General features: G+C 66.4%; 100 protein-coding genes (1 of these 100 only partly in view). 37 read left to right on the forward strand and 63 right to left on the reverse strand.

What is annotated here, in order from left to right; all coding sequences use genetic code 11:
- Positions 1-191 (reverse strand): hypothetical protein (locus AB4Y92_RS10295; RefSeq protein ID WP_441819548.1); only part of this gene is annotated, 191 nt, incomplete at its 3' end.
- Positions 192-527: 336 nt separating this feature from the next.
- On the opposite strand from AB4Y92_RS10295, the gene AB4Y92_RS10300 reads away from it, so the two are divergent.
- Positions 528-746: a hypothetical protein gene (locus AB4Y92_RS10300; protein ID WP_441819549.1), complete on the forward strand. Its 219-nt coding sequence runs from the start codon at positions 528-530 to the stop codon at positions 744-746.
- A 77-nt stretch (positions 747-823) separates the two neighbouring features.
- On the opposite strand, the gene AB4Y92_RS10305 is transcribed toward AB4Y92_RS10300, so the two are convergent.
- Positions 824-1,195, reverse strand: coding sequence for a hypothetical protein (locus tag AB4Y92_RS10305; RefSeq protein ID WP_441819550.1), 372 nt, complete (start codon positions 1,193-1,195; stop codon positions 824-826).
- Between the two features lie 585 nt (positions 1,196-1,780).
- On the opposite strand from AB4Y92_RS10305, the gene AB4Y92_RS10310 reads away from it, so the two are divergent.
- Positions 1,781-2,128 (forward strand): hypothetical protein, encoded by a 348-nt coding sequence (locus AB4Y92_RS10310; protein ID WP_441819551.1) that lies wholly within the window; start codon positions 1,781-1,783, stop codon positions 2,126-2,128.
- A gap of 65 nt (positions 2,129-2,193) precedes the next feature.
- On the opposite strand, the gene AB4Y92_RS10315 is transcribed toward AB4Y92_RS10310, so the two are convergent.
- Together AB4Y92_RS10315 and AB4Y92_RS10320 are read right to left on the reverse strand one after the other, a co-directional pair.
- Positions 2,194-3,516, reverse strand: coding sequence for a lipase family protein (locus tag AB4Y92_RS10315; protein WP_441819552.1), 1,323 nt, complete (start codon positions 3,514-3,516; stop codon positions 2,194-2,196).
- A 317-nt stretch (positions 3,517-3,833) separates the two neighbouring features.
- Positions 3,834-4,769 carry an NAD-dependent epimerase/dehydratase family protein gene (locus tag AB4Y92_RS10320; protein WP_441819553.1) on the reverse strand — a complete coding sequence of 312 codons (936 nt, stop codon included), beginning with the start codon at positions 4,767-4,769 and terminating at the stop codon, positions 3,834-3,836.
- Positions 4,770-4,930: 161 nt separating this feature from the next.
- On the opposite strand from AB4Y92_RS10320, the gene AB4Y92_RS10325 reads away from it, so the two are divergent.
- Entirely contained in the window at positions 4,931-5,542 is a 612-nt protein-coding gene (locus AB4Y92_RS10325; protein WP_441819554.1) for a hypothetical protein, read from the forward strand.
- Between the two features lie 37 nt (positions 5,543-5,579).
- On the opposite strand, the gene AB4Y92_RS10330 is transcribed toward AB4Y92_RS10325, so the two are convergent.
- On the reverse strand, positions 5,580-6,290 hold the full coding sequence (locus AB4Y92_RS10330; RefSeq protein WP_441819555.1) for an rRNA pseudouridine synthase: 711 nt from the start codon (positions 6,288-6,290) through the stop codon (positions 5,580-5,582).
- A gap of 96 nt (positions 6,291-6,386) precedes the next feature.
- Between AB4Y92_RS10330 and AB4Y92_RS10335 the strand changes: the two genes are divergently transcribed.
- Positions 6,387-7,244 carry a PA4780 family RIO1-like protein kinase gene (locus AB4Y92_RS10335; protein ID WP_441819556.1) on the forward strand — a complete coding sequence of 286 codons (858 nt, stop codon included), beginning with the start codon at positions 6,387-6,389 and terminating at the stop codon, positions 7,242-7,244.
- A 79-nt stretch (positions 7,245-7,323) separates the two neighbouring features.
- Here the strand turns inward: AB4Y92_RS10335 and AB4Y92_RS10340 are convergent, their stop codons facing one another.
- Positions 7,324-8,334, reverse strand: coding sequence for an alpha/beta fold hydrolase (locus tag AB4Y92_RS10340; RefSeq protein ID WP_441819557.1), 1,011 nt, complete (start codon positions 8,332-8,334; stop codon positions 7,324-7,326).
- Between the two features lie 163 nt (positions 8,335-8,497).
- Here AB4Y92_RS10340 and AB4Y92_RS10345 point away from each other — a divergent pair, with 163 nt between their 5' ends.
- On the forward strand, positions 8,498-9,055 hold the full coding sequence (locus AB4Y92_RS10345; RefSeq protein WP_441819558.1) for a TetR/AcrR family transcriptional regulator: 558 nt from the start codon (positions 8,498-8,500) through the stop codon (positions 9,053-9,055).
- 15 nt (positions 9,056-9,070) lie between these two features.
- Here the strand turns inward: AB4Y92_RS10345 and AB4Y92_RS10350 are convergent, their stop codons facing one another.
- Positions 9,071-9,967, reverse strand: coding sequence for a LysR substrate-binding domain-containing protein (locus tag AB4Y92_RS10350; protein ID WP_441819559.1), 897 nt, complete (start codon positions 9,965-9,967; stop codon positions 9,071-9,073).
- A gap of 88 nt (positions 9,968-10,055) precedes the next feature.
- Here AB4Y92_RS10350 and AB4Y92_RS10355 point away from each other — a divergent pair, with 88 nt between their 5' ends.
- From AB4Y92_RS10355 to AB4Y92_RS10370, 4 genes are all read left to right on the forward strand, one after another.
- Positions 10,056-12,014, forward strand: a complete 1,959-nt coding sequence (locus AB4Y92_RS10355; protein ID WP_441819560.1) for a TonB-dependent siderophore receptor — start codon at positions 10,056-10,058, stop codon at positions 12,012-12,014.
- Positions 12,015-12,161: 147 nt separating this feature from the next.
- Positions 12,162-12,392: a hypothetical protein gene (locus AB4Y92_RS10360; protein WP_441819561.1), complete on the forward strand. Its 231-nt coding sequence runs from the start codon at positions 12,162-12,164 to the stop codon at positions 12,390-12,392.
- Between the two features lie 47 nt (positions 12,393-12,439).
- Positions 12,440-12,637 (forward strand): hypothetical protein, encoded by a 198-nt coding sequence (locus AB4Y92_RS10365; protein ID WP_441819562.1) that lies wholly within the window; start codon positions 12,440-12,442, stop codon positions 12,635-12,637.
- A 366-nt stretch (positions 12,638-13,003) separates the two neighbouring features.
- Entirely contained in the window at positions 13,004-15,430 is a 2,427-nt protein-coding gene (locus AB4Y92_RS10370) for a membrane-bound PQQ-dependent dehydrogenase, glucose/quinate/shikimate family (RefSeq protein ID WP_441819734.1), read from the forward strand.
- An 81-nt stretch (positions 15,431-15,511) separates the two neighbouring features.
- On the opposite strand, the gene AB4Y92_RS10375 is transcribed toward AB4Y92_RS10370, so the two are convergent.
- The 6 genes from AB4Y92_RS10375 to AB4Y92_RS10400 all read right to left on the reverse strand — a co-directional run bounded on the left by AB4Y92_RS10375 (position 15,512) and on the right by AB4Y92_RS10400 (position 20,864).
- The gene (locus tag AB4Y92_RS10375; protein WP_441819563.1) at positions 15,512-16,267 is read right to left on the reverse strand and encodes a tRNA(His) guanylyltransferase Thg1 family protein; all 756 of its coding nucleotides are present in this window, start codon (positions 16,265-16,267) and stop codon (positions 15,512-15,514) included.
- Positions 16,257-16,703, reverse strand: a complete 447-nt coding sequence (locus AB4Y92_RS10380; protein ID WP_441819564.1) for an AAA family ATPase — start codon at positions 16,701-16,703, stop codon at positions 16,257-16,259. The genes AB4Y92_RS10375 and AB4Y92_RS10380 overlap by 11 nt, the downstream gene beginning before the upstream one ends.
- Positions 16,704-16,817: 114 nt before the next feature.
- Positions 16,818-18,074 (reverse strand): MFS transporter, encoded by a 1,257-nt coding sequence (locus AB4Y92_RS10385; protein WP_441819565.1) that lies wholly within the window; start codon positions 18,072-18,074, stop codon positions 16,818-16,820.
- A gap of 40 nt (positions 18,075-18,114) precedes the next feature.
- Entirely contained in the window at positions 18,115-18,930 is an 816-nt protein-coding gene (locus tag AB4Y92_RS10390; RefSeq protein ID WP_441819566.1) for a siderophore-interacting protein, read from the reverse strand.
- A 69-nt stretch (positions 18,931-18,999) separates the two neighbouring features.
- On the reverse strand, positions 19,000-19,707 hold the full coding sequence (locus tag AB4Y92_RS10395) for a PadR family transcriptional regulator (protein ID WP_441819567.1): 708 nt from the start codon (positions 19,705-19,707) through the stop codon (positions 19,000-19,002).
- Between the two features lie 236 nt (positions 19,708-19,943).
- Entirely contained in the window at positions 19,944-20,864 is a 921-nt protein-coding gene (locus AB4Y92_RS10400; RefSeq protein WP_441819568.1) for a LysR substrate-binding domain-containing protein, read from the reverse strand.
- A 96-nt stretch (positions 20,865-20,960) separates the two neighbouring features.
- Between AB4Y92_RS10400 and AB4Y92_RS10405 the strand changes: the two genes are divergently transcribed.
- Both AB4Y92_RS10405 and AB4Y92_RS10410 read left to right on the forward strand, forming a co-directional pair.
- Complete coding sequence (locus AB4Y92_RS10405; RefSeq protein WP_441819569.1) at positions 20,961-21,662, forward strand: pirin family protein; 702 nt, start codon at positions 20,961-20,963, stop codon at positions 21,660-21,662.
- Between the two features lie 93 nt (positions 21,663-21,755).
- Entirely contained in the window at positions 21,756-22,697 is a 942-nt protein-coding gene (locus tag AB4Y92_RS10410) for a DUF6929 family protein (protein ID WP_441819570.1), read from the forward strand.
- A gap of 31 nt (positions 22,698-22,728) precedes the next feature.
- Here the strand turns inward: AB4Y92_RS10410 and AB4Y92_RS10415 are convergent, their stop codons facing one another.
- From AB4Y92_RS10415 to AB4Y92_RS10425, 3 genes are all read right to left on the reverse strand, one after another.
- Positions 22,729-23,631: a LysR family transcriptional regulator gene (locus tag AB4Y92_RS10415; protein WP_441819571.1), complete on the reverse strand. Its 903-nt coding sequence runs from the start codon at positions 23,629-23,631 to the stop codon at positions 22,729-22,731.
- A 61-nt stretch (positions 23,632-23,692) separates the two neighbouring features.
- Positions 23,693-24,358 carry a cysteine hydrolase family protein gene (locus tag AB4Y92_RS10420; RefSeq protein ID WP_441819572.1) on the reverse strand — a complete coding sequence of 222 codons (666 nt, stop codon included), beginning with the start codon at positions 24,356-24,358 and terminating at the stop codon, positions 23,693-23,695.
- A gap of 267 nt (positions 24,359-24,625) precedes the next feature.
- Positions 24,626-25,465 carry a cupin domain-containing protein gene (locus AB4Y92_RS10425; protein WP_441819573.1) on the reverse strand — a complete coding sequence of 280 codons (840 nt, stop codon included), beginning with the start codon at positions 25,463-25,465 and terminating at the stop codon, positions 24,626-24,628.
- 112 nt (positions 25,466-25,577) lie between these two features.
- On the opposite strand from AB4Y92_RS10425, the gene AB4Y92_RS10430 reads away from it, so the two are divergent.
- The 5 genes from AB4Y92_RS10430 to AB4Y92_RS10450 all read left to right on the forward strand — a co-directional run bounded on the left by AB4Y92_RS10430 (position 25,578) and on the right by AB4Y92_RS10450 (position 29,214).
- Positions 25,578-26,531: an alpha/beta fold hydrolase gene (locus tag AB4Y92_RS10430; RefSeq protein ID WP_441819574.1), complete on the forward strand. Its 954-nt coding sequence runs from the start codon at positions 25,578-25,580 to the stop codon at positions 26,529-26,531.
- 165 nt (positions 26,532-26,696) lie between these two features.
- Complete coding sequence (locus AB4Y92_RS10435; protein WP_441819575.1) at positions 26,697-27,608, forward strand: LysR family transcriptional regulator; 912 nt, start codon at positions 26,697-26,699, stop codon at positions 27,606-27,608.
- Between the two features lie 137 nt (positions 27,609-27,745).
- Entirely contained in the window at positions 27,746-28,456 is a 711-nt protein-coding gene (locus tag AB4Y92_RS10440) for an SDR family NAD(P)-dependent oxidoreductase (protein ID WP_441819576.1), read from the forward strand.
- Positions 28,457-28,487: 31 nt separating this feature from the next.
- Positions 28,488-28,853 carry a nuclear transport factor 2 family protein gene (locus AB4Y92_RS10445; RefSeq protein ID WP_441819577.1) on the forward strand — a complete coding sequence of 122 codons (366 nt, stop codon included), beginning with the start codon at positions 28,488-28,490 and terminating at the stop codon, positions 28,851-28,853.
- Positions 28,854-28,920: 67 nt separating this feature from the next.
- On the forward strand, positions 28,921-29,214 hold the full coding sequence (locus tag AB4Y92_RS10450; protein ID WP_441819578.1) for a DUF1330 domain-containing protein: 294 nt from the start codon (positions 28,921-28,923) through the stop codon (positions 29,212-29,214).
- Positions 29,215-29,242: 28 nt separating this feature from the next.
- Here the strand turns inward: AB4Y92_RS10450 and AB4Y92_RS10455 are convergent, their stop codons facing one another.
- The 4 genes from AB4Y92_RS10455 to AB4Y92_RS10470 all read right to left on the reverse strand — a co-directional run bounded on the left by AB4Y92_RS10455 (position 29,243) and on the right by AB4Y92_RS10470 (position 32,896).
- Complete coding sequence (locus AB4Y92_RS10455; RefSeq protein ID WP_441819579.1) at positions 29,243-29,896, reverse strand: hypothetical protein; 654 nt, start codon at positions 29,894-29,896, stop codon at positions 29,243-29,245.
- A 43-nt stretch (positions 29,897-29,939) separates the two neighbouring features.
- Positions 29,940-30,728 (reverse strand): DUF899 domain-containing protein, encoded by a 789-nt coding sequence (locus AB4Y92_RS10460; RefSeq protein ID WP_441819580.1) that lies wholly within the window; start codon positions 30,726-30,728, stop codon positions 29,940-29,942.
- A gap of 224 nt (positions 30,729-30,952) precedes the next feature.
- Positions 30,953-31,627: a Vgb family protein gene (locus AB4Y92_RS10465; protein ID WP_441819581.1), complete on the reverse strand. Its 675-nt coding sequence runs from the start codon at positions 31,625-31,627 to the stop codon at positions 30,953-30,955.
- 48 nt (positions 31,628-31,675) lie between these two features.
- Entirely contained in the window at positions 31,676-32,896 is a 1,221-nt protein-coding gene (locus AB4Y92_RS10470; protein WP_441819582.1) for a helix-turn-helix domain-containing protein, read from the reverse strand.
- A gap of 433 nt (positions 32,897-33,329) precedes the next feature.
- On the opposite strand from AB4Y92_RS10470, the gene AB4Y92_RS10475 reads away from it, so the two are divergent.
- From AB4Y92_RS10475 to AB4Y92_RS10485, 3 genes are read left to right on the forward strand one after another with little or no spacing between them, the layout of a single operon-like run.
- Positions 33,330-34,337 (forward strand): methionine ABC transporter ATP-binding protein, encoded by a 1,008-nt coding sequence (locus tag AB4Y92_RS10475; protein WP_441819583.1) that lies wholly within the window; start codon positions 33,330-33,332, stop codon positions 34,335-34,337.
- Positions 34,334-35,017 (forward strand): methionine ABC transporter permease, encoded by a 684-nt coding sequence (locus AB4Y92_RS10480; RefSeq protein WP_441819584.1) that lies wholly within the window; start codon positions 34,334-34,336, stop codon positions 35,015-35,017. The genes AB4Y92_RS10475 and AB4Y92_RS10480 overlap by 4 nt, the downstream gene beginning before the upstream one ends.
- Positions 35,018-35,053: 36 nt before the next feature.
- The gene (locus AB4Y92_RS10485; RefSeq protein ID WP_441819585.1) at positions 35,054-35,845 is read left to right on the forward strand and encodes a MetQ/NlpA family ABC transporter substrate-binding protein; all 792 of its coding nucleotides are present in this window, start codon (positions 35,054-35,056) and stop codon (positions 35,843-35,845) included.
- Between the two features lie 118 nt (positions 35,846-35,963).
- Here AB4Y92_RS10485 and AB4Y92_RS10490 read toward each other — a convergent pair whose 3' ends face one another.
- From AB4Y92_RS10490 to AB4Y92_RS10505, 4 genes are all read right to left on the reverse strand, one after another.
- A complete protein-coding gene (locus AB4Y92_RS10490; RefSeq protein ID WP_441819586.1) occupies positions 35,964-36,374 on the reverse strand; it encodes a bleomycin resistance family protein in 411 nt (136 codons plus the stop codon).
- An 82-nt stretch (positions 36,375-36,456) separates the two neighbouring features.
- Positions 36,457-36,837, reverse strand: coding sequence for a VOC family protein (locus tag AB4Y92_RS10495; RefSeq protein ID WP_441819587.1), 381 nt, complete (start codon positions 36,835-36,837; stop codon positions 36,457-36,459).
- Between the two features lie 134 nt (positions 36,838-36,971).
- A complete protein-coding gene (locus AB4Y92_RS10500) occupies positions 36,972-38,249 on the reverse strand; it encodes an alpha/beta hydrolase family protein (RefSeq protein ID WP_441819588.1) in 1,278 nt (425 codons plus the stop codon).
- A 138-nt stretch (positions 38,250-38,387) separates the two neighbouring features.
- Positions 38,388-38,885 (reverse strand): lipocalin-like domain-containing protein, encoded by a 498-nt coding sequence (locus tag AB4Y92_RS10505; protein ID WP_441819589.1) that lies wholly within the window; start codon positions 38,883-38,885, stop codon positions 38,388-38,390.
- A gap of 129 nt (positions 38,886-39,014) precedes the next feature.
- Here AB4Y92_RS10505 and AB4Y92_RS10510 point away from each other — a divergent pair, with 129 nt between their 5' ends.
- The gene (locus AB4Y92_RS10510) at positions 39,015-39,374 is read left to right on the forward strand and encodes a hypothetical protein (RefSeq protein ID WP_441819590.1); all 360 of its coding nucleotides are present in this window, start codon (positions 39,015-39,017) and stop codon (positions 39,372-39,374) included.
- 3 nt (positions 39,375-39,377) lie between these two features.
- Here AB4Y92_RS10510 and AB4Y92_RS10515 read toward each other — a convergent pair whose 3' ends face one another.
- The 14 genes from AB4Y92_RS10515 to AB4Y92_RS10580 form a co-directional block, all read right to left on the reverse strand.
- Positions 39,378-40,040, reverse strand: a complete 663-nt coding sequence (locus tag AB4Y92_RS10515; protein WP_441819591.1) for a DUF2894 domain-containing protein — start codon at positions 40,038-40,040, stop codon at positions 39,378-39,380.
- A 6-nt stretch (positions 40,041-40,046) separates the two neighbouring features.
- Positions 40,047-40,679, reverse strand: a complete 633-nt coding sequence (locus AB4Y92_RS10520) for an OmpA family protein (RefSeq protein WP_441819592.1) — start codon at positions 40,677-40,679, stop codon at positions 40,047-40,049.
- The gene (locus AB4Y92_RS10525) at positions 40,676-42,859 is read right to left on the reverse strand and encodes a DUF802 domain-containing protein (RefSeq protein ID WP_441819593.1); all 2,184 of its coding nucleotides are present in this window, start codon (positions 42,857-42,859) and stop codon (positions 40,676-40,678) included. Before AB4Y92_RS10525 ends, AB4Y92_RS10520 begins: the two co-directional genes overlap by 4 nt.
- A gap of 1 nt (position 42,860) precedes the next feature.
- Positions 42,861-43,592, reverse strand: coding sequence for a DUF3348 domain-containing protein (locus tag AB4Y92_RS10530; RefSeq protein WP_441819594.1), 732 nt, complete (start codon positions 43,590-43,592; stop codon positions 42,861-42,863).
- Positions 43,593-43,958: 366 nt separating this feature from the next.
- The gene (locus AB4Y92_RS10535; protein WP_441819595.1) at positions 43,959-45,257 is read right to left on the reverse strand and encodes an FG-GAP repeat domain-containing protein; all 1,299 of its coding nucleotides are present in this window, start codon (positions 45,255-45,257) and stop codon (positions 43,959-43,961) included.
- A gap of 52 nt (positions 45,258-45,309) precedes the next feature.
- Positions 45,310-47,004 carry a hypothetical protein gene (locus AB4Y92_RS10540; RefSeq protein ID WP_441819596.1) on the reverse strand — a complete coding sequence of 565 codons (1,695 nt, stop codon included), beginning with the start codon at positions 47,002-47,004 and terminating at the stop codon, positions 45,310-45,312.
- Between the two features lie 215 nt (positions 47,005-47,219).
- Positions 47,220-49,991 (reverse strand): type 2 lanthipeptide synthetase LanM, encoded by a 2,772-nt coding sequence (gene lanM, locus AB4Y92_RS10545; RefSeq protein ID WP_441819597.1) that lies wholly within the window; start codon positions 49,989-49,991, stop codon positions 47,220-47,222.
- A gap of 1 nt (position 49,992) precedes the next feature.
- The gene (locus AB4Y92_RS10550) at positions 49,993-50,640 is read right to left on the reverse strand and encodes a DsbA family protein (protein WP_441819598.1); all 648 of its coding nucleotides are present in this window, start codon (positions 50,638-50,640) and stop codon (positions 49,993-49,995) included.
- 9 nt (positions 50,641-50,649) lie between these two features.
- Positions 50,650-51,981 (reverse strand): ABC transporter permease, encoded by a 1,332-nt coding sequence (locus AB4Y92_RS10555; protein ID WP_441819599.1) that lies wholly within the window; start codon positions 51,979-51,981, stop codon positions 50,650-50,652.
- Positions 51,978-53,189, reverse strand: a complete 1,212-nt coding sequence (locus AB4Y92_RS10560; RefSeq protein WP_441819600.1) for an ABC transporter permease — start codon at positions 53,187-53,189, stop codon at positions 51,978-51,980. Before AB4Y92_RS10560 ends, AB4Y92_RS10555 begins: the two co-directional genes overlap by 4 nt.
- A 4-nt stretch (positions 53,190-53,193) precedes the next feature.
- Positions 53,194-53,877 carry an ABC transporter ATP-binding protein gene (locus AB4Y92_RS10565; protein WP_441819601.1) on the reverse strand — a complete coding sequence of 228 codons (684 nt, stop codon included), beginning with the start codon at positions 53,875-53,877 and terminating at the stop codon, positions 53,194-53,196.
- Positions 53,864-55,102 (reverse strand): efflux RND transporter periplasmic adaptor subunit, encoded by a 1,239-nt coding sequence (locus AB4Y92_RS10570; protein WP_441819602.1) that lies wholly within the window; start codon positions 55,100-55,102, stop codon positions 53,864-53,866. Before AB4Y92_RS10570 ends, AB4Y92_RS10565 begins: the two co-directional genes overlap by 14 nt.
- Entirely contained in the window at positions 55,080-57,203 is a 2,124-nt protein-coding gene (locus AB4Y92_RS10575) for a peptidase domain-containing ABC transporter (RefSeq protein ID WP_441819603.1), read from the reverse strand. The genes AB4Y92_RS10570 and AB4Y92_RS10575 overlap by 23 nt, the downstream gene beginning before the upstream one ends.
- A 240-nt stretch (positions 57,204-57,443) precedes the next feature.
- Positions 57,444-57,635: a hypothetical protein gene (locus tag AB4Y92_RS10580; RefSeq protein WP_148649061.1), complete on the reverse strand. Its 192-nt coding sequence runs from the start codon at positions 57,633-57,635 to the stop codon at positions 57,444-57,446.
- Positions 57,636-58,123: 488 nt separating this feature from the next.
- Between AB4Y92_RS10580 and AB4Y92_RS10585 the strand changes: the two genes are divergently transcribed.
- Positions 58,124-58,540: a nuclear transport factor 2 family protein gene (locus AB4Y92_RS10585; protein WP_441819604.1), complete on the forward strand. Its 417-nt coding sequence runs from the start codon at positions 58,124-58,126 to the stop codon at positions 58,538-58,540.
- A 1-nt stretch (position 58,541) separates the two neighbouring features.
- On the opposite strand, the gene AB4Y92_RS10590 is transcribed toward AB4Y92_RS10585, so the two are convergent.
- Positions 58,542-59,414 carry an MBL fold metallo-hydrolase gene (locus AB4Y92_RS10590; protein WP_441819605.1) on the reverse strand — a complete coding sequence of 291 codons (873 nt, stop codon included), beginning with the start codon at positions 59,412-59,414 and terminating at the stop codon, positions 58,542-58,544.
- Between the two features lie 201 nt (positions 59,415-59,615).
- On the opposite strand from AB4Y92_RS10590, the gene AB4Y92_RS10595 reads away from it, so the two are divergent.
- Together AB4Y92_RS10595 and AB4Y92_RS10600 are read left to right on the forward strand one after the other, a co-directional pair.
- Positions 59,616-60,008 carry a nuclear transport factor 2 family protein gene (locus AB4Y92_RS10595; RefSeq protein ID WP_441819606.1) on the forward strand — a complete coding sequence of 131 codons (393 nt, stop codon included), beginning with the start codon at positions 59,616-59,618 and terminating at the stop codon, positions 60,006-60,008.
- A 194-nt stretch (positions 60,009-60,202) separates the two neighbouring features.
- Entirely contained in the window at positions 60,203-61,006 is an 804-nt protein-coding gene (locus AB4Y92_RS10600; RefSeq protein WP_441819607.1) for a thioesterase family protein, read from the forward strand.
- 46 nt (positions 61,007-61,052) lie between these two features.
- Here AB4Y92_RS10600 and AB4Y92_RS10605 read toward each other — a convergent pair whose 3' ends face one another.
- Positions 61,053-61,502 (reverse strand): cupin domain-containing protein, encoded by a 450-nt coding sequence (locus tag AB4Y92_RS10605; RefSeq protein WP_441819608.1) that lies wholly within the window; start codon positions 61,500-61,502, stop codon positions 61,053-61,055.
- Between the two features lie 402 nt (positions 61,503-61,904).
- On the opposite strand from AB4Y92_RS10605, the gene AB4Y92_RS10610 reads away from it, so the two are divergent.
- Positions 61,905-64,031, forward strand: a complete 2,127-nt coding sequence (locus AB4Y92_RS10610; RefSeq protein ID WP_441819609.1) for a M13 family metallopeptidase — start codon at positions 61,905-61,907, stop codon at positions 64,029-64,031.
- Between the two features lie 106 nt (positions 64,032-64,137).
- The gene (locus AB4Y92_RS10615; RefSeq protein ID WP_441819610.1) at positions 64,138-64,527 is read left to right on the forward strand and encodes a nuclear transport factor 2 family protein; all 390 of its coding nucleotides are present in this window, start codon (positions 64,138-64,140) and stop codon (positions 64,525-64,527) included.
- 46 nt (positions 64,528-64,573) lie between these two features.
- Here AB4Y92_RS10615 and AB4Y92_RS10620 read toward each other — a convergent pair whose 3' ends face one another.
- Positions 64,574-65,254, reverse strand: coding sequence for an SDR family oxidoreductase (locus AB4Y92_RS10620; RefSeq protein WP_441819611.1), 681 nt, complete (start codon positions 65,252-65,254; stop codon positions 64,574-64,576).
- A gap of 231 nt (positions 65,255-65,485) precedes the next feature.
- On the opposite strand from AB4Y92_RS10620, the gene AB4Y92_RS10625 reads away from it, so the two are divergent.
- Positions 65,486-67,069 (forward strand): Na+/H+ antiporter, encoded by a 1,584-nt coding sequence (locus AB4Y92_RS10625; protein WP_441819612.1) that lies wholly within the window; start codon positions 65,486-65,488, stop codon positions 67,067-67,069.
- A 54-nt stretch (positions 67,070-67,123) separates the two neighbouring features.
- Here AB4Y92_RS10625 and AB4Y92_RS10630 read toward each other — a convergent pair whose 3' ends face one another.
- A complete protein-coding gene (locus tag AB4Y92_RS10630) occupies positions 67,124-68,398 on the reverse strand; it encodes a DUF3472 domain-containing protein (RefSeq protein WP_441819613.1) in 1,275 nt (424 codons plus the stop codon).
- 856 nt (positions 68,399-69,254) lie between these two features.
- Between AB4Y92_RS10630 and AB4Y92_RS10635 the strand changes: the two genes are divergently transcribed.
- Entirely contained in the window at positions 69,255-71,372 is a 2,118-nt protein-coding gene (locus AB4Y92_RS10635) for a phosphocholine-specific phospholipase C (protein WP_441819614.1), read from the forward strand.
- Positions 71,373-71,441: 69 nt separating this feature from the next.
- Here AB4Y92_RS10635 and AB4Y92_RS10640 read toward each other — a convergent pair whose 3' ends face one another.
- Positions 71,442-71,852, reverse strand: a complete 411-nt coding sequence (locus AB4Y92_RS10640; protein WP_441819615.1) for a hypothetical protein — start codon at positions 71,850-71,852, stop codon at positions 71,442-71,444.
- A 105-nt stretch (positions 71,853-71,957) separates the two neighbouring features.
- Here AB4Y92_RS10640 and AB4Y92_RS10645 point away from each other — a divergent pair, with 105 nt between their 5' ends.
- Positions 71,958-72,239: a hypothetical protein gene (locus AB4Y92_RS10645; protein ID WP_441819616.1), complete on the forward strand. Its 282-nt coding sequence runs from the start codon at positions 71,958-71,960 to the stop codon at positions 72,237-72,239.
- A 125-nt stretch (positions 72,240-72,364) separates the two neighbouring features.
- On the opposite strand, the gene AB4Y92_RS10650 is transcribed toward AB4Y92_RS10645, so the two are convergent.
- Complete coding sequence (locus AB4Y92_RS10650; protein ID WP_441819617.1) at positions 72,365-73,378, reverse strand: hypothetical protein; 1,014 nt, start codon at positions 73,376-73,378, stop codon at positions 72,365-72,367.
- Positions 73,375-74,346 (reverse strand): hypothetical protein, encoded by a 972-nt coding sequence (locus AB4Y92_RS10655; protein WP_441819618.1) that lies wholly within the window; start codon positions 74,344-74,346, stop codon positions 73,375-73,377. Before AB4Y92_RS10655 ends, AB4Y92_RS10650 begins: the two co-directional genes overlap by 4 nt.
- A gap of 216 nt (positions 74,347-74,562) precedes the next feature.
- On the opposite strand from AB4Y92_RS10655, the gene AB4Y92_RS10660 reads away from it, so the two are divergent.
- Positions 74,563-75,162 (forward strand): hypothetical protein, encoded by a 600-nt coding sequence (locus AB4Y92_RS10660; protein WP_441819619.1) that lies wholly within the window; start codon positions 74,563-74,565, stop codon positions 75,160-75,162.
- Positions 75,163-75,270: 108 nt separating this feature from the next.
- A complete protein-coding gene (locus AB4Y92_RS10665; RefSeq protein WP_441819620.1) occupies positions 75,271-75,747 on the forward strand; it encodes a YybH family protein in 477 nt (158 codons plus the stop codon).
- 122 nt (positions 75,748-75,869) lie between these two features.
- On the opposite strand, the gene AB4Y92_RS10670 is transcribed toward AB4Y92_RS10665, so the two are convergent.
- Both AB4Y92_RS10670 and AB4Y92_RS10675 read right to left on the reverse strand, forming a co-directional pair.
- A complete protein-coding gene (locus tag AB4Y92_RS10670) occupies positions 75,870-76,736 on the reverse strand; it encodes an SDR family oxidoreductase (protein WP_441819621.1) in 867 nt (288 codons plus the stop codon).
- 36 nt (positions 76,737-76,772) lie between these two features.
- On the reverse strand, positions 76,773-77,648 hold the full coding sequence (locus AB4Y92_RS10675; RefSeq protein WP_441819622.1) for an O-methyltransferase: 876 nt from the start codon (positions 77,646-77,648) through the stop codon (positions 76,773-76,775).
- A gap of 180 nt (positions 77,649-77,828) precedes the next feature.
- Between AB4Y92_RS10675 and AB4Y92_RS10680 the strand changes: the two genes are divergently transcribed.
- On the forward strand, positions 77,829-78,461 hold the full coding sequence (locus AB4Y92_RS10680) for a TetR family transcriptional regulator (protein ID WP_441819623.1): 633 nt from the start codon (positions 77,829-77,831) through the stop codon (positions 78,459-78,461).
- A 56-nt stretch (positions 78,462-78,517) separates the two neighbouring features.
- On the opposite strand, the gene AB4Y92_RS10685 is transcribed toward AB4Y92_RS10680, so the two are convergent.
- The 4 genes from AB4Y92_RS10685 to AB4Y92_RS10700 all read right to left on the reverse strand — a co-directional run bounded on the left by AB4Y92_RS10685 (position 78,518) and on the right by AB4Y92_RS10700 (position 86,708).
- Positions 78,518-78,988 (reverse strand): DUF4019 domain-containing protein, encoded by a 471-nt coding sequence (locus AB4Y92_RS10685; RefSeq protein ID WP_441819624.1) that lies wholly within the window; start codon positions 78,986-78,988, stop codon positions 78,518-78,520.
- Between the two features lie 46 nt (positions 78,989-79,034).
- Positions 79,035-79,817 carry an OmpA family protein gene (locus AB4Y92_RS10690; RefSeq protein ID WP_441819625.1) on the reverse strand — a complete coding sequence of 261 codons (783 nt, stop codon included), beginning with the start codon at positions 79,815-79,817 and terminating at the stop codon, positions 79,035-79,037.
- Between the two features lie 189 nt (positions 79,818-80,006).
- Positions 80,007-86,162 carry a YadA-like family protein gene (locus AB4Y92_RS10695; protein WP_441819626.1) on the reverse strand — a complete coding sequence of 2,052 codons (6,156 nt, stop codon included), beginning with the start codon at positions 86,160-86,162 and terminating at the stop codon, positions 80,007-80,009.
- Between the two features lie 18 nt (positions 86,163-86,180).
- Positions 86,181-86,708 carry a hypothetical protein gene (locus AB4Y92_RS10700; protein ID WP_441819627.1) on the reverse strand — a complete coding sequence of 176 codons (528 nt, stop codon included), beginning with the start codon at positions 86,706-86,708 and terminating at the stop codon, positions 86,181-86,183.
- Positions 86,709-87,347: 639 nt separating this feature from the next.
- On the opposite strand from AB4Y92_RS10700, the gene AB4Y92_RS10705 reads away from it, so the two are divergent.
- Positions 87,348-88,823 (forward strand): sensor histidine kinase, encoded by a 1,476-nt coding sequence (locus AB4Y92_RS10705; RefSeq protein ID WP_441819628.1) that lies wholly within the window; start codon positions 87,348-87,350, stop codon positions 88,821-88,823.
- On the opposite strand, the gene AB4Y92_RS10710 is transcribed toward AB4Y92_RS10705, so the two are convergent.
- The 4 genes from AB4Y92_RS10710 to AB4Y92_RS10725 all read right to left on the reverse strand — a co-directional run bounded on the left by AB4Y92_RS10710 (position 88,793) and on the right by AB4Y92_RS10725 (position 94,383).
- Positions 88,793-91,162: a two-component regulator propeller domain-containing protein gene (locus AB4Y92_RS10710; protein WP_441819629.1), complete on the reverse strand. Its 2,370-nt coding sequence runs from the start codon at positions 91,160-91,162 to the stop codon at positions 88,793-88,795. The two genes, AB4Y92_RS10705 and AB4Y92_RS10710, sit on opposite strands and share 31 nt — an antisense overlap.
- Positions 91,163-91,235: 73 nt before the next feature.
- Entirely contained in the window at positions 91,236-91,949 is a 714-nt protein-coding gene (locus AB4Y92_RS10715; protein WP_441819630.1) for a response regulator transcription factor, read from the reverse strand.
- 588 nt (positions 91,950-92,537) lie between these two features.
- Complete coding sequence (locus tag AB4Y92_RS10720) at positions 92,538-93,389, reverse strand: hypothetical protein (RefSeq protein ID WP_441819631.1); 852 nt, start codon at positions 93,387-93,389, stop codon at positions 92,538-92,540.
- 220 nt (positions 93,390-93,609) lie between these two features.
- Positions 93,610-94,383: an SDR family oxidoreductase gene (locus tag AB4Y92_RS10725; RefSeq protein WP_441819735.1), complete on the reverse strand. Its 774-nt coding sequence runs from the start codon at positions 94,381-94,383 to the stop codon at positions 93,610-93,612.
- A gap of 137 nt (positions 94,384-94,520) precedes the next feature.
- Between AB4Y92_RS10725 and AB4Y92_RS10730 the strand changes: the two genes are divergently transcribed.
- Positions 94,521-95,420 (forward strand): LysR family transcriptional regulator, encoded by a 900-nt coding sequence (locus AB4Y92_RS10730; protein ID WP_441819632.1) that lies wholly within the window; start codon positions 94,521-94,523, stop codon positions 95,418-95,420.
- Between the two features lie 63 nt (positions 95,421-95,483).
- On the opposite strand, the gene AB4Y92_RS10735 is transcribed toward AB4Y92_RS10730, so the two are convergent.
- Together AB4Y92_RS10735 and AB4Y92_RS10740 are read right to left on the reverse strand one after the other, a co-directional pair.
- On the reverse strand, positions 95,484-97,403 hold the full coding sequence (locus AB4Y92_RS10735; protein ID WP_441819633.1) for a M4 family metallopeptidase: 1,920 nt from the start codon (positions 97,401-97,403) through the stop codon (positions 95,484-95,486).
- A gap of 188 nt (positions 97,404-97,591) precedes the next feature.
- Entirely contained in the window at positions 97,592-99,343 is a 1,752-nt protein-coding gene (locus AB4Y92_RS10740; RefSeq protein WP_441819736.1) for a M4 family metallopeptidase, read from the reverse strand.
- On the opposite strand from AB4Y92_RS10740, the gene AB4Y92_RS10745 reads away from it, so the two are divergent.
- Positions 99,300-99,602, forward strand: a complete 303-nt coding sequence (locus tag AB4Y92_RS10745; RefSeq protein ID WP_441819740.1) for a hypothetical protein — start codon at positions 99,300-99,302, stop codon at positions 99,600-99,602. The genes AB4Y92_RS10740 and AB4Y92_RS10745 overlap by 44 nt on opposite strands.
- Positions 99,603-100,480: 878 nt before the next feature.
- Here AB4Y92_RS10745 and AB4Y92_RS10750 read toward each other — a convergent pair.
- Together AB4Y92_RS10750 and AB4Y92_RS10755 are read right to left on the reverse strand one after the other, a co-directional pair.
- Positions 100,481-101,479 carry a helix-turn-helix domain-containing protein gene (locus AB4Y92_RS10750; RefSeq protein ID WP_441819634.1) on the reverse strand — a complete coding sequence of 333 codons (999 nt, stop codon included), beginning with the start codon at positions 101,477-101,479 and terminating at the stop codon, positions 100,481-100,483.
- Between the two features lie 506 nt (positions 101,480-101,985).
- Entirely contained in the window at positions 101,986-102,975 is a 990-nt protein-coding gene (locus AB4Y92_RS10755; protein WP_441819635.1) for a GlxA family transcriptional regulator, read from the reverse strand.
- A gap of 122 nt (positions 102,976-103,097) precedes the next feature.
- On the opposite strand from AB4Y92_RS10755, the gene AB4Y92_RS10760 reads away from it, so the two are divergent.
- Positions 103,098-105,008 (forward strand): hypothetical protein, encoded by a 1,911-nt coding sequence (locus AB4Y92_RS10760; RefSeq protein ID WP_441819636.1) that lies wholly within the window; start codon positions 103,098-103,100, stop codon positions 105,006-105,008.
- 297 nt (positions 105,009-105,305) lie between these two features.
- Here the strand turns inward: AB4Y92_RS10760 and AB4Y92_RS10765 are convergent, their stop codons facing one another.
- Both AB4Y92_RS10765 and AB4Y92_RS10770 read right to left on the reverse strand, forming a co-directional pair.
- Positions 105,306-106,844: a hypothetical protein gene (locus AB4Y92_RS10765; protein WP_441819637.1), complete on the reverse strand. Its 1,539-nt coding sequence runs from the start codon at positions 106,842-106,844 to the stop codon at positions 105,306-105,308.
- Positions 106,845-107,517: 673 nt separating this feature from the next.
- Entirely contained in the window at positions 107,518-108,516 is a 999-nt protein-coding gene (locus AB4Y92_RS10770) for an MBL fold metallo-hydrolase (protein ID WP_441819638.1), read from the reverse strand.
- A 386-nt stretch (positions 108,517-108,902) separates the two neighbouring features.
- On the opposite strand from AB4Y92_RS10770, the gene AB4Y92_RS10775 reads away from it, so the two are divergent.
- Positions 108,903-110,216 (forward strand): epoxide hydrolase family protein, encoded by a 1,314-nt coding sequence (locus AB4Y92_RS10775; RefSeq protein ID WP_441819639.1) that lies wholly within the window; start codon positions 108,903-108,905, stop codon positions 110,214-110,216.
- Positions 110,217-110,308: 92 nt separating this feature from the next.
- Here AB4Y92_RS10775 and AB4Y92_RS10780 read toward each other — a convergent pair whose 3' ends face one another.
- Both AB4Y92_RS10780 and AB4Y92_RS10785 read right to left on the reverse strand, forming a co-directional pair.
- Positions 110,309-111,805 carry an MFS transporter gene (locus tag AB4Y92_RS10780; protein WP_441819640.1) on the reverse strand — a complete coding sequence of 499 codons (1,497 nt, stop codon included), beginning with the start codon at positions 111,803-111,805 and terminating at the stop codon, positions 110,309-110,311.
- A 34-nt stretch (positions 111,806-111,839) separates the two neighbouring features.
- Positions 111,840-112,874: a LacI family DNA-binding transcriptional regulator gene (locus tag AB4Y92_RS10785; RefSeq protein ID WP_441819641.1), complete on the reverse strand. Its 1,035-nt coding sequence runs from the start codon at positions 112,872-112,874 to the stop codon at positions 111,840-111,842.
- Between the two features lie 321 nt (positions 112,875-113,195).
- Between AB4Y92_RS10785 and AB4Y92_RS10790 the strand changes: the two genes are divergently transcribed.
- Positions 113,196-114,003: the 5' end (the start) of a TonB-dependent receptor gene (locus tag AB4Y92_RS10790; RefSeq protein ID WP_441819642.1), read on the forward strand. The gene runs 1,643 nt beyond the window's last position; only the first 808 of its 2,451 coding nucleotides appear in the window; it begins with the start codon at positions 113,196-113,198; its stop codon lies beyond the right edge, outside the window.

The raw sequence follows: 114,003 nt of genomic DNA on the forward strand, positions 1-114,003 counted from the left end.
GCCTGGACCGGCGCGGCGCCGACGGCGGCCGCCGATGCGGCCGCGGGCGTGGCGACGGCGGTCTGCGCCGAGGCGGGCGCGGCCCGCTCGGACGAAGACGAAACCGCCGCGGAATCCAGCTCCCACTTCGGGCACCCGGCCAGCGCCAGCACGCCCATCAACAAGGCCGCGCGCGTCAGCAGCGGGCGCATGCCCGGTCCTCGCTCGCGCAGTGATACATCGATGATTCTTCTCACAGCGGTTCTCCCATCGCGACAATCGCGGCGGCCATGGTGCACGCGCACTGCGGCGCAAGTTGCAAGCAACTTTCGGAACCGCGGCCGCTCATGCAGTTTCGATAAATTTCGCTGAGCGAGTGTGTTCCTTGGCGATTTTGGTCACGGTTCCAGGCCGGTTTCTTCCTCCGCGCGCTCGCCGCCCGGTCAGCCGGCGCGGACGTGGAAGCGCCCTGGGCGCGCCTGTCAACGTACTTACCGGCGACATCGGCCTGCTCTATGCTTCCGCCCCACCCCAAAGGAGCGAGCATCGTGGATCTGGAAACGATTGGAGCGGTTTTTCAAACCGACGACGTGCAGGAAGTCAACAAGCGCCTGGAAGACAGCTGGGTGATCATCGCGATCGCCACCGGCACCCGCGCCGACGGCCAACCGTGGATCCTGTACTCGCTGGGCGAGCAGTACGAGGACGAAGAAGACGAAGAGGATGAAGAAGAGGGCGACGAGGAAGAGGAAGAAGATTCCGAGTAAGCCCGGCGCAGATCGCGCTTCGAACTTCGTTTGAGCGCCGTGGAGGGGCCGAATGCCCTCCGCGGTCGCGCGCATCCTCAGGCGCCGGTCCGCCCCAGGCCCCAGCGTAAGCCGAGCCAGCCTTGCAGCGGCAGGCTCAGCACCAGGCCGGCATTGAACCAGCGCGGGAAGTCGCCGCCCAGTTGCACCACCGCGTAGACGGTGGCGAGCCCTATCAAGCCCAGGCACGCCAACGCATGCCCGCGCGCGGCCGCCGAGGCGCAGCGCGCCGCCGTCGTAATCGCGGCGATGCCGCCGGCGATCGTCCAGGCCAGATCCCAGCCCAGGCGCGCATTGCCGCCCGGCGCGAGTCCCAGCCAACGCGCGACCTCGCCGCCGGCCAGATTGACCAGCACCAGTGCGGCGGCCGCCGCGGCCATCGCCAGCAGCGTGCGCAGGATCAGGCGCATGGGGGTTCGCGGGACACAGTCGGTTTCATAAGAGCTTGTTCGAAGTCTGTGCTGCGGGTGTGGGGTGTCTGCGCTTTTGATCGTGATTCCCGCGAACGCGGGCTCTGCTTTGCTTCGGCGTAGCCGAATATCCAGCGGCTTCAAACGTTCTCGCACGAAAGACACTGGATGTTCGGCTACGCCGAAGTAAAGCAGAGCCCGCGTCCGCGGGAATGACGGGCCTTTGAAAGTCTCGCGGCCGCTCGTTCGTGTTTTCCATCGCAGCCGTCGCGGCAAGGCCGACAAGCGCCGTGGCTTGCGATGTCCTGCCGGGCCACGACGCCGATAGTATCGTCCCAGGCTCGACACAGCCGCCTGCGTTCGCACCTGCGAACCCCGCTTTCGTCGCCCGCACGCCGGCTTCGTCGCGCGCGCATTGCGGCCGCACACGGCTCAGCGGTATCCGTTGTGTACGCAGTTCTTCAAGCGCGACCTCCATGGGCGCTGCGCCACCTGCATCGTCGCCGGCTGTCGCCGCCGGCATGCGGGGCGGATGCGCTCGCCTCGAATTCGCGGCCGACTCGCTACGCCTACCGGGACAGTCCAATGCACAGAAGATTCGTACTCGCGCTCGCCGCGACGCTGTTGGGGATGCAGGCGCAGGCCGCGCCGTCGTCGATGTCCGATCGGCGCATCGTGGAAGATATCGCCAGCGATGCTGGCATTACGCCATGTCAGGTACGGCAAGCGCTGGCCGAGCAGTTCCCCATCGCCGCGGAGCAATACGTCATGCATCCGTCCACGCGCGGACGCATCGCCCGCTTGGTCCGGGAACACCACGACGCGCAGCACGCCGAGGCAGCCGCCGGTTCGCCGCGGCCGGACAGTTGCGCCGGGCACGATGCAGCGCCGGATACGATCGATCGCAGCCGCGGCGATTCCCGCAGCCACTAGCAGCGCGGCGATACAGGACGATCACGCTGGATTCGGCGAACCCAGCGTGATCACAACCTGCCGCCTCAGGGCGCGGGAATCGGATCCAGCGGATTGCCCGGCGCGATGTTCGCGCAGTTCTGCGGCGCCGTGCGACCGGCGAAGCGATCGTTGACCCATACCAGCGTCTCGGGAATCCACACCGCGGCGGCGCCGACATGGCTGAGCAGTTCGCTCTGGCCGTACTGCACCTTGACGCCGCGCGAACAGTAGTCGCGAGCCAGCGTGCGCACGTCGCCGGCGATCATGACGCCGTCGCCGCGGCCGATGCCCGGCTTGTTGCCGAGGGTTCCCTCGAGTTCGCCGCCGGCGCCCTGGCGGATCAGCAACGGCGCCGACGGCGTGCCGCCCGTGCCCATGATCAAGTCGTTCGCCAACTCCACGAACACCGGAATGCGCTCGGGCGTGGCGTATTCGGGCTTGGCGATCGAGGCCCAGGTCAGTCCCGGGTATTGCGCCAGCACGTTGATGATCGACGCCTTCTTCAAGCGCTCGCTGAGCTGTTTGCCGTAGTCGTTGAGGTAGGGCGTCAGATCGACCTGGAACGAACGCGACACGCCGACGATGGCCATCGGCATGATCCCCGCCCACACCGCGCTGCCATCGACGTAATGCAGGTTGTGCGCCGGATGCACCAGTACCCCGCCCATCGACGAGCCGACGATGCGCCGGTCGATGTCGGGCGCGTAGGACGGCGCCAGTTCGGCCGCCCACTCGGTGGCGATCGCACCGCCCGAGTAACCGACCAGCGCGACCTTGGTGTCGCCGGCCAGGCCGACCGCGGGCGAATTGAAGGTGGCGCGCACCGAGTCCAGCGTGTTCATGCCGTACTCGCGCCCGGCGGCGAAATTCGCGCGCTGGCCCTGAGTGTCGGAGATCACGATGCTGTAGCCCTGCGACAGGAACGGCGCGATCAGCGCCGTCTCGACATTCGGAATCAACCCGCCCAGGGTCAGCCCGCCGGAGATCGCATACGACGGCTCATCGTCGGGATTAAGCGAGTCGTAGAAGGACTGGTACGAGATCAGTTTCTGCCGGCCGAGCGCGAACACCGGCTGGATCACCGAGGTGACGTTGACGGTCGGCTGGCCGAGTTGTCCGGTCGAGCGATACAACAGCTGCGTGGTCTTGATCGGCAGCGCGAAGCCGACCACGTGATACGGAACGGTGCGCGTCTTCAGCACCGTGCCGGGGGCGATGTTTTCCAGCGGCGTGTCGCCGGTGTACTGATAGAACGGATCGTCGCCCGGCGCTAGCCTGGCTTGCGCCGAACCGGCCGCGCCCGCGATCGCCAGCGATGCAGCCATCAGCGCGGCGCGGCGGCGGCTGGTGTGTTTCGTCTCGGACATTTCGTGCTCCCGGATTGGGGGTATCGACAGGACGCCGCACCGGCATCGGCGCGGACGGTAACAAGGCGACGGTCGCCAGCGCGCGCCGTTCGATCAAGCCGCGATGCACCATGCAGATGAACATGTCTTCGAACGTTCAGCTGCGCGGCAGCGCGATTGCGGCGTCGGCGATCGCGGTGATTGCGATGGCTCTTAAGTACAGACGCGGCCGATCGTAAAACCCGAACGCGCGAGGCTGCCGCGGACGCGGAAAGAACCGAATTTCGATTCAGGCAATTCAGCGCGCTCGAACGAAGCGCATTGCCATCGCCGCCTCGCTACGGCGATGCGGACGAATACAGCGCTTTGAACCCCTCGCGCCACGAACGGATCTCGGGTTCCCAACCCAACTCGCGCCTGGCCTTCGCGTTGGACGCGCCGCGCTGCTCGTTCATGATGTAGACCAGCATGTCGCCGAGCGCGCGCCGCGCATCGCTTACCGGCAGATGCGCCGGCGGCGGCGCTTGCAGAAGCTCGGCGACGACCGGCAGCCATTCGCTCAGGCGCGCGGGCTCATCGTCCACGATGTTGTAGATGCCGGGCGCAGCGCCGGTCAGCGCTTGCATCGTCGCTCGCGCGGCGTCGCGCAAGTGAATGAAGGAGTAGGTTCCTGCGCCCTCGCCGACGATGGGCGCGCGGCCTTTGCGCACCGAACGCGGGATCGAGTTGGCGGGGTCGTAATTGGTGCCGGGCCCATAGAACCAGCCGTAACGCAGCACCACGCCCTCGATGCCGTCGGTGTTCAGCGTCATCCGTTCCATTTTTTCGACAGCCTGCACCAGCGGCCGGACGGCCTCGGGTGCGTCGAGGTACAAGGGCGTACTTTCGTCGCTGAGGCCTTCTCCGTGCGGCGAGCAGACAAAAGAGATGCTTTGCGTGATCAAGCGCGCCGCCCCGGCCGCGCGCGCGGCTTCGACAAGATTGCGCGTGCCTTCGCTGCGAACGCGGTTAGTCTGCACGAGCGGATCGGCCTGGGTTTCGCCGAAGGCCGTCAACTGGTGGATCACGATCCGCGGCTTGACCTGTGTCACCACGTCGATGAGTTTCGCCGCATCGAACACGTCCGCGATCACCGCCTCGGCGCCCATCGCCCGCAACGCCGACGCGTTGTCCGGCGAACGCGTCATAGCGGTGACGCGATGCCCTTGCGCCACCAGCATCGGCACCAGGCAACGTCCGATCGCGCCCGAACCGCCGGCGATAAATACCTCCATCGAAGCCATCTCCCGTTTGATCGCGCAAAGCGAAGCCGGCACCGGCGCATGTTCGGCCTGTGCGCAATCGGCCGTCAACCGGCGCGGGCCACGGATCGCGCCGCGCGGCTGCGTAGAATGACGGCCCCGCGGCGCTCGCCCGCGTCGCCGAGTCGGTACGCATGCTTTCCATCGCGCTTACACGCCGCAGGTTGTGGCTGCTGTTGTTTGTCTCCGCCAATGCGCTCGCGTCCGACGCGGCGCCGGACACCGAGCAGGCGAATGCGGCTTACCGCCGCGCCCTGGATGCGCAAAGGCGCGAGCAGGCCGGCACGACCTCGCCGCTGATGCGCAGCATGCTCGATTCGATGAAGATCGCCGCCGTGCAGGGCTGCCAGCGGGTCGATGCGGAGCAGACCGCCTGCATCGTCAAACTCGACGCGCCGATGCGCGACGGCTATCAGGCCTATCGCTTCCGCGCCGACGGCAAGGACTGGCGGATCGTGCAGGACGCCGACACCCCGGCGCCGCAGCCGACATTGGCGCGGGCACAGGAACTGGTACGCGGGCATTTGAACGGACTGGCCGCGCGCAACCCCGACCGCAAAAAGGCCGAGGAATTTCGCCGCTTCGCCGCCGGCCTGAGCATGACCGCGCTGAATTCGTGTCAGCTCGACCGCGACAGCGGCGCGGTGGAATGCGATGGGCAGTGGGACAGCGCCAGCGAGGGCAAGGGCGGAAAGCCCTTACGCTTCGGCCTGAACGCCGCGGACTGGTCGCTGCTGGCGGATTGACGGCGCCGGCCCCGCAAAGCCGCGATGCCGGCGCGAATCAGAACCGCTCGCCGACCGGCAGGTAGCGCCACTGTCCGACCGGCATCTTGCTCAGCGAGATCCGGCCGATGCGCAGACGCTTGCTCGACACCACCTGCAGGCCGACCTGGGCGCACATATGCCGCAATTGCCCGCCCTGCGGGTTCTTGATCGCGAAACGCAGGCGGGTTTCGTTCTGCCAGCTGACCTTGCACGGCGCCAGCGGGCGGCCGCGGTATTCCAGGCCGTGGGCGAGGCGCTTGAGGCCGTAAGGCCCCAGCTCGCCACTGACCTCGACCACGAATTCCTGCTCGATCTGCGCGTAATCCTCGGTCAGGCGGCGCCAGATGCGGCCGTCCTGGCTCAGCACGACCAGGCCGGAGGCCTCCGCGTCGATCGGCATCAGCGGGGTCAGGCGGTGGAAATGGCGCTTGAGCAGGCGCACTCCGGAGACATCGCCCTCGGCACGGGCGGCCGGCACGACCAGGCCGGGAATGTCCATGAAATCCACGCCGGCCGGCTTGTGCAGCAGCACGGTGGCCGGTTCCGCCGGCTCCAGCCGCGCCTGCGGGTCCAGTTCGACCTGCTCGGTGGAGACCGGCGCCTGCGGCTCTTCCACCACCTCGCCGTCCACCCGGACCCAGCCGCCCTCGATGTACTGCTGGGCTTGCGCGCGCGAACAGCCCGCCAGTTCTGCGACGCGTTTATCTAGACGGAGAGGCTCGGACATGGAAAAAGTCGGCGGGAAAGGCGCTAAGTGTAAAGATATGCGGGTGCCCGGCGGTAAATCCCCCGCCGCTGGACCGATTTCATTCATTAGGACTAGATGAAGACTCCCACAGGCTTGCAGGCGCTGATCGACGACGGCGTCATCGATGAAGTGATGCGCCCGCTCAAAAGCGGCAAAGAGGCGGCGGTGTACGTGGTGCGCTGCGGCGAAGAGGTGCGCTGCGCCAAGGTCTACAAGGACATGGCCCAGCGCAGCTTCCAGCAGCGCGTGCAGTACCAGGAAGGGCGCAAGGTGCGCGGCAGCCGCGAGGCGCGCGCGATCGGCAAGGCCACCAAGTACGGACGCAAGCAGCAGGAAACCGCCTGGAAGAACACCGAGGTGGACGCGCTGTACCAGTTGCGCGAGGCCGGCGTGCGCGTGCCCGAGCCCTTCGGCTATTTCCACGGCGTGCTGGTGATGGAACTGGTGACCGACGCCGACGGCCATTCCGCGCCGCGCCTGGGCGAGGTCGAACTGGCGCCGGATCAGGCGCGCGGCTTCCACCGCTTCCTGGTGAGGCAGGTGGTGAAGATGCTGTGCGTCGGGCTGATCCACGGCGATCTGTCCGAATACAACGTGCTGGTCGCGCCCGACGGCCCGGTCATCATCGACTTCCCGCAAGTCGTCAGCGCCGCCGGCAACAACGCCGCGCGCACGATGCTGTTGCGCGACGTCAACAACCTAACCGCCAGCCTGGGCGCCTGGGCGCCGGAGCTGCTCGACACCTGGTACGCGGAGGAGATGTGGGCCTTGTTCGAGGCCGGCGATCTGCATCCGGACAGCGAACTCACCGGGACCTTCGTCCACGATGAGTCGGTGGTCGATCTCGACAGCGTGCGCCATGCGATCAACGACGCGCGCGAAGAAGCTTTGATCCGCCAGCAGGGGCGCGAAGCCGCGGCGGCCGAGGACTGACGCGAGCCCGCATGGCGACGGCCATGCGGGCTCGTTCCGCGGCGGCGCGACCGGCTTGCGCGCCGCCGCTTTCAACGCATCAGCGGTCCTTGAGGAAATCGCGGATCAACCCGGCGATCTGCGGCCCGTGGGTTTCCAGCGCGAAATGGCCGGTGTCGAGCAGATGCACCTGCGCATCGGGATTGTCGCGACGGTAGGGCTCCGCGCCGGCGGCCAGGAAGATCTGATCGTTCTTGCCCCAGATCACCAGGGTCGGCGGGCGATGCTTGCGAAAGTAGGCATGCCACTGCGGATACTTGCTCAGGTTGTGCTGGTAATCGAAGAACAGCGCCAGCTGGATGTCCTTGTTGCCGGGGCGCTCCAGATAGGCCTGATCCAGCGCATACGCATCCGGGCTGACCAGACTCGGGTCGCGCACGCCGTCCAGGTACTGCCAGCGCGTGGCCTCCGCCGACAAGCCGGCCTTCAACAGCAGTTCGCGATTGGCGGCGCTGTTGTCCTTCCAATAGGCCTTGATCGGGTCCCAGAACTTGCCGATGCCTTCCTCGTAGGCGTTGCCGTTCTGCACGACCAGCGCGCTCACGCGTTCGGGATGCGCGCTGGCCAGACGGAAGCCCACCGGCGCGCCGTAGTCCATCAGGTACAGCGCATAGCGCTTGAGCCCCAGTTGCCGGGTGAAGCCGTCCATCAACGCGGCGTAGTGGTCGAAGCTGTATTCGAATTTATCCAGTGGCGGCGCCGCGCTCTGGCCGAAGCCGGGATAGTCCGGGGCGATGACGCGATAGCGGTCGGCCAAGCGCGGCATCAGGTCGCGATACATGTGGCTCGAACTCGGGAATCCGTGCAGCAGCAACAACACCGGCGCATCGCTCGGGCCGGCTTCGCGATAGGCGATCTCCACGCCATCGACGACGGCTTTCCGATAGTGGACGACGCTGGCCTGATCCAGCTGCGCGGCGAGAGCGGGGGTTTCGGCTTGCTGCGCCGAGGCGAGGCCGGGCAGCGCCAGGGCGATAGCGATCACGAGTACGGACGCGGCGGCACGGCGCAGGCGCGAGGCGGGACGCAGCACAGGGGACGGGGCGGACATGGCAGGATTCCTTGAGTGAATTATGAACCGAACGATCGGTACAATAGGCTCGGGTATGATTCCCGTCAACTACGGCATCGCAGCCAATTTCGACACTTCATTGTTCCGCCGGCGGCCCCGCCGGCCGCCACCACTAAACCGAACGGTACAGACAGGTCCGCCTATGCCCGCCCCTCAATTCACGCGCGAAACCGTGGTCGACCGCCTGCTCGGCGCCTTCCGCCGATACGGCTACGACGCCGCCTCGCTGGGCCAGTTGTCCGGCGCCACCGGCCTGGGCCGCTCCAGCCTCTACCACTACTTTCCCGGCGGGAAGGAAGACATGGCGCGCGCCGTCTTCGATCACGTCGATGATTGGGCGCGCGATGCGATCTTCGCGCCGATCCACGCCTCCGGCCCGCCCGAGCAGCGGCTGCGGCAAGTGATCGGCGTGCTCGACGAGTTCTACGACGGCGGCGCGAAAGCCTGCTTCTTCGGCAATCTGGTCGTAGGCGACGCCGGCGTGGTGTTCAAGGACCGGCTGGGCGCATCGCTGCGCAAACTGATCGAAGGGTTCGCGCGGCTGGCGAAGGAAAAAGGCGTGTCCGAGCGCGAAGCGCAGCAGCGCGGCGAAGACGCGGTGGTGCGCATCCAGGGCGCGCTGATCGTCTCCCGCGGTCTGGGCGATCCGGCGCCGTTCCGGCGTGTGCTCAAGCGGCTGCCGAACGATCTGCTGGGCTGAGGTTTGCCGCGGCGGTCAACGCCGCATCGGCGCCGACAACGCCAGCAAGCGACCGGCGGCCTCCAGCACCATGCCGCGCGCTTCGCCGGCGCGCATGACCAGGTAATGCGAGAACGGATTGGCGATGGCCGTCTTCGATACGCGCACCAACGCTGCGGATTCCATCGCCTCCTGCGCCAGCGGCGTGCGCAGCAGCGCGATTCCGAGTCCCGCCTTCGCCGCCGCGAGCACCAGGTCGTAATCCTCGAAGCGCCGATCCGCGGCCTTGCTGCGAAAAGCGGCGCCCTGGCTTTTCAGCCACGCCTTCCACTGGCTGGTATCGGAGTCGTGCAACAGCGGCGCCTCGGCCAGACGGCTCGCCGGCGCGTGACCTCCCCACTCGCCGGCCAGTTCCGGCGAGGCCACCGGAATCAGTTGCTCCTTGAACAGCAGCTGTGAGGAAACATCACGCCACTGGCCTTTGCCGTAGCGCACCGCCAGATCCACTTCGCCGCCGGCCAGATCGGCCAGGCGGTGTTCGATGATCAATTCGACCCGGCGCTGCGCGGGGAAATCCTGCAGCGCGCGCATCCTCGGCAACAGCCACAGGCGCGCGAACGAGGGCACCAGGCTGAGCCGGATCACCGGCAATTCGCGGCGCGGACGCCAGCGGTCGGCGGACTCGCTGATCGAGCTCAACGCCTGCTCCACCTGGGCGATGAAGCGCTGCCCGGCCGGAGTCACTCGCACGCCGCGGCCGTGACGCTCGAACACCGCCGTGCCCAGCCAGTGCTCGACCGCGTGCACGCGCCGGCTCACCGCACCGTGGGTCAACCCGAGGCGCTCGGCAGCCGCGGTGAACGAGCCGGTGGCGGCCGCGGCGATGACGGCGTTGAGGCCTTCCAGCGGCGGCAGCGGCTTCGAGCTGTGCATGTGCCGCACAGCTCATCACCGATCGTCGCGCTATGTCAACCGCGGCGGCGTCGCTTCAATAGGCTCCTGCCCACTGAAGCCGCAGGCCATGCGCTCAACACCGCCGCTGCATCGAAGCACACCCACGCGAGTCGGTTCGACCTTGCTGACTTCGCTGGGCCTGGCCTGCGGCGCGCATGCGCAGGAAGGCCCCACGCACAAGGCCGGCGACGCGTTCGGCCATCGCATCGGCCAGGAAAGCATCGGCCTGTATTCCGAATCGTTGGTGCGCGGATTCAATCTGCAGGAGTCGGGCAACTACCGGCTTGAGGACGCCTACTTCGTGCGCGCCGCCAATCCTTCCGACGCGGTGGTCGAAGCCGTGCGCGTGCGCGTCGGCTCGCAGGCCCTGGACCTGGATTTCCCGGCGCCGTCCGGGCTGGTCGATTACCGCTTGATCGCCGGCGACCGGGAACGCAGCAAGCTCGAACTCGGCTTCCAGCACCTGAGCGACAACAACCCGCGGCCGTATCTGCGCGCACACGTCGCGCGCCGATCGAACGATGGAAACCTGTCGTTGGCCGCGGGCTTCATCGGTTCGCACAGCGCGCGCTACATCTTCGGCAACGAGGCCGAGTACTACGGCATCGGCCTGGTGCCGCGCGCGCGCCTGGGCGAGCGCTGGCAAATCACCGGCGTGCTGACCCGTTACCAACACCAGTACCAGGCCGATGTGGGATTCACCCCCGCCGGCACGCAGGCGCTGCCCAGGCCCGAGCGGCTACGTTACCTGGGCCAGCCGTGGTCGCGTTACGACACGCGCAACAGCACCTACGGTTTGATCGCCGCCACGATCGCGCGCGACAACGCCTGGGACTACCGCTGGTCGAGCTTGTACTCCGGAGTCAATCGCCCGCGTTCGGACTTCAACCTGTTCGACGCCGTGCAACCCGACGGCCGCGCCGAAGCGGCGACCGTGGTCGCGCGCGGTCGCAGGATCGAAGCCTGGGGCCACGAAGCCGTCGCCAGTTACGACTGGACCGGCGCGCGTCAGCGTCACGAACTCACCGGGCTGGCGCGGCTGCGCCGCTCCGACTACCGCAATCCGCACGTGGATTATGTGCGGATCGGGCCGGTGTCGATCCTGGAAGGCACCACGCGTATCGACGGCCCCGGCGCGGTGAGGGGCGCGCCCTACTCCACCGCCGCGATCGATCAGTACGAATTCGGCCTGGGATGGCAGTACCAGCATCAGGACGGCTTCGCCCTCAACCTCGGCGCGCGCCGCGCCCACATCGAACAACGCTCGCATCCGCTGACGAGCCCGAAGCATTCGCGCGCCTCGGCCGCGTGGCTGCACAACGCCGCGCTGGTGGTTCCCTTCGGCCGGCGCACGACGATGTTCGCCGCGACCGCGCGCGGCATCGAAGAAGGCGTGAGCGCGCCGGAAAACGCGGCCAATGCCTATGAAGTGCTGCGGCCGATCCTCGCCCGCCAGCACGAACTGGGCGTCAAATGGCAGGCGCGGCCGGATCTGGCGCTGCTGGCGACGGCGTTCGAAATCGAAAAGCCCTCGCCCGGGTTCGACAACAACGCCGTCTATCGCTACCTCACCGAGGTTTCGCATCGCGGCATCGAACTGTCGCTGGCCGGCGACCTCGGCGAACGCTTGAGCGTCGTCGCCGGCATCACCCAGATGCAACTGCGTCTGCGCGGCGAACCGGTCGCGGACGGGTCGATGGGCAAGCGTCCGCTCGGGCGCTCGGCGCGGCAGGCGCTGCTCAACCTCAACTACCGTCTCGCCAGCGTGCCGGGGCTGTCGATCGACGCCGACGCCAACTACTACGGCCCGCGTCCGGCCGATGCGCTCAATCGCTTCGACACGCCGGGCTATGCCGTGCTCAACCTGGGCGCGCGCTACCGCTTCGATTGGGCCGGCACGCCCGCGGCCGTGCGGCTGCGCATCAACAACGCGACCGACCGCTACGCCTGGATCGCCGGCACCAGCGGCATCCAGACCTACGAGCCCGAGCGCAGGATCATGCTGAGCCTGACCCTGGGCGATTAGTCGAAGCGCGGATCGTGACGCGCCGCCGCCGCGCTCTCGGCACGCGGTCGCAGAATCGGTTCAGCGCCGTTCGCCGGTCCGCGCTCATCACACCGAAATCGCAAACGCGGGTCCACGCTGGCCGCTGGTCCTGCCGGCAGACGCGCGATGCAACGCCAGACCCTCAGACTGAAACGCAACAACGGCACGCACGCCAATGCGGCGGCGCTGGCCGAACTGGCCGTGGTGGCGATGAACGGCGTGCCGGGCATTACCTCGGCGCGGGTCGATCGCCGCGAGTCGGATGATCTGGTGATGTCGTTCCTGTACGCCGGCCGCGGCGACGCCAGCGTGCCGAAGGAATACTTCGAACGCTACGGGCTGGTGCAATCGCTTTGACGCCGTGCTGATTAAAGCCGCGCCGTTCGCCTCCGGGAAACCCGCACATGGCCACCTATCTGGGGCTGCTCACGATCATGGCCGGCGTGTATCTGCTGCTGCACGGCCTGTATTCCCACGCCCATCGACGCGCCATCGGCGCGACGGCATCGCCACTGCGCCGCGCGCGACTATCCAATCGGATGTCGAGCAGCCTGATGTTCGGCGCCGCATGCGTGATCGGCGGCGTCTATCTGACGCTTTGACGTGCCATCGGACAGGCCTCGCCGCCACGATCGCAATCACCCGATCTTCACCTGATCCGAAGCGTCGCACGCCCGCGACCGCCTCGACGCGGCCGCGATGGAAAAAGGTGACGTGCGATGCGTTGGCGCCGGTTTCGGGCCGATATCCTGCACTCGCCACGTCCGCGTGATCTCGCTAGTCTGCGTCCATGCACACCGTGGCCCTGCTCGTTTCCGAGGCGGCTTGCGCATGCCGGGGCGATCCCCGGCACCGTGTACGGCCGTCACGCCGCCCGATCGCGTGACCTGTAGTCCGCACGTCTCCCTCGCCCCTGCGCAGGTGCCGCCATGACTCGTAAAAGTTCCGAACGTGGGCTTCGCTTCTGGCTGTTGTCGGCCTACGCCTGGGTGATCGCCCTGGTCGGCGCCGCGCTGGCTTATGAAGGCGCGCAACTGGTCGCCGCGGGCGGCTCTTGGTACTACGTGCTCGCCGGTGTGGCGGTATTGGCGTCCGGCGTGCTGATCGCGCTGCGCCGGCGCGCCGGATTTTGGCTGTTCGGCGCGACCTCGGCCGCCACCATCGCCTGGGCCTTGTGGGAAGTCGGCCTGGACGGCTGGGCGCTGATTCCGCGCCTGGCCTGGATTTCGGTGCTGGGCCTGGTGTTGCTGCCGCTGTGGGTGGCGGCGAAACGCTGGAAGCTGCCGCCGTCGGGCTTCGGCTACGCCCTGGTCAGCGCGGTGCTGCCGCTGGCGGGCGCGGCGCTGGTCTTCGGGCCGCTGCTGTATCCGTCCACGATCGAGCTGGCCGCGCCGTCCGCGCAGGCCAACCCCGCGCCTTTCAGCCGCGCCGTGGTCAACAGCCCGGACGGCAACGTCGCCGCCAATCACGACGCCGGCAACTGGACCGCCTATGCCGGCTCCAACTTGTCCAATCACTACACGCCCGGCGATCAGATCACTCCGGACAACGCGAAAAACCTGAAGCTGGCCTGGGAGTTCCACACCGGCGACTTGAAACCGGCCGGCTCCAACCTGGGCTATGCCTTCCAGAACACGCCGCTCAAGGTCGGCGACTTGCTTTACATCTGCACGCCGACGCAGAAAGTCATCGCGGTGGACGCCGCTACCGGTCAGGAGCGTTGGCGCTTCGATCCCAAGACCAACCCGAAGGCGATGGCCGGCGTCGCCGCCACCACCTGCCGTGGCGTGTCGTACTACCAGGCCCCGCCGGGCACCGCCGAATGCCCCACGCGCATCTTCTGGCCGATGGTCGATGGCCGCCTCGGCGCGCTCGACGCGCAGACCGGCAAGCTGTGCACCGGCTTCGGCCAGCAGGGCTTCGTCGATCTCAACGCCGGCACCGGCAACACCAAGCCCGGCTTCGTCGGCCCGACCTCGCCGCCGGTGGTGATGCGCGGTGTGGTCATCCAACCCACCGGGCAAGTGCGCGACGGCCAGGAACGCGACGCGCCCTCGGGCGTGGTGCGCGCCTTCGATGCGATCAGCGGACAACTGCGCTGGGCCTGGGACCTGGGCAATCCGGCGATCACCGCCGAACCGCCGCCGGGCCGGACCTATACGCGCTCCACGCCGAACGTGTGGACGCTGATGGCGGCCGACGACGAACTGGGTCTGGTCTATCTGCCGACCGGCAACGCCTCGGGCGATTTCTTCGGCAAGCAGCGCACCCCGCAGGAAGAGGAATACACCGCGACCCTGGTCGCCGTGGACGCGCTCAGCGGCAAGGAGCGCTGGCACTTTCGCACCATCAATCACGATCTGTGGGATTACGACCTGGGCCCGCAACCGAATCTGGTCGATTGGCCGATGGCCGACGGCTCGGTGCGGCCGGCGGTGATCCAGGCGACCAAGTCCGGGCAGGTGTTCGTGCTCGATCGCGCCACCGGCGCGCCGATCATGCCGGTCCAGCAGATCCCGGTTCCGCAGGGCACCGATCACGGCGACTGGACCGCCAAGACCCAGCCGGTGTCGCCGGGCATGCCCAACACCGTCGGCGCGCCCAGCAAGACCTATGAAACGCTGAAGGAATCCGACGCCTGGGGCATCACCCCGTTCGACCAACTGGCCTGCCGCATCCAGTTCAAGAAGCTGCGCTACGAAGGCATGTTTACCCCGCCGAGCCTGCAGGGTTCGCTGTCGTACACCGGCAATCACGGCGGCATCAACTGGGGCGGCGTCGCGGTCGATCTGCGCCGCGGCATCATGGTGATGAACAGCAATCGCCTGCCCTACACCGAGAACGTCTACCCGCGTGAGGAAATGAACAAACTCGGCGTGGTGTCGGTGTTCAACGGCAAGAGCAAGACGCCCGGCTACATGGCGCAGGAAGGCCTGGCCTACGGCGCGCGCAAGGAACCGTGGATGTCGCCGCTCAACACCCCGTGCGTGGCGCCGCCGTGGGGCTACATCTCCGGCGTCGATCTGCGGACGCAGGAAGTGATCTGGCGCCGGCCGCTCGGCACCGGTTACGACCAGGGGCCGATGGGGATTCCCTCGTACATGAAGTTCGAACTCGGCACGCCGAACAACAGCGGCTCGCTGGCCACCGCGGGCGGCGTGACCTTCGTCGGCGCCTCGCTGGACAACTTCATGCGCGGCTTCGACACCCGCACCGGCGCGCTGCTATGGGAAACCCGCGTGCCCGCCGGACCACAGGCCGCGCCGATGAGCTACACCATCGACGGCAAGCAATACATCGTCGCCGCGGTCGGCGGCCACGACCGCATGGAAACCAAGCCGGGCGACAGCGTGATTGCGTGGACGTTGCCGGATGAGGCGGGCAAGGCGAAATAAAAAGGCGCGGCCGAAATCGTTCGGCCGCGCCGGTCTTGTTTCAGCGGCATGCTTGGGCACCGCAGCGATGGTCTCGGCGCCTCAGCTTATGAACGCACGCACATACTCGTTGTAAGCATCGCCCAGCGGCAGATCGAGGTCGCGCGTCAGGCGCCGCCGCTGCGCGGTTACGTCTTCGCCGGTCTTCGGGTTGACGGCGGGTATCTGGTAATCCTCCCAGAACACCGCCACACCGCGCTTTTGCCACGACGGCAGATCGTTGAAGTTGATTCCGTGCTGGAACAGCAGCTCGTTCTTGCCGGCGGTGGACAGGCCGAGCAAGGCCGCGCTGGCGGTTTGCGCCGATTCCCCGCGCTTGCGCAGCAGCCAATAGCAGTGCGCGCTGAGGGCGTTGCGATGCGCGTCTTCATGGCGCCAGCGGAAGTAATCCATCACGCTGGCCTGCGACGGCAACTGGCACACGCGCGCATCGAAACTGGCCAGCCCGCCCAATCCCAGCGAAAACTTGGCGCTGGCCTCACCGGCCAGCACCGAGATCAACTTGCGGGTCTTGCGGCCGAAGGTGGTATCGTCCTGACGCAGCAACAATGAGATCTCATCGCTTTGCGCGTAGCCGTACACAGCGCCGATCCCGCATTCCATCAGGTGGGTGACGGTGTCCAGCATGAGATCGCGGAAACGCGGATCGAACGGCGCCTCGAACGGCCAGGTCTGCTTGGTCAGCCGGGTGAAGTTCTTTCCGTCCAGGCGCACCACGATGTGCAGGCCCGGAAGCACGCAGTGATCGTGCGCGGTTTCGTAGACGCGCATGCGCGCATCCAGGTCTTCAAACTTCATGCAGATACTCCGTTACCGTGCACGTGCTGCCGTGGGTGTCCACACGGTAGAGATGGTCGAAACCTTCCTCGGGCGAAGGGCGTTCGAACTTCTTCAATGTAGACAGGATCGCCACGTCCGGCACCCGCGCCTTGCCGCTGCGCTGCTCGTTACGCGAGCGCAAATCCTCCAACGGCAGTTCGAAACAGTAACCGACCACCGCGAAACCGTGAGCCCGGGCCAGAGAGATGTAGCCCGCGCGCTGCTCGCGGGTGGGATTGGTGTTGTCCACCACGAACCGCTGCTTCATCTGGAAGCAGGCATGCAGCAGCAGTTTCTCGCGATGCCGGGTCGCCAGCATGTCCAGATTGACCCGGACATGCGTGTCGAAAAATCGCTCCCGGTAGAACGTGGACTTCCCCGCGCCCTGTGCCCCCATGAACAACAGCATTTCCATGACTCGTACCGCGTATCCCTGTCGCCGGCCACCGAGGATACGAATCGCGTCGGCGCTGTACCAGCCCCGACGCGATCGAATCAACCGGCTATGCGTGTCATCGGCGCAAGCCAATCACACCGCGCCGCTGCGCTCTTCCGCCACCGGCAACGGCGCCAGCGGCGGTTCGTCGGCCGAAGTCACCCGCCCGACCCACCACGCCGAGCACAGTGCCAGCGCGGCGGCGATCCAGCCCACCGTGCCGTAGCCCACGATGTGGCCGCCGGCGTCGGTGCTGAGCATCAGGCCGCCCAGCCACGCGCCCAGGCCGGTGCCCAGCGACATCATCGCGCTGTTGGCGCTGAGGTAGGCGCCGCGCTGCGCGGCTTGCGGGACCGTGGTCTGCAGCGCCTGCAACGGCACCATGCGGCCGTTCATCGACACCATGAAGAACGGGAAGAACATCAGCATCGCGACGAAGCCGACCGCGGGCAGATGGGTGATCAACAACACCGGCAGCAACGACACCACCACCGCGATCCGGTACACCAGCTGCTTGCCGTAACGGTCGGCCAGGCGCCCGATCAGGCGCGAGGTGAAGAACGCCGCCACGCCGCCGGCCATGTACATCCACGACAGCTGCGCCGGGTCGATGCCGTGGTTGGCGACCAGCATCGGCGAGATGAAGGGGATCACCAGCATTTGCGAGGTGGTCAACATCAAGGTCAAAGCGAAGGCGTTGAGATGGCGCGAGCTTGAGAACAGCTTGAACAGATTCGGCAGCGCCTGGCTCAACGGCACCGGCAACCGCGACAGATGCTGATTGAGCGGCGGAACCAGACGCGAACCGCCGATCCACACCAGCACCGACAAGGCCACAAGCAGCCAGAACGGCGCCGACCAGTGGAAGTGCGCGCCCAGCAGCACGCCGGCCGGAACGCCGAGCACCGAGGCGATGGCGAAGGACGTCATCACCGTGCCGGTGGCGACGCCGCGTCGCTGCGCGGGCACCACGTCGGCGATGATCGCCATGATGATCGAACTGAGCACGCCGCCGCTGATGCCGGCGAACGCGCGCGAGGCCAGCAACAAGGCATAACTGTCGGCCAGCGCGCAGGCCAGGTTGGAGACCGCGAACAGCGCGTACATGGCCAGCAGCAGTTTGCGCCGGTCGAAGCGGTCGATGTAGGTGGCGGCGAGCAGGCCGGACAGGCCGGCGCAGATCGAATAGGCCGACACCGCGGCGGCGAACTGCGCCGGCGATACATGCAGCGCATGCATGATCTGCGGGCCCAGCGGCATCATCACCATGAAATCCATGATGAGGGTGAACTGGGTCAGCATGAGCAGCCACAACAGGCGCCGCTCTTGGGGAAGGGGTAACGAGTACATGGGGGTCCTTGCGGTCGGGGCGGCCGCGATCGTGGAGATTTCAGTCTTCGAAATGGTCGTGCACATCCTGCGCGCCGCGCTTCCAGTAACCCGAGGCGTGCAGGCGCGATTTGTCGATGCCGCGTTGGCTCAGCAGATGCTGGCGCACGGCGCGGATCGCGTTGGATTCGCCGGCGGCCCAGACATAGCCTTCGCCGCTGGGCAGCGGCAGTTCGCTCACCACGCGCAGCAATTCGTCGCCGTTCGCGGATGACGTGTTGCGATAGCACCACAGGATTTGCAAGGTCGCGGCGGTGGCGAAATCGATGCACGCGCTCGCATCGGCGACTTCCACCACCGCGATGGCGAGCGTCGTCGCCGGCAGCTCCTGCACTCGCCGCGCGATCGCCGGCAAGGCGGTGTCGTCGCCGATCAGCAGATGCCAGTCGAACCCGGGCGGAATCACGCGAGAGCCGCGCGGGCCGCCGATGCCGAGGTACTGCCCGACCTGCGCCTGCATCGCCCACGCCGTGGCCGGGCCGGCATCGTGCAGGGCGAACTCGATATCGAGTTCAAGCGCAGCCGGGTCGAAACGCCGCGGGGTGAAATCGCGCACCACCGGACGCGGCGCATCGGCGGCGTAGCTCAGGCCGTTGGCGCCCAGTTCCGGCAGCACCGGGCGATCCTGCCCGGGCGCGGGGAAAAATACTTTGACGTGATCGTCGAACGAAGCGGAGGCGAAGTCGCGCAGGTCCTCGCCGCTCAGAGTGACGCGGCGCAGATGCGGCGTCACCGCCGCCACCCGAGCCACGCGCAACAGGCGCAGTTTCAGCGGATGGCGGACGCGCACGACCGCCAGGTCGTCGGGTTGTTGCATGCAAAGGCCTTGTGTCGGCGTATGCCGGCTGGAGTGGGGAACCACGGGAGCGCGCGGACGCGGCGAAGGTCAGTCGTTGTCGCCTTCGATTTCGCGCGTCGCCCGCCGCAGGATTTCGGCGATCCGGCGCTGCTCGGCGGCGGGCACGTTTTCGTGGCGGAACAACGCGGTTTTCAAAGCGCGCCGGGCGTTGATCAACTCCGGCAGCCAGCCGTCTTCGCCGGGATCGTTCGGGTCTTCGCCGGCCAGCGCGCGCCGCACCGAATCCATCTTGCGGGCGATATGCGTCAACTTGGCGAACATCATATCGACGCGTTCGCGGTTGGCGGCCAGATGCGCGCGGCCCGGTTCGGCCAGCGCGTAACGCTTGCGGTTGCCTTCGACTTCGACGGTGACGTAACCCAGTTCTTCCAGGTAAGTCAGCGCCGGATACACCATGCCGGGGCTGGGGCTGTAGAAACCGTTCGAACGCGTTTCCAGCGCCTTGATCAATTCATAGCCGTGGCTGGGCTGGTCTTCCAGCAGGGCCAGCAGCAGCGATTGCAGATCGTCTGAGGTGAACTTGCGGCCGCGCGGGAAACCGTCGCCGCCGTCGAAGCCACCGGGGAAACCGCCGCCGCCCGGGCCCGGGCCGAAACCGCCCCGGCCACCGCGGCCACCGCCGCGGTGATGGCGGCCCGCGGCCTCCGAGAAGGCTTGGCAGGACGATCGGTCGAAGCGGGAAAATCCTTCAAAATCAAAGGGCCAACGTTGGCCATGGAGGAAATGACGAAACATGAGAGGAGTACCTTAACTATCAGAAGATAGGTCTTAAGATATATATCGTAAGATACGTCGTCAAGCGCCGGAACCGGTCGCGGGCGACCGTTCGTCGGCAGGTTCGGGCCCGGATCTTCGGACGGATCGCAGGCAGCAAAGGACGCCCTCGCGGACGATGGCGCACGCGCCGCCCGCCCACAGCCGCGAGCCACCGTTGCATTCGTTCAAAGCGCCGCGCGCGACGCCGCCGCGACTCAACCGGCCGGATCGGCCCACGGCGCTTTTTCGAACTTGCGCGCCAGATAGTCGATCAAGGCCTGCACCCGCTGCGGCCGCATGCGTCCGGGCGGGGTGACGATGTGCAGCGCGATCGGCGGCGGCGACCACTCCGGCATCGCCGCTTCCAGCTTGCCGCTGCGCAGTTCGCGCCAGACCAGGAATTCCGGCTGCAATGCCACGCCCAGCCCCGCCAACAGCGCCGGATTCAAGGCTTCGGCGTTGTTGACGCGCAGCGGCGCCGGCAGGCTGATCGAGAAATCGCCGTGACGCTTGTGAGTGAAACGCCAGGCATTGCCGAACCGCGAGTAGGTGTACAACAAGGCGCGATGCTCGGTGAGTTGGCGCGGATGCGTCGGCCGGCCATGGGTTTCGAAATACCCCGGCGAGCCCACCAGCACGATGCGCACGCCGCACAGGCGCCGCGCCAGCAGGCTCGAATCGGCCAGCGCCGAGATCCGCAGCGCCAGATCGTAGCCGCCGCCGACCAGATCGGTGACGCCGTCGTCGAACACGATTTCCAGGGCGATGTCCGGATAGCGGCGCATGAACTCGGGCAGCAGCGGCGACAGATGGGCGATGCCGAACGACATCGGCACGGCGATGCGCACCTGCCCGCTCGGGCTCTTGGCCTGCGCGGTGATTTCCGCTTCCACCGCCTCGCCCTCGGCGAGGATGCGGCTGGCGCGTTCGAGCGCGCCGCGGCCGCTTTCGGTCAGCGACATGCGCCGCGAGGTGCGATGGAACAGCACGGTCTTCAGGCGCGTTTCCAGCCGCGTCACCGCCTTGGACACGGTCGCCTGCGACAGCCCGAACTCGGCCGCGGTGCGGGCGAAGGAACCGGTCTCGGCGACTTTGGCGAAGATCGCCCAGGCTTCCAGGTCGGGCAGCTTGTTCATGTCTGTTTTGGAAACGATCGTTTTCGATTGGTTCGATTCTAAAGCCAGTCGCATCGGCCTATCGTGACCGCCAAGCGCAAACACAGGAGCACGGACATGATCGAACATCGCCCTTACCAAAGCCTCGGCGGCGCCAACCACGGCTGGCTCGACGCCAAGCACCACTTCTCGTTCTCCGGCTACCGCGACGATGCGCGCATGGGCTGGGGCGCGCTGCGGGTCTGGAACGACGACACCATCCAGGCCAACAGCGGCTTTCCGCCGCATTCGCACGCCGACATGGAAATCATCACCTACGTCCGCGAAGGCGCGATCACTCACCAGGACAACCTCGGCAACCGCGGCCGCACCGTGGCCGGCGACGTGCAGGTGATGAGCGCGGGCACCGGCATCCAGCACGCCGAATACAACCTGGAGCCCGAGACCACGCGCATCTTCCAGATCTGGATCATTCCCGATCAGCGCGGCGGCGCGCCGACCTGGGGCAGCAAGCCGTTCCCCAAGAGCGATCGCTCCGGCCGTTTCGTCGTGTTGGCCAGCGGCATCGAAGGCGATCACGACACGCTGCCCATCCGCGCCGATGCGCGTGTGCTTGGTCTGACTTTGGCCGCCGGCGAATCGGCCGAGTACGCCTTCGGCGAAGGGCGTTACGGCTATCTGGTGCCGTCCACGGGCACGGTCGAAGTCGATGGCCTGCGCTTGCAGGCGCGCGATGGCGCGGCGATCCGCGATCAGGCCTCGATCCGGGTCACCGCGATCGAAGATGCCGAACTGGTGTTGGTCGATACCGCAGGCTGATTGCCGCCCGCGCGGCCCACGAGGCGCCGCAGTGTCGCGCGGCGCCGCGATGGCGCACGATGGGCGGGAAACTTCCCGCGGAGACCCCATCGCATGATCGACCTGCAACCGCTGCGCGAGTTGAGGTTCGCGGCCGCGCGCGCCCTGCCCGATCGCCTCAGCGCGGCCAGCGGCATCGTCGCCGCGGGCGAGTTTCTGTACGTGGTCGCCGACGATGAGCTGCATCTGGGCGTGTTCGACCTGGCCGGACAACGCGACGGCGAATGGCTGCGCATCTTCGACGGCGAACTGCCCGACGAAGCGGCCGCGCGCAAGGCGAGCAAGCCCGATCTGGAAGCGCTGGTGCGGTTGCCGCCGTTCGCCGGTTATCCGCACGGCGCCTTGCTGGCGCTGCCCTCCGGCTCCAAGCCCAACCGCCAGATCGGTGTAGTGCTGGGCCTGGACGATGCCGGCGCCTTGCGCGGCGAACCGCGGCGCGTGGATCTGTCCGCGTTGTACGCGCCGCTGCAACGCGGCTTGCCCGCATTGAATCTCGAAGGCGCGGTGGTGTGCGCGCAGGAACTGGTGCTGTTGCAACGCGCCAGCGGCGACCATCCGCACAATGCGCTGATCCGCTTTCCGCTGGCCCCGCTGCTGCATGCGCTGGGCGCCGACGGCGAGCCGCGCCTGCCCGAATTGCCGGCGAACATACAGATGGTGGAACTGCCGCGAATCGAAGGCGTCGCGCTGGGCTTCACCGACGCGGCGGCCCTGGCCGACGGCCGGCTGGTCTTCAGCGCGGTCGCGGAAAACGTCCACGACACCTATAACGACGGCCCTTGCGTCGGCGCGGCGATCGGCATCGTCGCGCTCGACGGGCAACTGCAGCATCTGGATTTCGTGCGGCCGGTGCGCAAGATCGAAGGCATCGCCGCGCAACACGACGGCACCTTCATCGACCTGCTGCTGGTCACCGATGCCGACGATCGCGGCGCGGCGGGCGTCCTGTACAGCGCGCGGCTTGCGCTCGCGGAACCGGCCGGGCTGGCGCGCTGAATTCCGGCGACCTGTCGCCCGCGCGCGATCGTCAGCCCGCGCCCTGCCGCACCGCCGCGTAATGCGCGCGCATGAACTCGGTGAAGGCGCGCACCTTGGCCGGCAGCGCGCGCGCGTGCGGATACAAGGCGAAATAGTAACGGCGGCCGGCATGGTGCTGCGGCAATACGCGAAGCAGACGCCCGGCGGCGAGGTCGCCGTGCACGGTCAGATAGGTCAGCGCGGCGATGCCCTGCCCGGCCATCACCGCCGCATGCAGGGCGACGATCGAATCCAGCCGCAGCCGCTCGCCCGTGCTGACGCTGCCGTCGTCGCCGTCCGGCGAACTCAACTGCAGCGCCGCGCCGTCGCCGGCATACGTCAGCAACTGATGTTCGCGCAGATCGGCGACCGCGCGCGGCAGGCCGTGTTGGGCGATGTACTGCGGCGCGGCGACCAGCACGCGCTCGGACACCGCCAGCTCGCGCGCGACCAGGCCGCTGTCGGCCAGCGGCCCGCTGATGCGGATCGCCATGTCGAAGCCGCCCTTGATCAGATCGACCATGCGATCGTCGCAGGACAGGTCCAGATCGATGCGCGGATGGCGCTGCATGAAACCGGGCAGCCACTGCGCCAGCTCCAGCGCGCCGATCGCGTGCGGCAGGCTCAGGCGCAGCACGCCCGACGGTTGCGCGGCATCGCCGCTCAATCGCTGTTGCGCCGCGTCCAGCCGTTCGAGGATGTCGATGCAGTCGCGGTAGTAATGCGCGCCGGCCTCGGTGGTGGTGAGGCCGCGGCTGTTGCGGTTCAGCAGACGCACGCCCAGATGCGCTTCCAACTGCGCTAGCTGGCGCGACAGCGAGGTGTGGCTGGTATCCAGGCGTTCGGCGGCCTTCGTGAAGCTTCCGGATTCGACGATGCTCCGGTAAGCGCGCATGGCTGACAATTGATCCATCGCTGCACTCCAGTGAACGACATCGGCGCGGCGCCGATGCCGTGTTCTGGCGCGAAGGGTATCAGCGCACCGGCAAGGCGAGGATCTGCCCGGTGGTCATGACGTCGCCGAAGGTGTCCTCGATCGAGGCCAGCGCCGATGCGTGCAGTTGCTTATGGCCCACCTTCGACCCGTCGCGCAGGGCCAGATCGCGGGTGGCGCTGGCATCGGAAGACACGATCACCCGATAGCCCTTGGCCGCGGCGTCGCGCGCGGCGCCGGCGATACAGGCGTGGGTCTGCAGGCCGGCGATGATCAGGGTATCGGCGCCGGCCTCGCGCAAGGCTGTCTCGATCGCGGCGGCGGAAGCGCCGGCGAATACGCTGACCGCGTCCTTCTTCACCACCGTCTCGCCGCTGCGTGGCTGCATGTCGGGGTGAAACGCCACCGTTTTGCCGCCGTCGGCGAACACCGGCGCGCCGGCCGGCAACACGTGTTGGACGTGGATCACGCGGATGTGGTGGCGGTCGGCGAAATCCAGCAGGCGCCGGGTTTGCCGCAACGCCGCTTCGCCGTCGGCGATGGGCATGCGCCCGCCAGGGAAGTATTCGTTCTGGAAGTCGATGACCAAAAGCGCGGTCTTATCCGCATGCAACTGCGCGACAGGCTCAACGCCGGCCATGTCGCGAATAGTCGGATGCGGCGCGGGCGTCGCCGCCTGGGCATCGATGTTGCCGAGTGTGGCCATTCCAAGCGCGGCCATTCCGAGAAGAGCAGAGATTCGCATGCGGGCAGCCCATTCGTTGTCGAGGGCGCCATGATGCCGGCGGTTAATCGAATGCCTTAGAGGCCTGCGCGAACAGCTCCTGTGCGGTTTGCGCACAGATCGAAGGACGCAACGAGCCGGCAGGCGCTGGCGGGTTTCAGCAAAGAGGTAGAGAGCAGCTGGCGGCGCTGCTGGCGCGGGTCAACGCCAATCTGGATCGGATGCCGTAACGCGATCGCACCGCGCTAGCTACGCGCTATTGTTGCCCAGCGCCTCGTTCTTCCACAGCCGCGGCGACACGCCGGTCGAAGCCTTGAACGCGCGCGACAACGCCGCTTCGCTGCCGTAGCCGACCTCCATCGCGATCAACTTCAGCGGCCGCCCGCTCAGCAGCGCTTGCTGGGCCAGACCCACGCGCCATTGCTGCAGGTAGGTGCCCGGCGTGCAGCCGACCGCATCGCGGAACGCGTTGGCGAAGACGCTGCGCGACATGCCGGCGCGCGCGGCCAGCGAATCCAAGGTCCAGTCGCGATCGGGCGTTTCGTGGATCGCCACCAGCGCATGCCGCAACTGCGGATGCGACAGACCGGCGAGCATGCCGACGCGGGTGCGGCCGTTTTCCATCAGATGGCGCAGCACCTGGATCAGCACGACTTCAAACAAACGGTTGACCAACGCCTGACGGCCGCAGCGGTGGTCGAAGGCTTCTTCGAACAACAAGGCGAGCACGTGCGCGGCGCCGTCGATTTCGTCCAGGGCGATGCAGACGAACCCGGGCAGCGCGCTGGCGATCGGATTGGCCGCGCCGCCTTCGAAATGCAGGTTGGCGCAGGCCAGATCGGCGCCGCGCTCGCTATCGGTGATGAAGCGGTGCGCCATCGGCCGCGGATACAGCAGCAGGCTCGGCGCGTCGATGCGCAAGCCGGGCTCGCCGTCGTGGACGATCTCGACCGCGCCGCCGCGCACCAGATGCAGTTGGCCGGCGCCGTGCTCCGGGGCCAGATCGTTGATGCCGCACAGGGCGCCGGCGTGGAACAGCCGGGCGCTGGCGGAAAAGCGTTCGAGCAAGGCTTGGAGGCGGTCGGTCATGAAAATACGATCGGTCAAGTTTTACAGACTATACGTTACGTACCGTCCCGGACGCTCACGCAAAGTACGTCTCACGGGCCAGCCGCCCGCCACCTACCCCGGAGAGACCGCCATGACCGCTCTGCAACGCTCGCTCGCCCTGTCCCTGCTGACCGTCGGCATCGCCACCGCCGCCCAGGCCGCCCCCGCCGCTGCCGCCGCGCCGACCCAGCAGGCCGCCGCGCAGCGCCAGTCTTCCAGCTACATCACCACCGCCGACGGCGTGCAGCTGTACTACAAGGACTGGGGCCCGAAGAACGGCCCGGTCGTCGCCTTCAGCCACGGCTGGCCGCTGAATTCGGACAGCTGGGAATCGCAGATGCTGTTCCTGGCCGACCACGGCTACCGCGTGATCGCTCACGACCGCCGCGGCCACGGCCGCTCCAGCCAGCCCTGGGACGGCAACGACATGGATCACTACGCCGCCGATCTGAAGACGGTGCTCGACACTCTGGACGTGCACGACGCGGTGCTGGTCGGTTTCTCCACCGGCGGCGGCGAAGTCGCGCGCTATCTGGGCCGTTACGGCAGCGCGCGGGTCAAGAAGGCGGTGCTGGTCAGCTCGGTGCCGCCGCTCATGCTCAAGACCGCGGCCAATCCCGGCGGCCTGCCGATCGAAGTCTTCGACGGCTTGCGCAAGGCTTCGCTGGAGAATCGCTCGCAGTTGTATCTCGACATCGCCTCGGGCCCGTTCTACGGCTACAACCGTCCGGGCGCCAAGCCCTCGCAAGGTTTGATCGAATCGTTCCGCTCGCAGGGCATGCAGGCCGGGCACAAGAACACCTACGACTCCATCGCCGCGTTCTCGGCCACCGATTTCACCGAGGACCTCAAGCGCATCGACGTGCCGGTGCTGGTGATCCACGGCGACGCCGACCAGATCGTGCCCATCGACGCCTCGGCGCGCGCGGCGGCGAAGCTGATCAAGAACGCCAGGCTGATCGTGTATCCGGGCGCGCCGCACGGTTTGCCCGATACGCACAAGGATCGTCTGGATCAGGATCTGCTCGACTTCGTCAGCAAGTAAGCGGCGGCGGTCGGATCGATCGCCGGGTATCGCGCCGGGCCGGGCCGCACAGCGGTTCCGGCCCGTGCGCATGTCCGCCATGCGCCGGCGCTCGACCCGCAGCCGCGCGAGTGTTGAAATCGCCCGGACTCGGCGGCACCGGCCGCCAGCACACACGGTGAAGCTATGGATCGTATCGACGCCATGAAGGTCTTCATCGCCGCACTCGATGAAGGCAGCCTCGCCGGCGCCAGCCGCAAGACCGGCCGCTCGCCGGCGGCGGTAAGCCGCGCGGTCGCGTTCCTGGAAGCGCACGTGGGCGTGCCGCTGCTGCACCGGACCACGCGCTCGATCAAATTGAGCGAAGCCGGCGAGCGTTACGCCGCCGCCTGCCGGCGCGTGCTGGCGGAACTGGAAGAGGCCGACCGGCAAGCCGCCGGCGAGCGCTCGGTGCCGCGCGGAACCCTGACCATCACCGCCACCGTGTTCGCCGGCGTGGAACTGCTGCGGCCGATCGTGGATGCCTTCATCGACGAACACCCGACGGTGAACGTGCGCATGCATCTGCTGGAACGCGCGGTCAACCTGATCGACGAAGGCATGGATCTGGCGCTGCGCATCACCCATCTGGCCGATTCCAACCTGATCGCGCATCGCATCGGCGAGGTGCGGCGGGTGATGGTGGCCTCGCCGCGCTATCTGGCCACGCATCCGCGCATCGACGAACCGCAGGATCTGGCCAAGCACAAGATCGTCACCACCGCGCACATGGGCATCGACTCGTGGAGCTTTCCGCCGCCGCCGGGCTCAACCATCGCCCGCGCCATCGCTTTCACTCCGCGTCTGGTGGTCAACAACGTGCGTGCGGCGGTCGCTTCCGCGGTGGATGGCTACGGCCTCACCCGCGTGTTGTCGTACCACGTCGCGCAGCAGGTGCAGAGCGATGAACTGCGCATCGTCCTGGCCGATTTCGAACCCGATCCCATCCCGGTCAGTCTGGTCTCGCCGCAGGGCCGGCTGGCGGTGCCGAAGGTCCGCGCCTTCGTCGATTTCGCCGTGCCGCGCCTGCGCGCGGCGTTCGCGCGGCTGACGCCGTAGCAGGCGATTGCACCGCGCGGCGGAAGAATGTCTGCCGGACCACGGGGATTCGCTAATCCCAGCCGCGCTCCTAGATTGGACACACCGGCGCTGCAGCTGAACGCAGCCGCCGATTCCCCTTCTACCGAGCGAATCTCATGAGCACTCAAAACAAAGTCGCCATCGTCACCGGCGCCTCGCAAGGCATCGGCGCCGGCGTCGTCCAGGCGCTGCGCGATCGCGGCTACCGCATCGTCGCCAACTCGCGTTCGATCAAGCCGTCCAACGATCCGGACATCCTCGCGGTGGCCGGCGACATCGCCGACCGCTCCGTCGCCGAGCGCGTGATCGGCGAAGGCCTGGCGAAATTCGGCCGCATCGACAGCCTGATCAACAACGCCGGCGTCTTCATCGCCAAACCGTTCACGCAATACACCGCGGACGACTACGCCAACGTGCTGGCGGTCAATGTCGCCGGCTTCTTCCACATCACCCAGCTGGCCGTGGCGGAAATGGAGAAGCAGGGCAGCGGCCATGTGGTCAGCGTCACCACCACCCTGGCCGAGCACGCCATCGATGGCGTTCCGTCGGTGCTCGCCTCGCTCAGCAAGGGCGGGCTCAATGCGGCGACCAAGTCGCTGGCCATCGAATACGCCAAGCGCGGCATCCGCGTGAACGCGGTCGCGCCCGGCGTCATCAAGACGCCGATGCATGCGCCGCAGACCCACGAATGGCTGGCGGCGCTGCATCCGGTGGGACGCATGGGCGAGATCGGCGATATCGTCCAGGCCATCGTCTACCTGGAATCGGCCGGCTTCGTGACCGGCGAGATCCTGCACGTGGACGGCGGCCAGAGCGCCGGGCACTGAGGCCGATCATCTGATTTTCAGGAGCACGGCGATGAGCGACCATCAAGCGCTGCTGGAACTAACGAACACCTACCTGCGCGGCATCTATGAAGGAGACACGCGGAGTCTGCGTACCGTCTTCCATCCACGCGCACGAATAGAGGATGTCACCACCGGCAGCTTCCGTTCGCGCGATGTCGATCAATACCTGCAAGCCGTCGCCTCGCGTGTAAGTCCGCGCGAGGCCGGCGAACCGTTGCGAATGGCGCCCCGGTCGATCGAAGTGGTGGGCGAGATGGCCATGGTCACGGCGGAACTCCGCTTTCTCGGCAACCACTTCATCAACCTGCTGTCGCTGCTGCGCTGCGACGGGCAATGGCTCATCACCCACAAACAGTTCGGGCCGGCGGACGAATAAGCGCGCCGGATCGGCCGAATCACGACACCTGACCTATCGCGGCCGCCACGGCCGCGCGGAGATCGCAATGAACAAGGCTTACTGGGTCATCGCCTGGAATTCCATCACCGACCCGGCCGCGGTGGAGCGTTACATCGCGCCGGCGACCGCGGCCATCCTCGGCCACGGCGGCCGCGTCCTGGCCGGCGGCGCGCCGGACAAGACTTACGAATCGGGCCGGCCGACGCGCATCGTCGTGGTCGAGTTCGATACGCTGGCCGCGGCCGTCGCCGCTTACGACAGCCCCGACTATCAGGCGACCCTGGTGCATCTGCGCGGCGCGGCTGAACGCGATGTGCGCATCATCGAGGGGGCTGGATAAGAGCCGCACGCGGATCAGATTACGACTGCTAACGAAACGCGATCAGCGCCACGCCGGTCACGACCTGCGCCGCCGTCCACAGATGACGCGGCACGGCGCCGCTGCGCAAACGCGGATGCAAACTCAGACCGCGACACACACCGATGGCGATGGTGCCAGTCGTCAGCAACATCGTCGCCAGATGCACAGCGACGGCCGCCAGCGCCAGCATCACCGAACCCGAGGCGGTGATCTCGCGTGCCGGCGTGTCGCTCATGCAGATCGGCACCAGCGCCGGCACCAGCATCAGGCCGGCACCGTGCGCGGTGGCCATCAGGCACGACCACGCCGCGATGCCGGCGTCGCCGGCATGTGCGCCGATGCGAGCGGCGAATGCGCCGTGTGCCGGCGCGCGCGATCCGCCGCCGCGCAGCGCGCGATACAAGGCCACGCCGATCAGCAGCGCGCCGGCGGCGCCTTGCACCCAGGCGCGATTCATCAACAAGCCCTGCGCGACCGCGGCCACCACGACCGCCACCGATACCGCGTGGCCGATCGCGATGGGCAGCAGCGCGCGCCGCGCCTGCGCGCCGCCGCCCGCGTGCATGCCGCGGGCGGCGGCGAACATCCAGCCGTTCGCCGGGCTCAGTCCGTGCATGGCGCCGAGTGCGGCGATCGTCAACCATGGCCACAGCGTTTCCATGACGTCTCCCGGATCGTGCGAAGTCGGAGTGGATGAAGCCGGCTCAGTCCCGCGGCGCGCAGCACGCCGCCGCCGTCGCCGCCGGTTTCACCGGATCGGTGGGCTCGTAGCGATCGTGGTGGCGCACCCATGCCATCGGATAATCCAGGCCGTCTTCGTCGCGGCCCTTGGGCGTGAGTTCCAGCAGGTTGTAGGTGTGCATCATCACTTCCACGCCGCGGCCGTAGCGCGAGTAGGTGTGGAAGATCTGTCCGACCTCATCGCGGCAGAACACGCTCAGGCCCGGCGCTTCTTCGTGCGGGAAGGACTGGCGCACGTAGTTGTAATCGACCTTGCCGCTGGACAATTCGTCCTGGCTGAAGCTCACGGCGAAGTCGCGGTTGAAATCGCTGCCGAGCGAGGACACCCAGTTGAAGCGCCAGCCCATGCGTTGGCGGAAGCGCTCGATGTCGGCCAGCGGCGCGCGCGATACCGCGAGCAGGGTGACGTCGCGATGGGCCAGGTGGATGTTGGCGCCGTCGTTGTGATCGGCCATGTACGAGCAGCTCTTGCAGCCCTGCTCCCAACCCGGCGCGAACATGAAGTGCTGCACCAGCAGCTGGCCGCGGCCGTCGAACAGGTCGGCGAGGCGGCGCGGGCCTTGCAAGGTGTCGAAGACATAGTCCTTCTCGACCCGCACCCACGGCAGCGTGCGGCGTTCGCGCGCGATTTCGTCCTGCAGGCGGGTGAGTTCCTTCTCGCGCGCCAGCAAGGTCTTGCGCGCGGCGAGCCATTGCTCCTTGGATACGATGGGATGATCGGCGGGGTTGATGGCGGTAATCGCGGTATTCATGCTGCGCTCCTGGCCCGGATGGGCCGCGTGGAAAGAGGGATGAACGCGCGACTCCGGCGTCGCGCGGGCAAGACCTGCCCGCCTCCGGGCATCGGGCCGGATGGAGGTTCGATAGGCAGTGGGCCGCTTCGCGCAGGGGTTGCGCAGGGGCTCGCGCGTCGGCGCGGGCGAAGCGGTGGGCGGACGCCGCCGTGCTCAGGACGGCGTGCGTCGGACGGCGCGGCTTACTTCGAGCGACTCACCGCGCGGATCTTTCCGCTGGAACCGCCGCCGCAATAGAACAGGTCCTTGCCGTCGTATTCCAGACCGCTGACGCCGATGCCGTGCGGCAGTTCCAGCCGTTCGATCACTTCGCCGCTGACCGAGTCGATATGGCGCAGTTCGTTGTCGTCGCCGTCCCAGGTGGCGTGCCACAGCTCGCCGTCGGCCCAGGTCACGCCGGTGACGAAGCGGTTGGATTCGATCGCGCGCAAGACCGCGCCGGTGTCGGGATCGATCTGCAGGATCTTGCGGTCGCGGTACTGCCCGACCCACAGGCTGCCCTCGGCCCAGGTCAGGCCCGAATCGCCGCCGTTGCCCGGCGACGGGATCGACGCCACCACCGCGCCGGTGGCCGGGTCGATCTTGTCGATGCGCGCTTCGGCGATCTGATAGATGTGGGTGCCGTCGAAAGCGCAGCCGGCGTGCGAGGCGCAGTCGAGCATGCGTTCGACCTGTCCGCTGGCCGGATCGACCGCGATCAGTTTCGCACCGGTGGCGGCCCACACGCGCTGGCCGTCGAAGGTGATGCCGTGGGTCTGTTCGATGCCGTCGAAGGGGCCGTATTCGCGCACGATCTGCGCCGGGCGGCCGGGGGAGGTTTCTTTCGTTCGGGGGGTGGTGTTCGAGGTGATGGGCATGGCCTTGGCTCCTGATGGGGGCGCTCGGTTTGGCGCCGCAAAAACAATCTACCCAGGCGGCAGCGCAGCGGGGAGTAACAAGATCGTCGTGAATCCGACCAGCGACGGCGCCAGCCAGCGCTGGGCGCGGGCGCGGCCGATGGAACGCACCTGGGCGGCGGCTTCCAGCTCCACCAGCGCGCGCTGGACCGTGCGCTGGCTGTCGCCCAGCGCCAGCGCCAGGGCCGAGGTGGACCAGGCCGCGCCGTCGCCCAGCAGCGCCAGCAGCGAGGCCTGATCGCCGTCGATGGGCGGCATCAGCACCACCACCGCGCGCTCCTCGTGCGGCGCGAGCCGGAAACCGCGCGCGGTGGCCTCGATATCGGCCAGCGGCGCGATCAGGGCGCGCAGGCGGCCGAGTTCCACGCGCAGGCGCGCGCGGTGGGTTTCGTCCGGATGGCGAGTGCGGAATACGTTCGCGATCAACGCGCCGCGATCGACATCGCCCGGCCAGCCTTCGGCCAGCGCACGCAGCAAGGCGAACAACACCGGCCTGCGCGCCAGCGCCTGCCAGCGGCCGCCGGCGCGCAGGCCGCGGCGACAGGCATCGACCACCAGCGCGCCGGAGGCCAGCAAGGCTTCGACCTGTTCCAGTCGCAAGGGTTGTTCATGCCCGGCATGGACGATGCGCGCGGCGGCGCGATCCAGCGCGGCGCGCGCATCGCCGACCTCGGCGACCAGCGCCGGCACGCGCGCGCGCTCGGCCGCGGCCAAGGCGCGATCCAGCGCCGCCCGCGCCGCCGCCGTATGCAGCGAGCGCAAGGCCACTTCGGCGGCGGCCAACTCGGCCACCGCCACCAGCGACGGCGGTTGGGCGGACAGGTCGAGTTGGGCCAGCGCCGACGCGGCTTCGTCGAGGCGCCCGAGCAGCAATAGCCGGCGCAGCGCGATCAGGCGCGCCTGCAAGGCATTGGCGTGATCGGCGCGCGCCTGCAGCGCCATGGCGGCATCGGCGAGCGGGCGCGGCGAGCCGCCCAGGTCGCGCATGGCCAGCGCCACCTCGGCCTCGGCGACCAGGCAGCGCGCGCGCGCCAGTTCCTCGCGCGCGCCGAAACCGCGCGCGGCGCGGCGCAGCAGTTCGCGCGCGCGCGGGTAGTCGCCGAGCTGCGCCATGGCGATACCGCGCAGGGCCAATGCCGGCGGGTCCTCGCGCAGCGCCACGCGCTTGAGCGCGCCGAGCGCATCGCCGACGGCCAGCGCGCGCCCGGCGGCGGCGATCAGAGAGTCCATCGCGACAGGCTACTGCGTGAGAGCCGATTGCGCACAGTGACGGGGCTCATGCGGCCGCCGGGCGGCGCTGACAAAACCGCTGCTCTCCCTCTCCCGCTTGCGGGAGAGGGCCGGGGTGAGGGGATGAGCGCCATAGGCGCGAATGCTCTTGTTCGAAGCCTCACCGCTACCTGCACACCCTCACCCCAACCCCTCTCCCGCAAGCGGGAGAGGGGCTAACCCAGCGCTTCCGTCACTTAGACGGCATTGCCAGCGGTTCTAAGCAAATAACCCGGGCGCCGCCACCCGCCCCGGCCCCCGCCCTACAATGCCGTCCGCCCCCGATTGCGCCGAATGCTAGGCTGGCGGCACAACACTCCGCCCCGGACCGACGTCGCGCCACCGCCTGCACGGCGCTGTCCTTCCACGCACCGCACTGCCTTCGCGACGGTCCATGATCGAATTCCAGCAGGTCCACAAATCGTTCCGCGTCGGCGGCCGCGAGGTCGCGGCCTTGCAACCGCTCGACCTGCAGATCGTCGAAGGCGAAGTGTTCGGCATCATCGGCCACTCCGGCGCCGGCAAATCCACCCTGATCCGCCTGATCAACGGCCTGGAGCGGCCCAGCGGCGGGCGCGTGCTGGTCGATGGCGAAGATCCTGGCGCGCTCGACGCCGCCGGACTGCGCGCGCTGCGCCGGCGCATCGGCATGATCTTCCAGCATTTCAATCTGCTGTCCTCGCGCACGGTCGCGGCCAACGTGGCGTTTCCGCTCGAACTGGCCGGCACGCCGCAAGCCGAAATCGCCAGCCGCGTCGCCGAACTGCTGGCGCGCGTGGGCCTGAACGAACACGCGAACAAATACCCGGCGCAGCTGTCCGGCGGCCAGAAGCAGAGAGTCGGCATCGCCCGCGCCTTGGCCTGCCGGCCGCGCATCCTGCTGTGCGACGAAGCCACCAGCGCGCTCGATCCGCAGACCACCGCCTCGGTGCTGGCGCTGCTGGCGCAGATCAACCGCGAGCTGGGCCTGACCGTGGTGCTGATCACTCACGAGATGGAAGTCATCCGCCGCGTCTGCGATCGCGTGGCCGTGCTCGACGCCGGCCATCTGGTCGAAAGCGGCCAGGTCGCGGACGTGTTCCTGCATCCGCGCCATCCAACCACGCGCCGCTTCGTCTCCGAAGCCGAGCACGTCAACGAAGGCGCGCTGCACAGCGATTTCGCCGCGGTCTCCGGGCGCCTGCTGCGGCTGACCTTCCTCGGCCAGCACACTTACGAGCCGCTGCTCGGGCGCATCGCGCGCGAGACCGGCGTTGACTACAACATCCTCGCCGGCCGCATCGACCGGATCAAAGACCTGCCGTACGGCCAGCTCACCATCGCCCTCGTCGGAGGCGACAGCGATGCCGCCATCGCCGCCCTGGGCGCGGCCGGCGTGCATGTCGAGGAGATCGCGCGATGACCGCCAACGCAGGCTGGTTCGCCCATCTGGACGCGGGCAAATGGACCGAGATCGGCCAGGCCACGCTCGACACCCTGCTGATGCTGGCCGGCGCGCTGCCGCTGACCTTGCTGATCGGCCTGCCGCTGGGCATCGCGCTGTTCCTGACCGCGCCGCGGCAACTGCGCGCGCAGCCGCGCCTGTACGCCGCGCTGTCGCTGGTGATCAACATCCTGCGCTCGGTGCCCTTCATTATCCTGATGATCGTGATGATTCCGCTGACGCTGTCGGTCATGGGCACCTCGCTCGGCGTGCGCGGCGCGATCCTGCCACTGGTCATCGGCGCGGCGCCGTTCTACGCGCGTCTGGTGGAAACCGCGCTGCGCGAAGTCGACCGCGGCATCATCGAAGCCTGCCAGGCGATGGGCGCGACCACGCGCCAGATCGTGCTGCGCGCGCTGCTGCCCGAGGCGCTGCCGGGCCTGATCGCCGGCGCCACCGTCACCACCGTGGCCTTGATCGGCTACACCGCCATGGGCGGCGCGATCGGCTCGGGCGGGCTCGGCGATCTGGCCTACCGCGACGGCTATCTGCGCTCGCATACCGATGTGGCGTTCGTGACCGTGTTGCTTTTGCTGCTGCTGGTGCAGGCATTGCAGACTCTGGGCGACCGTTTGGTCGCGCGCTTCAGCCGTCGCTGAGCCGGCGCCTTCACTATTCGAAATGAGGATCACCCGATGAAAAACATCCTTCTGCCGTTGCTGCTGGCCGTCGCCGCACTGAGCGGCTGCGGCGCGTCCGACACCGCATCGAAGAAGCTCACCGTCGCCGCCACCGCGGTGCCGCACGCGGAGATTCTCGAAGTGGTCAAGCCGCTGCTGGCCAAGGAAGGGGTGGAGCTGGACGTGCGCGTGTTCAACGACTACGTGCAGCCCAACGATCAGGTCGCGCAGAAGCTCATCGACGTGAGCTACTTCGAGACCGAGCCCTACCTCAACGCCTACAACAAAAGCCGCGGCACCCAGCTGACCACTATCGTCGGCGTGCACATCGAGCCGTTCGGCGCGTACTCGCGCAAGTTCAAGTCGCTCAATGACCTCCCGTCGGGCGCCGACGTCGCCATTCCCAACGACCCCAGCAACAACAGCCGCGCGCTGATCCTGCTGCACAAGGCCGGGGTGATCCAGTTGCGCGACCCGACCGATTCGCTGGCGACGCTGCGCGACATCACCTCGAACCCGAAGCAGCTCAAGTTCCGCGAACTCGATTCGGCGATGCTGCCGCGCGTGCTCGATCAGGTCGATCTGGCCCTGATCAACACCAACTACGCGCTCGACGCCGGCCTGGACCCGACCAAGGACGCGCTGGCGATCGAAGGCAGCGATTCGCCGTATGTGAATTTCCTGGTCGGCCGTCCGGACAACCTCAAGGACCCGCGCGTGCTGAAGCTGGCGGCGGCGTTGACCAGCCCGCAGGTCAAGGAATTCATCACCAAGAAGTATCGCGGCGCGGTGCTTCCTGCGTTCTGATGGCGACCGCCGCGCTCGCGGCGGGCAAGACGATCGGCGCCTCTCGCGGCGCCGATCGATACGCGTGATCGGCGCAGTGTGATCGGCGGCACGGGCGCGCGCCGGGCGCGAGGCCGGCCTAGGAGTGGTCGATGCCGCGACTGATGCGGAACACATGTCCGTCGGGATGACGGACATGCATCTCGCGCACGTCCCAGGGCATGTTCTCCGGTCCCCAGCTGATTTCGATGCCCTGCTCGACGCAGCGCTGATGGACCGCATCGACATCGTCCACCCAGATCGACATCCACACGCCCGTCTCCGCGGCCCCGTCCGAATCCGGGCCGAAGCTCGGCCGATTCTCGCCGCCGCCGCGACCGCCCTGCGCGTTCACGCACAAAAATATTTCGCACTCGCCCGAGCCGACGCTGCCGAACGTCGGCGGAGTGCCCCAGTCCCAGCATTTCTTCCAGCCCAGTTTCTCGAACCAGTCGAAACTGCGCTGGATGTCGGAGACGTTCAGGATGGGGGTGATGGCTTTGGCGTACATCTGCGGCCTCTCTTCGTAGTCTGACGTCGGCTCAACCGAGGAGGGAATCCTCGCGCGGCGTAACCGCTGCCGCAAGTTCCGTTCAATCCCAACAGGTGGCGTTCTTGGGAAAACCGGGTCGCTGCACCCGCACCACGCAGAACCGCTGGCCGGTCGGCGCCTGCATCACCACCCATCGCTCCAGGCGATCGACCACTTGCGCGCCCAGCGCTTCCAGGCGCGCGACTTCGGCGGGGATATCGTCGGTTTCGATATCGATATGGACCCGGCTTTCGTGCTCGACGCGCTGGATCTGCACGATCGGCTCATCGGCCTGCGTTTCCAGCATCCGGTAGTTGCCGCGCGTGCCGGGATGGTCGAAATCCATCGGGCGGCCGAGCGCGTCGGCCCAGAACTTGGCGGCCTGGTCGATGTCGGAAGTCTGGCAGTCGATCAACAGCGCGCAAAGACGGGAATGGTGCATGGCGGTCTCCTCAATCGGTCAAGTCGCAGCGGCGAGCTTAAACCCATGGGAGCATCGATGCGGTGTCGGCGCAGGCGGGACGCGCAGGTCGTCGATGCGCGGCGTGTGTCGAAGTAACGCGCGCCATGCCGGGCTCACTTCGCCGCGGGCTTGCCCAGGATGAAGTCGCGCATTCGCGGGAAGTAATCCTGCGGTTGCCGGGTCGAGATGCGCTCGCCGTCCTTGCCCGTCTCGAATTCGTACAGGCCGTGGTCGGCATCGGGGAAAACGACGTAGTCGATGGGCCGGCCGGATTGCTTCAGCGCATCCAGGCGGCGCACGGTTTCGCCCGGCGGCGCGTCGCGGTCCTGGCCGCCCAGCAGCCACAGCTGCGGCACCGCCAGATTGTTCAACACCGGCATCGGGTCGTACCGCACCTCGATGCCCGCCACCAGCGCCGGTGCCTGCGTGCGCAGGTCCTGCGCCGAGGCGCTCAGCATGAAACCGCTGTAATTGCCGCGGATGGCGGAGAACCACGGCTGCCCGGCGTACTTGCGTTTGACCTCGTCGAGCCGTTCGAAGCCTTCGCGAAAATCGCTTTCGACGATCGCCGCGGTCGCATCGGCGACTTCCAGCGCTTTCGCCGTCTGCGCGCTGCCGAAACCGGCGCGCGCCAGATCCGCGGCGATGGCCTCGCGGTCTTCCTCGCGCGGCGACACCGCCAGGCCGAAGCTGACGATGACGAAATCCACCGGCTCGATGCGCGCGGCCAGCGGCGCGACCCATCCGCCCTGACTGCCGCCCTGATAGCCCACACGCCCGGCCCGCGTGCCGGCGAGGCGGCGGGCCTCGCGCGCGGCCTGGACCGCGTCGGTCGCCAGCAGCAGATAGTTCTGGGTATAGCGGCCGCCCGATACGCCGGTGCCGCGCTTGTCGTAGGCGAACACGCCGATGCCGGCGCTGGCGAACTGGCGTTGCAGCGAATAGTCCTCCAGCGCCGAGGAATGCTCGGCGCCGTGGATCAACACCACGATCGGCACCCGCGCGCGGCCCGGCGGCAAGGTCAAGCGCCCGGCCAGTTCGACGCCGTTGCTTTCGAAGCGCGTGTCGCGCTGGATCAAGGCTTCGCGTTGGCCCGCCATATCGTCGAAGCGGATGCCGCCGCGGCCGCAGTCGTCGATCGTCAGCGCGTGTCCGTCGGGGCGCTCGGTCCAGCCGTAGGTGCTGGTCCAGCGATCCTTGCCCGCGCGAATCAAAGCGCCGGTGAGCCCGTCGGTACGCCGCCAGCGCAGCTGCCCCGCCGCGCCCGGACCGATGTCGAGCGCACTGCCGTTGGCCATGCGGTAGCTGCCGATTTCGCAGGCCGGCGCGGCGGCGGCTTCGGCCGCGAACGCCAGGAGCAATGCCGTCGCGGCCAGTGTTATACGCGTCATAACGATCATCCCGAGCTCGCAGGTTTCGATTCGCGCCAAACTGCTCCGTCCGCCGAGGCCGGTCAATGCGGATGCGACGAAACGGCGGAATCGGGGACTGAAGCCGGGCCTGAGGGCGCGAGCGGCCTCGGCAATCGCTTACTTCACCCGCCGCAGCCGCCGGTAGAAATGGCCGTCGGCGGTATCGCCTTCGATGATCAGCTCATCGCCGACCAGCTTGATCGGCCGCGGCTGGTCGGTGCCGGTGTAGCTCGGCATCAGACTGCCCTGCACCTGATGGATCACCTGCCCTTTCGCCTCATCGACGCGATAGGTGCCGAAGTAGGCGATGTAGCCGTCGTAGGCGCCGCGCACTTCGCGATCGCTGCCCTTCTGATCGCCGTCGGCGAACGGCGGCGTCGCCGGCGTGCGCATGACTTGCACGTGCAGATGCCCGGTCGCGTCGTAGACGATGTAGCCGAGCGGATGTTCGCCATAAGGACGCACGGCCTTGCCGGCGCTGTCGGTGTCCACCAGCTCCATGACTTGCCAGGTGCCCACCAGACGCGATCCGAGCGAACCGCTCTTCGCCCCCGGCGCGGTCGCGCAGCCGATCAACAGGCTCGCGATGACTGAAACGACGATACCGGCTTTCACATAGTCCTCCATCCGATCGAAATGAAGCGCCCACGCAGCTTACGCGCGCGGCTGGCCGTCGGTGAAGACCACGGTCGCGCCGGTTCGCTAAGATGGCCGCGCACGCACACTTTCGATCAAGGAACGGACATGGCGCACAAATGGATTGCGGCGGTAGCGGCGGTGGCGATGGCCGCGATCGTGTGTTGGCTCGCCGGCGCGACCGGCCTGGGGCCGAGCGTCGTGTCGATCGTGCCGGCGCTGGTGGTGGGCGCGGCGTTCGCGGGCCTGATCTGGAAAAGCGGGGCGAAGGCGCTGCTGATTCCGGCGGCCGGATTCGCGCTGGGGCTCGCCGGTACGTTCGCGCTGCAGTTGCTGGCCGGCGGCGGAACCTTCGAAGGCATCTACTACCTGTTCGCCGCGGTCATGACGATGTGCGTGCTGACCTTCTTCGTGTCGCTGGTGCTGCTGGCGGCGCCGAAACTCCGGCGGCGCTTGCTCGGCGCCTGAGGCCTACTCGCCGCGGCGTTTGCGCGGCTTGTCCCGGCCGCGCTTGGCGACGCTGCCGGTGCGCAGCGCATCGCCGAGTTCCATGACGCCGTCGCCGCTCATTTGTTCGATCCAGGTCAAGGCATCGACGTAGGCCAGGAACTGCTGCAGATACCCGGGCGACAGCTCGCGCATCAGGGTGAGCGAGCGATGCACGAGCCGGCCGGAGTTGAGCGGGCCGGCATCGCCGGGCGCCTGCCGCAGGGATTGCCGCAACTGACTTTCAGAACGGATCTGCGACCAAACGGCGCGAAAGTCTTCAAGCGCGGCAAGCTGCGGAAACGCCGCGGCCTCGCCCACGGCGACGGCGCTGTCGCGCGCCGCCGTCTGCTGCGCGAGGTAATCGATCAGACCTCTCATCGCGCTGCCGGAGGAATCGTCCGCCGCCGTGCTTTTCCGCGCCGCGCGCTTGAGATCGCCCGCATACGCCCGGATCAGCTCGGCCAACCGCGCATCCAGAAGCCGCCGCGCTTCGCCGTCATGGCCGGCGGCGCGGCGTTCCAGCGCGTCGATGCGGTGAAAACGCACGCGGTCCATGCGATCGGCGCCCTGCTCGCGCCAGGCATCGATCTGCGCCCGCGCATCGGGCTGGACGCGTTTGCGCGCCGGGGGCGGATTACGGCTCACGACGCATCACCCGGACTTGGACGGCTTCGGGACCGGCGCGATTTCCACGCGCCGGTTGCGCGCGCGGCCTTCTTCGTCGGCGTTGGAACTCACCGGCTGCTCGGAGCCGAATGCGGCCGCGAACACCGACGAAGAATGCACGCCCGCCGCGACCAGGGCGCGGGTCACGGTCAACGCGCGCCGCGCCGACAGTTCCCAGTTATCGGCGAATTGCGAATTGCCGTCGCGCACCTGGCGATCGTCGGTGAAGCCGCTGACCATCAGGATTTCATCGCGCGCCTGCAGATAATCCGACAGCGGCCCGGCCAGGCTCTTGAGCAGCTCGCGGCCCTCGGGCTGCAGTTGATCGGAGTTCAACGCGAACAACACGCTGCCGCGAATGCCGATGCGGCCATCGACCAGGGTCACCCGTCCGCTCGCCAGCGGCACCGCCAGCGCCTGCTCCAGCGACTTGCGCCGCTGCGCTTCGAGCCGGCGCTGCTTGACCTCCTGGTCCAGCCGGTTCGACAACTGCATCTGCACGCCGAGCACGCCGACCAGGATCAGCACGAACACGCCCAGCAGCACCGACATCAGGTCGCCGAAGGCGGCCCACACCGGTGTCGCCGACTCGGCGTCGCCGTCGATGTCCATGCTCATGCCGCCTGCGCTCCGGCCGCGGCCGGCTGCTGCGCCAACTGCTGGATGTCCTGAATGATCTGCTTCTGCGAGAGCATGCTCAGGTCGATGACTTCCTTCGCCTGCGCCACGTAGTACGCCAGTTGCTCGTCGCTGCGCGCCAGCGACTTGTCCAGCGCGGTCTCGACGCCTTGCAGGCGCGCGGTCAGCAATTCGTTCGACTCGCCGAACTGCCGCAAGGCCGCGACGAAGGCATCGCTGAGGCTCGCCACTTCGACCGCGCCGACGCTGATCTGCGCCGCGGCCGTGCCGAGCTTGCCGGTCTCGGCCTCGATGTGATCGGTGAAGCGGGTGCCGACGCGATCGAGCAGATCGGCCGAGGTGACGACCAGCGCATCGACCGCGACGCGCTGTTCGGTGGAGGCGTGATCGACCGCGTCGAGCAGGGTTTCCAGCGTCGCCAGCAGACGGTTGCGCTCATCCAGCATGGCGGTGTCGCGGACCATGCTGTCGGACAGCTTCTGGCGCAGCTCGGCGACGACTTCGGCCGCGGCCTTGGGCGCTTGCGACGCCGCGTCCACCAGACGCGAAATCTCCGCGATCGTGTCCTGGGCCTGCGCCTGCGATTGCGCGGTGATCTCCTGCGCGGTGCGCGCGAGCGTGTCGCAGATCTCGCGTTGGCGTTGCGCGGCCTGTTCGCCGCTGTGCTCCCAGCGCTCGCCCAGGCTCGCCGCCATCGAATCGAACGCGCCGGTCCACGCGGCCAGCCGCTGTTCGTCGCGCGATTCCAGCGTCGTCTGCAATTGCGCATGCGATTGCTCCGACGCGCGCACCAGCGATGCGGCGTGGGATTCGAACGTCGCCGCCGCCGCGGCCAGCGCCTGCTGGTTGCGCGCCGCCATGGCTTCGTTGGCGCCGAGCTGCTGCGACAGCGCGTCGTTCCACGCCTTCGCCGCCTCCAGCTGCGCCTGCTGATTCTGCGCCGCCATGTCCTGGTGCGCGCTCAACTGCCGCGACAGCGCGCCGTTCCACGCTTCCACCGCATTGTCCGCGGTGGCGTCGAAACGCGCCGACACCGTGTCAAGCAAGCCGGCGACGCCCTGATCGAAGCGCGCGGTGAATCCGTCCAGGGTCTGGCCCAGGTCCAGCGCCAGCGCTTCGTTGCAGCGGCGCTGATCGACCAGCGCTTCGCTCCATATCTCGGTGACACGCGTTGTGGTGGTGGCGAATCCCGCCGACAGGCCGTCCATCTGCTGCTGCACCGCGTCGCTGACGGTGGCCTGCAGCGAACGGGTTTCGTCCGCGATCGCCGCCATCGTGGTCTGCATGATCGGTTGCAGCGCCGCGCCGGCCACGCGCGCGCTTTCGCCGATGCTGTCCTGCAAGGATCGCTCCACCGATGCGGCCAACTGGGCGAAGACCGCTTCGGTCTTGTCGTGGAACGCATCCTGGCGCGCCATCTGCCGCTCGTGCGCGAGCAGGTTCTGGCGCTCGATCGCCGCGGTCATTTCCTGCAGGCGATCGACCAGCGTCGGCATCATCTCGGCCTGTCGCTGCAGCAGCTTGAAGGCTTCCTCGCGCCGATGCGTCTGCGAGTGCGCGCGCAGCGTGGTGGCGATGGCGACATCCAGCCGCTGCGCCGCCTGCCCGCGTTCGCGGCGGCTCAGCGCCGACAGCAGGCCGAGCATCGCCGAGGCGGCGACGCCGGCGATCGAGGTGCCGAAGGCGAAGCCGAGCCCGGCCACCGGCGCGGCGATGGATTCGCGGATCGCTTGCAGGTCGGCGGCGCTTTCCAGCGCCAGCCCGGTGCCGCGCAGCGTGGTCATCATGCCCAGCAGGGTGCCCAGCATGCCCAGCAACACCAGCAGGCCAACCAGATACGGCGTCAGCGCCGGCGCCGGCAGCGCCACGCGCTCGCCTTCGATGCGCAGGCGCGCGGCGTTGCGCAGCGAAGGATGCAGGCGGCCGAGCCATTCGCTCAGATCCGCCGGCGGCGCCGACAACTCGGCGAGCGCGCGGTCCAGCGTGGCGGTGGCCTGCCGATAGCGATGCAGTTCGAGCCCGCCCGCGCAATAGCAGGCGCCGATCAACAGCGCGACCGACAACGCCAGCGTGTTGGTGCCGACATAACCCGCGCCGACCCAGCACACGGCGATCAAACCTACGACGAAGACCGCGGGATAAAGCAGATTTCTGAACATGTTATCCATGTGGATTGGTGGCGAGGGCGGCAAGCAGGCCCTCGGCCGGTTGAAGGCGAACATCCAGTTCGGCGAGCAATACGTCTTGCATGTCCTTGCGAAACACGTCCGGCCAGGCTTCGCCGGCCGTTGCCGGCGCCTCGCCCGGCGCGCGCGCGTCGTCGCTGCCGGCACGCGCGTTCTGGCGCAAGCGTTCGAAGTGTTCCGCGAGCAGCACCGGCGCCACCGACAGCAGGCTGCGCTCGCGCCGGCTCAGCGCCCGCTCCATCACCGCGTCCACGTCGGCGAGGCGGGCCAGATCGGCCGACTGCGCGCTCAGCTTTTGCCGCAGGCGATCGCGCAGGCGGCCGACGCCGGCTTCCATCGTCTGCTGCAGGAACAGGTAGCGCTGACGGAAGAACGCGTAGTCCGGACCTTCATCGGCGTCGGCTTGCCCGGATGTGGGCGGCGGCGCGGCGAACGCCGCATCGCCGACGATCGCGCCGGTCAGCGATGCGCGCACGCGCGCGCATTCGTCCGCTTCCGCGGCGCTGTTGATGCGTTCGTCGTCGAGTGCCGCCGCCGGCCTGTCCAGCACGGTGGACAGCGCAACGGCATGAGTCCAATCGATCCAGTGACTCAGCTGATCCGACAACGATCGCGTGGGCTGGGGCAGGTCTGCGACCGTCAGGCGAGCGAGCGTGCGGATGAACGTCGGGCCGCGAACCGTGGCCCGTCGAGGTGCTTGCATCATTACTACTGGCTAAAAGATCGCCATTTTACACGTGCGGCCGCCACCTGCCGCTTGCCGGGCATCTCGGCGGGCACGATGGAGCCCGAACATTCACGAATCGCGGCTGATTCAGCTGCTTCACAGTCGCGCAAACCCTTGCGGGCGCGGGTTATCACGCCTGTGGCGACTGCTAAGTTGCGACCGGCCCGATGGGCGAAACGGGGCTCAAAGGCGTCCGCGGACGGCGGCTCTCGCAGGCCTTGCCAAACGCCATGGATTTGTGCGGGCTCCCGCCCATGACGACCCGGTCGCCGCGATCGCACCGATCGCGGCGGCCGGACCTTCCCCTTCGGTCGCGACAGTCTTCCGCGCCGCGGCGCGCGCCCATCAAGGACTGTTGTTGATCAACACCGCCAGCTCGCCCGCGCCGGCGACGGCGATGTCGATCTTGCCGTCCTTGTTGAAGTCGGCCAGCACCGGCGTCTGCGGCAACAGCGCCGACGGCAGGTCCTGGCGATGGATCAGCCGGCCGCTGCCGTCGTTCTCGAACACGGTCTGCCAGATGCCGACGACCGAAGACACCACCACGTCCTTGTCGCCGTCGTTGTCCAGATCCGCGGCGCGAACCGCGACCGGGCCGGGCACGAAGGTCGAATTGCGCAGCAGGTCGGCCAGCCCGGCCGGCGTCTGATCGTCGAGGCTCTGGCCGATGCGTTCGCGCGCCTGCGCCACGCGCTGGCGCACGGTTTCGTCCTGCGCGCCGTCGCGGCCGATATCGGAATAATCCGAGCGCGCGAACGCGCCGCGACCCGAGCCGGACAGGAACACGGAGATATTGAAGCTGAAGGAATTCGCGGTGACGTAGTCGTCGATGCCGTCGCCGTCGAGATCGGCCGCGACCACATCTTCCGGAATCAGGCCGGCGCTCAGATTGCGGACCTTGCTGAAGGTGCCGTTGCCGTTGCCCTTCATCAGCACCACGCCTTGCAGCGCGCCGTCGAGCACGGCGATGTCCGGATAGCGGTCGTCGTTCAACTTCGTCGTCCTCAGCGCGGCGCTGACGCCGAGCAGCGGACTGTTGAGCGTGAACGGATAACTGCCGATCAACCGCCCGCGGCCGTCGCCGGGAAAGGTGGTGATGCCCAGCACGGTGCCGGTGATCAGGTCCAGCTTGCCGTCGCTGTTGGCGTCGAGCAGAGAACTGAACAACTGCCCGCCCAGCGCGACGAACTTGGTGCTGGCGGTGTGGAACGTGCCGTCGCCGCGCCCCAGCAACACCGCCACGAACGGGCCGGTCTGCACGGAAATATCCGCATTGCCGTCGCGATCGACATCGCCCACGCCGACCGCCTGGGTGGCGTAGAGGTAAGGCACGTCGAACAAGCCGGTGGCCACGTCCTTGAGCTTCACGTCCAGCCGGATCGGCGCGCCGAAACTGCCGTCGCCTTTGCCGAGCATCACGATCGGCGTGCTGAGCGGAAGGTACGGCGAAGCGATCACCAGATCGGCGTTGCCGTCGTTGTTGAAGTCGGCGCTGTCCATCGAATCGGCGGACGGGCCCGGGCCGATGGGATCGCCGGTCGCATAGCTCCTCGCCGGCTCGAAGCTGATGGCGGCCTGCGCCGTCGCGCCGATCGTGAGGCCGCTGGCGGCGGCCATGGCCAGGACCAAGAGTCTTGCTTTCATCGCGTGTTCTCCCGCTGGTTTGTCGAAGGCAATGGATCGATGAGGCGCGGCGTCAACGCAGGCAGTGAGCGGGCGCGGACAAGGCCACCGGCGCGTAGCGGGCGCTGCCCATCAACACCGGCGCTTCCCAGGGGTACGGCGCGCGCGGCCGGCCCCACCAGTTTTGCTGCAAGGACACGTTCAGGCCCTTGATTTCCAGGTCGCGCTCGCCGCCGCCGTCGAAGCAATTGCCGCCGGCGCTGGCCAGCGCACCGCCGCCGAAATCCAGCACGGCGTCGGCCGGCGCGGGGATCAGCAGGCTGCGTTCCAGACTGAGATTGACGCCGCGGCCGCGGCCGATATCGCTGTTGCGCACGCGCCCGCTCAACCGCGTGACCGGCGCGAGAATCGCCAGCTTCAGGTTATGGAAGCGATTGCCGACGATGCGGCTGTTGTCGATATCGAACTCGATGCGATCCACCGCGCCCGCGCCGGTCAGGCCGACCGGCGCGTTGGAGCTGATCGTCACTCCGTTGTTGACGCAGTTCTCCAGCTGGCTGTCGCGCACTTGCAGGCGCAGGGTATTGCCGGCGCCGGCGCTGGTCATCACCAAACAGTCGCCCAAATTTCCGGCATAAGTGAAAGAACGCGCCAGATTCTGGAACGGCGCCCCGGTCGAATCCTTGGCGATCACGTGATCGAGCTTCAATTCCATGTACGAGCCCACGCCGAGGTTCAACCCCTCGATCACATCGCCCGGGACCCCGACGAACGAACTGTTGCGCACCTGCATCGTCGCCCGGGCGCGGCCGCTGTTGATGACCAGTTCCAGGCCGTTGGCCGACCAACCGCCCAGCCCGCGATAGAACGTGTTGCGATTGACGTCGGCGATCAGCTGCGAATCGCCGGCCAGGGTCGCGAACACGCCTTCGGAATCCGAACTGGGGCTGGCGGCGTCGCCGATGTCGTGCTGGGTGTTGCGGTCGAGGGCGATATCGAGGCGGGCGCGATCGAGCGTCTGCATGCCGATGCCTAGCACCGACAGAATTCCGCGCAGCAACGGCCCTTGCCGCAGATCGTGGACGGTGTTGGCATCGACCTTGGCGGTGTAGTCGGCGTCGCCGGACAGGCGCAGGTCGATGCCGTCGCCGCATTGCGAATGGCGGACGATGTTGTCGTGAATGGCGATATGCCCTGCGCCATGATCGGCATCGACCATGATCCCGGCCCAGCCGTTGGGCAGCGGCAGCGGTTGCGGAATCACGATGCCGGGGACGGAACTGGGGATGCTGACCGGCGGAATGATCAGCCCCAGCGCGCAATCGCGGTTATGGCCGACGATCTCGTTGTCGTGGATGCGCACGCCGGGCGTGTTGCGGCCGTAGATGCCGCCGCGGCGCGGATGCTCGATGAGCAGGCCGGCGACTTCGGTATCCGGCGCCAGCACCACCGCGTCGCCGTCGAGCCGCGCGCTGCCGTTGCTCACACGTGCGGCGCGATCGGCCGTCGCCGCTTCGCCGAGCAGTATCTGTCCCGGCTTGAGCGCGATGCCGCCGTCCAGCGGCGCCTGCGTCAGCGGCGACGCCAACACCACGATGGTCTCGCCGGGCGCCGAGGCCTGCTCGACCGCCTGCAACGATGCATAGGGCCGGGCGCGGCTGCCATCGGCGCTGTCGGTTGCGGTGGCGCTGACGTAGAGCACGCGGCCCGATGCCTGCGCGGCGATGCTGCCGCCGGCGAACAACACGATCGCAACAGCGGCGGACACCGCCGCCGACCCCATCCGGATTCGCAATGCAGTTTGCATTTTTGTCCCTTCAGCGCCAGGGCAGCGACTCGACTGCGGCTGAAGGATCGCCGGGGTTTGCGCATCGCCGTCAGAGTGAAGAAGGACGAACCGATTAGCGGATGAGGCCAAACCTGTCGGCCTTCTACGGCCGACACAGTACGAAACGCCCACTGCCGCACGCGCTATCGCCGACGCTAACTCAGCGTCAGCGGACAGAACCCACGCGTTGCGCCGCCGGCGGTCGGCTGCGCCGGCAAATGCGCCAGGCCCGCGCCGGCAAGGCCGACCATCAAGCCCAGATTGCCGCGGTCGTGCGTCCAGCCCGCGCGATATTCATCGACGGCGAACGCGGGCGCATCCATGTCGAAATCGAAGCCCAGCGCGGCGGCGACCTTGGCCAGCGCCAGATGCACGCCGGCGCTGCCGTGACACAGCGAATCGTCCTTCAGCCGTCCGAACCATTCCACGCTGCGCGCGAACGCGGCGCGCACGCAGTCGCGTTGCCACGGCTCCAGCCCGTCCCAGGCCTGCGCGCGTGCGAGCAGGAAACCGGCGGCGCCGTTGCACCAGCCCAGCGAATACTGCGGCTGCGCTTCGCGCGTGTCCGGCCACAAGCCGATGTCGGCGTCGAACAATCGGTCTTCGCGGCGCAACGCGTGCAAGGCCAGTTCGTTCATGGCGGTATCGTCGAGCGCTTGCGCCAGCTGCATCAACGCGAAGGCGATGCCGCTGCCGCCGTGGGCGAAGCCGGTCACGCAGCGATCGACGCCGTGCAGCCACCACTCCGGACCGTCGTCGCTAGGTCGCGCCGCGGCGATCAAGCCTTCGCCGAGACGGCGCGCGACGGCGAGCAAGCGCGTGTCGCCGTCGAGACGATGCAGGGCCAGCGCGACCAGGGCGATGCCGGCGGCGCCGTCGATGATGTCGAAGCGGTCCGCGCTCCACTGCGGCTCGCGCGCAAGGAAGGCTTCGACAGACAACTTCCGCAATTCCTCGTCGCCGCGTTCGACCGCGGCTTCGGCCAAGACCAGGATCAATCCTTCCATGCCCGAATATGCGCCGCTGCCGAGCATCGCGCTGCGCTCGACCAGGATACGCCGGCCGGTCGCGATCAGGCGTTCGGTCAATGCATCCGTGCCGGCATCGGTGCCCGGCGCATGGCGGCGCGACAGGAAGGCGAGGATGCCGCCGAGCCCGGTGTAGAGGTCCGGTCCCATCGGCATGATCGCGAAATCGCCGCCGGGCGTGCCAGCCGGCGGGCTGTACGTCCACAGCACGCTGCCGTCGCCCTCGCCGCTCACCGAGCCGTCGTCCAGCGCCACGGCCACCGATGCGGCGAGATCGCCGTGCGCATGTCCGGCGCAACCGGCGCCGCCGTGGCAACCCAGCGCGACCGCAACAAAGCTCAGCTGGCGCGCGATCCACGAAGCATCGGCGAAACGATCCAGGCGCTCGCGCACCAGTTGCAAGGCCGAGCGCTGGAAGAAACCGGTGATCGTGCTGAACGGGCTGTGCAGATCGCAGCCGTCCAGCCGCGCTTCGAAATAGGGAATATCGAACTGCAGCAGCTGCTGGCGCTCGCTGTCGTAGAGATGGCGCAGGAACGGCTTGCCGGCTTCCTCGCGCCGCAGCTTGAGCAGAAGCGCATCGGCCGCGGCCGGTTCGGCCAGAGCCGGATGCGTGGTCTCGGCCAGGAACAGCCCGTACAGATAGGTGTGGCGCATGATCTGCCGCGAGCGCAACGACGCGGCATCGTCCAGCAGCGCGGCGACCTCCCGCGTTTGCGCCGTCAACGCCGTCGCCGCGCCGCGGTAACCGTCTGCGAAGGCCTCGAAGTACGCCGCGAACGCCGCAGGTTCGCCGTCCACGCGCGGCACCGGGCTGTCGATGCGGATCGCATCGTGCACCCGCGACAAGCGCATGCTCGCGGTCTTGGCGTCCACCGCGACCTCGCGCGACACCGGCGCGGCCACGCGGTCGCCCTGCGCCGCGCCGGAGAACACGCCCTCGCGCGTGCGCCGCAGCGACACCACGCCGACGCCGAGCACCGATTCGCCCAGGCGCCGGTCCAGTTCGTGCTCGGCGTCCATGATCGTCACCGCCGACGCCGCCTGCCGATCGATGCGCGCGGTGTTGGTGAACAAGGCCTCGACATCGACGAAGAACGGCCGGCCCTGCGCGTCGGTGACGATGTTCTCGAAATGGATGTCGGTGCCGCACAGCAGGTGCGCCACCGCGGTGCAGGTGCCGAGCGAGCGATAGAAACGCGTGGCCGCCTCTTCTCCCTGCGCTCCGCCGCCGCGCACGCCGAGTTGCCAGCCGTAGTGTTCGCGATCGATCGACTGCAACACGGCGATATCGGCGTCGGCCATGCGCTGCAGGCGCGCGTACAGCAAGTCCAAGCCCAATCCGCGCGGCTTGTAGTACAGGTCGAACGCGTCGAAGCGGTAACGGATCGTCGCCCGCGCGCCGCGATGCGGGTCGCCCTGGCCGAACTCGATACGCAGCGGCGCCAGATCGGGCTTCAGGCCGAAGCCTTGCAACGCCTGCCCATCGGCTGCCAGATGCTCAAGGTGATCCCCAAGGAATTCGACGAAGCCATCGCAGAAGCGCTGCGCGCGCCGATAAAGGAAGGCGTAGCGCTGGCGCAGATCGCGCGCGCGTTCGCCCTCGCCGATGGCCTGCACGAAGGCGACGAACACCGTATCGCCGACCGCGGTGGCGGGCCTGGCCTGCGGCCCGGGCGCGGTGCCGGCATAGCGATTGAGTTCGAACACGAACACTTTCTGGAACATCCAGCACAGCCGCTGCAACAGGTATTCGCCGGCGCCGTCGATCAACGCCGGATGCAGGCACGCCGGCACCGCGCTGGCGGCGACGCGCTCGACGATCCGCCCGCGCAGGGCCTCGGCTTCCTCGCGACAGATCGCGGCGATGTAGTAACGATCGAAATCCAGGCTGCTCATGTCATCGCGCTTCCGTCTTGGGTGCGTTCAAGGCCGCCTCGTAGCGGCCGAAGGTCCACGGCTCGGGCATCAGCACGCGATCGACGACCACGGTCGGGACCGAGGAAATGCCGTGCACGATCGCGCGATAACGCTGGCGTTCCACCTTTTGCGCGATGTCGGGCCGTTGCATGCAGGCGCTCAGTTGCGCCGCGCCGAAACCGTCCGCGGGCGCCGCTTCGGGAATCAATCGCCGCGCCAGCTCCGGAGCGGTGAGGCCGACCAGATCCTGGCCGTAGACGCGGTCGTACAAGGCCTTGGTATCGACGCCGGGACGTTCCTGCAGACAGGTCACCGCATGCGCCAGTTCGGTCGAACCGTCGCGGATCGGAAACGCCAGCACGCGGATCTTCGCCTGGCCGCCATCGACGAAACGCGCCATCAGCTTGGGCAGCATCTCGGCGTGAAAACGCTTGCAGGCCGGGCAGCCGTAGTCGGTGACCAAAACGATTTCGTGCGCCGCATCCGCCCGGCCCAGCACCGGCAAATCGTCGATCTGCATCGTCTGCAAGGGCTCCGAGCGCCCGGCCGCCATCAATACGAAACCCAGCGACACCGCCAGCAATACCACCAACGCCGACGCTCCGATCCAGATCCACGGTCCTTTCATGTCTTGCCCTCAGTGATGATGCAAACCGGCCACGGGGTCCAACCGCGCCGCGCGCGCCGCCGGCCACACGCCGGTCAGCAGGCCGACCAGCAGCGCGGTGACGATCCCGATCAGGCAACCCGAGCCGGACACAGTCGGTTCGCCGAAGTAACTCGACGTGGCGGTGATCGCCCACGCCGCCGCCGCGCCCAGCACCACGCCGAGCACGCCGCCGAAGCCGGTGAGGATCACCGCCTCGGCCAGGAATTCGAGGAAGATGCCGCCGCGCGAGGCGCCGATGGCGCGCTTGATGGCGATCTCGCGGCGGCGCGCATTGACGCCGGACAGCATCACGTTGCCGATGCCCAGCGCTGCCACCGCGAACACCACCGCCATCAGCAGGAACAACCCGGCGCGCACGCTGGCCAAAGTGGTGTCGAGGTAACTGCGCAGGCGTTGCGCGGTGACCACGATGAAGTCGTCCTCGCCGCGAGCGCTATGGCGGTGCTTGCGCAACTCGGCGGTGAGGCGACGGCCGATCGCGTCGATGTCGTCCTGTCCGGCGAAGCCTGCGTGCAGTTCCAGATCGCTGCGGCTGCCGTCGCTGTCCATCGCCCGCACCAGGCCGATCGGCGCGATCACTAACCGTTCGAAGTCGAATCCCAACGCGCTGCCGGCGCCCTTGACCACGCCGCTGACGCGACAGCTGCGCCCGGGCAGAACCAGATCGCGGCCGATCACTGCCGCCGCGCCGCCGAGCTCCGCCGCCAGACTGCGTCCGGCCAGGCATTGCCGGCCGCCTCCGCCGCGCCAGTCCTCGCGCGAGGGCCAGGCGCCGGCGACCAGTTCGATTTCGCCCAGCGCGAAATAGTCCAGGGTGGTGCCGTACACCGCCGCGGCGCTTTTGCGCGAGCCCAACGCGATCGCGTTGTTGAACGCGCCGTAGCGCAGCAGCGGCGCCACCGGCCGCTGCGGAAAGGCGCGCGAAACCGTGCGCAGGTCTTGCTCGGACAAGCGGTTGGCGGTGCCCAGCAGCAAGGATTCGTAGGAAGGATCGGCGCGCACGATCACCACTTGCCGGCCCATCGATTCGAACGAGCGCACCAGGGTGCGCGACAAGCCTTCCGACAGCGACGCCACCGACACGATGCCGGCCACGCCCAGGGCCACGCTCAGCATCGCCACCGCCGTGCGCACCGGGAAACTGCGCAACTGCCGCAGCGCGGCGTGAAAGGCTTCGCCGAGCACGAACCCGGCGCCCGGCGCGGCCGCGGGCAGGGCCGATGCGGCATCGGCGCGCGCGCGCGTCTGCGCGGCGGCGATCGCGGTGTCGTCCTGGCCGGGGCGCGCGCCTGCGGTCATTGGCTGCGCAACACGTTTTTCGGATCCTTGCGCGCGGCCTGCCAGGCCGGCGCCAGCGAGAACGCCAGCACCAGCGCGGTGGTCGCCATCGCCACCAGCGCGCAGGCCTGCCAGCCCAGCACCGGCGCCGAGTCCAGGCGCAATACGTTCTTGAGCGCGCCGGCGGCGATGCGGCCGAGCAACAGGCCCAAGGGAATCGAGATCAGACACAGCAGCAGCGCTTCGCACACGAACATCCACGCGATGTCGGCGCGGGTCGCGCCGATCGCTCGGCGCAGGCCGATTTCGCCCGAACGCTCGTCGGCGCTGAGGAACATCATGTTCATCACGCCCAGCGCAGCAACCAGCGAGGCCAGCAGCGAGATCCACGCCACCGTGCGGCCCTGGCTCTGGGTCGCGCCGCGCGCGCTGTCCAGCAGCGCCTGCTTGGCTTCGATGCGCAAATCGTCCGCATCAAAGCGGCCGCCGTACTTGCGCAGCAACAGCGCGGACAACTTCGCGCGCAGGCGCTCCATGTCGGCGCCGGCGGCAGCCTTCACCACCAGCCGGCCGCCGTCGTCGCCGGGCTTGACCAGCGCGCCGGCGCCGGCCAGCGGCAGGAACACCGCGTCGTCGTTGGACACGAACTTGCCCGGCTCGTCGGTCGCCGCCAGCACGCCGCCGACCACGTACCACTGCCCGCCCACGCGCAGGAATTTTCCGACCGGCGAGCGCCCGGGAAACAGCGCTGCGGCGATGCGCGCGCCGAGCAGGCATCGCTTGCCCGATCCGGCGCCGCGGCCGAGCCCGCGGCCCTGTCCGACTTGGATGCGATCGATATCGAAATAATCCTCGCTCACCGCCAGCACCTGCGCCACCTGCCGCGTGCCCGCTCCTTCCAGCAAGGTCGCCGCTCCGGACAGCTCCTGCACCAGCGCCGCGCGCGCGACCCATTGCGGCATCCGCTGCAGGTCGGACAGATCGCCGGACGACGGCACGAAGCCGCCGCTGGCGGTGGACTGGCCGCGGATCACCAGGGTGTCGTTGCCCAAAGTCTCGAAGCGGCGGCCTAGCACCTGCGCCATGCCCTCGGCGATGCTGGCCACGGTGGAATACGCCATCACCGCCAGCACGATCGCGCTGGCGCACAGCACGGTCGGGCGCGGACTGCGCGCCAGCGAGCGCGCGGCGTCGGTCACACCCGCCAGCCAGCGGCGCAAGCCGTCCATGCGCTCAGGCAAGCGCGGCGGCGTCGAGCACGCGGCCGTCGGACACCCGGATCGTGCGCTGGCAGCGCTCGGCCACGTGCGGCGCATGGGTCACCACGATCAAGGTGCGGCCGTTGGCGTGGATGCGCGCGAATACGTCCAGGACTTCGTCGGAGGTCTTCGAATCCAGATTGCCGGTGGGTTCGTCGGCCAGGATGATGTCCGGCTCGCCGACGATGGCGCGGGCGATCGCCACGCGCTGGCGCTCGCCGCCGGACAATTCGTCGGGCCGGTGCGCGGCGCGGCGCTCCATGCCCACCTCGGCCAGCGCGGCCGATGCGCGCGTGCGCGCCGCCGCGCGCGCCAGCCCGCGATAGCGCAAGGGCAGCATCACGTTCTCCAGCGCCGAGCAATTGCCCAGCAGATGGAAACTCTGGAACACGAAACCGATCGTGCGATTGCGAAAGCCCGACAGCGCCGCGTCGTCCTGGCGCTGCACCGGCCGGCCGTGAATGCGGATTTCGCCGGCATCGGGCGTGTCGAGAAAACCGATGATGTTGAGCAGGGTCGATTTGCCCGAACCCGAGGCGCCCATCACCGCGACGTATTCGTGCTGCGCCACCTGCAGATCGACACCGCGCAACACCGTCACTTCGGTCGCGCCGAGGCGGTAACTCTTGCGGATGCCGCTGAGCTCAACCGCGTTCATACGAGATCACGCGCACACGGGTGCCCGGCTGCAATGAGGGTTGGCCCGATGCCGGCACCACGATCAAGTCCTCGGCGCTGAGGCCGCGGCGGATTTCCTGGCGGCTGTCGTTGGCGTCGCCCAATTGCACTTCGCGCAGACTGGCGATGCCGTCGCGCACGACCAGCACGGTGCCGGTGTTGCCCTTGCCCGCCGCCGGCACCGCCTCGCCTTCCTCGCGCAACGCCGCGATCGGCACGGTCAACACCGGCGCGGCCTTGCGGCTGGGAAACTCGACCCGGCAGGTCATGCCGGTGCGCAGGCTGGCGCGGCGGGTATTGCGGATGTCGATCAATACCTCGTAGCTGGCCGCGCCGGTCGCGGCGGCGCCGTTGCCGCTGCCGGCGGCCGCGCGCGTGGGCGCCATCGACACCGAGCGCACCGTGCCCTGCAACGGCGTTTCGTCGAAGGCCGGCACCACCACGTTGGCGATCGCGCCGGGGCGGATCTTCCACACGTCGTATTCGCCGAGCTTGGCGGTGGCCACCAGCACGCTGGTGTCGGCGATGCGGGCCACGATCGAGCCGCTGAAGCTCAGCGCGCTGGGCACCGCGGTTTCGCCCGCCGACACGTCGATCGACAACACCGTGCCGTCGATCGGCGAACGCAGCAGCGACTTGTGCAGGCTGTCCTGCACTTCATCCACCAACGCGCGCTGGTTCTGGATGCGGGTGCCGCCCTGGCGGTATTCGGCGTCGGCCTGACGATAGGCCGCGCGCGCTTCGTCCAGGTCGGCCTCGCTGACCAACTGTTGCTTGCGCAGCTCGGTGAACCTGCGCAGCTTGGCCGCGGCCAGCTCGCGCGACGCGCGATTGACTTCGAGCGAGGCGACCTCGCCGTCGCGCCCGGCTTCGCGCTGGGCCAACTGCGCCTCGTACTGCTGCGAGCGCAGCTTCATCAGCGGCTGGCCGCGCTTGACCTCGTCGCCCTGGCGCACGTAGATCTCTTCCACCGCGCCCAGCACCTCGGCGGTCATCGCCAGTTCGTTGCGGTACGACAGCGTGCCGTCGGCGAAGATCACCGTCGGCAGCGCGTCGAGTTTCGGATTGACCACCGCCACCGGCGCGACCGAGGCGACCGTGTTGCGCGTCGCCAGCAAGCCCAGCGCCAACACGCACAGCGCCAGCGCGCCGGCGGCGATCGCCAGACGCCGCGGGCGGCGCTCAGGCGTAGACGGGGAGTTCATGGCGGGGTTCTCCTTGCGCGATCCGGCCCAGTTCGTGCACGTGATCGCCCGATTGGATCCATTGGGTGCGGTGGGTCACGATGATCTTCATCCCCGGCCACTGGCGCAGATGGCGCAGGATCGCGCCCTCGGTGGCGGCGTCGATGTCGCTGGTGAATTCGTCCAGCAGCATGATCGGCGCATGGCTGTACAGCAGGCGCGCCAGAGCGATGCGCTGGCATTGCCCGGCCGACAGACTCTGGCCGACCGCGACCACCTGGGTCTGATAGCCCAGCGGCCAGGCCACGACTTCATCGTGAATGCAGGCCGCGCGCGCGCAGCGCTCGATGCGCTCGACATCGGCCTGCGGGTCGAACATGGCGATGTTCTGCGCGACGCTGCCGGCGAACAATGCCGGATGCTGATTGAGGTAAGCCACCGCCGCCGCGCCGGCGGCGCCTTCGCGCTCGCCCTTGATGCGGATCTGCACGCTGCCGGCGTCGGGCAGCAACAGGCCGCCGATCAGTTTCAGCAAGGTGCTCTTGCCGCAACCCGAGGGCCCGACGATCACGTTCAGGCCGCGGTCGTCGAAACGCGCATTCAAATGCTCCAGCACCGGCGTGCCGGTGCCCAGGTAGGAGAAACCCAGATCGCGCACCGTCACCTGGCTGGGCTCATCCCACACCGGTGCCTGGGTGTCGGCCGGCGGCGCCGCGTCGTCCAGGCTCATCAGGCCCTGGATCGACTCGATGCGGTCGGCGTTGATCCGCACCACCACCAGCTGCATGAAGAACATCTGGATCGCGCGCACCGACGGGCCGGTCCAGCCGAGCAGGAAGTAGCAATAGAACGCGGTCTGGTCCGACAGGTCGATCGACGGGAACGCGACGAACAACAGCAACAGCGCCGCGATCGGCACCACCTTGTCCTGATAGGCGTACAAGGCCTCGAAGATCGCATTGAGCTTGCCGCGCGCCTCCAGCCACTTCTGATGCTCGCCGAAGCGCTCCATCAGGCGGTCGGCGAAGACCTGCTCTTTTCGGTTGACCTTGACGTCCACCGCCATGGTCAGGGTTTCGGCCAGAGTGCTGTAGTAACCCGAATAGGCCAGCACTTCGCCGCCGGTCAGGCGCAGCAAGCGTTTCCAGCACAGCACCAAGACCACGGTCGACAGCAAGGTCAGCGCAAGAAACAGCAACGCGACCTGCGCGCTCTGGAACGCCAGCACCGCCAAGGTCGCCACCAGCACGCCCGAATCCAGGATCAGGCCGGTGATGCGCGCGGACAGGAAGTCGCGCACGCCGGAGACCGAATTGACGCGCGCGATCAGATCGCCGGCGGGCAGCAGCGAAAAGATCCGCAGCGGCAGCCGCAGCAGGCGATCGACGAAGCGGGTAATCAAGGATCGATCCAGGCGCAGCTGGATCAGCAGCGATACCCGCGCGCGCATCCAGTGCGCGGCGACGAACGCCAACGACAGCACCAGCAATCCCACGCCCAGCCCGGTCGCGCTGCCCTGACCGCCGTAGGCCAGGAACGTCACCGCGCGGCTGAGCAGCCACGGGAAGGAAATCGTGGTGGCCACGGTCAGCGCGATCACGCTGAGCAGGAACAGCCACAGCGACCAGTTCTCGCCGAGAAATTCTTTGAACAGCTGGCCCAGCGGCGAGGTCTTCGCGCCCGCGGGCGTGGACGGATCGCGCTCGGCGCCGATGAACACGCCGCTCCACTGCGACTGGAACTCGGCATGGGCGAGGCGGCTTTCGCCGCTGGCCGGGTCCAGCACCGTGACCTCGCGCTCGTCGATGCCGCTGACCACGACGAAGTGCTCGCGGCGCAGATGCACGATGACCGGCAACGCCACGTGCTTCAGCGCTTCCACGCCGCCGTCGCTGGCCCGCAACGCGCGCGGACGCACGCCGCACATGCGCAGGACGTCGAGCATTTCCTTGGCCGACATGCCGCGCTGGCTGACCGGGTAGCGCGCCGCCAGCGCGAGCATGGGCATGCGCAGCCCGAGCCCGGACAACAGCATCGAGATACAGGCGTGGCCGCAGTCGGCGGCCGAGGTCTGACTGACGAACTTGGTCCGGGCCGCGCCGCGCCGCGTTGAAGGATTCACGTGCTATTCGTCCAGGCAGGAGCCCGCGAGGGGCGCGCAAGCGACCCCGTCCGATCCGCGCCGCGGTGGCCGGAGGAACCGGCACGACGACCGCCGCGCGGGCCGCGCGAACACGCGTCGCGTTTTCGCGACGGGCATCCGGCGCCGCGCGAGGCATCTGGCATCGCGGCGTGGATCAGGGCTGGGGTCGCGGTCTTGAAGGAGCCGCCCGCTTGCGGCCAGGCGGCTCCGGGAAGCCGATCAGCAGTGACCGACACACACCGAGTGGCCGTTGGAACAGCCGCACTCGCCGGTGAAGGAACAAAGCCAACCGCAACCGCAGACCACCGGCTTACCGCCGAACAACGCTTCGAGATTTTCGTCCGAGAGTTCCTCGGCGAACGGGACCGCTGTCGTGCTTGGATCCTGGACGAGATCGTGTTGCTGCAACATGGGGAAGTCCTCAGTTTTGACCACGAGCCGATGCGCTGCGTGGGTCGATGCCCCCCTGACTTTCGACGTTGCACTTGTTATCACGATGCCGTGCGCCGTTCCGAGGCCGTCGTCAAAGATCGTTTCGCTATGAGCTTATGACGTTTTTTCGACAGCGCTACGTCGCAGAAAAAATCTGCGAAATTTTTACATGAGGGCATCATCGTCTCACTTGCGAGCGCATGCGGCGGACATCGCTGTCGTTGTCTTGCATGCGGATCACTGCGAGCGACACGCGGCCGTTGATACGCGGATCGCGGCGCTGTCATGGCGTTGCCGGCGAGATCGCGGCGGCGATGCGGCCATCCAAGTGGCATCGTGCCGATCCGTTAAATGGCCGTTGTCTCATCCAGGCGCGGCCGGCATCGTGGCCGCAGGTCGAAGCCCGCATTCAGCGATTCGACTCGCGCCGCCGGCGTATTCAACTTCCACTCTCCGCGGAGCCCGCCGTGAAACTCGCCGTTATTCTCGCCCTGATTACCGCGCCGGCCTTCGCCACTGAATTGCCGCCGGACCTCGCCAAAGCGATTAACGACTACGACCGGGCGCAGGTCAGCAACGACACCGAGACGCTCGCGCGGCTGGTCGATGACGAATACATATTGGTGAATTCCGACGCGTCGGTGGAAAACAAGCAACAGTTTCTGGCCGATTTCCACTTGCCGGGATTCAAGATCGATCCGTATGCGCTGCAGGAGCGGATACAGAAGGTATGGGGCGACGGCGCGGTGATCGGCGGCCTGCTCCATCTGGGCTGGACGCAGGACGGCCGCCACCAGACGCGCACCTTGCGGGTGTCTTACGTCTGGGCCAAGCGCGACGGCCGCTGGCGCGCCACCTACGGCCAGGTGACGCGCGTGCCTTGAGTTACACGCCCATCGCGATTTCCAGCAGCACCCGCCAGGCGTTCATGGGCAACCATTCCTCATAGCCGTCCCACTTTTCGTACTTCGGAAGTTTCACGGTGTCCGGAACCTTCATGAAGGGCGTGCCCTTCTTGAGTTCGGCAAGAATCGCCGCGCGCAGGTCGCGTAGATAATCGAGTTGCTCCGCGACGCTCGCCCGGGGCCCGACCGCCGCGTTGTGCGCATACATCACCCGGTCGAAATCCAGCTTGTCCATCTCGGCGAGGGTTCGCTCCCACTCGCGCGGCGAGAAATCGGGCATGTAGGTGAAGCCCACGCGCTTGGGCACGACCAGATCGACGGTGTAGATCGCACGCTCCTTCGGAAACTGGAATACGGTCATGCCTTCGCCGTGATTCGGGCCGAAATACAGCAGATTGATCGCGGCGTGCCCCAGCTTGAGTTCGTATTTTGTCCCGGACCAGGTTTTGTCCGGCATAACGACATCGGGGCTGGGATGGCTTTTCAGCCAGTTCGCGGCCGCCTCGTGGCTCAGCACCGTCGCCCCTTGCGCCTTGAATACTTCGCCGCCGCTGATGTGATCGTAATGATTGTGCGAATACACCAGATAGCGGATCGGTTTATCGGTCAATTTTCGTATGGCCTGCAACGAGGCCTCGGCGAATTCCTTGTCGAAGCTGTCCATGACGATCACGCCGTCGTCGGTGACCATGAAGGCGTTGAAGGCCATTCCGGCACCGAAGCTGTAGAGCCCCGGAGCGATCTGGGTGGTCTGGTAGGCCGGATGCGCCTGCGCGGCGGGGCTGATCGCGCCCAACCCTAAGACCATCGCGGCGAGCGTCAGCAGCCGGACCCACGGATTATTGCAGCGCATCGTTCGCAGCCTCGGATCACCAGGACCCAGTATGGCCAGGCGCTGTATTCGGACCAGAGCCATTCACGCGATAAATCGAATGCCACTGCGTTATTTTGCGTATGAGACGCGAATTGTTACGCGACGTCCGCGCCTCTCTCACCGGGAGATAACGCCGCAGCGCTTATCCATGGGCGCTCCCATCCTGAAAGGCGCGATGCCATGAACAGGTCGAAGCAGAAAGGCGAAATCGAGCGGCTGGAGAAATCGTTTTGGCAGTCGATGCTGGACGGCGCACCCGAAGTGGCCACTAGAATGCTGACCGAGCCCGCGGTGATGGTCAGCGCGCACGGCACGAACAAGTTCGACCATGCCGCTTACCTGAAAATGGCGAACGACGACAAATTCAAGTTGACCGACTACGAAATATCCGGGATGGACGTTGTTTTCCCGACCGACGATGTCGCCGTCGCCAGCTACCACGTAAACCAGAAGATGCAGATGAACGGCAAACCCATGGAGATGGAGGTGTACGACACCTCCACCTGGGTCAAGGTGGACGATCGCTGGCTGTGCGTGATGCACACCGAGAGCCCTGTCGCCTCTAAACATTGACCGCGCCGCCGCGCTCTTGATCAAAGCCGGGGCGCGGCGTTCGGGCCAACGAGTATTTTCGGTTGGCGCGCCCGACCGGCGCGCCGACCGTTGCCAACAATCGATCCGATGAGCGAGCATCCCCTCATGTCCGGGACGCCTCGCGCAATACTTGTCGAGCTTCGCCGGGCGAAGCCGACAGGAGAGGATCGAAAATGCAGCAACCTTCAGGGCTCCGGTCGCCGGCCGCGTATTTCGAGCGGGTCGATACGAAGCGCTTTCGCGCCACCGAGCATGTCGGCGGCGGCTGGAATCCCGCCGAACAGCACGTCGCTCCCGCCTTCGGCCTGCTCGCGCACGCGGTAGAAGCCGATCGCGATGCGCGCCGCAGCGACGGCTTGCGCCTCGCGCGCCTGTCCTACGACATTCTCGGCATCATTCCGATCGACGTCGTCGACATCGAGGTCGCCGTGCTCAGGCCCGGCCGCACCATCGAACTGGTCGAAGCGCGCCTGAGCCACGCCGGCCGCGTCGCCCTGATCCTGCGCGCCTGGCTCATGCAGGAATACGACACCGCCGCCTTCGCCGGCACCTCGCTGCCGCGCATCGCCCCGCCCGACCAGATGGAGCCGTGGGAACCGGGCTCGTTATGGCCGGGCGGATTCGTCCGCAGCGTAGACGTGCGCCGTGCGCAGATCGAACCCGGACGGGCGTCGTATTGGCTGCGCACCGCCGTGGCCTTGATCGGCGGCGAGCAGGTCAGCGCGACCGCGCGGGCCCTGGGCATGCTCGACATCTCCAACGGCATCACGCCGCGGGCGACGCCGGAAGCTGTCGCGTTTCCGAATCTCGACCTCACCGCGCATCTGTTCGCGCCGCCCAGCGGCGAATGGCTGGGGCTCGACACCACGGTCAGCTTCGGCGCGGGCGGTTTCGGCCTCACCCACAGCATCATTCACGACAGCGGCGGCCCTATCGGCGCGGTGTCGCAGTGCCTTACCGTCAGGCCGCGCGTGTGATCGATGGGCCTGCCCTGCGGCGGGCCCATCGCAAAAACCAGGCGACTTACTTCGGCGCGCCTTCCGGCGCCGTCGTCAGAATATCGTCGTCCTTCGTCCACGCAGGCGTGGTGATGGCGTAGTACTCCAGCGCTTCGCCCTTGCTCGCGCGAATGGAACGCACGACGCTCGGCGGAATCAGGACGAACGAGCCCGGACGCACCGCGTGCGCCTTGTTGCCCAGCCACACCTCGCCGCGCCCCTTGAGCACGAAGAACGACTCTTCGCCGACCTTGTTATGGCTCCACGCGCTGGCGCGGCCCGGCTCCAGCCGGAACAACGCGACGCTGCCCTGATCGGTTTTGGCGCCCAGCGCCGCGCTGCGACCGGTGAGTTCCTGCAAGAAAACACCCGGCGACACGGTGACGACAGGAAGATCGTCCGGATGCAGAGCGGTCTGGGAATAAGCGCTGGTCGCGAAAGCAAGCAGGGCCAGGAGCGAGTACGAAAGTTTCATGCGAGCGCACGGCATTGGGGAAGAATCCAGCATACACGGCGCGGTTTTTTCCGTGGCATCGCCATGGATGGCACGCGGAGGATTGCGCACCTCGATTTTTCTCGCGCCGCTTGCTTGATCCGCCGCACCACGCTCACGCCGCCACCGTGTTCAGCAACGCCGAAACAAGCCGCCGGACCGGCGGCTTTTCCGATACGGGCGGCAGCCCGGTTTACCGATATTCGTGCACTTCCACGCCGCCGACCGGCTGACGCACAATGGGACGCAATTCGAAGGCCGCCCACTGTCATCCGTCGCGGGTGACAGTTCGCCGATCACCTGTCGCAACCCATTGCTCGGACGCGGTGGCCAAGGCCTGGGTGAACGATCGGCCGCCCCTACGCCCCGCTTCGGAAAACCACGATGCCCTATCGACTGAATGCTCTGTCTCTCGGCCTGACCCTGGTGCTGGCCGGCAGCCTCGCCGCGTGCAAACCCGCCACGAACGAAACCGCGTCCGCGCCGGCGCAAGCCACCGCCCCCGTCGCCGCGCCGGTCTCCGGCATCGATCTGACCGGCCTGGACAAGACGGTGAAGCCGGGCGACGACTTCGACGCGTTCGCCAACGGCGGCTGGCGCAAGAACTTCGAGATCCCCGCCGACCGCTCCAACTACGGCGCGTTTACCCAGCTGCTTGAGACCGCGGAGAAACGCAACGCCGAGCTGATCGCGGAACTGGCCGCCGGCAAGCCCGCGGCCGGCACCGACGCGCGCCGCATCGCCGATTTCCATACCGCCTACATGGACGAAGCCGGCACCGAGAAGCGCGGCCTGCAGGCGCTGCAGCCGCAGCTGGACGCGATCGGCGCGATCGCCTCGCCCGGCGATCTTTCGCGCGCGTTCGGCGCCGGCGTGCGCGCCGACACCGATCCGCTCAACTCGACCAACTTCCACACCGACAACCTGTTCGGCGTGTTCGTCGCCAAGGATCTGCAAGAGCCGGCTTATGTCGCCACGCTGATGCAGGGCGGCCTGGGCATGCCCGACCGCGAGTACTACCTGTCGTCCGACAAGGAGATGGTGGAGACGCGCAAGAAGTACGAAACCTATGTGATCGCGCTGCTGAAGCAGGCCGGCATCGCCGATGCCGACAGCAAGGCGAAGGCGATCATCGCCCTGGAAACCAAGATCGCCAAGGCGCACGCGCCGCTGGTCGATTCGCAGAACGTGCACAAGGCCAACAACCCCTGGGAAACCTCGGCGTTCGCCCAACGCGCCCCGGGCATCGAATGGGCGGCGTTCTTCGACGCGGCCGGACTGGCGGCGCAGAAGAAGATCGTCGCATGGCAACCCGGCGCGATCGCCGGCATCGCCCGCCTGGTCGGCAGTGAACCCTTGCCGGTGTGGAAGGATTACCTGACCTTCCACGCCCTGGACCATGCCGCCTGGAACGAGGCCCTGCGCGGCCCCGGCGAATTGCCCAAGGCCTACACCGACCTCGCCTTCGGCTTCCACGGCACTGCGCTCGCGGGCACGCCGCAGGCGCGCGAACGCGGCAAGCGCGCGCTCGATGCGACCAGTTCCGCGCTCGGCGACGCGCTGGGCAAGCTCTACGCGGCGAAGTACTTCCCGGCGGCGTCGAAGGCGAAAGTCGAGGAGATGGTCGGCAACATCCTCGCCGCCTTCGACGAACGCGTGGATTCGCTGACCTGGATGACGCCGCAGACCAAGGCCAAGGCGCGCGAGAAGGCCAAGTCGATGCGCGTGAGCGTCGGCTATCCCGAACGCTGGCGCGACTATGCCTCGCTCGACATTCGTCCCGACGACGCACTGGGCAACCGCCTGCGCGCGGAACTGCACGAATACCGCTACCAGCTCAGCAAACTCGGCCAACCGGTCGATAACGGCGAATGGTGGATGACGCCGCAAACGGTCAACGCCGTGCAACTGCCGCTGCAGAACGCGATGAACTTCCCGGCGGCGATCCTGGACAAGCCGTTCTTCGATCCCAACGCCGATGCAGCCGCGAACTACGGATCGATCGGCGCGGTGATCGGCCACGAAATCAGCCATGGCTTCGACGACACCGGCGCGGAGTTCGACGGCCAAGGCCGCCTGGCCAACTGGTGGACGCCGGCGGACACGCAGCATTTCGAGGAAGCCACGAAGAAACTCGCCGACCAGTACAGCGCCTATGAGCCGTTGCCGGGCCTGCACGTCAACGGCAAACAGACCTCGGGCGAGAACATCGCCGACGTGTCGGGCCTGACCATCGCCTACATGGCCTATCGCAAATCCCTCGGCGGCAAGCAGGCGCCGGTGATCGACGGCCTGAGCGGCGACCAGCGCTTCTTCCTCGCCTACGCCGAAACCTGGCGCAGCAAGATCCGCGATGCGGCCTTGCGCCAGCGCATCCTCACCGACGGCCACGCGCCGGCCGCGCAGCGCGCGCAGACCGTGCGCAACATCGACGCGTGGTACGACGCCTGGGGCGCGAAGCCGGGCGAGAAGCTGTATCTGGCGCCGGCCGATCGCATCAAGATCTGGTAACGGGCATCGCCGCAGGAAACCGTCGTCCCGGCCGCCGGCCGGCCGGGACGACAACGCGATCTCGCGTAGTCTGTGCGGGCGTCCAGTCCACCACCGGAGACACACCGTGAGCAATTCGGCACTCGCGACCTGGCATCGGATGGTCGAGACCCGCGATCCCTCTGGCCTGCACGCGCTGCTCGCCGAGGACGCCACCTTCCATTCGCCGGTCGTCCACACCCCGCAACACGGCCGCAAGCTGACGGCGTGGTACCTCAACGCGGCGTTCCAGGTGTTCTTCAACGACAGCTTCCGCTACGTGCGCGAGATCGTCGGCGACAGCGACGCGATGCTCGAATTCGAAACGCAGATCGACGGGATCATCGTCAACGGCGTCGACATCATCACCTGGAACGCAGCCGGGCAGATCACCCAGTTCAAGGTCATGCTGCGGCCGTTGAAGGCGATCAACCTGATCCATCAGCGCATGAGCGCGTCGCTGCAAGCCGGCCAGTAAGCGCGCGGGCAAGCCGCAAGCGAAGGCAGGGCGGAACCGCGCCCGCTCAGGTCAAGTGAAGCCCGCCATCCACATCGATCACGATGCCGGTGACGAACCCATTACGCACGAGGAAGGCGATCGCGTCGGCGACTTCCTCCGCTTGCCCGGCGCGGGCGAGCGGGGCCTTGCGGCTTTCGCGGTCGAACATGCCGGCGGGCTTGTCGTCCCACCACGGGGTATCGATCACGCCGGGAGACACGGCGTTCACCCGCAGCGGCGCGAGCTCGCGCGCCAGGGTCGGAACCAGACGGTTGATGGCGCCGTTGATCGCCGCGAGGCCCGCGGTCCCGGGATTGGCGAAGCGCCCCGACGCCGCGGACACGAAGGTGATCGAGCCGCCTTCGGCCAGATGCGGCAGCGCCGCCTGGGCGCTGTTGAAATGCACCCAGAACTTGGCCTGGAAGCCGCGCCGCACATCGTCCGCGGCGAGCGCGGCGAACGGCCCGGCGCCGGCGCCGCCCGACGCCGCGATGACCAGGTGACCGATCGGCGCGATCTGCGCGAACAGCCGGTCCAGCGATGCGCGATCGGCGGCGTCGGCGAGCTCCCCTCGCGCGCCCGGCCCCAGTTCGTTTATCGCCTTATCCAGTTTTTCCTGGTTGCGGCCGACGACGATCGTGGGCGTGCCCGAGCGCGCAAACAGCGCGGCGGCCGCAAGACCGATGCCGGAGGTGCCGCCGATCACGACGATGGGAGCCAATGCGGTCATGCGAGTTTCCTGGGGAGTCGGGCTGCGCTGGGATCGACGCGAATCTTCCGGCCGGGCGATCAGGCGGATTTATCGGATGCGAAAGCTGGCCTGTCAATGCCGCCGCCGGCGTGGCAGCGGCCCGTCGTCGGCGATCGATTGCGTTTGCGCTGAACGTGCTTTGAAATAAGGCACAGCCGAGCACGCACCCGGCCGAACCGGAGCCGTATGGACGCCACCCATTTATTCGAGCTGGTGATCGTGATGTTCATGGCGATCATCGCGCTGCACTACGTGGCGCATAAGCTCGGCCTGCCGCCGTCGGTGGGACTGCTCGCCGGCGGCGCGGCGCTGGCCTTCCTGCCGGGCCTGCCCAGCATCGCGGTCGATCCCGAACTGGTGCTGGTGATCTTCCTGCCGCCGTTGCTGCTCGACGGCGCCTGGTCCATCGCATTGGCGCGCCTGCGCCGCCACCTGATCGGCATCGGTTCGCTGGCCGTGGGCGCGGTGCTGTTCACCTGCATCGTCGTGGCCGTGGTGACGCATCTTCTGTTCCCGAGCTTGCCCTGGGCCGCTTGCGCCGTGCTCGGCGCGATCGTCTCGCCGCCCGACGCCGTTTCCGCCCGCGCGGTGCTGCAGCGGGTGAAGCTGCCGCGGCGCCTGCAGATCCTGCTCGAAGGCGAAAGCCTGCTCAACGATGCCAGCGGCCTGGTGCTGTTCCGCTTCGCCATCGCCGCGGGAATCACCGGGGCCTTCAGCGCGGCCGGTGCGGTGGGAAGTTTTTTCCTGCTGGCGCTGGGCGGCGCGCTGGTCGGCGCGGCGATCGGCACCGCCTGGGTCCTGCTGGTGCGCCGGCTGGGCGATGAGTATCTGATCATCGCCGCCACCGCGCTGTTGTCCTGGGCCTCTTACCTGCTCGGCGAAATGCTGCACGTATCGGGCGTCATCGCCACGGTGACCACGGGTTTGGTCGTCAGCTGGCATCAGAGCAACGTGCTTACCGCCTCCACCCGCATGCGCGGCACATCGTTCTGGGATGTCCTGGTGTTCCTGATGGAGGCTTCGGTCTTCATCCTGATCGGCCTGTCGCTGCGCGGCGTGGTCGAACGCGGCGGCGGCTTCGGCGTGGTGGCCTCGACGATGGGTTGGAACATCCTCGCGATCCTGGCCGCGCTGATCGTCGCCCGCTTCGCCTGGGTGTTCGGATCGGACTGGATCATCAAGCTGTGCAACGCGCTGGGCTTCAATCGCTACAAGCCCATCGGCGCGCGCGGCTCGACCATCCTGAGCTGGTCCGGCGTTCGCGGCGTGGTCACCCTGGCCCTGGCACTGAGCGTGCCGGAAGGCTTCCCCGGCCGCGATTTCATCCTGGTGACCTCGTTCGCGGTGATCTTCGCGACCGTGCTGGTGCAGGGCACGACGCTGGGACGGGTGATCGGCTGGGCGAAGCTGACCGAGCCGGACACGGAAAAACCGCGCCTGACCATGAGCCAGGCCGAAGCCGCCATGGCCCAGGTGCAGTTCGCGATCGTGCAGACTCTGGCCTACGACAGCGAAGGCAACCTCATCCATCCCAAGCTGCTGGAAAAGTATCAGCGCAAGTCGGTGGCGATCGTCGATTATGCCGAGCGCACCGAGCACTACACGCCGCTGATCCACGCCCACTTCGATGTCGTCCTGGAAGCCGTCGCCTGCGGACGCCGCGAACTCATCCGCCTGCACCGCGCCGGCGATATCGACGACGAGACGCTGCACGAACTGGAACGCGATCTCGACCTCGAAGAGCTGAGCGCGATTTCCGCCAAGGCGTGAGGGAGTGAACGACAGCGCCCCGGACTTACCCGGGGCGCTGCCTGATCGCATCGCTCAGCGCGCCGGCTCCGGCAGCGCCTGCAAATCCACGCGCGGCTTGAACCACGACGCGGTGCGGTTGAACGTGGTGCCGGGCGTGGCCGACTTGTCGAAGAAGCCGGCATTGCGCAGGTAGAAAGCCGGAGCGATGGCGCCGCCGGTGACGTCCAGGCGCTGGCGATTTTGCGCGGTCGCATCGACCGTCAGGCGCGCCGATTTCACTTCCGTCCATGCACCGTCGCTGCCGACCGCCCACTGGTTGCCGTACAGCGCCATGCGGTCGCGGTAGCCCAGGTCAGGGTTGAAGGATTCGATGAACGAGTACACGCCCTTGTGGTAGCTGGACAGGCCCTCGTACTTCCAGCTGGCGATGAACTTCCACTTGCAATCGCCGTAGCCGAGCAAGCACGGCGTGCCGAACCAGGCCGAGAACACCGTGTTGCCCTGCCCGTCCGGACGCGCCCGGGTGATGAAGCGATAGGTGTGGCCGGGCTTCCAGTCGTAACGCAGGAAGCTCTGGCCGCCGGTGCCTTCGCCGCCGAAGTCCTGCGCGATCACGTCCTTGCCTTTCTTCAGCAAGGTCGTCTTGCCGTTGGGCGCATCCCAGACCGAGAACAGCACGCGGCGCTCTGTGGCCGAATTGACCTGGATACCGAAATAGCCCTGGGCGAAGCCGTTGGCCATGAAGTACGAGCCGATCGGATCGTATTTCCTCGGCACGGTCAGCTCGCTGTAGAAATACTCCGTGTTCTCCGGGACCGCGAAGCCCAGATGCCCCGAAGGCCCGCGGCGCGACCAATAGAAGTTGGCCGGATCGTCGGCGAAGACCAGCCCCGCGGCGGTGGCGCTGCCGCCGACCTCCAGGCCGGAGATATCGCCATAGTAGTCGCCGTCGCTGCTGACGCCCTGCAGATCGACCTTGACGTAGCCCGGATGGCCGATGCTGAAGGTGCCGGCGTGGAACGAGGCCGTGTCGGTGCCCGACAGCGACGCGAGCCGGCGCTGGCCGTCGATGGATACCTCCACGGTGCTGCGGTTGGCGCCGTTCAAGGCGCCCACCAGCGAGACCTCCAGCTTGCCGGCCTGCTTGACGTAGAAGTACACGCTGGCGACGGCCTTGGCCGAGTTCCAGTTGTGCAGGCCGGTGTTGTCGACCAGCTCTTCGCCGTTCGCGGCGGGCCGGGTGATGAAGGCGTTGCCTCCCAGTGGAACGACGGTTTTCGTCTGCGCGAACGAGGAGCCGGGCAGGAGCGCCAGGGATAACAGGAACCAGAAAGCGAGATGTCGCATGGTCGTTCTCCGTATGCGAAGTTCGGGCGGTGCGTCGGGGAAAAAGCCGGCGATGAAGCGCTGCGCGTTCGGATTGCCTTCTCGCATTGCGTGTACCCCCATGGATCGGAACAGGCGCAATCGCGCGACGGCCACTGCGGCCGGCAAGGAATTCGCAGGCGCCGCATCGCAAGCGGCGTGCGTGTCGCCAAGTTGGGGGTAGGCGAGGTGGCGGCGATTACGTCACAGCCTTTCGAACAACGTCAATGGAGCGCGAGCCGTGTAATTCCGCGACCACGCCACGACGGGGCTTTGCGAGGATTAACAGGCGCCCATGAAATCTTTCCGCGGCCTTCGCGCGGGACGCGATGGCGCCAAACGCGCCGAAGGCGGTGGCCCAAGCGGCCGCTTTCGGCGCGTTCGACGGCTTTTCTATCGTCTGTAAATTTAAAACACATGTTTTCGATACCACCGCCGAAAAACAAGACGCACATAGCAGAATACAGCTGCATTGTGCATCGCAATGTGCATTTCCGCTGCGTGTAATATATTTTCACGACAGTCCAGGTGGGGCTGGACTGAGAGTCGTAGCGATGGCGTGGCAGCGGCGTTTCGCCGCGGCCATGCGATGGCCGGATTGCGTTACCGGCGCGGCGCTCGCGGTTGTGAATCGTGCAAGCCAGATCCGTTCCGCTTCATCCGGCGTGAGTTCTGCTCGATGACATTCGATTAGTTCAAACGACCCTCCAGCGACCATCGCCGCGCGCCACGGCGCAGCGGCAGCACACCTCATGCCATCGACAACAACGGACCCGATCGCCCCGGGTCCGTCGCATCGACGCGGCCTGTGGTTTCGATCATTCCTTCGGAGACCGCCATGACCTCGCAAGACCGTCGCCAATTCCTGAAACTGGCCGCCACCGCCGCGGTCATGGGCAGTCTGCCGCCTTCCATCCGCGCCGCGCTGGCGATACCGGCCGCGCGCGTCACCGGCACCATCATGGACGTGCAGCACGTGGTGATCCTGATGCAGGAAAACCGCTCGTTCGATCATTACTTCGGCGCCTTGAAGGGCGTGCGCGGATTCGGCGATCCGCGCCCCATTCCCCTGCCCGGCGGCGCGCCGGTGTGGCAGCAGCCGCGCGCGGTGGGTAGCGCGGACTACCTGTTGCCGTTTCATCTCGACACCCGCGTGACCTCCGCGCAATGCCTGGCCGATATTCCGCACAACTGGAAGGCCTCGTATCCGGCCTGGAAAGACAGCTACGAGGGCTGGGTTCCGGTCGAAGGCAAGAACTGCATGGGCCATTTCACCCGCAACGACCTGCCGTTCTACTACGCGCTGGCCGATGCGTTCACGGTATGCGACGCCTACTACTGCTCGGTCCACGGCCCGACCAATCCCAACCGCATGCACGTGTTCACCGGCACCAGCGGACTGGCGGTGGGCGACGACAACTTCCAGGCCGTGTACAACAACGACGACGGCAACTGGACCTCGGACATGTCGCGGGACAAGCCGAGCTTCAAGGGCCTGACCTGGTCCACCTACGCCGAAGGCCTGCAAAACGCCGGGATCTCGTGGCGCGTGTACCAGGAGTACGACAACTACGGCGACAACTCATTGCCGAGCTTCGCCAACTTCCGCAAGCTCGATCGCGAGTCCGAGCTGTACAAGCGCGGCCGCGCCTGGGTCGCCGGTTCGACCCAGGAAAACGCCTACACCTCGCGCGGCGAGCACCTGATCGCCGCCTTCGCCAAGGACGTACGCGAAGGCACCTTGCCGGCCGTGTCCTGGATCGTGCCGTCGGAGATCATGTCCGAGCATCCGGCGCATCCGCCGGCCTACGGCGAATCGCTGAGCGCGCGGATGCTGGAAGCGCTGGTGGCGAATCCGGAGGTGTGGTCGAAAACGGTGTTCATCATCAACTACGACGAGAACGGCGGTTTCTTCGATCACGTCCCGCCGCCGCTGCCGGCGCTGACCTACGCGATGGGCATGAGCACGGTCGATACCAGCACCGAAAGCTACAAGGGCGTTGCGGTCGGATTGGGCGTGCGCGTGCCGATGCTGGTCATCTCCCCATGGAGCAAGGGCGGCTGGGTCGATTCGCAGGTGTTCGATCACACCTCGGTTCTGCGTTTCCTGGAAAAACGCTTCGGCGTCATGGCGGAGAACATCGGCCCATGGCGCCGCACCGTCACCGGCGATCTGAGCACCGCCTTCGATTTTGCCGAGCCGCCCGACATGAGCTGGCCGGAGCTGCCGGACACCAGCGGCCATATCGCCGGCGCCGATCAAAGCTGCGGTTTCGCCAAGCCGCAGGCGCCGGAGGTGGGCGAGCAGACGATGCCGCACCAGGAATCCGGCCGGCGCCCGGCGCGGGCGCTGCCGTACCAGTTGCACACGCACGGACGAGTCGACACCGACGCGGGCCGGTATTGGCTGGATTTCGCCAACGAAGGCGTGGCCGGCGCGGGATTCAACGTCTATGCCGGCAACCGTATCGACGGGCCGTGGTTCTACACCCTCGGCGCGCCGGCCAACGGCGCCGGCCGCGTCGAGCTGTCGGACTACTGGAGCGCGCGCGCCGCCAGCAACGGCATCTACGACTTGTCGGTGTATGCGCCCAACGGCTTTCTGCGCGTATTCCGCGGCGACCTGGCGCTGGCCGCGGCCGGCAAGGCGAATCCGGAAGTCGAAGTGGACTACGACCTCATCAACCGCCGCCTGCTCCTGAAGTTCCGCAACAGCGGCACGGCCGCATGCAAGCTGACGATCCGCGCCAATCACTACCTGCGGCTCAAGCCGGTGTCGCTGAACCTGCGCGCCGGCGAGCTCAAGACCCTGTCCTGGCCGGTGCGCGAGAGCTATTACTGGTACGACGTCAGCGTGACGTCGAATTCCGATCCCCAGTACTTGCGGCGCATCGCCGGGCATATGGAAACCGGCGAGCCGAGCATGAGCGATCCGGCCATCGGCATGGCGGGCTGAGCGTCCACCGCGAGGGCGGCGGCATCTTCGCCGCCCTCGCTCGTAACATGCTTTAGATATCGCAACCGCTCACGGCCACATCCGGTTCTGCCACGCCTCCCACTGCTGCAGGCGCTGCGGGTCGGCGCCCATGGCGCGCGCTGTCATCAGGCTGTACTGGCTGGCCTGATACAGCGTGGTGTTGCCGGCCGCGAGGTAGTACAGGCCGTTGGGCTCCTGCATCAGCGGCGTGCGCGAACGGTCCAGGCAGAACGACATCCCGTGCACCGGTTCGGCTTCGCCGCCCATGGAGTAGTTGTTCGGATCGCAGCGGCGCCAGGACTCGGCCGGCACATCGCCGTACGCGCTCAGATACAGCTTGATCGAACCGTTGACCACCTTCAGCTGCAGGCCCGGCGCCAGCGTGTTGAGTGCGCGGTACGCCGACTGTTCGAAGCGGCCAAACGCGTATTCGAAAGCGACGATGGATCGAGCCCGCATCATCCTTCTCGCTGCGTTAACGACAGGCTATGGATAACTTACCTCCGCAGCCCAGCGCAGCATCACCGCCACCATCGATGTCAGTTGCTTAATGGAGAAAAGATCATGAGGAAGTTGTATCTGATCGCCCTGATGGGTTTCGCTTTCGCAATGAGCCAGAACGCATTCGCGGAAATCGTCAACGTGACCAACAGTGCCGACGGCGCGACCCGGGACAGCGCGATCGCCGCGGTCAAGGAAAAACTGACCGCCGCCTGCAAAGAGCGCGGCGGCACGCCCGATGCGAAGTCCTTCGAACTCGACGGCGAGCAGAAAAGCTCGAACCCCGATGTTCCCAAGCCGTTTCACATCGATGCCAGAATGAAATGCGACCTTCCGCAATCCTGACCCGGGCCCCGGCCGCCCCTGTGGGTTAGCCTGGACGCCAACGCAAAAGCCCCGCTTCGGCGGGGCTTTTGCGTTGGGGCCATGCGCCGATGGCGACCGCATCGGCGAGGTCGAACCTGGACCGCTTACTGCGCCCGGTCCGGCTTGGCTTCGTAGTAAGTCTTGAAAATACTGCGTCCCTGCGCTTCCGCCGCATCCCATTGCTGCGAGCTCAACTCATCGCCGTAACGAGTCGGGCCGCTGGCCCATAGCGCATCGAATTCGGAAACGCGTCGGCTGCGGACCAGATCGCGCGCATAGCGATACGCCATTTCCTGCATCCGGTCGCGAGGCAGCAAGCCACCCTGACCGGAATACGCCTCGATGTACTGGTCCAACGCGTCCGAATCTCCCGCAGCCAAGCCCTGCTGCAGCCATTCGCGCGCCAGCGCCCGCTGCGCGGCCATGCGCTCGATATCGGCGATCAGTTCATTGCGGTCACCGCTCGCCTGCTTGATCCAGGCGGAGACATAGGCGAGCCGGGCACCCTTGGCCTCTCCCCGACCGGCGCGCTCCAACCACAGCATAGACTCGTCCAGCAACGCACGGTCCAAGGTCGCACAGGCATTGTAGGTTTCAAGTTCACTGCTGATTCTGTTGCCCACGTTCTCCATGCTGCCTCGCGCCACGGGCGTTGAACCTGCCAGCTCTATTTCCTGATCCAGTTCCGCCAGCAGTTTTTGCGGCGCGTAGTCCTCCAGCGCCCTGCTGCATTGCCCATAGCGTATGCCCAAGGCATACGCGGCCTTAAGATCGCCGTGTTCCGCCGCCGTGCGGATTTCGCCATGGATTTCGTCGATCGGCAGCAGCCACCAACGCGCGTATGGGTCCCGTTTTTGCATTTCGGCCAGCATGCTCTCCATCGCGGCATGCGCCTTTGGCGAGCGTTGCGGAAGCTCAGACAAACGCCGGCGAAGCACATCGGCGGAATTCTGCGCACCCGGCGCCGAATGATTCTCCGGCCCGGTCGCCGCTGCATTCGCGAGTTCTATCCCCGGTGAGGGCACGCTGCGCACCGGCGTCAGCCGCGTCAGATAAAACCACCCGGCAAGCGCGGCGAGCGCCAACAATAATCCGCCCCACCCCAGCCAGCGTTTCATCGCGGCGCCCTGTGTTGTTGGAAGGCCTGCATGATTTCGGCCGATCGCAGCTGCGAATCGCGCACCTGCTGCGGATTGGACGCCGCCGGCAATTGCTCCTCCATCATGTTCACCACGCCCGCCGGCAATTTGCGCCCCGGCGCGGTCTGGCGATACGCCTTCCAGTAAGCCAGAGATTCCGTCGTATCGCGGCCCAGAAACGGCATGTTCCCGTGCGCGGCCGCCAATGCCAGCAGCGACTCAGGCTCGCCCGACTCGAATGCGCGGCGCAGGTAGCCGCGCGCGCGTTCGCGCCGCGCGACCACTTCGTCCGCCTTGTCCAGCAGATCGACATCGGAGGCGAAATCGTCGAACGCGAAACGTCCGTAGTCGGTCATCGCTTTCGTATGGCCCCGCTCCGCCGCCAATTCGAACCACAGGCGCGCGTCGCCCTTGCGCACCGACGCCGGAAGGTCGCCCACGCCGCCGCAGATCGCATCGGCTTCGTTCTTGGCGTACAGGAGCATGTCCAGCAGATCCGGATCGTCCAGCTTGCGGCTGCCCATGCGTATGGCGCCGCTGGCATGTGCGATCGCGCCCGCCAGCATCTGCGTGAACTCGCCGCCGGGTATCGGCTTGTACTCGCGGCAGCGGCTGATGATCTGGCCCAGGCGATAAGCCGCCGGCGCGTCGCCCGCGCGTGCGCGGACTTCAAGTTCCTTGTGGATGTCCCGGAACGCTCCGGTGGGCAGCGGCGCCGCGGCCGGGCCGGAATCCGCCACGCGCGCACCGCCAGTCGCCGCCACTGAAGCCGACGGCGGTGCCTCGCCCGTCTGACGGCCACGATTCAACACCCACCAACCGCCCAGGCCGACCGCGAGCACGACCAATCCCGTTATCAAGACCCCGACGATCCAGCGGCCCCTTGTGCGCCGTTCCATACCCACACTTGCCTCCTGCGATCCATGACGCCAGCCACGCGGCTCCACCGCGGGCTGAGTTTCGCACACCTGCGAACCGGCGTTTGCGGCCGCCTCGATAGCCCGCTCTCGATCCTGTCATGCCAGATCGAGGCGGCCGGCCACCGTCAACGCGGAAATCGCAAGATAGGGTAACTACCGGGCATCCAAACCCGACCCGCCCCGCTATTCTGCGCCCCCGATCCATTCGCGCATTTCGACAAGGCCGCACCCCGTATGAAAAAGATGCCCACAGTCATCGCCGGCCTGACCGTCTTCATGGCCTGCCTCGCCGGCATGCCGCCGGCCATGAGCGCCGGACTGCCTGCGCCCAGCGTCGACCTGCTGAAATGGCCGCGGATGTCGTCGAAGGATTTCGGTTGCTATCTGGAAAAGACCTTCGGCCATCGCGACAAGCGCTTCAATTGCTCCTTGAAGCGCTACGAGAACAAGGGCGATGTCTGCAATCCCACCGACGCTTACTACGAAGGCCCGGCCTTTCCCGACCGCCTGGCCGCCAAGGTGCATCCGCTCGCGACGAAAATCGATCTGGACTGGGAGCACGGCGATCTGCGCAGCGTGACCGTGACCCTGAAGGGAACATGGAACGAAGCCGAAGTGCGCAAGAGCTTTCATTTGCCGCGCAAGGAAGCATCCACCTCGACCGAAGCGGAAGTGCGCGCCTATCCGGAAAACCTGATGGACACCTCCGTCCAGTACCCGTTGAGCAGCGACGACGCCCTGGGCCGCCGCGCCAGCGACCCCGGCCGCGGCGTGACTTCGGTCGATCTCACCGGCTTCGATCACATGGGCGCGGCCGACATGGAATGCGAGGGCGACAAATAAGCATCGCGTATTGAACAACCCGGTCAGCTGCTTTCGCGATCGCGGTACATCGCCGCGCAAGCGCCTTGGATAACGTTCGGTCTCCAACCACTTCAGCAAGGACCGAACATGAAGAGTCGCACCTCGATGGCCGCTGCGGGCATGACGCTCGCGTTGTCCGGCTTGATCCCGCTCGCGGCGATGGCGCAAGACCCGATGGCGGCGCAGCATCGTCATTGCGAACGCGAGTTCGAACGCGCTTCCGAAGGCCTCGGCGATGCCTTTGCCCGCCGCGACCTCAACCGATTCATGGCCGGCTTCGCGGAAGATGCGGTGCAGGTCAACAGCCTCGGCCAGGTGCTCAACGGCAAGCCGGCGATCACCGCGTTCTATCGCGCGGTGATGGCCAACGAGTACGTGTTCAAGCGCACCTTGCTGGCGCAGACCATCAGCCAGTGTTCGAGCGCCGTGGTCGTCGACCGCATCGAGTTCACCATCCCGTCCGCCGGCATCACCCTGCACGCGATCGATGTCGCCAACTGGGCGAAGGTGCGCGGTCAATGGCGGTTGAGCGCGGATACGACCACGCCGATCGCCAAACCGTAGTCGGCACTGGCGATGCGCAGGTCGCGTGCGTGACGCAATGAGGCTCCACGCATCGCGACACGGCCGGGCATGGCGCGCCATGCCTGGCCGAACGCGTTTTCGCTACCTGCGTCCGTCGGCACTCAGCCGGCGTAGTAGGCCGGCTGATCGATGTCGGCCAACAGGCTCGGGCCGGTCGGCGTCCAGCCGAGCAGCTTGCGCGTGCGCTCGCTGGATACCGACATATCGCCGCCGGCCATGATGGCGAACCAACCGAAGTGATCGCGGTCGCGCGATTCGACTGGCAATCCGAGCCGGCGGCCGATCACTTCCGCGATCGATTTGAACGTTACCGATTCGTCCGCCACCGCGTGATACGCCGTTTCGGTTACACCCTGCTCCAGCGCAAGCCGGTAGACGCGCGCGGCGTCCGATCGGTGCACGCCGGACCAGCAGTTGTCGCCCGCGCCGATATAGGCCGACACGCCGTGCTGGCGCGCGGTGCGGACCAGGATGGGAACGAAGCCGTAGTCGCCGGCGCCGTGAACCGAAGGCGCCAGGCGCACCGTCGCGACGCGCACACCGCGCTCGCGAGCGGCCTGCGCGGCTTGCTCGGACTTGCGCGGCGATACCGACTTCGGCAGGTCCGCCTCGGTCGCGCCGCGCGCGATGCCCGCAAGGCCGGAGGTGACCAGCAACGGGCGATCCGAACCCTCCAGAGCGTCGGCCAGCGCCGCGATGACGCGCTGGTCCTGCTCCGCGTTCTCGGCGAACTTCGAAAAGTCGTGATTGAACGCGGTGTGGATCACCGCGTCCGCGATCGAAGCCGCATCGCGCAATCCATCGAGGTTTTCGAGCGTTCCGCGCACGACCTGCGCGCCGGTCGCCGCCAGAGCCGCGGCTTTTTCATCGGTCCGGGCGAGGCCGGCGACGGCGTGGCCGGCGCGAAGCAGCTCAGCCACCACCGCCGAGCCGACCCAGCCGGTCGCTCCTGTCACGAAAATGTTCAAGGCGATCTCCTGGAAATTTCTGAGATTGGACGCGACTTACGGCAGACGCATCGAAAGTTCGACGTCATCGGCAAAGGGAATCGACATATAGCCCGACGCCGGCGAGCGCACATGCGCCAGATAGTCCGGGCTGTAGTCGGCGTTGTCGGCGACGATCAGCGCGCCCGGCCGCAGACGGGTTTCCACCAGCGCCAGCACTTCGGGGTAAAGCGACTTGGCGCCGTCGAGCAACAGCAGGTCGATCGAATCGGGCAGGTCCAAGGCCAGGGTCTGCAGCGCGTCTCCCGCGCGAACCTCCACCAGATCGAGCAATCCGCCTTCGGCGAAGTGTTGCCTGGCGCGCGCGACCTTGACCGGCTCGAACTCCGTGGTGATGATCCGTCCGCCGCCGTTGTCGCGGACGGCCGCGGCCAGATGCAGCGTCGAGATCCCGAAAGAGGTGCCGAATTCGACGACGCTGCGGGCATTGCAGGCGCGCGCCAGCATGTAGAGCAGATGACCGGTTTCGCGCGAGACCGGAAGCCAGAGATCCTTCATCCGTTCATAGAAATCCAGGTACTCGGTTTTGCTCTGCATCAGACGCAAACGCTCGTCGCGCGACATCTCGGCGACCGCCGGGCTGGTCGCCGCATCGGCTTGTTTGAAGAGTCGATCGAGCAGCGGCGCAAGGGGTGAAACTGCAAGGGTGTTCATAGCGATATCTGCCTTGATTGGGTGAAATCTGGTGTCGACACACAATACGAATAAAGCGTCGTATTTTGTATTCGCATTAGATTTCGCGCGGTTAGAGCCGAGACAAATCGCCTGTTTTTCCCTGATATTTCGATGACAAACAACTTTCCTGACCGAGCGTCTTTCGGTCATCTCCGCATCGCGGTTCGCATTTTTCCGGCTCGCGAACCCGGCCTTCATGATTGCAGCAGCGGCCGAACAGGCTGTCTCACCGGCACTGCGCTGCGTTGGGCCACGAGTCGATCGCACCGCTTGGGGCGATGTACACGCTCATGTTCGCAGAGGCGGCGTGCCAGCTTTCCCGACTGGGCCTATGATGCGACCAGTTCGTCATCTCGAATCCGCATCGACAGGCCGGCCATGACCGATCGCAAAGCCCCCAGGATTTCTTCGCGGAAACAGCCGAAGCAGGCCAGATCGAATCAGCTCGTCACCGCGATCCTGCAGGCGGCCGCGCAGGTCCTGGCCGTGGAAGGCGCGCAGCGGTTCACCACCGCACGCGTCGCCGAGCGGGCCGGCGTCAGCGTCGGTTCGCTGTATCAGTACTTCCCCAACAAGGCCGCGATTCTGTTCCGCCTGCAGAGCGACGAATGGCAGCAGACGACCGACCTGCTGAGCGTCATCCTGAAAGATGTCGGGAAACCGCCGCATGAGCGGCTGAGGGCGCTGGTCCATGCCTTCGTCCGCTCCGAGTGCGACGAGGCGCAGATGCGGGTGGCGCTCAACGATGCCGCCCCGCTCTACCGCGACGCGCCCGAGACGAAGAAAGCCCGGGCCAGGGGCGAGCGCACGCTGCAGGCCTTCATGCGCGAGATCCTGCCGAACACGCCCGCGCCCGCGCGTATTCGCGCGGGCGATCTGATCGGCACGACGCTCAGCACCGTGGGGAAACAGTTCTCGGAAACGCCGCGCACCGCGCCGGAGATCAAGGCCTATGCGCAGGCCATGTCCGATATGTTCCTGGCCTATATCGATAGCATCGGCCGCGCCTAGGCGCCCGCTTCATCTATGGCGCATGGACGCTGTGCAGATGCGCCTCAACAGCGCGCTTACTGGATGACGTAACCCGAGAACCGCCACATGCCGTCCTCGTCCTGACGCAACGACACCAGCTCCGTCGCCGCGCGCTTGCCCTGGAACTGGCTGGAGAATTCGATGCTGGCGTACAGGCCAGGCGGAAGTTTGGCGCCGTTGCCCACCACTTCGCGCCGCACCGCGATCCAGTTGCGCGAGCTGGCCGCGCCCAGCGGCTTGCGGCTCTTGCCGACATAGCCGACGAAGTCGTCGCGCTTGGCGCTGCGCTTGGTCACACTCGAGGAGTTGTCCCACAACGCGCCGGCCTGATCGCGATCGATCGCCTGCAGCAGTTGCAGTGCGGAGTTAGCCAGGGTGTTGGGGTCGATATCGCGCGCGGCGGCTTGCTGGGTCGCCGGAGCCGATCGCGGCGCCTGGCCCTGGGCGATCGCCGATGCGGACACGACGCACAGCGCCGCTGCCATCGCGGTTACGAAAAATTTCATGGCCTTACCTCGGTTACTACGTGATGGATGAAAACGATGCGGCGATTCACTCTTCCACATCGGCCTTGATCTCGACGCGGCGGTTGGGCTGCAGGCAGGCGATCAAAGCGCTGCGCTGCATCGAAGCCTCGCAGTTGCCGACGACCGGCTCGGACTCGCCGCGACCTTCGGCGGAGATCACTCGGGCCGGCACGCCTTCCTCGATCAACAGCTGACGCACGGTTTCGGCGCGCTGGCGCGACAGCGCCTGATTGGCTTGATCGCCGCCGATCAGGTCGGTGTGTCCGATCACTCGCACCGCGCGCAGTGTCTTGGCATTGCGCAGTTCGCCGGCGATGCGCGCGACCTCCGCCCGGCCGCCCGCCTGCAGATCGCCGGCGCCGGCGCGGCCGAACGCGAACAAGGCGTCGGCGGACACGGAGAAATTACGCGTGGTCGCCGCCGCGGGAGCCGCCGCCATCGCGACGGGCTCGCGCAGCAGCTCGCCGCAGGTTTGCGGTTGCCAGTAGAAACTGCGCGCCAGATAGTTCTGGTCGAAAATCACCTTGTACTGGCAGGTGGTCACGCTGCCGTCGCGGCGGAAATGAAACAGGTAGTCCCATTCGCGAACGCCGGCGTAGCCTTCGTGGAAGTGCGGGCGTCCCAGCAGGTGATAAAGCTGCTCCTTGCCGACGCCGGGCGCGATCAGGCGCAGGTTGTCCAGGTTGGGAAAGGTTCCGTCTTTCAACACCGCGCGTTCCGGCGCCGGGAACACCACCTCGCCCGGCACGCCGTCGGCGGAGATGTCGCGACTGACATGTCGGGTACCGCAAGCGGACAACAGTCCCATCGCGACAGTGCACGCGATCGCTATGCCAGCGAATCGTTTGGCTTCCATTGGAGTTCCTCGCTTTGACTGGTGACCATCGGTCGGCGCGCATGAATCCGCGCCGCCGGACAGTGTTTTGATTCGTTCGGGTTCTGCGACCAAGACTTCATCGGATTGCGCGCAGCGCCCTTGGACGCTGCGCGCATCGCATCACCACTGGATACCCGCGCCGACCGAGAAGCCCCAGTCGCGCGCGGTGTTTCCGCTGGCCTGGGCCTTGTAGACCCAGCGGCCGTTCTCGGTGATGCCCGACAGGCCCACGGCCATGCCGTATTCGCCCTGATAGCCGCCGGCCGCGATCGCGAGCATGCTCTTGCCCGGCAGGTAGGCCTGCGGCAGGCCCGCCATCGCCATCGCCGAGGACGTGCCGGCGCGGAAATCCTTGCGCAGGTTCCACACGTCGTAGTCGAACTTCTGGAAGCGCGCGTCGGTGTAGGCCTTCGATTGATCGACCGCCGAGCTCACCCCGGCGTTGAGCTGGCTGACGTTGACCGCATCGGTGCCGGCGATGCCGGGCGCCACGCCGGTGATGGTGCGTCCGCCGATGTTGACCTCGCCGGTGGAGGTGCTGTTGCCGACGTAAGCGGCGTTGTATCCGCTCTGCGCGCCGACCGTGGTGGCCGAACCGGAACCCAGCGCCACGCTGTTGGCGTGGCTCGCGGTCGCGCCGGTGCCCAGCGCGGTGCTGGCGTTGCCGCTGGCCGTGCTCTGGTTGCCCACCGCCAGGGCGTTGTTGCCGCTGGCCACCGCGCCGTTGCCGCCGGCCGAGGAGTTGGTGCCGGTCGGTTGCGGCTTGGCGATGTTGCCTTCCTGGCTGACCTGGAACATGCCGTCGGAACCGTTCTGCACGTTGGTGATGCGGCCGTCGAAGCTGTTGACGGTGTTCGACAGATTGGCGACGTTGCCTTCGACCTGGGTGATGCGGCCGTCGAAACCGTTGACGGTGTTGCTCAGATCGGCGATGTCACCCTCGACGTTGGTCACGCGTCCGTCCAGGGCGTTGACCGCCTGATTGGTCGCGTGCAGCTGCGAGCCGTTGACCGCGTCGGTGGAAGTCTCCGACAAGCGTCCGGCGGCGACGTTGGTGATGGTGCGTTCGGCGCCCGGAGCGCCCACGCTCACCGTTCCCACCGGCGCGGCGCCGGCGAAGTTGTACGTGGTGCCGGCGATGGTGGCGCTGGCGGTGCCCACCGCGGCGGCGGTGGAGGAGCCCGCGCCCAGCGCCACGCTGTTGGCGGTGCCCGCGGTGGCGCCGGTGCCGATCGCCACCGCATCGCCGGCGGTGGCGCTGGCGTTCACGCCCGAAGCGATCGCGCCGGTGGCGGTGGCGCCGTTGTTGGCGTAGTTGCCGCCCTGCACGCCGCCGTCGTTGACGCTGTAGTAATGCGCGGTGCCGGAGGAGACCGCCTGGTTCAGCTGATCCAGATTCACCGCGTCGGTGCCGTTGACGCCGGCGGCGACGTTGGTGATGGTCGTGCCGCCGGCGTTGATGCCGACGTTGGTGATGCTGGGCCCGCCAGCGATGGTCAGGCCGTTGGTGGTGATCGTGGTATTGCCGACCACCACGCTGTTGAAGCTCGGGTCCGGCACCACGCCGACCGTCAAGGTGCCGGAGGCGTCGTCGTAGGCGACCGTGGCGTTGCTGCCGGCGGCCACGGTCAGGGTTTCGTTGGGCGCGATGTTGCCGCTATTGCCGCCGGCGGCGATGTTCCATCCGGCGGTGGCGTTGTTGTTCACCTGAGTCAACGCGTCCTGCACGTTGGTGTAGCTGTTGCCGCCGACCGCCAGGCCCGCCGTCAGCGTGTGCGTGGCCGGGTTGTAGACCGAGGTGCCGCCCAGCGAGGCCGCGGTACTGTTGCCCAGCTGATCCAGATTGACGCCCAGCGCGCCCACCGCCTGATTGGTGGCGAACAACTGCGAACCGTTGATCGCGTCGGTGGAACCGCCCGACACCCGGCCGGCGGCGACGTTGGTGATGGTGCGTTCGGCGCCGACCGCACCGACGCTGACCGTGCTGGTCGGCGCGATGCCGGCGTAGTTGTAGGCGACCCCGTCGATGGTGTCGCTGCTCGTCGCAACCACCGCACCGGTGATCGATCCCGAACCCAGCGCCACGTCGCCGGCCTGCGTGCCCGCGACCGCGCCGTTGCCCACCGCCGTGCCGCCGGCCACGGTGGCGCTGGCGCCCACGCCTGCGGCCAACGCGTTGACGCCGGTCGCGCCGTCGTTGTTGTAGTTTCCGCCGGCGACGCCGTTGTCGTTGACGCTGTAGTAATGCGTGGTCGCCGCCCGCGCCGCCGCGGTCAGCTGCGCCACGTTCACCGCATCGGTGTCCCGCGCGCCGGCCGCCACGCCGGTGATCTGGCGCGTGTCGGTGCCATTGCCCACGCTCACCGCGCCCAAGGTGCTGCGCCAGGTCGGCGAGGTATCGGTGGAAGGCAAGCCGCTGATCGGATCGTAACCAGCCACACCGGCGGCGGTGCTGGCCACCGAGCCGCGGCCCAGGGCCACGCCATCGACGGCGGTCACCGAGGTGTTGGTGCCCAACGCGGTGGCGCCGGATACATCGGCGATGGCGTTGCGGCCCAGCGCTGCGCCTGCCACCAGCGCCGGATCGATCACGCTGCCGTTGTAGGTCGCATTGGCGCCGTCGCCGAACGCCGCGCCGCCGTTGCCGGCGCGCGCCGCGGCGCCCACCGCGACCGAACCGGTGGCGCTAGCATCGGTGCCGATGGCGATGGCGTTGACGCCGCTGGACGCTGCATTCAGACCCACGGCGATCGCGCCGGTGGCGCTGGCGTTGGCGGTGTTGCCGATGGCGAGAGCGCTTTCCGCCGACGCCGAACTCAAACGGCCCAAAGCCGTGGAATACAGACCGGTCGCGTTGGCGTCATAGCCCGCGGCCAGGGCCGAGGTCGCGGTCGCATCCGCGAAGTGGCCGATCGCCACCGCCTGGCTCGCGGTGGCCGTCGACACCATGCCCAGCGCGACCGCGTAGGCATCGGTCGCGCGCGAAGCATCGCCGATCGCCACCGCGCCGTTGCCGCCGGCCAGGGACGCCCCGCCGATGGCGATGCCGAGACGCACATTGGCCGTGGCGCCGACGCCGATCGCGATCGTGTTCTGGGCCGAGGACAAGCTGTTGATGCCGAGCGCGACCACGCCGCCGGTGACGGCTTGCGCGTTGGTGCCGATGGCGACGCTGTTGTCCTGGCTCGCCGTCGCGCCGAAGCCCGCGGCATACGACGCCACGCCCGTCGCGCGGGTGTTTACGCCGGAAGCGATCGCGTTGACGCCGGTCGCGCCGTCGTTGTTGTAGTTGCCGCCGGCGACGCCGTTGTCGTTGACGCTGTAGTAATGCGTGCGCACCGCGGTGGTCGCATCGGTCAGCTGGCTGACGTTGACCGCATCGGTGCCGGCCACGCCGGGCGCCACGTTGTTGATCACCAGACCACCGGCGTTGATACCGGAGGTGGTGACGCTCGGCCCGCCGGTGATGGTCAGGCCGCTGTTGTTCAACACCGTGTTGCCGGCGGTGACGCTGTTGACGGTGATGTCGTCGGCCAGGTCGAAGCTGACGTTGTCGCTGGCCGCGGTCTTGCTGACCACGATGTTGCCGTCGGTGTTATTGAGATCGACCGCTTCGCCCGGCGCCACATTGCTGGCGTTGGCGCCTTGCGCGCTGACGTTCCAGCCCGCATTGGCAGTGGTCGCGACTTGTTCGATCGCCTGATTGGTCGCGAACAACTGCGAACCGTTGATCGCATCGGTCGAGCCGCCCGACACCCGGCCGGCGGCGACGTTGGTGATCGTCCGCTCCGCGCCGACAGCGCCGACGCTGACCGTGCTGGTCGGCGCGGTGCCGGCGTAGTTGTAGGCGGTCCCGGCGATGGTGTCGCCGGTCGTCGCCACAACGGTGCTGGTGACCGAACCCGAACCCAACGCCACGTCGCCGGCCTGGGTCGCGGCGGTCGCGCCGAAGCCCACCGCGGTCGCGCCGGCGGTGGTGGCGGTCGCGCCCACGCCCGCGGCCAACGCGTTGACGCCGCTCGCGCCGTCGTTGTTGTAGTTGCCGCCCGCGACGCCATTGTCGTTGACGCTGTAGTAGTGCGTGCGCACCGCGGTGGTCGCGTCGGTCAGCTGGCTGACGTTGACCGCGTCGGTGCCGGCCACGCCCGGCGCGACGTTGTTGATCACCAGGCCGCCGGCATTGATGCCTGAAGTGGTGACGCTCGGCCCGCCGGTGATGGTCAGCCCGTTGTTGTTCAACACGGTGTTGCCGGCGGTGACGCTGTTGACGGTGATGTCGTCGGCCAGATCGAAGCTGACGTTGTCGCTGGCCGCGGTCTTGCTGACCACGATGTTGCCGTCGGTGTTGTTCAGATCGACCGCTTCGCCCGGCGCCACGTTGCTGGCGTTGGCGCCCTGCGCGCTGACGTTCCAACCGGCGTTGGCGGTGGTGGCGACTTGTTCGATCGCCTGGTTGGCCGCATACAACTGCGAACCGTTGATCGCATCGGTCGAGGCGTCGGAGATCCGGCCCGCCGCGACGTTGGTGATGGTGCGTTCGTTACCGAGCGAACCCACGCTGACCGTGCTGGTCGGCGCGACGCCGGCGAAGTTGTAAGTCGTGCCGTTGATCGTCGTGCTCGGCGTCGCCACCGCTGCAGCGGTCACCGAACCCGAGCCCAGCGCGACATCGCGCGCATTGTTCGCCACCGCGGTGTCGCCGAACGCGACCGCGCCCGCCGCCAGCGCGCGGCTGGTGCTGCCGATGGCGACGCTGCCCTGGCCGACCACGGCGTTCTGGAAGCCGATGCCGACCGCACCCTGCGCCGGCGTGCCGGCCACGCCGACCGCCTGACCGCCGCCGCCGACCATGTTGGTGTTGCCGATACCGATCGAGCCGTTACCAGTCGCGGTGTTGTCCAGGCCTTGCGCCACCGCGCCGTTGCCGCTGGCGGTGTTCGGATCGCCGATCGCCACCGCGCCGTTGCCGCTGGCGAAGTTGCCCGCGCCGATGGCGACAGCGCGGCCGCCGGTGGCGCGCGAACCGTTGCCGATCGCCACGGCATCGGCAGCGTCGGCGATCGTCACGTTGCCCATCGCGATCGCGTTGTTGGCGGTCGCATTGGCGCCGGTGCCGATCGCCAGCGCGTTCTGCCCGGTGGCCTGGGCCAGGGCCGATATCGCCACGGCGTTGACGCCGGTCGCGCTGTTATCGACGCCGAGCGTGATCGCATTGACCGCGCTGGAGGTGCTGTTGCGTCCGATTGCGATCGCGCTCTGCGCGCTCGACACGGCGCTCGGCCCCACCGCGACGGCATCGGTGGCCGTCGCCCGGCTCAGGCGTCCCACCGCGATCGCGTATTGCTGGGTCGCGGTGACATCCGTGCCGATGGCGATGGAGCCGATCCCGGTAGCGCCGGTTCCGGCGGCGGTGCGCGAACCCAGATAGACCGAGTTCAACGGAGTCGCGATCGCCTGGAAGCCGATGGCGATGGCGTTCTGGCCGCCCGCGGCGGCGCTGGTGCCTTGCGCGATCGCATCGAGCACGGCCGCGTTGGCCTGGAAGCCCACCGCGACGCTGCGCAAGCCGACCGCGCTGGCGCTGCGGCCGAATGCGGACGCGTTGACGCCGGCGGCGTACGATGCGTATCCGACCGAGGTGCTGCTGTTGGCGCCCGCATTCGCGCTGGTGCCGATGGCGACGCCGAAGCTGTCGGCCGTCACCGCATTGGTGCCGATCGCGATGGACAGGCCGCCCATCGCCCGGGTCTGGGTGCCGATGGCGACGGTATTGTCGCTCGCGGCGGTCACGTCCGTGCCGATGCCGATGGAGCCTCCGCCCAACGCGCCCGTGCTGCCGGCGCTGCGCGCGCCCAGATAGATGGAGTTGACGCCCGTGGAATACGCCTGAAAGCCGACCGAGATGGAATTCTGCGCGGCGCTATGGGAGGCATAGCCGACCGCGAGTCCGCCGAGCACATCGGAGGTCGCCAGCGAGCCCAGCGCGGTCGCGCCGATTCCCGACGCCCTGGAACTCAGGCCCATGCACGAGGCGGTGCCGTTGTACGCGTTGAAAGGCGCCACGCTGCAATCCACGGCCTGCGCCTGCGCCGATGGAACCCATCCCGTCCCGCCCATCGCCAACAGCGCGGTCATGACTCCGGCGCTCAAGCTCGCCGTCGTGCGCGGACCCTTGCGCCGGTCGCGCGAGGCCTTGCCGCCGCCTCCGGCCAATTCGGAGGTGACCACCAGCTGATTGAGCGAGCGGCTCCAGACAACGCTGTAGATTTTATTCATTGGATGCTTCCCCAGTTACTAGCCGATCCGATGGGCTGTGGGATTGAGAGCGACAGGACCTGGCCTGCCGGCTCTTTCGATGAAAGTCGTAGCGGCCGCGCGTTCCAGCGCGGCGCCGCGCGCGCAGTGGGTTGGGTCTTGGTCGCCGGCGATGCGTCGGTCGGCCTCACGCGAGGCGGCCTGGACGATTGCGTTGCGCGAATGCGGACGATTGCGATGGGTCGCGATGTCGGCACAGGCCGGACGTTCGCTTCGCGCTGAGGCACCGCCACCACGCACGTCGATTTTCCGCTTCATGCGCCGCCCATCGTGAGGATTGTCCGAAGCGCGCAATCGTCGTGTTTTACGAATCGCGCACCGCTCATGCGCGTCGAACACTAGCGATCGATATCCGCCATTACACGCACAAGCCCTCACGAATAATTTCAGCGATCCGCAGTGCAAGCGTTGCTTTATCGAGACATCGGCCGGATTGGTTTTGAGTAATGACGATGAATATTTTTCGTCCGCGGAAATCTCGGCGCGAGCGGCAGTGCGATCGTGCAACCACGAACGCGCCGATGGCTCGGCGACAAATCAAACTCGCGCAGCAGCGGCGGCATCGACAGGCGCGCCCGCATCGCCAGTCGTCGCCCAACGGTTGCCGCGCCGACAACGGGCGCGATGCTTGTCTAGCGCGCCGCTCGCGAGCGCGGTGGTCAGCCGGCGCGCGGAGATCCTCACCAACCCGCCAGACGGACTGCGTCCACGTCGCCGCCGGGGTAGTCGGCTGGTCCGCACCATCGCCGCGGCGGACAAGCGGCTTCCCGTCGTCCGGGCCTTCGCGAAGCAGGCCGGCGCGACGCGCCCCGGGGCGACGACGACGACGACGAAATTTCCCCTTCCTCACCGTTGGTGAGAAATGCAAGCGAACCCGCAACGCGGATTCGCCCAATGACGCCCAATAAAAGGTGACGCAGATCGCGATTCCTTGCCGACACACCTAATCCACCGTTACCGTGCCGAAACGCGGTGCTAGTCTGGATATCGATGTCATTCAAGGCAGATCGCGTTCTGCCACGGCGAGTCCGTCGATCGCGCGAACGTTGCAGCGGGAAGGGGCCGACCGCTCCTCGACCGCTCGCCGTCCGGCGGTACGGGCCGCCCCCCTTGGCCATCACCCCCTTGCTCGCATCGACCGCACCGATGACCGCCCGCGCACCGCTCCTGTCCCTGTGGCACGGCTTCATCGGCTGGATGAACCGCGTACCCATCCACTCCAGGCGCGACCGGCGCAACGCGCTGACCTTGCAGGCGATCCTCGCCGTCACCACGACCGCGACGCTGTTCACGGCGATCGCCTCGTGCGCGGCCGGCGCGGACCGGGGCGACGGCGGCGAGAACGGCCTGATCCTGATGATCGGCGCCTACACCTGCCTGTGTTTCTGTTTGCTTCGCAACGGCTTGTTCCGGCTGGCGACCAGCCTCACCGTGGTCGGCGGACTGCTGCTGATCGGCACCAGCTATCAGGCCTACGGATTGCAGGCGCAATCCGGACTGCAGATCACCTTGCTGCTGCCGCTGTTGTTTTCCGGGTTGTTCCTGGGCCGCGGCGCGGTGTGGTGGACGGCGCTGGCCGACACCGCGGTGCTGGGGATCGGCGCGCATACCGACCTGCGGCTGGCGACCGATTCCATGCAGGCCTCGCAAGTGCTGTCCAACCTGCTCCTGGCCGGGATGAATTTTCTCGTGCTGGTGATGATTCTCGACCGGCTGATCCTGTCCTCGCAGCGGGCGATCAATCGCAGCGAAGAACTCAACGCGCTCTGCCTGGAACTCACCCGCCAGGTGGAAGAAAAGGAGCGTGCGTACGAGCGCCTGCTGCAAACGCAGAAAATGGAAACCGTGGGCCGGCTGTCCACCGGCATCGCCCACGATTTCAACGCCATCCTCAGCGTGATCCTGGGGCACGCGACCTCGGTGGATAAGCGCGGCGGTTCCATCGACGCGGTGCTTCCGGGCATCCGACAGGCCGCGCGCAGCGGCGCCACGCTGACCCGGCGCCTGCTCAGCTTCAGCCGCACGCATGTGCGCCAGGTGTCCACGTTCGATCTGGCCGAAGCCATCGACGAGGTGCGGCCCTTGATCCTGCCGATGTTCCCGCGCGGCATCCAGGCCTCGCTCGACACCTCCGCGACCGGCCTGCTGGTCAGGGCCGATCGCGACGAACTGGTGCTGGCGCTGCTTAACATCGCCAGTAACGCCTGCGATGCGATGCCGCAAGGCGGCCGGTTCTCCTTATCCGTCGAAGCCGACGGAGCGCATGCCGCGCTCAAGCTGGAAGACACCGGCATCGGCATGACGCCGGAGGTGCTGGCGCGCGTGTTCGAACCGTTCTTCACCACCAAGCCCAAGGACAAGGGCACCGGCATCGGCATGACGACCGTGCAGCGCTTCGTGGCCGAACACGGAGGCGAGATCGAGGTCGGCAGCGCCCCGGGCCAGGGCACGCGCATGCGCATCCGCCTGCCGCTGGCGCAGGCCGGGAGCGAGATCGAGGACGGCGCCGGCCTGGACATTTCTCCGCCGCCGGTGGTGGCCGGCGATTACCACAGCGCAGCCTCGGCGATCGAACACAAAACCGCCGGTGGCTATCGCGACGCCGGCTCCGGGTCGCGTTGACGCCGACGATCGTTCGCCTGCGGCATTTCTCCGTCGCCGCTTCGCTCCTGACCGGCGCCGAGCTGGGTGCCGATCACCAGAACCAGCAACCCTAACGACGTCGCCAGGATCAAAATCCACGGCCGCAGATACCAAGGCTGCGGATTGAGGATCTTCAATCGCGCCGGCACCGTCGACCATCGCCCGCCCTGGGTACGCGCCTGGACTTCGAACACATGCTCGCCCCACGGAATCAGGGGATAGAGGATGCTGCGGTTCTGCCCCGCCTCCACCCAATCCGGATCGAAGCCCAGCAGGCGAAAGCGGAAGTAGGTGTCCCGCGGCCGGCTCAGGTTGATGGCGGTGTAATGAATTTCCAGGCTGCGCGCATTGGGCTCCAGCGTCAGCGACGATCCGACGATCTTCTGCATGCGCCCGGCGATCGCCACTTCTTCGATGCGCGGCCGCAGCGGCACCGAGGCTGCCTGCGGAACATCGGCAGGATCGATCGCGGCGAATCCTTCCACCAGCGAAAACCACAGCCGGCCCCGCGCATCGCGATGACAGGCGGTGGAATGCCCGCCGTTGATTTCCGACGGGATCAAGCCGTCGTCCACGGCGTAGCCGAGGGATTCGATATCGGCCGCGGCCTGCCGCGGCTTCGGCAATAAAGTGACGCCGCGATTGCCGCCCAGCCACAACCGTCCGCGGCCGTCGGCCAGGATGCATGAGACCGTATCGTCGAACAGGCCGTTGCGGGTGTCGTAATGATGCACCTGGCCGCCGTGTATCCGATTCAAGCCGCCGCCGTAGGTTCCCACCCACAGCGTGGCGGTCTGCTTGTCTTCGTACAAGGCGCGGGCGAAACGCGACGACAAGCCCTCTTGCGGCGTCCATCGCTCGACGATGCGGTTATCGAGCAAGCGCCACACGCCACGGTCGCCGACGAACCATTCGCCGCCGTTGGCGGCGGGAACGACATTGTTCACGCTCATGCCGCGCAGGGCGTCGATGCGGCGCTGGCCGGTGATGCGTCCTTCGCTGTCGATCCAGACTTCGAACGTCGCGCGCCCGGCGCTGACGAGGAAACGCCCCTCGCCCCACCGCCAGACATTGATCGCTCCCACGCCCGACCAGACGCCGACCGGCGTCGGCTTGCCGTCGGCGATGCGCACCAGGCGCCCTTCCGCGGTTCCGACCAGCAACGCATCGTTGCGATCCAGCGCCAGGCTGGTGACGCAATCGACATGCGGCCACAGCTGCAGCGGCTGCCGCGCCATCGCGCCGTCGGCCCGCCAATGGTTCAACCCGCCGCAAGCCGATCCGAACCACAATCCGCCCTGCCCGTCCTCGACCACTGCGCGGCCGGCCATGATCACCCCGTCCCGGAACACCGGGATCTGGCCGAACAAAGGTTTGCGCACGCGCAACAGGCCCTTGCTGCCGCTGCCCAGCCACAGATTGCCTTCGTCGTCCTTGGCCAGGCTGATAATGCCCATGCCGAACAATTCCGGGATCTCGCGCCATTCTCCGGCGCCGTTCTCGCGGACCAATCGACCGGAGGCCGTGGCCACCCACCACCGGCCGTCCGCATCCTTGACCGCGGCGGTGGGGCCGGCGACGCCGAGCGGGCGCCATCGCCCTTGCCCGGGCTCATAGCGATAAAGCGCGCGATCGGTGCCGACGAGGAAGTCGCGGCCGTCGGCTTGCAAGGTCTGCACCCATTGGTCGCCGTCGGGCAGTGCGATGCGGCGAAGCCTTCGATCGGCCAGCACGAAAAAACCTTCGCCGCCGCCCACGTAAAGACGGCCGGTGGGGTCGAACGCCATGGCCGCATGGCCGGTCCTCACCGGATCGACCCAGGTCACTTGCTTGTGCACGGGATCCAGATTGAACAAGCCGACGTTGCTCGCCACCCACAGCCTGCCGTCGGGCGCTTGCGTGATGGCGTTGACCTGGCAGGTGCCGTCGCAGATCGGCAAGTGCTGAAACGTCCCGTGGCTGTAGATGCTCAGCCCCGCGTCCTGCGTGCCGATCCACAGCTGCTTGCGGCCGTCCTCATGCAGCGCCAGCACGCGATCGCTGGGCGGCCCGCCTTGCGCGCCGTCCTTGGGGCCTGGCGTATCGAGCGAAGGTTTGCCGCGGAACACCGTGAAAGCCAGGCCGTCGAAACGCGCAAGGCCGCCGAAGGTGCCGATCCACAGATAGCCGTCGTGCGTCTGCACCACGGAATTCACGCCAGACTGCGGAAGCCCGTCGTCGCCGGTGAAAACGTGCACGCCGGCGCGGTAGCGGGGCTGGATCTGGGGCGATGCCGAAGCAGCGCCGCCGATGACGAACACAGCGATAACCACCGTCATCAACCGCCGCCAGACCTCTATGACTCTCACAACCGCTTCTTCCCCGCCGCCGGCATGAGGCCGGCCTGATCGATTACCAGTTGAGCACGTACCCGATGCCGCGCACGGCGCGCAGAGGAAGCTCCTCTTCCGCCGCCTGCTGGCATTTCTTGCGCAGGCGGTGAACCATCATTTCCAATCGGTGCGGATCGAAGTCGTATGCGTTCTTCACCAGACTCGCGATCAAGGTCTCGCGTTGCACCGGAATGCCGGCGGCCGCGGCCAGCATCGCCATGACTTGCCGCTCGGCCAGGTTCAATTCGATTTCGACGCCGCCGGGGGTCAATATGCACCAGCCGCGTTCGTCCAGTCGCCAATGCGTGGACGTCGGCGCGGCGGCGGCGTCCGGAATCACCCATCGCGCCAGATTGTGCAAGGTCGTCACGACCTCATCCATATCGACCGGCTTGGGCAGATAGGCATCCGCGCCCGCGCGCAGGCCGCGCATCCGATCCTGTGCGGAATCGTATCCGGTCAACATGACGATCCCGACCCGCGGCGACAGCCGGCGCAGATGCGCGGCGATGCTGAAGCCGTCTTCGTCGGGCAGACCGACGTCCAGCAGGATCAGATCGAAGGAGCGAAGCGTCATCGACCGATACAGCTCCAGCGCTCCGTCCATGCCGACGACGGAGAACCCGGAGTGGGACAACACCGGCAACAGCACGTCTTCGCGGAACGTACGATCGTCTTCCACTACCGCAAGCACAGGCAGCCGCCGCGCGGCCTCTCGCAAGCGAGCGCTCATCACCAATCCCCCAAGGAAACCCGTGTCAGCTTCCTGATACGCGCGGACACCCCATTGCAATCCCGCGTCCGAGCCAGCCTAGCATCGCGCTTTGTGGCCAATCGTTACGGAACTTGCTTTCGTGATAATTATCACATCGGTCGGGCGGCTGGATGTTGTGCGGACTCAGGGACATTCGACCAATGGATTAGTCATTGAGAGTGACGCATCTTCGAACCAGACGTGGCCTCGCTCCTTCGTCGCTACCTCGCCCCAGTGGTCGATCGCCAGCTGATTCTGTCGTTCTTTCGCCAGCGCGCAGTTCTCGGACGTCTCTCGTTTCGAGTCTGGCAGATGGACGGACAGGTGTCCGGCAGGCAATGCGCACGCGGACAGGACGGCGAGAAAGATCAGCCCTGAAAGTCGGCGACCGAAATGGGGGCATCGTCCCGACAAGGTGGTTCTTTGGCGCGTCTTCCGCGCGCGGTCGCGGCGGCGAATTGTCGATGCCCATCGACCGGTCGTGGATCCAAAAGATGAGCCCTAACCGCTTCAGAGCCAGCCACGCCCGGCGCCGATCCGCTGACCGGCGCCGGGCGATACGAGCGATCAGTGATGCGCGCCGCTCTGCAGGCACAGCACCTCGCGATAGGCGCACAGCGCGTCGATCAGCGGCTTTTCGTCCGACATGATCTTGGCCTTCTCGGCCGCGCCCACGAGTTGGATCATATAGCTCTGCTCGGCGATGCCTTGTTTGTCGATAAACGGATTGAGCAGGCTGGCATGGTCGGCGAGGTCCGGCACCGCGCCGATATCCGCATTGCTGACGCCGGGGGCGTAGAACATGAAGTGCGGCATCGCCATGGTATGCACCTTCATGTCGGGTGGGCCGACCGTGCGCATGATCGGCGCCACCATGTACGACAGGCCCGCCTTGTCCGGAACGCGATAGGTCTTGTTCGAGTAGCGGCTTGCGATTTCCGTTTTCAGCGCGGCGGGCTTGAAGCCCTGGGCGCGCAGCGCGGCGGCGTCCATGATGGCGCGCAGATAGTTCGAAACGCCGGCGGCGTCGTAGCACAGCGGGATATAGATGTCGTCGCGGAAATCGTTCAATTCCCAGACGGTCCGTTCGACCACGCAGTCGATACCGTTGCGCGCTTCGCGCTTGCGCAGGTATCCGGCCTTGGGATCGAGCACATACACGCCGGCCTTCTCGCGCAGGGGCGCCGGCACCGCGCTCAACGCGAATTGCATTTCCAGCTCCGCCGGCATGGCGGCGATGGCCGGCTCAGCCGCTGCGGCCGCCGGCGCGGCGACCGCTGCGGCCATGGAGAGCACGATGGCGATCGCGATCGGAAAACGGGGGTGGGTCATGGTTGAAGTCCTCGTGGTTGAAGCCTGAAGCGCAAGCGGGTGCCTGCCTTCCTTCAAACGACGTATGACCACCGCCCGGATCGACATCGCCGGGGAACAGTTCTCGGCCGGCGCTGAAGCGACCCAAGCCTATTCACGAACCCGCGCTCGGGCGGGTTCGTGATGCGAGGCGATGCCCATCCCAAGCGGCGTGACCGCCGCCCTCAACCCCTAAGAATCCGGGCAGCACCAAAACGCCGGCAGACATAGCCGTAGGCGTATGCGTCGGCCGTGCTTATGAAGACGCGCTGAGATTCTTCCCGATGGATCACTTGGTGGTGTAACCGCCGTTCACCAGAACGGTCTGCCCGGTCATCCACCATCCGTCCGAAACCAGGAAGCGGATGAAAGGCACGATGTCCGCGATGTCGGTAAGGCCGGTCTTGGAGAACTTCGACAGCGCGGCGGCACTCTTGTGATAGGCGACCGCGTCGGCGCCTTCGGCCGGGTAGAAGAAGGGCGTGTCCATCGGACCGGGACCGATCGCGGTCACCGAGATACCGCGCTCGCCGAATTCCTTCGAGGCGGCGCGGGTGAAATGCTCCACAGGCGCCTTGGTGCCGGCGTAAGCCGCATAGAACGGGGTGTAGGCACCGAGCAGCGAAGTGACCAGCGTGCAGATCTTGCCGTTATCGTTGACGTGCTTACCGGCCTCCTTGAGGAAGAAGAAGGCGGACTTCGAATTCACCGCGGTCATCTGATCGTACTCGGCTTCGGTGATATCGACGAAAGCCTTCTTCAGCACCTTGCCGACCGTGTTGACGGCGATGTCAGGCCGGCCTACGGCCGCGATGGTGTCGGCGAACAGTTTTTCGATGGCCGCCGCGGTGGTGAGGTCGCCCTGGATGGCGACACCTTTGGCGCCCGCGGCATTGATGGCGGCAACCGTTTCGGTCGCGGCGGCCTGGGTGGCGGCGCTGTTGTAGTGGATCGCTACGGCCTTGGCGCCCTGCTCGGCGAGGTCGCGGGCGAGCAATCCGCCCAGGTTCTTCGCTCCGCCGGCGATGAGAACGGTTTTGCCCTTGATGCTGTGATCGGTCATGACCTGAGGCTCCATGGTTGCCTGGCGGCCACCGATGTGACCACCTTCTGATCGCAGCATACCGTCCAAGAAATCCGGTTAAACCGTTTATTTATGACAACATATGTCAGGAATAACGACCAATCAGGGCCTGAATCTTGGACCGGATCGAGCTTTTTCGCGTCTTCACCCGCGTCGTGGAATGCGCGAGCTTCACGCGCGCCGCCGACACCTTGGGACTGCCCCGCTCCTCGGTGTCGGCTGCCGTCATCGAGCTCGAAGGGCGGGTAGGCGCGCGTCTGCTTCACCGCACCACGCGCAGCGTGTCGCCGACCCAGGATGGCGCCGCCTTCTATGAGCGCTGCCTTCGCGTGATCGCCGACGTGGAGGAAACCGAAAGCCTGTTCCGGCAGACATCCGCCGGACCGAGCGGGCGCCTGCGGGTCGATGTGCCCGGCCGGATCGGCCGCTTGATCATCGCGCCGGCGCTTCCGCAACTCCTCGCGCTCTATCCTCAGCTCGACATCGAACTGCGCGTCACCGATCGCGCGGTGAACCTGATCGAAGAGAGCGTCGACTGCGTCTTGCGGGTCGGGCCGCTGAGCGATTCGGGCTTGATCGCGCGAAAGATCGGCGACCTGTCGCTCATCAATGTGGCGAGCGCGGCCTATCTTGCCCATCACGGCATCCCGCAGCGACCGGCCGATCTGAGCGCACACCTCGCCGTCAACTATGCCTCGCCGTCCACCGGACGCATCGAGGAGTGGGAATGGGTGGAAGACGGCGAAGTCCGCACCATGCCCGTTCGCGGACGGGTCACCGTCAACAGCGCCGAGGCTTACATCGCCTGCTGCCTGGCCGGCATAGGCCTTATCCAGATTCCGGCCTATGACGTACAGCCGCATCTGCGTGCGGGCGAACTGGTCGAAGTGATGCCCGGCTATCGTGCCGAGCCGATGCCGATGACGCTGCTTTATCCGCATCGGCAGCATCTTTCGCAGCGTCTGCAGGTGTTTGCGGACTGGCTGGAGGTTCTGCTTAAAAAGCAGGTTCTGTAGCGCGAAAAGCCCCCTCATCCTTGGACGAGGGGGCTTACGCCAGCTCAGTACTGCCTTAACTTGTCAGATGCAGCGCGCCGCATTCGATCCGGCAGGCAGCGGCACATCGACCGCTTCCCACGCGCAGGCCACCGACTTCACCACCGCCGACTTCAGCAGACCTCGGTCGATGAAGTCCTGAGCCGCCAGCTGAGTGGCTTCGCGAGCTTGCGGATAGGACGTCTGCGAGGTCATGTAGAGCGTCAGGGCCCGGTACCAGATCTGCCCGGCGGTATCGCGGCTGATGCCCTTAAGGGCAACGGCGCCGTTGCAGGTCAAATCGGCCGGCAAAAGCGTCTTGCGATGCGACTTTGGGACCACCTGACCTTCCGCCAACAGATAGAAGAAGTGGTTAGCCACGCCCGAGGTGAAGTGCGGATCGTGCTGCTTGCTGTTGGCCGGATCGAAACCGTTCTGCGGATAGCAGTCGAACGAGGCGCGGCCGTCGGTGCGCAGGTCGAGACTGGGCTTGAACATATAGCGCAGCGGCTTGCCGGAAAGCAGGACGCTCTCGCCGATCAGGTAATCGCCCGGATCGTTTGCATTGTTGTCGAAGTACTCGACCAGCGTGCCGTTGATGTCGGAATTGGCTTCGTTGAGGCCACCCGAATCGCCGGAGTATGCGAGATTGGCGGTGGCGAAATTGACGCCATGGGACATCTCATGCCCGGCGACATCCAGCGCTACCACCGGATTCGATACGCCGAAGTCGCCGTTGCCGAAAACCATCTGGCTGACTGCGGACGCCCAGAATGCGTTGGTCGCCCCCTGCGGACTGCCGAAGACAGTGAACAGCGAGACATTCACCACGCTCTCCACACCTTTGCCGTCGTTCCTCAAACCCTTGCGATCGTACTTGGCCTTGTAATAGTCCCAGGTCTTAGCCACGCCGTAGTGAACTTCGGCGCCCAGGCGTCCCAGGCTGCTGAGCTGCTCGTTGCCCCAGGTGTTGTCGGCATCGAACATCACCTTGCCCGGCACCGGTATTCCGAAAGCAGGAAGCAGTTGCTCCACCGTTATGCCGCCCGCATCGAGGGTCTTGCCCAGCCCGCGGGTTTCGTCGATCAGCAAGTAGCCGGCACCCTGTTCCGGATTTTCGGCCGCCGTTACCTGACTGGTGCTTATCGTCACCTTGCCTCGATTGAGCGTGTATGCGGTACCTGAGGCCGCGACGCTGAGGATCTGGGCGTCGCGCCCCAAGAACCCGCCGTCGTTGGCGTCGATATAGATCAGGTCCCGCACCGGGCTGCGATCCTCATCGACACCGGCGAATGTCACCTCGTAAGCCAACTTGGGCTCATTGTCCTTCGCGAAATAGACGGTGCGCGTGCTGGGGACTTGAGTGAATTTTCCGTCGAAGTGCACGCCGGCATCGGCGACGGCCTGCGCCGAGGACAACGCGGGGGCGGGCGCCAGGCCATCTTTGCCGAGCTTCAGGTCCATGCTCTTTGTGATCGAGCGCAGCTGTCCGTCCTTCATGTGGGTGACCAGGTCGCCGCCAATGACGGGCAAACCCTGGTAGTCGCGGTTGAAGCGAACATGCTCGGTGCCGTCGGCCTCGACGACGACATCGCGCGGCGAATACTGTTCGGCGGCCAGAGCGGTGCGGTCGCTGCTGGAATTTCCGGCCATCGACTTTCCTGAACCCTTGATCTTCTCCTCGCGCAAAACCTCGCGGGCGCGAGCGACGGCCGGATTACGCTCAAGCTCGGCGGCATGGCCGGCATCGCTCATAGCCGCCGAGTCGGGCGCGGAAAGATGGTTCTTCGCCGATGGTGAAGTCAGCGGATGAGCTTGCGATGCGGCGGCTGCGCTATGCGGCGCGCCGGCGCTGCCGATGTCGTTTGCGCCTTGCTTGACGGTGCCGGAAATCAAGGCGGTCGCGGTCGTTCCGGTCACTGCGAGAAGAATGGATGCGGCTAGAAAGTTCCGTTTCATGGACATGATTTTTCACTCCGAATGAAAATGCCAGATATGCGTGAGTTGCAAGGTGCCCTGAAGGCGATCGTGTCGGGGACGTTGTTGCTCCGCCTCCCCGAATCACCGCCTTGAGTTCACCATCGGCCTCTCCAGGCCGTCGCCAAAAGGCGACGGCCCGGCGTAATGCCGATCGCGAAGAGCATTCAGGTCGATCAGGTGCAGGTAGCCGCGGCCGATCCCGCCGGCAGCGACACATGGACCGCATCCCATGCGCAGGCCACCGCATTGGCCTGCTTCTTGGTCAGCAGGCCGCGATCCAGCAAATCCGCGGCCGCCTGCTGCGTCGCTTCGCGCGCCTGCGGATAGTTGGTCTGCTCGACCATGTACAGGGTCAACGCGCGGTACCAGATCTGTCCGGCGACCTTGTTGGTGATGCCCGCCAGCGCAGTGTTGCCGTTGCAGACCAGATCGGCCTTGGTCAGCGTCTTGCGATGCGATGCGGGCACCTTGACCCCCTCCGACAACAGATAGAAGAAGTGATTGCCCACGCCCGAGGTGAAATGCGGATCGTCCAGGAGGCCGGTGCCAAAAGGCTTGTCGCCGTAGCAGTCGAACGAGCCGATCTTCAACCCGAAGAAATCGAAGGCATCCAGGCTGGGCTTGAACATATAGCGCAACGGAGTCCCGTCGGTATTGACGCTTTCACCGATCAGATAGTCCGGCGGATCTTTGCTGCTGTTGTCGTAGAACTCGACCAGCGTGCCCATGATGTCGGAGTTGGCCTCGTTGAGGCCGCCCGAGTCGCCTTCGTAGATCAGCTTGGCGGTCGCGGCGTTGACCCCGTGCGACATCTCATGCCCGGCGACATCCAAAGCGATGACGGGATTCGACTCTCCCGCGACTCCGTTGAGGTAGTACATGCTGTTCAAACCCGACGACCAGAATGCATTCGTCCCGTCGCCGCCGTAGGTACTGACGTTCGCGACAGCCCTCACGCCCTTGCCGTCGTTGGCGATACCGCTGCGATCGTGTTGCTTCTTGTAGTAATCCCAGGTCTTGGCCACGCCGTAGTGAACTTCCGCGCCCACGCGCTGGCTCAGATCGATTTGGTCGGTGCCCCAGGCGTTGTCGACATCGAAGAAAGGTTTACCAAGCTGGCTGTCGTCAACCTGCGTGACCATCCCCGTTTCGTCGTAATGCCCCTCCGCTGCATCGATCAAAGCCTTGTCCGCCGGAAGATTGCCGCCGTTCAAGGTCTTTCCGCCGCCGCGGGTGGAGTCCACCAGAACGAATCCGGCCTTGTTCTCGGGGCTTCCCGCCGCGGAAATAGGAGTGGTGGAAATCTCGACCTTGCCGCGGAACAGCGTGAAGGCGCTGCCCGTGGCCGAAGCCAGGGTGAAGATCTTGCTGTCCTGAGCCAGATAGTCGCCGGTGTTGGCGTCGATGTAGATCAACTTGTTCACCGGCATGCGGTCCGCCCGGCTCCCCAGCAGCTCGACCTCATACGCCAGGGTCGGCTGGTTGTCCTTCGCGTAGTAGACGGTCTTGACGATGGGTTCTTTCAACAGTTCCGCGTCAAAGTGCTTGTTAGCGGCGAGAACGGCCTGGTTTTGAGAGAGCGCCGCTTTCGGCGGCGAGCCGAGCTCCGCGGCATCGGGAACTTGAAGGTCAAGCGTGCGCGTGGCCGACAGCAAGTTGCCGTCTCGTGAATGCACGACCACACCACCGCCGATGACGGGAAGATCGCGATAAGTGCGATCCATGCGTACATGCTCGCTGCCGTCGGCCTCCACGATCACATCGCGCGAGGTATAGCGCTCGGCGGCCAGGCTGGCGGCGTCCGCGTTCTTGCCGGATGCCTTGGCCGCGGCGATCTTTTCGTGCTGCAGAAGTTGCTGAGCCCGCGCGACCGCGGCCTGCTTGGCCAGATCGGCGATCGGCGCGGGAACTCCGATTCCGGACAACGCCGTCGCGCTGCTCGCGCGTCGCGACGGTGCGTGTGCAGAGGCGACCGTGCCGGCGGACGTGGAAGCGGAGGAAGAGGGGGTCGAATCGCCGTCGCCGGACGTGTGCGAGACGACCGCGGTGGCCGTGGTGCCGGCTACCGCGAGCAGGACAGATGCGGTCAAGAGGTTCCGTTTCATGGACATGAATCTGGACTCCGGAAGGGTGACGCAAATTAGGTGGACAGAAGAGAAAGGACGTTTCGTTTTTACTTTTTGACCATGTGCGCAGCAGCCAACACTCGCTCGGCATGTCTTTCGCGATGCGTCCGGACTGCATGCATATGAACGTAGGAGGCTTGCGTTATCCCTACGCGCCAGCAGAGATTTTTCGTAACCACGTCAACGAGCGCGCAAGCCGCGACACCGCCCGCATACGAATACGTTGCACAGCATTTCTTCCTTGAAATTCAGATAGCTCGCGACGAAGCCGACACCTGCGTGCGCGCTGAATTTCCAGAATTCACAGAACAGGCGGTGATTGAACGATCGGGCGCGGCCGCTCGCTACGCACTTTGCATAGTCGAAAATCCCAGTGCTTTCCCCAACCAATGCGCCTACAGACGTCTTTGAGCGATTCCTTTCTTACCGCGTCTTTAACGGCCGGCAACGGCTCTCGGCACATCCCGCCGTCGCGCTTGCCGATCGGCTAACCCGCCGAGCCGGACGCGACATCTATCTTTTAATCCGCGATTTATCCGGCCCCAGACCGGTCGAGCTAAACGGATGTCCGCACGAGCATGTGGACAGGCCGAAGTATCCGCAGACTCGACTCGCTATACGTCCAAGCCGTTCGCACCGCTTGGAAGTCTGTCTGCTGAAACCCAATACCCGGCCGGACGCGTGCCCGTATCACGCGCCGACTTCATCTCTGCACAACAAGCAGAGTTGGCCGAGTACGACAGGACACTAACATCGAATTTGTGGAGGTATCGGCCATGGCCGATCTATGCCATATGCGCTTGGGATATGAGTCTCGACGAAGACGCACGCGATCGCTGAGCGAAACGGGCGAACATATTCTTCGCGAGCAACGCACGACATGAGGCCGGGCATAGCGAGTCCTCAGCTTGCCCTTCAACTCCCGGGAAATTGGCCTTAGCTCGACTCGCGTGCGCGCATCGATGCCCGCCAACCCGCTTGAAAGCGAGTCCGCGCATTGAGTTGCTTCTGCAGATCCGCTATGTGCCGCCCGAGGGTGCGCTCGGAGAGGCGCAGGCGCTGGGCGATGGTCTTGTCCTGCAATCCGCTGGCCAACAGGGCGATCAACTCGCCCGTCGTCGGACCGGCGATGGGTTTGTGCTCACCCGAATCCGCCTCGAACACGATTGCCTGCTCCCACAGCATGTCGAAGTACGCGCACAGCAGATCCAAAAGAAGCGATTGGCGCAGCAGCAGGCCCGAATCGCTCGCGCTGTTCAAATGGAGAGGAACCAGCGCCATGCTCCGATCGATAATGGCCGCCTTGATCGGCACGCCGCGGAACACGCGCGTCTGCTCTCCGGCCGAAATGGATTCGCGGATATGCGCGACGCGCCCGGGCGCTTCCAAGCCTCGCGCATCGACTATCGTCTTGAAAACGACGTTGCGATCGATGACCGGCGCTCGCATGGTGTCGTGCTGTTCGTAGGTCGTTATGTACGGCGGCCGATCGAGCTCGAGAATTTCCTGTTTCGCATGGTGATGCATTTGCTCCAGGGTGCGGACCAACGCATCTCTTCCGGTGATCAACTCAACCGTCAGCTCATCTTCCAGCGCATCCTTGCTCAAGGGTTTCTTCTGGCTCAGTTGCCCTGCCAATGCCAGCACAGCCTGCAAGTCGCTTTGTCGCTTGGCTACCAAGGCCCCGAAACCAAGATCCGGCGGCGTGGCTCGGTAACGAGGCTGTTGGTCGATGGAGCGCGAAATCAAACCTTTCCGCTCAAGATGTTCCATCCACTGCTGAGCATAGACCGCCGACACCCCCGTTGAGGCGAGTATTGCGGGCAGGCTGGAGTTTGGATGCTCCAGTAAGAACGAATATATTTCGAGTTCGTCGGCGTGCAGATCAATTACCGAAAGTGCGTTGGCCCATTCGTGCTGGGAACCAGTATCCATCGCGCGCCCTTATCCGTATTTCATTGCTTTAGATCTTTGATCGCTCCCCGCCATGACGCCTTCGCAGAATCCCTATCGCTCCGTATAGGGAATCGCGCAAGCAAGGGCATCCCTTTGTGTCTACAAACGCACATTGATGGCACCATCCCTACGCAAGCAGCGATTTGCCCTGTTTAGACTTCTGAACAGATAGATGCCCTTCCAGGCAAGTCAGCTGCTCAGAACTGTTCTTGCCGCTTCTTCTGCTCGCCGGAGAATCTGTGTTCTATCGCGCGAAAGATCGGCGATCTGTCGCTCACCCATGTGGCGAGCGCTACCTGTCTGGCCCATCACGGCATACCGCAGCGACCGGCCGATCTCGACGCGCACCTCGCCGTCAACTATGCCTAGCCGTCCACCGGACGCATCGAGGAGTGGGAATGGATGGAAGACGGCGAGGTCTGCACGATGCCCTCTCCCGTCGCATCAACCAGCGAACGCACCGCGCAAGCTTCCGAAGGCAGCCCTCAAACCGTCGCGCTGGGCTTGAAGCGCCTTCTGTATTCCACCGGCGCTATGCCGAGTTGGCGCCGGAAAAGCCGCCATAAGGTCGCTTCATCGCCGACTCCCGTTCTTACCGCGATGGTCTTGAGCGGCAACGAGGTGTGTTCGAGCATGCGCCGCGCTTGCTCCAAACGCATTTGACGGACGACGGACGAAGGGGTTTGCCCGAACTCCCGCTCGCATACCCGCGCGAGCGTGCGGCTGCTCATGCCGGCGAGTTTTGCCAGCTTGGCGATCGGCAAAGGCTTGGCCAAGTGGCCCTGGATCAACGCCGTCAACGCGTGGACTCTGCCGACCGGGCTGCGCTCGGGAACGATGCTCTCGTCGAAGAACATCGCCTGCTGGTAAGGGCGCCGCAGATACAGCACCAGGCTTTTGGCGACCGTCAGCGCCGCCTGATGGCCGTGATCCTCTTCGATGATCGCCAGCATCAAGTCGAGACCGGCGGTGATGCCGGCCGAGGTCCAGATGCGTCCGTCGCGCAAGAACAGATCGTCGCTTTCCACGCGCGCGCGCGGGAACCGGTTGCGCAGTTCGTCGCGATAAACCCAGTGCGTGGTGGCCAGGCGGCGATCGAGCAAACCCGCCTCGCCGAGCACGAACGCTCCCGTGCAAATGGACACGATCCTGGAGATGCGGCGCGAATTCGCGCGAAGCCACTGCGCCACGCGCATTTCGCCGGCGGAACGGCCATTGGCCGGCGTGGCGCCGGCGATCACCACGGTGTTCGGCATGCCGTCGCGCGCGGCATCGTCGATGGAACAGGCGCCGCCCAGTACAACACCGTGGCGGGTGGGCACGGTTCCCTTCGCGGGGGCGACGATTTTGGCCGCGTAAGCGGGCAGGCCCAGAACTTCGTTCGCATATCCGAGCACCGACCAGGGCCCGCTGAGGTCGAGCAACTCAGAGCCGGGGAACACCACGAACCATACTTCGCGAGTGCGATTGCGCATTCGCGCACATTACGCCAGGTGGCAAGAAATGCAACGTTATAGCTGTCATGTCTTTGCCCAGCGCTTCGCGCGGCCCGCAGAATTGCCCGGCCGATACGCGAAGGCCGCCCTGGGAGTAGTTGATGAGCTACAACGCTCCACGCATTGCAGGTTTTGTCGTCATATGCGCCGCCGCGACATCCGCGGCGGCGCAGGACAATGCCCTCACCTCCGCAGTCGACGCCTTCGGCGAGCGCGCGGGGATCGAACAATCCGGCCTGTACAGCGAGAGTCAGGTCCGCGGCTTCGATCTCAACGACAGCGGCGCTTATCGCATCGACGACGCCTATTTCAACCGAGCCGCGGTCTTGGACGACACGGTGTTGTCGAGCGCCGGTGTGCGCGTCGGCGTGAATGCTGCACGTCTTGCCTATCCCGCGCCATCGGGCGTGGTGAACTACCGGCTGCGCGAGGCGGGCCCAACGAACGAACTGCGGCTGGGCGCGGGCTTTCGCGATTTCGGCGCCCGAGTGGTTCAGGCCGACGGTTCATTGCGCAGCGGCTCCCTGAGCTTCGCGGGCGGCCTTTTATGGCGTCCGCAGCTGCGATTCTCGCAAGGATACGAAGGCGTCGCCTTCAATACCGGTGGCGTCTTCGCCTGGGACATCGCGCCGGATCAGCGGCTGCGTGCGTTCGCGTCGAAATACAAGCGCCACTATGATGGCGACTATGCGGTGGTCGCCAACGCAGGGGCGATACCACCGCCATTGCGCAGGCTGCATCAGTATTCGCCGAGTTGGGCCGAGACGGACGCTGTAAGCACGAACATGGGCGTCCTCTACGATGCCCGCTTCGGTAGCTTCACCGCCGATGCATCGGTGTTTCGTTCGATCTTCGACATCGATCAAAACGACTTCACCCTTATTTCGTCGGACGGCGCGGGCAACGCAACGGCAACCACGCTTCGAAGCCCGAAGCGCACAAAGACCGCGGACTCGGTCGAAGCCCGAATCGGACGCCAGTTTAAAGCCGGCACGCTCGACCAGAACGTCACCCTGTCGGTGCGGGGCGGCCGCACCACGACCGAATTCGGCTCGAACCTGGCCATTCCCCTTGGCGCGTTCCAGCTCTCCGGCGATCCGCGCGACGTGGCGGAAGTTCAATGGTCGGGCAAGCGCGGCGAAGACAGGGTCGAACAGGCAACGGTGTCGGCGGGCTATTCGCTTGCTTGGAATGACCGCCTTCAGCTTCGTTTCGGGGTCCATCGCATCCGTTACGACAAAGCCGTGCTTTCTATTTTGGGCGCTCATACCGAGCGCGTCAGCCAGAGCACTCACTACAACGCTTCCGCGGTGTTCAATCTGACAGACCGAACAGCGCTGTTCGGAAGCTGGGTGACGGGACTGGAAGAGAGCGGCGTCGCGCCGCTCTCGGCGAGCAACCCCGACGAAGTGCTGCCTCCGGGTGAAGCCAAGCAACTTGAACTGGGCGTGCGTTACGCGCTCTCGCCGCGGCTGACCTTCATCGGCGCGCTTTTCGATGTTTCCAAACCCAGCCAGGGCCTTCGGACCAACGGTTCGTTCGGACTTGTCGGAGATGTTCACCATCGCGGCGTCGAAGCTTCGATTGCAGGCCAACTCAACGACCGGACCAAAGTCGTCGTCGGTGCTGTCCGCTTTGATTCGGAGGTGACCGGGCCGCTTGTGGATGCCGGTATCGTCGGCTCGGAGGATGTCGGCGTTTCGCGGCAGGCGGCCAGCGCCAGCATCGAATATCAGCTCAGCGACGGATGGTCGCTCGACGCCAACCTCAACTATTCGGGCGAACGCTGGGTCGACACCGCCAACACCTTGCGGGCGCCGGCCGTCACGACACTGGGCATCGGCCTGCGCGGCAGCTTCAAATTCGCCGGCCGCCCGGCCGCATTGCGCATACTGGCGTCGAATTTGACGGGAGCAGATGGGTACATGGCCGCACGTTCGGGCCTTCTGTCGCCGATTGCGCCGCTGACGGTCAGAGCCGTGCTTACACTCACCTTTGGCCCGGGTAAGTGAATCGGTTGCGGCAAGGTCCGCTGTCGCCTTTCTATCTCTTGCGTGGGTAAGCGACGTCATCGACTTGGACGTAGCGAAATCGAGACCTGGAACGCGCACCTCGACTGACAAGGCCTCAAGCGAGCCGGGCGACAACTCTCCAAGAAAATCGCCACGGCCTCGGGGCTTTTCATTTGGCCGCCTGCCTTAAATCGGGCGGCTCGAAAAATTCAACAAAAGTTCGGCAAAAACGACCGAACTTCTATGGATCGCGCACTAAGCCGCGAAACTCCGCAAGCGTCCTCTAAAGCGCTTGCGTTAGAACATCGAATAGATCTTCGGGAAGTTTGATTGCAAACTCTCCTTGGCCCCTTCGGACAGTGCCTTATGCTTCTCTCCGACCTCATTGGCGCTGCTACGAAGCTCTTCCAGAGTCGGCTTCTCGCCTGCCTTGGGCCGAAGCGCTTTGGCCTTCTCGATGATGCTGGTGACAAACTCTTTTGCTTCCGGATTGAGTGCGTCAATCTTATGTTTGACGAGATTGCGAAGCTCCGTGGCCTTGCCTTCGAGGTCGGATGCAGCCGATACCCCGTGACCTTTCGGGCGCTGAACATTTCGATCTGCCCCACCCACCATGAACGCGTGGACATGTCCGGAAGCTATCTGACTATTGCCTATCAGCTTGGATCCATCGTCGCTGAGCGTGATGCTCTGACTGGAAAAACCACCCAGGGTGCCGAGCCCACGGATTCCAGCGATTGGCGTCCATACAAATGCCTGGCTTAACCCACCGGAGGATTGGCCGGTTCCGACGACGCTTCCGTTATCGGCGATATCCACGGCCTTGATCCAAGGCCCTCCAAGGGTACCGATGTCCAGCCCTTCCTCTTGATCCGGGATTCCCACGGGGACCCAGACGAAGGATCTGGCCAGCCCATCGTCGGTCAAGTAGTTGCCCAGCACGATGCCCGCTTCATTCATGTCGACGGCTATCAGTTGCTGCCGCGATGTGCCGGCGATCTCCAGGTAATCGAGGTAGGTAACAGACGTTCCATCCGATCCCCAGCGAACGGCGACGACATCGCCATCATCGGTCTGACATGTGCCTGCCACACGGTGGCTTGAATTGACCGCCGCGACCACGCAGTTGGATCCTCCAGGCACTCTGGGCAACTCGGTGGCTGCGTATCCGAATAGGCCGGGCTCCCAACGAACCGCGACGGTTCCGCCGTCGCGCAGCCCGCATATGCCTACGACCACGGGCTGATCAGCGTTATCCATGTCCGAGATGACGCATTCGGTAGTGCTCGGGATCAAGGGAGGCAGCAAACCGAGCTCAGGCAAACGGGTGGGAGTGCGCGAGCCAGCCATCCAGATCACCGCAGTGGAGGATCCATCGGCGGCGACGCTCGACCCCGCGATGACACCGGATCTATTGATCTGCCAGGCGATCGCTTTGGCGTTATTGGGCAACGCCTTGAGTTGTATGGGTGCACTGCCTGGAATGGACGCCGTCCACACGACGGGAAACCATTCACCTGCCGCTCCCAGTTCGCAGTTGCCGACAATGACGCCGGCGCTGTTGATGTCCACCGCATCGCAAGGATCATTGGCCGCCAGCGTCGCTAAGGCAGCAGGCCCTGTCGTCGCAGCCCAGTAAGCGGCCACCAAATCCCCGTCCGGGTTGCGACAGATGCCGATGGCGGCACCTGCATCGTTGGTACTGCTGGCCAAGCAAACATTTCCACCCAGCGTGCCCATATCGACCGATTGTGCCGAAGCCAGGACGGGGCTACCCATAGCAAGTGCGGCAAGACACGCGGACGCGATAAATGACATAGAACGGCGACGGCTCATGGCTAGCTCCGGTAGCAATGGGTGACGAACTATTCGGCTGGTCCAACGATGTACTCCTGGGCGCCTTCTCGAATCCGCGATCTAGTTCGCCGAACTCTGCATGAGATGTGTCGCTCACTGAAACTCACGATAAATCAAATTGGCTTCGCGACTGCAGGCGTATCTGATCGGCAACTGCTCAATAGGCTCTAATGCGGTGACGGAAGAGGTAGACCCTGCATTCCGAGTATCGATTTGATGTCCCTATTGAGCAGTGCGATCTAAGTCGAGAACAAGTTCGCGGTGGGGCATGCTCGATTACCAGCAGTAACTGGTCCGACGCACGCGACCGGGGCAGCGCATGGCTCACCGAGCGAATTGAACCGCACCGGACATGAAGTCGATTGCACCCATGGAGCGTGCGGCTCGCTTTTCTTCCATACATGGGGAAGGAAGCCGGCGGATGCCGCTGGTTAAGGCTCCAGATCGAACCGACAACAGCCGGCAAGGACTCAGGCGAGCCGGGCGACAACTCTCTGATAGATGTCCCGCGGTTGCGTGGCTTTCCATTCAGTCGGTCGCCTCATCAGATGCATCAGGCTTTACGCACTTTATTCGCCTCATCTTCCCTACTTGATAGAGCGGCTGCTCATCGGCGCGATGGCTGGCATTTCGCTCTTGTCCCGGCAAGCGATCAGTACGCCCAGTTGGCCGGCACATAACGAAACGCCTTGCCGACGGCCGCCACGCGGCCGAGCGACGGGAACGACAGGTGGCTGGCCAGGAACAGCTCTCCGGTTCTCGCAGCCTCCCGCAACAGACGCACCCGGACACGGGTCGCGTCCTCGGGTTCGTGATCGAAGGCGTTTTCCCAATCGGGGTACTCGATCCCGGCCGGGACTACGGCATCGCCGGCGAACGTCAGCCGGTCGCCGCCGGAGGAGATGCGGACCATGCTGTGTCCCGGGGTGTGGCCGCCGGTGAGCGTTACGACGACCCCGGGCGCCACCTCGTGTTCCTTGTCGAACGGCCGCAACTCGCTGCGGTACGCATCGAGGAACTTCCGCGCGCTCGAGCGAATAATGTCCTGAATCCCGCCGAACGTGTTGTGCGAGAAATCGGGCGACTCGAAGAATTCGACATCGGTGCCCGACACGTGGACCCGCAGGTCCGGACGCATCCGGCCCCTCAGTCGCTCGTCGAGCAGCCCGCCGATATGGTCCATGTGGATGTGGGTAGCGATCACGTCGGTGATGGACGCGGGATCGATGCCGGCGCCCTCCAGCCGCAGCGCCAGGCGTCCGGCGCGTGTGGCGCTGGATATTTCCGACCCTACGCCGGCGTCGATGAGGATGGTCCGGCCGCCGCTGCGCACCACGACGACGTTGAGTCCCCAATCGATCGTGTCCGGCAGAAATCTGTCGCGCAGCGCGGCATCCCGAACGGCCGGATCGACGTTGGTACCCAGAATGTCGGCGGGTATCGCCATCGCCCCGTCGCTGATCACCAGCACCTCGATATCGCCGATCCGCGTCGCGTAGCGCGACGGAACCGCTTCGTGGCCGGGATGTGATTCGTTACCTGGGTGGCACAAGCACATGTCTGACTCCTGTTTCTGGCAGTTGGCGATCGGGAGCGAATTCTGTTTTTCGCCGGCGATGCGCTCGGCGAACTTGCGTGGATCGGGCGTCATGCCGCCTTCGATGGGGCGCGCGCTCACAAGCAACCGAAGGCGGTTGCTCTTTCTTCTCGCAGGCAGGCGCAGCCTGACGTTCTCGACGTCGAGCCGTCGGTTCTTGGTGATTAGGAACGTACATAGCCGGGCGATCGCCCTGTAGATACGCGAACGGAACCGTCGTGGTTCACCGCGGGAATCAATCACGGACTCGCCGCCGCATTCCCAGTCACGCTCGACTTCAAGGGGCCAGCACGTCGGGACACATCCCCTTGGCCGCGGTTTGTAAGCAAATGTAGATCCGGCCCGCAGAGCGATGCTGGCTTACAAAAACGACCCGCCCGAAAACGGTTGCGATACACCGCGGCGGTGAAATGGCGCCTCACCCCAAATAGGCTTCCCCCATGATCCGCAACCTGCTTGTCCCCAGCTCGATCGCCGCGAGCTTGCTCAGCCTGGGTCTGTTCGCCAGTTCCGCCTACGCCCAATCCGTGGCGAGCGTCGATGCAACGGCGGCCGTCGGCGCATCGGCTGAAGATCGCGCCATCCGTCCGTTCCGCGTCGCCGTTCCGGAAGCGGCGCTGGCCGATCTGCGCAAGCGGGTTCTCGCCACCCGATGGCCGGAGCGAGAGACCGTCGGCGATCAGTCCCAGGGCGCGCAGCTCGCCAAGCTCCAGGAACTCGTGAGCTATTGGGGGACCGACTACGACTGGCGCAAAGTAGAAACGAAGCTAAACGCGCTGCCGATGTTCGTGACCAAGATCGACGGGATCGACATTCAGTTCATCCACGTCAAATCGCGTAACCCGAACGCGCTGCCGCTGATCATCACCCATGGCTGGCCGGGTTCGATCCTGGAGATCACCAAGGCCATCGGCCCGCTGACCGATCCCACCGCGTACGGCGGCCGCGCCGAGGACGCCTTCGATGTCGTCATCCCATCGATGCCCGGATACGGCTTCTCCGGCAAGCCGCAGAGCACCGGCTGGAATCCCGATCGCATCGCGCTGGCGTGGGACGTGCTGATGAAACGCCTCGGATACAAGCGCTATGTCTCGCAAGGCGGCGACTGGGGTTCGGTGGTGGCCGATGCGATGGCGCGCCAGGCGCCGAAAGGATTGCTGGGCATCCACGTCAACATGCCCGCCACGGTGCCCGCGGAAGTAGCCAAGGCCATGAGCGCGGGCGATCCCGCACCCGCCGGCCTTTCCGCCGATGAGAAGGTCGCGTACGAATCGCTCAGCAACTTCTTCAAGAAAAACGGCGCCTACGGCGCAATGATGAGCACCCGCCCGCAGACCGTTGGTTATGGACTGACCGATTCGCCGGCCGGCCTGGCGGCGTGGATGTACGACAAGTTCGCGCAGTGGACCTACAGCGGCGGCGATCCCGAAAAGTCGTTGACGAAGGACGAGATGCTGGACGACATCTCGCTGTACTGGCTGACCAACAGCGCGATCTCTTCCGCGCAGCTTTACTGGGAGAACAACACCAACAACTTCAACGCCGTCGAACAGAAGACCGCGGCCATCAAGATCCCGGTGGCGGTGACGGTCTTTCCCGGAGAGATCTATCGCGCGCCGCGCAGCTGGACCCAGCGCGCCTATAGCAACCTCACCTACTTCAATGAGGTGAACAAGGGCGGCCATTTCGCGGCGTGGGAAGAGCCGGAACTTTTCACCGAAGAACTTCGCGCTGCGTTCAAGCCGCTGCGCTAGTCTGAACATGAGCCGGCGCGCGCATCATGCGGCGCCGGTCTCCAGCCGAGCCGCGAAGCGGCTTCGGCTTAGGTACCATCCAGTGTTCAGCGCTACGGCAGGCGACTATCTCCAGCAACGTCGCCGACGCGCACGACACAAAGTGCCGCCAGCAATAAACTGATGCCGCCGATCAACAGGGCGAAGATCGGCGCATTGCCGAAGAACGTCTTCAGCAGGAAGCCCAGGACGCTGGCGGCGAGCAATTGCGGGATGACGATAAACAGATTGAAGATGCCCATGTGCACGCCCATCTTCCCCGCCGGTACGCTGTCGGACAGCATCGCGTAGGGCAGCGACAAGATGGACGCCCAGGCGAAGCCGACGCCGACCATCGACAGCAGCAACCAGTGCGGGTCGCGGATCAGCAGGAAGGACAACAGGCCGCAGCCGCCCAGGACGAGATTGATCAGGTGGCTCAGGCGCAGGCCGAGCCGGCGCGTCATCCATGGAATCAGCATCGCTGCGGGTACGGCGAAACCGTTGTAAGCGGCGAACAGCACGCCGGCCCAGTTCGCGCCGTCGTTGTAGGCGGCCGAGCGTGTGTCCTGCGCGGCGAAATGCACGTCGGTTACAGCGGCCGTCGTGTAGATCCACATGGCAAACAGCGCGAACCAGGAAAAACACTGCACGGGCACGAGCTGGCGCATGATCGTGGGCATCGTCAGCAGGTCGGCGATGATCGCGGTGACCGGATTGCGTGCGCGACTGAAGCCGGCGATCAGTTGTATAGCCCCGTAGGCGAACAGGCCGGCCGCAAGCAAGTGCAGGCGCGCATCGGTCTGGCTGAGGTAGATCGTAAGGAATGCGGCCAATCCGGCCGCGCACCAAAGCATGCCTTTGTATCGCAGGTGCACGGGAAACGGCGGTAGAGGTTCTGTCGAGGTTGCGTCCTCGAACGCGGCTAGCGCGTCAGGCGGGTACTCGCGCGTCGATAGCACGGTCCAGGCGAGCGTGCCGAACAAGACCGCGGCGCCGAGATAGAACGCCAGCTTCACCGTGTCGGGTATTTCTCCGGCAGCGGAGAAATTGCTGACCCCGCATTGCGTGAGCAGCCAGGGCAGCAGGCTGGCGATGACGGCGCCCGCCGCGATGAACAGGGTCTGCATCGCGTAGCCGGCCGGCCGCTGCGACGACGGCAACTGATCGCCCACGAATGACCGCAACGGCCCCATCGAGACGTTGATCGCGGCGTCGAGGAGCCATAGCAGCGCCGCCGCGCTCCACAGCGTCGGCGAATTCGGCATCGCGATCAGCGCCAACGCGGCGAGGATGGCGCCGGCGAGGAAATACGGCCGGCGTCGGCCCAGACGACCCCACGTGCGATCGGAGCAATAGCCGATGATCGGCTGCACCAGCAGTCCGGTAAGCGGCGCTGCGATCCAAAGCGCGGGAATATCGTCGATGCTGGCGCCGAGGGTGTGGAAGATGCGGCTGACATTCGCATTCTGCAGCGCGAGACCGAACTGCAGCCCCACGAAGCCGAAGCACATGTTCCAGATCTGCCAGAAGCCGACCGGAGGCCTGTTCGTCGTGGCAGGCGTGGACATTTGGCGTCGGCGTTCGGCGTTCGCGGCGGCGCGCTCAGCGCCGCTTCGCCGCAACGGGCTCGGGCCCGCCCGACTGGCGGATCATCAGTTCATACGGCACGCGCACGAGCGAGCCCGCCTGCGGGTCGCGGATCGCAGCGAGCAGCTGTTCGGCGGCGATGCGGCCCATCTCGCGGCACGGCTGCCGCACCGTCGTCAGGCTGGGCCAGATTTGCCGCGAGGCCGGCGTGTCGTCGAAACCGAACACGGACAAGTCTTGCGGGATGCGCAGGCCGCGTTCGAATGCCTCGTGCATGACGCCGCAGGCGCTGTCGTCGTTGGCGGCAAAGATCGCGGTGGGCGGATGCCTCAGCTCGAGCAGTTGCCTCGAGCCAGCGACGCCGTCATCGAAAGTGAAACCGCCATCGACGACAAGCTTGGCGTCGTAAGGGATGCCCGCGCGGCGCAGGCCGTCGCGATAACCGGCCAGGCGCCAGGCACGCCCGCCATGCATCGCGGGGCCGGCGATGTGGGCGATGCGGCGATGACCGAGCTCAACCGCGTGCGCGATCATCTCCGCCGCCGCCTTGCGCTCGTCGAGGATAGTGCCGATGCGCGCGTGGCCGAGCTTGGCTTTCGCGGAGATCGAGGCGTAGCGCACGCCGAGGGCGTCGAGACGGTTTAGCAGTTTGACGTCGTCGGCGAACGGCGGCACCAGGATCAGGCCGTCCGGACGGTACTGCTCGATCGATTCCTCCACCGCGCGGACGTGGTCGGCATTGGAATATTCGAGCGGACGCAGCATGGCGCTGTAACCCTGACGCTCGCAGGCGGCGAGCATGCCGACGATGATTTCCATGATGTAGCTCGATGCCGCGGCGGGATCGTCGTACACCAGCGAGATCAGATAGGACCGGTTCCCCGCCAGGCTGCGCGCGGAAGGATTCGGACGGTAGTTGAGCGCCTGCGCCGCCGCCTCGACCTTCAACCGGGTCTTCTCGCGCACGTTCGGCTCTTGGTTGAAAACGCGCGAGACGGTTGTCATGGAGACGCCGGCGGCCTGGGCGACGTCTTCGATTCTGGCGCGCATCAATGCGTTTCCGATCGGGCTGGGGGCGAATCATGTTATCGCACACCGCGATGCCGGGGACGAGGCCGCCGCGCGAGAACCACGGTTGCGCAGGCCTCCGCCCCCCAATTGACGTCGCGCAGATTCGTTGCTGCGGTGCGGCATCCGCGCGTCGCACGGAGCAAGGTTGTGACGCCGTGAGAGCAAATTGGTAGCGCTACCATTTTCACATTGACAGCGCTTCCATTCGGGCGTATCACTCGCTCCGCCCCACGCCGGCCGGCGGCGATCGCCGCCATGAGAGCCGGAAGATGGGAGCGTCCGAACTGGAGGGAAGAGGACATGGCGTACCGCTTGCACGCGCTGTATGGCGCGATTCTTGTCGTGCTTGTTTCATCAACCGATGCTCTGGCCGGACCTGCCGATCAGGCTCAGGCCGCGGATCCCGCGCAACCGCAGACGCCTGCGGCGGCCGCGCCGCAGGAAAGCGCGCCCAAGACGCTCGATTCGGTCGTCGTTACCGGCACCAAACGCGAGACGCCGCTGCAGAAGACGCCTGTCGCGATCAGCGCGCTCAATGCCGAGACGCTCGAGAAAGAGCGAGTGATGACCGTGCAGGACCTCACCAAGCTGGTACCGAGCATGCAGGCCACCCGGCAGGGCGATCATGACGTGATCACCATGACACTGCGCGGCATCGGCAACGACCAAGCCAAGACCGAATACGCCGATCCGGAAGTGGCGATCTTCGTCGACGGCGTTTATTCGCCGCGAGCCGAAGCCGCCGCCGGCCTGCTCTTGGACGTGGCGGCCGCGGAAGTGCTGCGCGGTCCGCAGGGCACGCTGTGGGGCCGGAACTCCACCGTCGGCGCGGTCAACTTCCGCACCGCTACGCCGGAGATCGGCAGCTACTTCGGCAACGCCCAGCTCAGCGTCGGCAACTACAACGCGATCGGGGCGCGAGCGGTGGTCAATCTGCCGATCAGCGACACCTTCGCGATGCGCGTCGCGGTCGCTCAGGAACAGCATGACGGCTATGTCGATTACCAGAATCCGGTGGGGCAAATACCCTCTGCCGACGCGCAGCGCGCCGCCTATGCGGCGGCCGGCGGCGATCCGGCCACGTTCCGGCCGATCAATCCGAACCAGT

The organism is Lysobacter sp. TAB13 (assembly GCF_052113885.1).
Taxonomy (GTDB): domain Bacteria; phylum Pseudomonadota; class Gammaproteobacteria; order Xanthomonadales; family Xanthomonadaceae; genus Lysobacter; species Lysobacter gummosus.

Excerpts from the sequence above, each read along its gene's own strand:
- AB4Y92_RS10660 (WP_441819619.1), top strand. The coding sequence starts at position 74,563 with ATGCCCACAGTCATCGCCGGCCTGACCGTCTTCATGGCCTGCCTCGCC.
- AB4Y92_RS10640 (WP_441819615.1), bottom strand. The coding sequence starts at position 71,852 with ATGCGGGCTCGATCCATCGTCGCTTTCGAATACGCGTTTGGCCGCTTC.
- AB4Y92_RS10720 (WP_441819631.1), bottom strand. The coding sequence starts at position 93,389 with ATGTCGATCCGGGCGGTGGTCATACGTCGTTTGAAGGAAGGCAGGCAC.
- AB4Y92_RS10490 (WP_441819586.1), bottom strand. The coding sequence starts at position 36,374 with ATGTACGCCAAAGCCATCACCCCCATCCTGAACGTCTCCGACATCCAG.
- AB4Y92_RS10485 (WP_441819585.1), top strand. The coding sequence starts at position 35,054 with ATGAAAAACATCCTTCTGCCGTTGCTGCTGGCCGTCGCCGCACTGAGC.
- AB4Y92_RS10785 (WP_441819641.1), bottom strand. The coding sequence starts at position 112,874 with ATGCGCGCCAGAATCGAAGACGTCGCCCAGGCCGCCGGCGTCTCCATG.
- AB4Y92_RS10600 (WP_441819607.1), top strand. The coding sequence starts at position 60,203 with ATGCAGCAACCTTCAGGGCTCCGGTCGCCGGCCGCGTATTTCGAGCGG.
- AB4Y92_RS10410 (WP_441819570.1), top strand. The coding sequence starts at position 21,756 with ATGATCGACCTGCAACCGCTGCGCGAGTTGAGGTTCGCGGCCGCGCGC.
- AB4Y92_RS10535 (WP_441819595.1), bottom strand. The coding sequence starts at position 45,257 with ATGAAAGCAAGACTCTTGGTCCTGGCCATGGCCGCCGCCAGCGGCCTC.
- AB4Y92_RS10360 (WP_441819561.1), top strand. The coding sequence starts at position 12,162 with ATGCAACGCCAGACCCTCAGACTGAAACGCAACAACGGCACGCACGCC.
- AB4Y92_RS10345 (WP_441819558.1), top strand. The coding sequence starts at position 8,498 with ATGCCCGCCCCTCAATTCACGCGCGAAACCGTGGTCGACCGCCTGCTC.
- AB4Y92_RS10775 (WP_441819639.1), top strand. The coding sequence starts at position 108,903 with ATGATCCGCAACCTGCTTGTCCCCAGCTCGATCGCCGCGAGCTTGCTC.
- AB4Y92_RS10330 (WP_441819555.1), bottom strand. The coding sequence starts at position 6,290 with ATGTCCGAGCCTCTCCGTCTAGATAAACGCGTCGCAGAACTGGCGGGC.
- AB4Y92_RS10420 (WP_441819572.1), bottom strand. The coding sequence starts at position 24,358 with ATGGCCACACTCGGCAACATCGATGCCCAGGCGGCGACGCCCGCGCCG.
- lanM (WP_441819597.1), bottom strand. The coding sequence starts at position 49,991 with ATGAGCAGCCTGGATTTCGATCGTTACTACATCGCCGCGATCTGTCGC.
- AB4Y92_RS10625 (WP_441819612.1), top strand. The coding sequence starts at position 65,486 with ATGGACGCCACCCATTTATTCGAGCTGGTGATCGTGATGTTCATGGCG.
- AB4Y92_RS10590 (WP_441819605.1), bottom strand. The coding sequence starts at position 59,414 with ATGCGCTGCAATAATCCGTGGGTCCGGCTGCTGACGCTCGCCGCGATG.
- AB4Y92_RS10340 (WP_441819557.1), bottom strand. The coding sequence starts at position 8,334 with ATGTCCGCCCCGTCCCCTGTGCTGCGTCCCGCCTCGCGCCTGCGCCGT.
- AB4Y92_RS10610 (WP_441819609.1), top strand. The coding sequence starts at position 61,905 with ATGCCCTATCGACTGAATGCTCTGTCTCTCGGCCTGACCCTGGTGCTG.
- AB4Y92_RS10725 (WP_441819735.1), bottom strand. The coding sequence starts at position 94,383 with ATGACCGATCACAGCATCAAGGGCAAAACCGTTCTCATCGCCGGCGGA.
- AB4Y92_RS10380 (WP_441819564.1), bottom strand. The coding sequence starts at position 16,703 with ATGGAAATGCTGTTGTTCATGGGGGCACAGGGCGCGGGGAAGTCCACG.
- AB4Y92_RS10635 (WP_441819614.1), top strand. The coding sequence starts at position 69,255 with ATGACCTCGCAAGACCGTCGCCAATTCCTGAAACTGGCCGCCACCGCC.
- AB4Y92_RS10475 (WP_441819583.1), top strand. The coding sequence starts at position 33,330 with ATGATCGAATTCCAGCAGGTCCACAAATCGTTCCGCGTCGGCGGCCGC.
- AB4Y92_RS10460 (WP_441819580.1), bottom strand. The coding sequence starts at position 30,728 with ATGAATACCGCGATTACCGCCATCAACCCCGCCGATCATCCCATCGTA.
- AB4Y92_RS10415 (WP_441819571.1), bottom strand. The coding sequence starts at position 23,631 with ATGGATCAATTGTCAGCCATGCGCGCTTACCGGAGCATCGTCGAATCC.
- AB4Y92_RS10445 (WP_441819577.1), top strand. The coding sequence starts at position 28,488 with ATGAGCGACCATCAAGCGCTGCTGGAACTAACGAACACCTACCTGCGC.
- AB4Y92_RS10605 (WP_441819608.1), bottom strand. The coding sequence starts at position 61,502 with ATGAAACTTTCGTACTCGCTCCTGGCCCTGCTTGCTTTCGCGACCAGC.
- AB4Y92_RS10530 (WP_441819594.1), bottom strand. The coding sequence starts at position 43,592 with ATGATGCAAGCACCTCGACGGGCCACGGTTCGCGGCCCGACGTTCATC.
- AB4Y92_RS10555 (WP_441819599.1), bottom strand. The coding sequence starts at position 51,981 with ATGACCGCAGGCGCGCGCCCCGGCCAGGACGACACCGCGATCGCCGCC.
- AB4Y92_RS10350 (WP_441819559.1), bottom strand. The coding sequence starts at position 9,967 with ATGCACAGCTCGAAGCCGCTGCCGCCGCTGGAAGGCCTCAACGCCGTC.
- AB4Y92_RS10465 (WP_441819581.1), bottom strand. The coding sequence starts at position 31,627 with ATGCCCATCACCTCGAACACCACCCCCCGAACGAAAGAAACCTCCCCC.
- AB4Y92_RS10355 (WP_441819560.1), top strand. The coding sequence starts at position 10,056 with ATGCGCTCAACACCGCCGCTGCATCGAAGCACACCCACGCGAGTCGGT.
- AB4Y92_RS10695 (WP_441819626.1), bottom strand. The coding sequence starts at position 86,162 with ATGAATAAAATCTACAGCGTTGTCTGGAGCCGCTCGCTCAATCAGCTG.
- AB4Y92_RS10595 (WP_441819606.1), top strand. The coding sequence starts at position 59,616 with ATGAACAGGTCGAAGCAGAAAGGCGAAATCGAGCGGCTGGAGAAATCG.
- AB4Y92_RS10325 (WP_441819554.1), top strand. The coding sequence starts at position 4,931 with ATGCTTTCCATCGCGCTTACACGCCGCAGGTTGTGGCTGCTGTTGTTT.
- AB4Y92_RS10400 (WP_441819568.1), bottom strand. The coding sequence starts at position 20,864 with ATGAACAAGCTGCCCGACCTGGAAGCCTGGGCGATCTTCGCCAAAGTC.
- AB4Y92_RS10320 (WP_441819553.1), bottom strand. The coding sequence starts at position 4,769 with ATGGAGGTATTTATCGCCGGCGGTTCGGGCGCGATCGGACGTTGCCTG.
- AB4Y92_RS10435 (WP_441819575.1), top strand. The coding sequence starts at position 26,697 with ATGGATCGTATCGACGCCATGAAGGTCTTCATCGCCGCACTCGATGAA.
- AB4Y92_RS10470 (WP_441819582.1), bottom strand. The coding sequence starts at position 32,896 with ATGGACTCTCTGATCGCCGCCGCCGGGCGCGCGCTGGCCGTCGGCGAT.
- AB4Y92_RS10750 (WP_441819634.1), bottom strand. The coding sequence starts at position 101,479 with ATGGATACTGGTTCCCAGCACGAATGGGCCAACGCACTTTCGGTAATT.
- AB4Y92_RS10495 (WP_441819587.1), bottom strand. The coding sequence starts at position 36,837 with ATGCACCATTCCCGTCTTTGCGCGCTGTTGATCGACTGCCAGACTTCC.
- AB4Y92_RS10440 (WP_441819576.1), top strand. The coding sequence starts at position 27,746 with ATGAGCACTCAAAACAAAGTCGCCATCGTCACCGGCGCCTCGCAAGGC.
- AB4Y92_RS10690 (WP_441819625.1), bottom strand. The coding sequence starts at position 79,817 with ATGGGACTGTTGTCCGCTTGCGGTACCCGACATGTCAGTCGCGACATC.
- AB4Y92_RS10710 (WP_441819629.1), bottom strand. The coding sequence starts at position 91,162 with ATGACGGTGGTTATCGCTGTGTTCGTCATCGGCGGCGCTGCTTCGGCA.
- AB4Y92_RS10780 (WP_441819640.1), bottom strand. The coding sequence starts at position 111,805 with ATGTCCACGCCTGCCACGACGAACAGGCCTCCGGTCGGCTTCTGGCAG.
- AB4Y92_RS10680 (WP_441819623.1), top strand. The coding sequence starts at position 77,829 with ATGACCGATCGCAAAGCCCCCAGGATTTCTTCGCGGAAACAGCCGAAG.
- AB4Y92_RS10760 (WP_441819636.1), top strand. The coding sequence starts at position 103,098 with ATGAGCTACAACGCTCCACGCATTGCAGGTTTTGTCGTCATATGCGCC.
- AB4Y92_RS10480 (WP_441819584.1), top strand. The coding sequence starts at position 34,334 with ATGACCGCCAACGCAGGCTGGTTCGCCCATCTGGACGCGGGCAAATGG.
- AB4Y92_RS10430 (WP_441819574.1), top strand. The coding sequence starts at position 25,578 with ATGACCGCTCTGCAACGCTCGCTCGCCCTGTCCCTGCTGACCGTCGGC.
- AB4Y92_RS10570 (WP_441819602.1), bottom strand. The coding sequence starts at position 55,102 with ATGAACTCCCCGTCTACGCCTGAGCGCCGCCCGCGGCGTCTGGCGATC.
- AB4Y92_RS10765 (WP_441819637.1), bottom strand. The coding sequence starts at position 106,844 with ATGAGCCGTCGCCGTTCTATGTCATTTATCGCGTCCGCGTGTCTTGCC.
- AB4Y92_RS10365 (WP_441819562.1), top strand. The coding sequence starts at position 12,440 with ATGGCCACCTATCTGGGGCTGCTCACGATCATGGCCGGCGTGTATCTG.
- AB4Y92_RS10335 (WP_441819556.1), top strand. The coding sequence starts at position 6,387 with ATGAAGACTCCCACAGGCTTGCAGGCGCTGATCGACGACGGCGTCATC.
- AB4Y92_RS10550 (WP_441819598.1), bottom strand. The coding sequence starts at position 50,640 with ATGAAAGGACCGTGGATCTGGATCGGAGCGTCGGCGTTGGTGGTATTG.
- AB4Y92_RS10405 (WP_441819569.1), top strand. The coding sequence starts at position 20,961 with ATGATCGAACATCGCCCTTACCAAAGCCTCGGCGGCGCCAACCACGGC.
- AB4Y92_RS10310 (WP_441819551.1), top strand. The coding sequence starts at position 1,781 with ATGCACAGAAGATTCGTACTCGCGCTCGCCGCGACGCTGTTGGGGATG.
- AB4Y92_RS10455 (WP_441819579.1), bottom strand. The coding sequence starts at position 29,896 with ATGGAAACGCTGTGGCCATGGTTGACGATCGCCGCACTCGGCGCCATG.
- AB4Y92_RS10580 (WP_148649061.1), bottom strand. The coding sequence starts at position 57,635 with ATGTTGCAGCAACACGATCTCGTCCAGGATCCAAGCACGACAGCGGTC.
- AB4Y92_RS10755 (WP_441819635.1), bottom strand. The coding sequence starts at position 102,975 with ATGCGCAATCGCACTCGCGAAGTATGGTTCGTGGTGTTCCCCGGCTCT.
- AB4Y92_RS10665 (WP_441819620.1), top strand. The coding sequence starts at position 75,271 with ATGAAGAGTCGCACCTCGATGGCCGCTGCGGGCATGACGCTCGCGTTG.
- AB4Y92_RS10675 (WP_441819622.1), bottom strand. The coding sequence starts at position 77,648 with ATGAAGGCCGGGTTCGCGAGCCGGAAAAATGCGAACCGCGATGCGGAG.
- AB4Y92_RS10645 (WP_441819616.1), top strand. The coding sequence starts at position 71,958 with ATGAGGAAGTTGTATCTGATCGCCCTGATGGGTTTCGCTTTCGCAATG.
- AB4Y92_RS10385 (WP_441819565.1), bottom strand. The coding sequence starts at position 18,074 with ATGTACTCGTTACCCCTTCCCCAAGAGCGGCGCCTGTTGTGGCTGCTC.
- AB4Y92_RS10525 (WP_441819593.1), bottom strand. The coding sequence starts at position 42,859 with ATGTTCAGAAATCTGCTTTATCCCGCGGTCTTCGTCGTAGGTTTGATC.
- AB4Y92_RS10510 (WP_441819590.1), top strand. The coding sequence starts at position 39,015 with ATGGCGCACAAATGGATTGCGGCGGTAGCGGCGGTGGCGATGGCCGCG.
- AB4Y92_RS10735 (WP_441819633.1), bottom strand. The coding sequence starts at position 97,403 with ATGTCCATGAAACGGAACTTTCTAGCCGCATCCATTCTTCTCGCAGTG.
- AB4Y92_RS10425 (WP_441819573.1), bottom strand. The coding sequence starts at position 25,465 with ATGACCGACCGCCTCCAAGCCTTGCTCGAACGCTTTTCCGCCAGCGCC.
- AB4Y92_RS10705 (WP_441819628.1), top strand. The coding sequence starts at position 87,348 with ATGACCGCCCGCGCACCGCTCCTGTCCCTGTGGCACGGCTTCATCGGC.
- AB4Y92_RS10500 (WP_441819588.1), bottom strand. The coding sequence starts at position 38,249 with ATGACGCGTATAACACTGGCCGCGACGGCATTGCTCCTGGCGTTCGCG.
- AB4Y92_RS10390 (WP_441819566.1), bottom strand. The coding sequence starts at position 18,930 with ATGCAACAACCCGACGACCTGGCGGTCGTGCGCGTCCGCCATCCGCTG.
- AB4Y92_RS10450 (WP_441819578.1), top strand. The coding sequence starts at position 28,921 with ATGAACAAGGCTTACTGGGTCATCGCCTGGAATTCCATCACCGACCCG.
- AB4Y92_RS10520 (WP_441819592.1), bottom strand. The coding sequence starts at position 40,679 with ATGAGCATGGACATCGACGGCGACGCCGAGTCGGCGACACCGGTGTGG.
- AB4Y92_RS10315 (WP_441819552.1), bottom strand. The coding sequence starts at position 3,516 with ATGTCCGAGACGAAACACACCAGCCGCCGCCGCGCCGCGCTGATGGCT.
- AB4Y92_RS10630 (WP_441819613.1), bottom strand. The coding sequence starts at position 68,398 with ATGCGACATCTCGCTTTCTGGTTCCTGTTATCCCTGGCGCTCCTGCCC.
- AB4Y92_RS10395 (WP_441819567.1), bottom strand. The coding sequence starts at position 19,707 with ATGTTTCGTCATTTCCTCCATGGCCAACGTTGGCCCTTTGATTTTGAA.
- AB4Y92_RS10715 (WP_441819630.1), bottom strand. The coding sequence starts at position 91,949 with ATGAGCGCTCGCTTGCGAGAGGCCGCGCGGCGGCTGCCTGTGCTTGCG.
- AB4Y92_RS10685 (WP_441819624.1), bottom strand. The coding sequence starts at position 78,988 with ATGAAATTTTTCGTAACCGCGATGGCAGCGGCGCTGTGCGTCGTGTCC.
- AB4Y92_RS10770 (WP_441819638.1), bottom strand. The coding sequence starts at position 108,516 with ATGACGCCCGATCCACGCAAGTTCGCCGAGCGCATCGCCGGCGAAAAA.
- AB4Y92_RS10305 (WP_441819550.1), bottom strand. The coding sequence starts at position 1,195 with ATGCGCCTGATCCTGCGCACGCTGCTGGCGATGGCCGCGGCGGCCGCC.
- AB4Y92_RS10565 (WP_441819601.1), bottom strand. The coding sequence starts at position 53,877 with ATGAACGCGGTTGAGCTCAGCGGCATCCGCAAGAGTTACCGCCTCGGC.
- AB4Y92_RS10650 (WP_441819617.1), bottom strand. The coding sequence starts at position 73,378 with ATGAAACGCTGGCTGGGGTGGGGCGGATTATTGTTGGCGCTCGCCGCG.
- AB4Y92_RS10375 (WP_441819563.1), bottom strand. The coding sequence starts at position 16,267 with ATGAAGTTTGAAGACCTGGATGCGCGCATGCGCGTCTACGAAACCGCG.
- AB4Y92_RS10560 (WP_441819600.1), bottom strand. The coding sequence starts at position 53,189 with ATGGACGGCTTGCGCCGCTGGCTGGCGGGTGTGACCGACGCCGCGCGC.